Source organism: Streptomyces sp. NPDC004111 (genome assembly GCF_042874215.1).
Taxonomy (GTDB): domain Bacteria; phylum Actinomycetota; class Actinomycetes; order Streptomycetales; family Streptomycetaceae; genus Streptomyces.
This window is the reverse complement of record NZ_JBIAMU010000007.1, coordinates 57,672-172,758: the sequence shown is the minus strand read 5'-3', so window position 1 is coordinate 172,758 and position 115,087 is coordinate 57,672. Positions and strand designations below refer to the sequence as shown.

Below are 115,087 nucleotides of genomic sequence, written 5' to 3'. Positions count from 1 at the left end.
CTCCGAGTGAACTCCCTTACGGGCGGGCGCGATTCACTTGACACAGGACGATCAGGAGCAGGCGGAGCGACGCACGCCGGAGCGCGTGCGCCACTGCGCACCACCCCGGGTGTCCCGATACGCCGCCGAAGCCGGATCGTCGGCCACATCCGTTGACGGAGGGTCATCGGACCGCTCCACGTCGTAACCACCGGCGAGTTCGACCCGTTGGAGGGGGCATGGGCTTCACGATCGGCGGCATCCGGGACATGCGGTCCGGCACGCGGCGCCGCAGCCGTACGGCAGAGGGCACAGCGGTGGCGGAGTACACCGGGCTGTGGGGCTGGGACGTGGTCCCGGGAGCGAGGGCGGTCGCGGGCGTCTGCTCCTGCGGCGATCCCGGCTGCGAGGCGCCCGGCGCCCACCCCTTCGACTTCGCCCCGGTGGTCCCCGCCGGGGCGACGCTGGACGAGGTCACCGCCGCCTGGGACCAGTTCCCGGGCGCCGCGGTGCTGCTGCCGGTCGGCTCGTCCTTCGACGTGCTGGACGTGGCCGAGGCGGCGGGCCGGCGGGCGCTGGTCCGGCTGGAGCGGATGGGCATTCCGCTGGGCCCGGTGGCCGTCACGCCGGAGGGCCGGGCGCACTTCTTCGTCGCGGCGGGCGCCGCGGCGGCGCTGCCGGAGCTGCTGTACCGGATGGGCTGGGACGACGCGGAGCTGGATCTGCGCTGTCTGGGCGCCGGGGCGTACGTGACCGCTCCCCCGTCGGACCGGGCGGGCCTCGGGCAGGTGCGCTGGCTGCGCCCGCCGTCCCTGGACACCGCCTCCAAGCCCCCGCAGGCACGGCTGCTGCTCGGCACCCTGGCGTACATCTGCCATCGCCATCTGGCCTGAGCCGCCCGCGCACAGACCGAAGGGCCCCTACCGCATCTGCACCATGCGGTGGGGGCCCTTCTTCGTACGCACGCCTCGCGCGGAGGCCGTCGTACGGCGCGGAACGCGGGGTTCAGTCCCCGATGAGGGCGTCCACGAACGCCTCGGGCTCGAACGGAGCCAGGTCGTCCGCGCCCTCGCCGAGGCCGACCAGCTTGACCGGCACGCCCAGCTCGCGCTGGACGGCGATCACGATGCCGCCCTTGGCGGTGCCGTCCAGCTTGGTGAGCACGATGCCGGTGATGTCCACGACCTCGGCGAACACCCGGGCCTGGACCAGGCCGTTCTGCCCGGTGGTGGCGTCCAGCACGAGCAGCACCTCGTCGAGCGGCCCGTGCTTCTCCACGACCCGCTTGACCTTGCCGAGCTCGTCCATGAGCCCGGTCTTGGTGTGCAGCCGGCCCGCGGTGTCGATCAGGACGACGTCCGCGCCCTCGGCGATGCCCTCCTTGACCGCGTCGAAGGCGATCGACGCCGGGTCGCCGCCCTCGGGGCCCCGTACGGTACGGGCGCCGACGCGCTCGCCCCAGGTCTGGAGCTGGTCGGCGGCGGCGGCGCGGAAGGTGTCGGCGGCGCCGAGCACGACCGAGCGGCCGTCGGCGACCAGGACGCGGGCCAGCTTGCCGGTGGTGGTGGTCTTTCCGGTGCCGTTGACGCCGACGACCATGACGACACCGGGGGTGTCGAGGCCGCTCTCGGTCTTCACGGCGCGGTCGACGTCGGTGCCGATCAGGTTGAGCAGCTCCTCGCGGAGCAGCTTGCGCAGTTCTTCGGGGGTACGGGTGCCCAGGACCCGCACGCGCTCGCGCAGCCGCTCGACCAGTTCCTGGGTGGGGGCGACGCCGACGTCGGCGGTGAGGAGGGTGTCCTCGATCTCCTCCCAGGTGTCCTCGTCGAGGTTGTCGCGGGAGAGCAGCGTGAGCAGGCCCTTGCCGAGCGAGTTCTGCGAGCGGGCGAGCCGGGCGCGCAGCCGTACCAGCCGGCCGGCGGTGGGTTCGGGGACGTCGAGCGCGGGCGCCTCGGGCGCCTCCTCGACGGGCGGTTCGACGACGACCGGGGTCTCGGTCGCCCCCGGCAGGTCCACCTCCTCGATGGTGCGGCGCGCTTCGTCCTTCGGTGGAGCGGCTTCCTCGCCGACCTGAGGTTCGGCGGGCGGGGCTGTGACGGTCGGCGTGCCCGGCGGCGCCGAGGGCGGCAGCTGCTTCTTCCTGCGGCTGCTGACCACGAGCCCGCTGACCGCGCCGACCGCGACCAGGGCGATGACTGCGATGACTACGACAAGGCTGAGGATGTCCATAACCCCCCCAGTATCGGCCACGGGTCCTCCGAAGGCCCTGCTGGTGGGTTCCTCCAAGCGACATACCCCATTTCAGGGGCGCAGTCGGGTCAAAGTACGATGGCCGAGCCCGTGTCGACGCGCGTAGAGTCCTCACGATCACTCCCCCACCGGTACGCAACGCGGCGTGCCGAGCGAGAGGCATGGAACCCCCCACCATGAGCACCACCGCAGAAACCCCTCCTGCCGAGGGCACGGTCGAGACCCGAGGCCTGGAGCCGGTCCCCGACAACGAGCGCACCGGCCGCGTCGGTGAGCTGTTCCCGACCTGGGTCGCCGCCAACATCAGCGTGCTGCTGCTCACCATGGGCGCGGGGCTGATCGTCTTCAACAAGCTGAACATCTGGCAGGTGCTGATCGTCGCGATCACCGCGCCGGTCGTGTCGTACGGCATGGTCGGTGTGATCTCGATCGCCGGCAAGCGCGGCGGTTCGCCCGGCATGGCGCTCTCCCGGGCGGTCTTCGGCCAGCGCGGCAACCTCTTCCCCGGCGCGCTGATCTGGGTGGCCCGCTGGGGCTGGGAGACGATCAACGCGGTCACCGGCGCGTACGCGGTGCTGACCGTCCTGGACCTGCTCTTCGGCGTCAAGAGCAACACCGTGCTCGTCGTGGTGACCCTGCTGCTCTTCGTGGCCTGCACGTTCGTCGTCTCGGGCCTGGGCATCAAGGCGCTCCAGGTCTGCCAGAAGTGGTCGACGTACCTGTTCGGCGTCTTCTCGGTGCTCGTACTGGTCTACCTGATCGCCAACACCGACTGGTCGTCCGTGTTCGCCAAGCCGGCCGGCTCCACCGCGATGCTGATCGCGGGCATCGGCACCATCGCCGCGGGCGGCATCAGCTGGGTCCCCTCCGGCCCCGACTTCACCCGTTACCTGCCGCGCAACGCCTCCAACAAGGGCATGGTCGGCGCCTCGATCGGCGGCGCGGGCATCGTGGTGCTGCCGATGGTGCTGATGGGCGCGGTGATGGCCGTCTCCACCCCGAACCTGGCGAGCGCGCAGGACCCGGTCTCCTTCATCGGCGAGCTGCTGCCGATGTGGATCTCGGTCCCGTACCTGGTGATCGCCCTGATCGGGATGCTGCTGATCAACTCGATGTCGATGTACTCGGCCGGCTTCACCGCGCAGACGCTGGGCATCAACGTGCCGCGCGCCTGGGCCGTCAGCGTGAACGCCGTGATCAGCCTGGTCTTCGGCTTCCTGCTGATGGTGGTGGCGACCAGCTTCATCGGTTCGTTCATCTCCTTCCTGACGCTGCTGGCGGTGGCCTTCTCGGCCTGGATCGGTGTCTTCGGGGTGGACATGCTGAAGCGGCGCAGCTACGACGGCGAGGCGCTGATGGACACCGGGCGCACCAGCGCCTACTGGTACAGCGGCGGGTTCGCCTGGTCCGCGATGATCGCGTGGGGCGTCGCCCTGGTGGTCGGTCTGCTCTTCACGAAGGTCGACTGGTTCGCCGGTCCGCTGGCGGACACCTGGCTCGGCGCGAACGGGCTCGGCTGGGTCGTGACGATCGTCGCCGCCGCCGTGCTGTACGCGGTGCTGCCGCGCGCCCAGGCGCCCGGGGCCCGGGAAGTCCACGAGGAGCCCGCGCGGAGCCTGTCAATCTGACGCTTCGTCAGCTACGGTCCCCCTTCGCCCACCCGCAGCGGCAAAGGGGGACTTCTCGTCATGGCCTACTCGGTGGTCCGGTTCAACCTGGTCGATCCCGCGGCGACCCCCGTCTCGCTGAGCGCCCGCTACCGGGCCGCGCTGGAGATGGCCGCGTACGCGGACGCGCACGGTGTCGACACGATCCAGACGGAGGAGCACCACGGCGCCGCCAACGGCTGGCTGCCCTCCCCCTTCACCTTCGCGGGCGCCGTTCTCGGCGCGACGCGGCGCATCGCGGTCACCGTCTCGGCGGTCATCGGCCCGCTGTACGACCCGCTGCGGCTGGCGGAGGACATCGCCGTGCTCGACCTGCTGAGCGGCGGGCGGCTGGTGACGGTCGCGGGGATCGGCTACCGGCCCGAGGAGTACGAGCAGCTGGGCGTGGAGTGGGGCAGGCGCGGCAAGCTCCAGGACGAGCTGCTGGAGACACTGCTGAAGGCCTGGTCGGGCGAGCCCTTCGCGTTCCGCGGCCGCACGGTCCGCGTCACCCCGCGCCCGTACACCCGGCCGCATCCGATGCTGCTGGTCGGCGGCAGCTCGAAGGCGGCGGCCCGGCGGGCGGCCCGGCTGGGGCTGCCGCTGTTCCCGAGCGCCCATCTGCCGGAGCTCGCGCGCTTCTACGAGGAGGAGTGCGCGCGGCACGGCACCTCGGGGTTCTGCATGATGCCGGCGAGCGAGACCCCGCTGCTGCACCTGAGCGAGGACCCGGACCGGGCCTGGGCGACGTACGGCGGCCATCTCCTGCACGAGGCGCGCACCTACGCCTCCTGGCAGTCGAAGGACATCAGCTCGGCGGTGCGCTCGAGGGCGACCACCGTCGAGGAGCTGCGGGCCGAGGGGGTCTACCGGATCCTCACCCCGGAGCAGTGCGCGGAGCTGGACGCCGAGAGCCTGGTCCTGCACCCGCTGTGCGGCGGGATGCCGCTGGAGGAGGGACAGGAGAGCCTGCGGCTGTACGTGGAGAAGGTGCTGCCCCGGCTCGGGTGACGAACCGGGGCAGCACCTTCTGCGCGGGGCGGAGCGGGCGTCAGCCCATCTCCTCCAGCTTCTTGCCCTTGGTCTCCTTCACGAACTTCAGCACGAAGGGGATGGAGAGCGCGGCGAAGATCATGTAGATGACGTACGTCCCGGAGAGGTTCCAGCTCGACAGGCTCGGGAAGCTGGCCGTGATGGCCCAGTTGGCGATCCACTGGGCGGCGGCGGCCACACCGAGGGCGGCGGCCCGGATCCGGTTCGGGAACATCTCGCCGAGGAAGACCCAGACGACGACGCCCCACGACAGGGCGAAGAAGAGCACGAAGACATGGGCCGCGATCAGCGCGACCATGCCCTGGGTGTCGGGGAGCTTGCCGTTCACCATGTCGGCGGAGAAGGCCCAGGCCTCGAAGGCGAGGGCGACGGTCATGCCCGCCGAGCCGATCAGGGCGAGCGGCTTGCGGCCGATCCGGTCGACGAAGATCATCGCGATGACGGTGCCGACGATGTTGATGATCGACGTGGTGAAGGAGTAGAAGAACGAGTCGCTCGGGTCGATGCCCACGGACTGCCACAGGGTCGCCGAGTAGTAGAAGGCGACGTTGATGCCGACCAGCTGCTGGAAGACGGAGAGCCCGATGCCGACCCAGACGATCGGCAGGAAGCCGCCCCGGCCGCCCAGCAGGTCCTTGAAGGTCGACTTGTGCTCGCTGCGCATGCCGTGCTCGATCTCGGCGACGCGGGCCTCCAGGTCGATGCCCTCGCCCTCGACCTCGGACAGGATCTTCTTGGCCTTGTCGGTCCTGCCCACGGAGATCAGGAAGCGCGGCGACTCGGGGATGGCGAAGGACAGCAGCCCGTAGATCACCGCGGGGACGACCATCACGCCGAGCATGACCTGCCAGGCCTCCAGGCCGCCGACGATCTTGCGCCGGTCGTCGCCGCCCGCCCAGTTGAGGATGCCCCAGTTGACGAGCTGGGAGATGGCGATGCCCAGCACGATGGCGCCCTGCTGGAAGGAGCCGAGCCGGCCGCGGTAGGCGGGCGGGGCGACCTCCGCGATGTACGCCGGGCCGATCACCGAGGCCATGCCGATCGCGATGCCGCCGAGGAAGCGCCACATGGTGAGGTCCCACAGCGCGAAGGGCAGCGCCGACCCGAGGGCGCTGACGGTGAACAGCACGGCGGCGATCTGCATGACGCGGATGCGGCCGATGCGGTCGGCGAGGCGTCCCGCGGTGGCCGCGCCGATGGCACAGCCGATCAGGGCGACGGCGATGACCTGACCGAGGGCGCCGGAGCCGATGTCGTACTTGTCACCGATGGCCTTGGTGGCCCCGTTGATGACCGAACTGTCGTAGCCGAAGAGGAAGCCGCCCATCGCGGCCGCGGCCGTAATGAAGATGACATGGCCGAGGTGCTCCGGAGCGGCCTCCCGGCCGCCGGGCGCCGAAGGCGTCTGCGCTGTGCTGGTCACGTGAACTCCTGGACCCGGCCGCGTCGCCGGGCATGTCCGTGGGGGCAGGCACTTCAGTGGCTTCCAGTGGGGCACAACTCCATGGCACCCACCACTTGAAGACAGACGAAGCCGACTGAAGCCAAATGGAACGGGGGAGATCGTATGCCTTCAACTTTTGAAGTTGGATCGGGGGTCTGTTCCGCGTCCGGACTGCTTCGGCGCACGCGAGACCCCTACCGAACCTTCATTAATTGAAGAGTTGAAGACCTTAACGAAGTCGCTGACTGATGACCTTCGAGACGCCGTCGCCCTGCATCGATACTCCGTACAGGGCGTCCGCCACCTCCATCGTGCGCTTCTGGTGCGTGATCACGATCAACTGGGAGCTCTCCTGGAGCTCCTTCATGATCCGAATCAGCCGCTGGAGATTGGTGTCGTCGAGCGCCGCCTCGACCTCGTCCATCACGTAGAACGGGCTCGGCCGCGCCTTGAAGATCGACACCAGCAGCGCCACCGCGGTCAGCGAACGCTCACCGCCCGACAGCAGCGAGAGCCGCTTGACCTTCTTGCCCGGCGGACGCGCCTCGACATCCACCCCCGAGGTCAGCATGTTGTCGGGGTCGGTGAGGATCAGCCGTCCCTCGCCGCCGGGGAAGAGGCGGGCGAAGACGCCCTCGAACTCGCGCGCCGTGTCCCGGTACGCCTCGGTGAACACCTGCTCCACACGTTCGTCGACCTCCTTGATCACCTGCATCAGGTCGGCCCTGGTCCGCTTGAGGTCCTCCAGCTGCTCGGAGAGGAACTGGTGGCGCTCCTCCAGCGCCGCGAACTCCTCCAGCGCCAGCGGGTTGACCTTTCCGAGCTGCTGATACGCCCGTTCGGCTGCTTTGAGCCGCTTCTCCTGCTCCGCACGGACGAAGGGACGGGGGCGGTTGCGGGCGTGCTCCGGGTCCTCGGGCAGGGTCTCCCCCTCCGCGGCCGGCGACGGGGGGACGGGCTGCTCGGGCCCGTACTCCGCCACCAGTGAGGCCGGTTCCACACCCAGCTCCTCCAGGGCCTTGGTCTCCAGCTGCTCGATCCGCAGCCGCTTCTCCGCTCCCAGTACCTCGCCCCGGTGAACCGAATCGGTCAGCTTGTCGAGTTCTTGCTTCAATTCCCTTCCGCGCCCGCGCTCGGCCTCCAGTTCGCGCTCCCGCCCGGCCTTGGCGGTCTCCGCCACCGAGCGCTCCTCGGCGGCCCGGCCCAGCGAGATCTCGGCGTGCGCGAGCAGCTGCCGGGCGCCCGCCGCGACGGCCGCCGCGACCTGGGCCTCGTACCGCAGCCGGTTGCGCCGCTGCTCCACCCGTGCACGGGCCTCGCGCTCGGCGCGGGCGCCGCGGTCCAGTGCGTCGGCCCGGCCCGCCAGCCCCTTGACCCGCTCCTCGTGGGTACGGACCTGGAGGCGCGCCTCCATCTCGGTCTGCCGCGCGTTGGCCCCGTCTGCCGCGAGCCGGTCCCGCACCGAGGTGTCCGGGTCCTCCTCCACCGGCGCCTCCTCGGCGACCGCGAGCCGTTCGGCCAGCACCTCGGCGTCCTCGGTGGCGCGCTCCAGCGCGTCCTGCGCCTTCGCCGCCGCGGCGGCCGACCGCTCCGCCTCACCGGCCGCCCCGCGCGCCTGCCCGGCCAGCCGGCCGAGCTGCTGCGCCACCGCCGAGCGCTCCCGGTCCCCGGCCCGCCGCAGCTCCCCCAGCTCCTCGACCGCCGCGGCGCACCGCCGCCGCACCTCGACGGCCTCCCGCTGCGCGCCGCCCAGCCGCTCGCACCGCACCTCGAGATCCGCCAGCTCCGCGTCCGCCTCGTCGACGGAGGCCTGCACCTCCAGCAGACTCGGCGCCCCGGCCGAACCGCCGTGCGCGAAGTGCGCGCCCAGCACGTCGCCCTCGGCGGTCACCGCGGTCAGCCCGGGGTGCGCGTGGACCAGGTCCTCGGCGTCCTCCAGCGTGCCCACGACGACGATCCCGCGCAGCAACCGGCGCACCGCGGGCATCAGTTCCGCCGGCCCCCGCACGAACCGCGCGGCGCCCGGAGCGGCAGCACCGTCCGCAGCGTCCGGCGACTCCTCGCCCGTCTCCCCCGCCACCAGCAGCGCCGCCCGCCCCGCGTCCTGCTTGCGCAGCAGGCGGATCGCTTCTGCTGCGGCCGTCGGACCGGTGACCGCGAGCGCGTCCGCCGCGGCCCCCAGCGCCGCCGCCACCGGGACCTCGTACCCGGGGCTGACCGTCAGCAGCTCCGCGGCGGGCCCGAGCAGCCCGGTCAGCTGCTCGCCCGCGCCCAGCAGCGCCCCGGTGCCGTCCTTGCGGCGCAGCCCCAGCGCGAGCGCCTCCCGGCGCGCGGAGGTCGCGGCCCGCCTGCGCTCGGCGGCCGTCAGCTCCTCCCGTGCGGCGCTCGACGCGGCCTCCGCCGCGGCGAGTTCGCGCTTGGCCTCCTCGTGCCGCGCGGACAGCTCCGACTCGCCCGCGTCCAGGCCGTCGACCTCGGCCCTGAGCTGTTCGTACTCCTCCTGGGCGGCACAGGCACGTTCCTGCGCGGCGTCCCTGGCCTCGGTGAGCCGCTCGATCTCCGCCTGGGCCGAACCGGCCCTGCTGCGGGCCGCGTTGACCTGTCCGCTCAGCCGGGCGAGCCCCTCCCGGCGGTCGGCGACGGCGCGTGCCAGGTCCTTGAGCCTGCGTTCCTCGGCGGCGAGTTCCCGCTCCAGGTCGCCGCGGTGCCCGACGGTGTCGTCCAGCGCGTGCCGGGCCGCGTCGAGGGCGGCCTCCAGCTCGGCCTCCTGCTCGCGGATGCGGGCTGCCTCGCGCTCCATGTCCTCGGGGTCGCGGCCCCGCCGCTCCTCCTGGGGCGCCGCGTTGGCGCTGGTCACCCGGGCGTCCGCGAGCGAGACGGTGCCCCGTACCCGCTCCGCGAACTGCGACAGCTCGTACCAGGACTGCTGGGCCCGCTGGAGCCTGGGCGCGAGCCGCCGCACCTCCTCCTCCAGCTCCGCCTCGCGCTGCTGGGCCGCCCCGAGGGCGCTCTCGGCGGCCTCCTTGCGGGACTTCAGCGCGGCCTCGTCGGCGATCTCGGCGCCGAGCGCCCGCTGCATCCGCACGAGGTCGTCGGCGAGCAGGCGCAGCCGTACGTCGCGCAGGTCGGCCTGGATGACGGCGGCCCGCCGGGCCACGGCGGCCTGCCGTCCCAGCGGCTTGAGCTGCCGTCTGAGCTCGCCGGTCAGGTCCTCCACCCGCGCCAGGTTCGCCTTCATCGACTCCAGCTTCCGCAGCGCCTTCTCCTTGCGCTTGCGGTGCTTGAGGACGCCGGCCGCCTCCTCGATGAAGGCGCGGCGGCCCGTCGGGTCGGCGTGCAGTACGGAGTCGAGCTGGCCCTGGCCGACGATGACGTGCATCTCGCGGCCGATGCCGGAGTCGGAGAGCAGTTCCTGGATGTCGAGCAGTCGGCAGGTGTCGCCGTTGATCTGGTACTCGCTGCCGCCGTTGCGGAACATGATCCGCGTGAGGGTGACCTCGGCGTACTCGATGGGCAGCGCGCCGTCGGAGTTGTCGATGGTGAGCGACACCTCGGCCCGGCCCAGCGGGGGCCGCCCGGTGGTGCCGGCGAAGATGACGTCCTCCATCTTGCCGCCGCGCAGCGACTTGGCGCCCTGCTCGCCCATGACCCAGGAGAGCGCGTCCACCACGTTCGACTTGCCCGAGCCGTTGGGGCCCACGACGCAGGTGATGCCCGGCTCGAAGCGGAGCGTCGTGGCGGAGGCGAACGATTTGAAGCCGCGGAGGGTCATGGCCTTGAGATGCACGCAGCCGGACTTTACCGCCCTGTGCTCCGCGACCACGGCGCATCGGGTTCCGGCGCCGCGCGCCACACCTGCCGGGTTCGCGGTTTCACCCGTGAAGGTGCAGGGCACATCAGACGTGAGGGGGACACAGGGCGAAGGGGCGGTAAAGAAAGAAGGGACGCCAAAGCGTCCCTTGCAGATCTTGCTGCGACTGATGCGGGGCAGGGAAATGCCGAAAAAGTCTTCCCTGCCCGGAGGTGATACGGTCCGCTGCCGCCGTCGGCCCGGGTGACGACCCGAGCGGTGCGAACGGCTTCGCGGGAGCGGATCAGGTGAGTGCGGGCTCCGCCTGCGGGACGTCGATCTCGAAGTCCTCGTCGAGCAGAGAAGAGTCTCCGCGGTGCTGAGCGGCGGCGGTCAGCGAGTCGTTCTCGTTCTGGATCCGGGTGAGCTCGGACTCCAGATCCTGTACTCGCTGCTGAAGCCGTCGCATCTCGGCGAGGAGTCGCGGGTCGGAGCCGCCGACGTAACCGAGAAGCGCCTTTGCCATGATGAGTGGTCCTCCACACTGAGTGACCGACCGAGAGCGGTGTGGGTCGTGAGGGAATCGCACCCGCGGTGCTTGGCAGTGCTGGTGATTCACTGCGGTTCTCGCTGCCAAACAGCTAAGGTGCGCGGGGATTCCAGAGTCTCACCAAAAAGTTTGACGGTCAACACGATCACACCCCGTATTGAGTGGGCATCCCGGGGGCGTTCTGCCGTGGAAACAACGGCATCGCTCAACCTGCGGGGCCCTGGGGGCGTGGAGATCATCCTCGTACGGGCAGCCTTCCACGGCAACCCGTTTCTGGCAACCACCAGGGCGTTTCCCTCACGAGAAGGCGCCCGCGGCGCTCCGCGCGCCCCCCTTCCCCGCGGTCCGCGAGCCGGGCGGGCCGGCCCGCTCAGCGGATCGCGAAGCCGGTGTAGCCCCCACGCGGTGTGCCCCATATCTCAGTGACACCGTCGACCCGGCCGGGAGTGTCGGCGGAGTGCAGCCACTCCAGCAGGCGGTGGCAATTCTCACGCGGCCCCTCGGCGACCACCTGCACACGGCCGTCGTCGAGGTTGAGCGCGAAGCCGGTGAGGTCCCCGATCTGCAGAGCGTTTGCCCTGGTGAACCAGCGAAAGCCCACTCCCTGTACTCGTCCGCGTACCCAGGCGGTGAGCCGCGCGTCCGGCCGTGCATCTTCGTTCATGACTGCACGCTAACCGGCCAAATGCTCACGAGGCACTCCGCCCCCACCCGTCATGCCGTACAGTCCCGACCCAATGAGGCTCATCCGTACGGGTGAACGCATTGACCGTCGAGTTCGAGGAAGGCACAGCAGATGGGACGCCATCGACGCACTGCCGCCGGTCCCGCCGCAGAGGAACACGCGGCCGGTCCGGCAGGCGGCACTCGGGGCGGTGACCGCCGGAAGAAGCGGGCCGCACCCGTGCGGACCGGACTGCTCGGAGTCTCCGCCGCCGTGGCCTTCGGCGCCGTGGCCGTTGCCTCCGGAATCCTTCCCGGCGCCGACAGCCTCGGACTCGGAGGCGGCGGCAACGGCTCCGGTGACCGGGTGACGGCAGGCGGCGCGGTGGACCTGAAGGCCCACGGCGACGCTTCGGCCGCCCCCACCGACCGCGCCTCGGCCCACGCGTCCGCACGCGGCTCGGAGCGCCCGCAGGGCCCGACGAAGGCCCCCGCGCAGACCCCCGCCGAGAAGCCGGCGCCCTCCGAATCGCCGAAGACGCCGGACGCCGATTCGCAGAAGCAGACGGTCGACGACACCAAGAAGGAGCCCGCGAAGGCTCCCGAGAAGGCCGCTGCGGAGAGCCGCGAGGACGCACGGACCACTCCGAAGGCGCCCAAAACGACCGAGCCCAGGAAGGCCCCGGCACAGGTCCGGCCCCCGGCTTCGGCGAACGACGCCGCCGCCGCCGTGCTCTCCCTGGTCAACCAGGAGCGCGCGAAGGCGGGCTGCAGCCCGGTCCGCCCGGACACCGGCCTCGCCTCGCTGGCGGCGGGCTTCAGCCGCGACATGGCGGCCCGCGGGTTCTTCGACCACACCGACCCGGACGGCGCGACCCCGTGGGACCGCGCCGCCAAGGTGGGCATCAAGAACCTGGGCGGCGAGAACATCGCACGCGGCCAGGCCGACGCCCAGGCGGTGATGGACGCCTGGATGAAGAGCGAGGGCCACCGCGCGAACATCCTGAACTGCGACTACACGACGCTGGGCGTCGGCGTGCACATGGCCGAGGGCGGCCCCTGGTGGACGCAGGACTTCGGCTTCTGAGGCCGGTACCCGCCCGGAACACCGCTCACCGGCCGCCGCCGGCCTACTGGGGCCGCGGCGGCCGCTGGCATTTCGGACAGAAGTAGCTGGAGCGGTTCATCCACGGGCGGCGGCGCATCAGGGTGCCGCACCGGCGGCACGGCTCGCCCTCGCGGCCGTACGCGTCGAGCGAGCGGTCGAAGTACCCGGACTCGCCGTTCACGTTCACATACAGGCTGTCGAAGCTGGTGCCGCCGACGGCCAGGGCCGCGTTCATCACGTCCCGCACGTGGCCGAGCAGTTCGGCCGAGCGGGGCCTGGTCATGGTGGCGGTCGGCCGGTCGTAGTGCAGTCGCGAACGCCACAGCGCCTCGTCCGCGTAGATGTTGCCGACGCCGCTGATCAGCGACTGGTCGAGCAGGGCCCGTTTGACGGTGGTGCGCCGCAACCGCAGGGCGGTGTGGAACGCGGCGTCGTCGAACGCCTCGTCGAGGGGGTCGCGGGCGATGTGCCCGATGACGTCCGGCAGACCGTCGGGGGTGGTCTCGTGCAGCGAGAGGCCGCCGAAGGTGCGCTGGTCGACGAAGCGCAGTTCGGTGCCGAGCACGTCGGCGAAGCGCACCCGCACCCGCAGGTGCTTCTCGTCCGCGGCCTCCTCGGGCTGGACCAGCAGCTGACCGCTCATGCCGAGGTGGCCGAGCACGGCCAGCGGGGCGTCCTCCAGCGGCAGCCACAGGTACTTGCCGCGCCGCATGGCCGCACCGATGCGGTGCCCCAGCAGCCGGGCGGCGAAGTCGGGCCCGCCCGCGAGGTGGCGGCGGACCGCCCGCGGGTGCAGCACCTCCACCTCGGCGACGCTACGGCCGGTGACCCACCGCTCCAGTCCGCGGCGTACGACTTCCACTTCGGGCAGCTCGGGCAACTCGACGGTCCTTTACGGGGCGGGGTGCGGGTATGCGTCCGGCCCCGCCGCCACCCGTGGGGGCGGCGGCGGGGCCGGACGGTCGTACGGTACTGCGGCGGTCAGACCACCGGCGACGTGCTGTCGCCGGTCCCGGGCGCCGGGGCGTCCGTGGGGTCGACGGCCGGAGCGTCCACGCCGGCCTTCGCCGCCGCTTCCCGCTCCGCCGCGGCCGCGCTGATCGCGCGCCACGCGGACTCCGCCGCCTGCTGTTCCGCTTCCTTCTTGCTGCGGCCGGTGCCGGTGCCGTACGAGACACCACCGACGCGGGCGGCAGCAGTGAAGGTCTTCTCGTGGTCCGGGCCCGTCTCCGTGACGAGGTACTCGGGAACCCCGAGGCCCTCGGACGCGGTGAGCTCCTGGAGACTGGTCTTCCAGTCCAGGCCGGCACCGAGGCTGGACGACTTCTCGATCAGCGGATCGAAGAGCCGGTGCACCAGCTCGGAAGCGGCGTCCAGACCCTGGTCGAGATAGACCGCACCGATCACCGCTTCCAGGGTGTCGGCGAGAATCGATGCCTTGTCCCGGCCGCCCGTGCCCTCTTCGCCCCGGCCGAGCCGGATGAAGGAGCCGAGGTCGAGGCCGCGGCCCACCTCCGCGAGCGCACGAGAGTTGACCACCGCGGCCCGGAGCTTGGCCAGCTGGCCTTCCGGGAGGTCGGGGTGGGTCCGGTACAGCGTGTCCGTGACCACCAGGCCGAGCACCGAATCCCCGAGGAATTCGAGCCGCTCGTTGGTGGGCAGACCGCCGTTCTCGTACGCGAACGAACGATGGGTCAGCGCACGCACCAGAAGGGCGGACTCGAGGTGATACCCGAGCCGCCCTTCCAGAAGCGTGTGGGACGAGGCATTGTCCGTCTTGTGTGACTCAGACATGGTGCCTCTCACCAGCCGCTCAGACCTCGAGGACCTGGCGCTTGTTGTACGTGCCGCAGCTCGGGCACGCAATGTGCTGGAGCTTCGGCTCCTGGCAGCGCTCGCACGACACCAGGGTGGGGACCGCAGCCTTCCACTGCGACCGGCGGTGGCGCGTGTTGCTGCGCGACATCTTCCGCTTCGGAACAGCCACGGCTACTTCTCCTGCTTCTCGTCGACGCCAGTTGCAGCGTCGTTCACGTTGTCCTTCTCGCCGACCTGGCCGGTCTCGACGAGTCCCTGCAGTGCCGCCCAACGGATGTCGACGGCGTCATGGTGGTGGTCGGGTTCGTCGTTCAGGCTGATCCCGCACTGCGAGCACAGACCTGCACAGTCCTCCCGGCACACCGGCTGCATCGGCAGTGCGAGCACTACCGCGTCACGCAGCACCGGTTCGAGGTCGAACAAGCCGTCCTCAAGATAAAGCGTGTCCTCGTCGTCCTCGGCGTCGTCGCCCGGTTCCGCTTTTGCACGGCCCCGGTCGTCGGCGTCAGGGTACGAGAACATCTCCTGGAAGTCCGCCGCGACGTCGAGTCGCACCGGCTCCAGACACCTTACGCACTCCCCCTCGGCCGCGGCACGGACGGTGCCTGTGACAAGCACCCCTTCCATGACGGATTCGAGGCGGAGCCTGATCTCCAGGGGCGCACCTTCCGGTACGCCGATGACCCCTTCGACACCGAAGTCCTTGGGGGCCTCCGCGGAGCGGGTCAGCCGCTGAAGGGCACCGGGACGCCGGCCCAGCTCGTGTGTGTCGAACACGAGGGGGTTGCGGTGGTCGAGGTGCGTACTCAGGGGACTTCCTGCTTTCGGATTGCTGTGGAGACGGGCTGCCGTGGCGTCGCTCGACGAAATCGATGGCGGATCGGGCAGCCGACATCGCAGGCGTGGCCCACGACGAAGAGCCAGGATACTTGACGCTCGGCCCAGGGCCCAATCCGGTCCCCGGGCACCCGCGGCCGGGCCCCGGCGGGGGCACTAGCGCCCCTGCTCGTACTCGCGCAGCTGGTCGAGGTTGATCATGCTCGTGTCGAACATGCTGGTCTCGTCGAGTGCGCCCTGCTGCGGCTGGTGGTGCTGCTGGGCCTGCTGCGGCTGCTGCACGGGCTGGCCGTACTGGTCGTAGCCCTGCTGCGGGTAGCCGGCCGCGTAGGGGTCCTGCTGGTAGCCGTAGGGGTCCGGCTGCTGGTACGAGGCCGCGTAGGCGTCCTGGGGCTGCTGGTAGGACGCCGCGTACGGGTCGTAGGGCTGCTGGGCCGGGACGTGCGGCTGGACCCGCGGGGGCTCCGGGGCGTGCAGCGGGGTGGCGGCGGGGGCGGGCTGCTGCGGCTCGGCCAGGTCGGCCAGGAAGTCGGCGTCGCTGCCGCGCAGCTGGGAGTGGTCCAGCCCGTCCTGCTCGGCCATGTGCACGCCGAGGTCGTCGGAGGCGATCCGGCCGTGCAGCTTCTGCCGGCCCTTGCCGACCGCTTCGAGCGTCTTGGCGAGGACCGCCTCGAAGGCGCCCAGCTTGGTGTCGACGTACTCGTCGGCGCGGTGCAGCAGGGTGGAGGGGTCGGCGCTGTACTCGGGGGCGTCGTCGTCGGCGTACCCCTGCTCGTCGAGGCCGGGGCCCCGGCCGAGCAGCTTCTCGCGGCCACGGCCCACCGAGCCGATGGTCTTGGTGAGGACGACCTCGAAGTTGGCCAGCTTGGAGTCGACATACTCGTCGGCCTCGGCGCGGACCTCCTCGGCCTCCTGGCGGGCCTCCGCGAGGATGCGGTCGGCCTCGGCCTGGGAGCGGCGGGCGACCTCGGTGTCGGAGATCAGGTCGCCGCGCTGGGCCTGGGCGGACTCGATGATCCGGGCGGCCTCCTCGCGGGCCTGCTCGACCATCTGCTCGCGCCCGCCGATCAGCTCCTGCGCCTGGGCCAGCGAGCCGGGCAGTGCCTCGCGGAGCTCCTGCAGCATGTCGAGCAGGTCGGCGCGGTTGACCACGCACGAGGCCGACATGGGCATGGACCGGGCACTGCCGATCGCCTCGACGATCTCATCGAGCTTCTTCTGCACGTCCACCGTGTGTCGCCACTCTCTCGGCCTGGTTTGGAGACGGACGGGACGACTGTACGGCCAGTCGGCTCCCGCCCGACACCGGGTGACGGAACGTCAGTTGCCCTGGGTCCCGGACTTGCGCTCCGCGAGGCGGGCGGAGAGTGCCGCGTGGACGTGCTCCGGCAGCAGGTGCGCGACGTCGCCGCCCCAGGCGGCGACCTCCTTGACCAGGCTGGAGGAGAGGAAGCTGTAGGTGGGATTGGTCGGTATGAACAGGGTCTCGACGCCCGAGAGGCCGTTGTTCATCTGGGCCATCTGCAGCTCGTAGTCGAAGTCGCTCACCGCGCGGAGGCCCTTGACGATCGCGGGGATGTCGCGGTCCTTGCAGAAGTCGACCAAGAGGCCGTGGTGCGACTCCACCACGATGTTCCCGTAGTCGGCGGTGGCGGCGCGGATGAGTTCCATCCGCTCGTCCACGGTGAACAGACCCTGCTTCGACTGGTTGATCATCACCGCGACGTGCACCACGTCGTACAGCCTGGAGGCTCGGCCGATGATGTCGAGATGTCCGTTGGTGATGGGGTCGAACGACCCGGGACAGACTGCTCGGCGCATCTGTGGTCCCTCGCTCTCCGGTCCGGTCATCGTGCGTCTTCGCACGACGAGGCGGCGCGACCGTACCAAAGCGTTCCCTCGCCGTAGCGACGGGCCCGCAGCGGCTCGAATCCCTTGGGCCAGTTGAATTCTCCGCCCCTGGTGCTGCGTTCCACGGTGACGATCGCGTCCTCCGCGAGCCACCCCTGGGCGTGGAGTGTGAGGAGAATCTCCCCAAGATCGTCGTCCGTGACCGCGTACGGCGGGTCCAGGAAGACGATGTCGTACGGCTCCGCCGGGGCCGGCCCGGTGACGACCTGCTCCGCCTTCGCGGCCCGTACCTCGGCGCCGGGCAGCCCCAGGACGCGTACGTTGTCCCGGATCGTCCGGACGGCCTTCTGCTCCGCCTCGACGAGCAGTGCGTGCACCCCGCCCCGCGAGAGCGCTTCGAGCCCGACGGCCCCGGAACCCGCGTACAGATCAGCGATCCGCACCCCTTCGAGGGTGCCCCGCAGCGCCTCCCAGGTGGAGAAGAGCCCCTCGCGCGCACGGTCGGAGGTGGGGCGGGTGCCGTTCCCCGGGGGAACGGCGAGTCGACGTCCGCCGGCGGTGCCTGCGATCACGCGGGTCATGGGTTCCTGGGTTCCTCTGCTGGTCCGGCGGGGTTCTCGCGCTCCACGATATGGCGTACGGGCGGCTCACCCCTTGTCGAGGTACTCCTCCCGGTCCTTGTCGAGCAGGGCGTCCAGTGCCGTGCGCAGCTCGGGCAGGTGCTCCAGGTCCGGGTCCTCGGCGACGATCGCCACGGCCTCCTCCCGGGCAGCGGCGATGACCTCCTCGTCGTCGATGACCGCGAGGACGCGCAGCGAGGAGCGGACGCCGGACTGGGCCTGGCCGAGCACGTCGCCCTCGCGGCGCTGTTCGAGGTCGATGCGGGAGAGTTCGAAGCCGTCCAGGGTGGCGGCGACGGCGGACAGCCGGGCGCGGGCGGGGCTCGCCTCGTGCATCTCGCTGACCAGCAGGCACAGGCCGGGGGCCGAGCCGCGGCCGACCCGGCCGCGCAGCTGGTGCAGCTGGGAGACGCCGAACCGGTCGGCGTCCATGATCACCATGGCGGTGGCGTTGGGGACGTTCACACCGACCTCGATGACGGTGGTGGCGACCAGGACGTCGACCTCGCCGGCGGCGAACCGGCGCATCACGTCGTCCTTGTCCTCGGGCTGCATCCGCCCGTGCAGCACCTCCACGCGCAGCCCGCCCAGCGCGCCCGCGCGCAGTTGGTCGGCGATCTCCAGGACGGCGAGCGGGGGCCGCTTCTCGGGGTCCTCGGCCTCCTGTGCCGCCTTCTTGGACTTCTTCTTCGGCTCGTCCTCGCCGTCCCCGATGCGCGGGCACACGACGTACGCCTGGTGCCCGTTCTCCACCTCCTCCCGCACCCGCTCCCAGGCGCGGGCCAGGAAGTGGGGCTTGTCCTTGGCCGGCACGACATGGGTGACGATGGGCGAGCGGCCGGCCGGGAGCTGGTCCAGGACGGAGGTCTCCAGGTCGCCGAAGACGGTCATGGCGACGGTGCGCGGGATGGGTGTCGCGGTCATCACCAGCAGGTGCGGGGGCTGCTTGCCCTTGGACCGCAGGGCGTCCCGCTGCTCCACGCCGAAGCGGTGCTGCTCGTCCACCACGACCAGCCCCAGGTCGTGGAACTGCACCTTGTCCTCGATCAGCGCGTGCGTGCCGATGACCAGGCCGGCCTCCCCGGTCACCAGGTCGAGCAGCGCCTGCCGCCGGGCGGGCATCCCCATCGACCCGGTGAGCAGCACCACCTTCGTGCCGAGCGCGGACCCGCCGAGCATGCCGCCCTCGGCCAGCTCCCCCATCATCTCGACGACGGACCGGTGGTGCTGCTGGGCGAGCACCTCGGTGGGCGCCAGCATGGCCGCCTGCCCGCCCGCGTCCACCACGGCGAGCATGGCCCGCAGCGCCACCATCGTGTTGTGAGTGACGGTGAAGTTGTCCGTGATGTAGCTGTGGCTGGGGTGATTCACGCTGATGCACTGGACCGGCTTCCTGCCGACGTACTCAACGGCCCGGATCCCACGCCGGAAAGTGTTGTACTTCGGGCGGGGGCGCATCCTGCTGAGCTTCCGTGTCAGCCGGAAGGGCGGAAACTCCTCGGGCAGCGCCACCGAAACGTTGAAGGCTTCCCTCTTCGGGAGAACACGCGCCCGGCCTCCCAGGGAACGAACCATCCAGGCGACATCATTCGCGAGCCGCTTCGAGACAGAGCAAAACGACATGTTCAGGCCGTTGGCCTGCAACGTGCCGTCGGTGTCCATCAGCCCTTGAAGCATCGCCACGCGGTCTTTGACAGATGCGTTCAAGTACATGTCGGGAATGAACTTGTGGTGTGAGGAGGCCCCCCACAAGCCCAGCTCCCGCACCGCCTGGATAACCGGATTCCGACGGGTTCCGCCCCGCTCCTCCGTCATGCGCAGCGTGTGGTCGCAACGAGAACCCGGCACCGGCACCAATTCGCAACCGGGAGCGACCATGCGCTCCACAGCGTCCCGGATCTCGTCATCCGCAGTGGAGAGGCGCAGGTTGTGACGGAACGAACCGTCCCCCAGGAGCACTCCCAGCAGGTACGGATCGAGGGGGAGTTCCTGTCCGTCCTCCAGATCCACCGGTACCGCACACGGCAGGTACCACTTCGATGAACCGTTCGCTTTGAACGTGTCCTTGCGGATCTCGCGCGTCGTCATGACCTTGGGCGAATCTCCCCGGTGCCAGGCGCAACTCGTCGCCACGGTCCACAGGTGTTCGTCGTCGCACTCCACGGAACTGCCGTCCGACAGCACGAGACGCCATACGTCCCGCTCCCCTTGCGGATACACACCGTCGACCACAGCGATGTCGCCGGTGGGCACCACCACAGACTGTCCTACCGCCATGTCTCCCATACGCCGGAATCCACTGGGCGTCAGCACCAGGGAGTCGAGCGGCTGGGCCTTCCCCGAACCGACTTCCCCCTGGAGGAGGCGGTGCATCGGGTGCTCGGTGGCCAGGTCGTCGAAGATCTCCTTGGAGACCTTCTGCTGGCCCTCGGTGAGGGTGAAGGGGAGCTTGGCGTCGAAGGCGTCGAGGAGGCCGCCGGGGGACGGTCTGCGGGCGACCGCGGGGAGCTGGGTGTCGGCGAACCTGCGCCGGGCCAGGGCGACTTGGAGGACGAAGGCCTCGTCCCACTTGAGGCGGTCGCGGGCGTCGGCGATCTCCGCCTTCGTGCGCGGCCGGTGGATCTTGCGGAAGGCGTCGGGGAGCGGGACGAGCCCCCGGCCCTCGCGGAGTGCGGGGGGCAGCGGGTCGACGACCTCCGACCAGCCGGTCGCCTCCATGGACGCGAGGACCAGGTCGACGGTCTTGGCGATCTTCCAGCTCTCCATCTGGGCGCAGGCCGGGTAGAGCGGGATGAGCTGGTTGGCCCAGGCCTCGACGGCGTCCGCGCCGGCGTCCTTGCCGAGCATTTCGTACGCCGGGTGGGAGAGCTGGCGGATGTTGCGGAAGACACCGACCTTGCCGGAGAACATGCCCTTGCGGCCCGGCAGCAGTTCCTTCTGGTGGTGGTAGATCGCCTTGCCGAAGAAGACCAGCTGGAGGCGTCCGCTGCCGTCGGTGAGGGTCACTTCGAGCCGCTGGCCCTTGCCGTTGTTGAAGCGCAGGACGCGGGCGTCGGCGACCTGGGCGACCACGGTGGCGTGCTCGTCGAGCGGAAGGTCGGCGAGCTGGGTCAGCTCGCCGCGCTCCGCGTACCGCCGTGGGTAGTGGTGCAGCAGGTCGCCGACCGTGTGCAGGTCGAGGTGCTCGGCCATCACCTTCGCGGTGGTGCCGCCGAGTGTCTTCTTGAGTGGTTCGTCGAGCGAGGGCACGAGATCCATTGGACACCATGGGTCTGACAGTCCGGCCGATACGGTGCGTACCCGGCCCGGCAGCGAGCCGGTGGCGGCCCCCCATGGCCTCACGGACCCCGCCGTCATCCGTGCAGGCCGCGGGCGTACGCCGCTTCGTACGTCGTCGGCGGGAGTGCGGCCTCGGCCGCCCTGCGGGCCCGTGCGACGTCCAGGTCGCCGTGCAGCGCCGCCCCCCGCAGCCGCTCCGCCTCCCCGAGCAGTTCCGCCGCGCGCTCCCCCGGGGCGGCCTCCGCGCGGGCCTCCGCCACTTCCGCGAGGACCAGGCGTCCGGGCTGTTCCTCGGCCAGTTCGGCCGCGCGGTCGAACCACTCCTCCGCGTCCTCGGCCGCCCCTTCCGCCCAGGCCGTACGGCCGAGTCCGAGGAAGACCCGCAGGGCCTCGCCCACGCTGAACCAGGTCGCGTTGCACCCTTCGAGCGCCGCCTCGTAGTGGCCACGCGCGCGGGTGGTGTCCCCCGCGAGGCGTGCCGCGTCGCCCAGGCCGCGCAGCGCCCCCGTCGTCTTGTCCGGCACGCCGATGCTCCGTGCCAGCTCCGCCGACCTGGTGAACAGGGCCACTGCCTCCTCCGGCCGGCCCGCGTGCAGCAGGACCGTGCCCTTGCGCAGCAGCATGTCGGCCGTCTCCTCCGGGGCGCCGAGCTCCGTCACCAGGTGCAGGGCCTCGTCGAGCAGGGCCAGCGCCCGCGCACTGTCGCCGCGCCAGTGGGCCAGGACGGCCAGCGCGTCGAGGGCGTTGGCGATGCCCCACCGGTCCCCGGCCTCCCGGAATCCGGCCAGCGAGGCCCCGAACACCTCCTCCGCCGGCCCCGGACGCCCCGCGAACAGCTCCTGGTGGGCGCGGCCCATCCGCAGCAGCGCGACCGCCCACGGGTCCCTGCCCAGGTACGCCGCCTCCGTCTGCCTGGTCGCCCCCGTGCCCACCCGGGGCCCCGAGGCGAGCGCCCACAGCGAGAGCGCGTGCGGTCTGCGCAGACGTCCCGCGAGGTCCTCCATCAGGGCGTCGACGCGGGCGGTCACCGCCTCCTTCTCGCGCTTCCCGCCGCGGTGTCCCGCCACGGTCAGCAGGCACAGCGTGTACTCCTCGACGAGCCCCTCCGGCGGCTCCTCGCCGACCGCCGCCAGCACCTCGCCTGCGACCCCGGCCAGTTCACCGGCCCTGCCGCGCACCGGCGCGTACCAGGTCAGACAGGCCAGCAGCCGCAGCGCGGTGGCCGTGTCCGCGCCGCGCACGGCGGCCAGCAGATTGGCGTACTCGGCGTCGAGGCGTGCCAGCCAGTGCAGTTGCCCGCCGCCGCGCAGCCCCGGGTCCGCGGTCTCGGCCAGCTCCAGGAAGTACGCCGCGTGGGCGGCCCTGAACTCCGGCTCCTCGCCGCCCAGCCGCCCCGCGCAGAACGCGCGGATCGTCTCCAGCATCCGGTAGCGCCCGTCCACGGCCTGCACGAAGGACTTCTCGACCAGCGAGGCGAGCAGGCCCTCCGCGTCGTCGGCCCCGCACACCCGCTCGACGGCGTCCCGCGTCGCACCCCCGGCGAACACGGTCAGCCGCCGGGCCAGCTCCCGTTCCGCCTCGTCGAGCAGCTCCCAGCTCCACTCGACCACCGCGCGCAGGGTGCGGTGCCTGGCCTCCTTCGTACGGTCGCCGCGCGACAGCAGCCGGAACCGGTCGTCGAGCCGGTCCGCGATCTCGTCGAGGGTGAGGGTACGCAGCCGGGCAGCGGCCAGTTCGACGGCGAGCGGCAGTCCGTCCAGGGCGGCACAGATCCGCGCCACGCGCGCGTGCCCGCCGTCACCGGCTCCGGCATGGGCACCGTCACCCGCTCCGGCCCCCGCTCCGACGGAGAACCCCGGCCGCACCGCACCCGCCCGGTCCAGGAAGAGCCGCACCGCCTCCGGTTCGCCGAGCAATGCGACCGTGACCAGCGTCTCTCCCGTGATGCCCAGGCCCTCGCGGCTCGTCGTCAGGATCCGCAGGCCCGGACAGCCGGCCAGGAGGAGTGCGGCCAGCCCGGCCGCGCCTTCGACCAGGTGCTCGCAGTTGTCCAGCAGGAGCAGCAGCCCGCGCTCCTCGTGGGCGGCGAGCGCGGACAGCAGCCGCTGGACGGCGTCCGCTGCGCCCGGCCGTTCCCGGAACCCGCTCTCGCGCACCCCGAGGGCCGCCAGCACGGCGTACGGCAGCCCGGTGGCGTCCGGGACCTGGGCGAGCTCGACGTAACAGACCTCGCCCGCCCAGCGCGCGGCCGTCTCGACGGCGAGCCGGGTCTTGCCCGCGCCGCCGGGTCCGGTGAGGGTCACCAGCCGGGTGCCGCCGAGCAGCTTCGCGAGGTGCGACAGCTCCTTCGTGCGCCCGACGAAACTGGTGATCCCGGCGGGCACCGGGCGCGGGGACGCGGGACGCTCCGGGTGCAGCAGTTCCAGGTGCAGGGCGGCCAGCTCGGGCGAGGGGTCCGTGCCCAGTTCGTCGCCGAGCACCCGCCGGGCGTCCTCGTACACGGCGAGCGCCTCCGCGGGCCGCCCCGCCGCGCGCAGCGCCCTCATCAGCAGCCCGTACGGCCTCTCCCGCAGGGGGTGTACGGCGAGCAGCTCGCGCAGCTCCCCCACCAGCGCACCGCGCCCCACCTCGGCACTATCCGCCACCAGCGCACCTTCCGCCCCGACGGCCCCGTCCGACCCCTCGGGCAGCCCCAGCCGTGCCTCGGCCAGGTCCTCCCGGACGTCCAGCCGCTCCCCTTCGAGCCGCACCGCCTGTGCCCGCGCGAACGGCAGCCGGGCCAGGTCCGCGAGCGCGGGCCCCCGCCACAGTCCGAGCGCCTCCCGCAGCAGCAGGGCGGCCCGCCCGCACTCACCCGCGCGCAGCGCCCGGCGCCCCTCGGCGGCCAGCGCGGTGAAGCGGTGCACGTCCACGCTGTCCGGGTCGGCGTCGAGCCGGTATCCGGCGGGCAGCGACGCGATCGTCGTGCCCGTGCCGCCGAGCCGTCCGCGCAGCCGGGAGACCTGCGACTGGAGGGCGTTCGTGGCGCGGGCCGGCGGTGCGTCGCCGTACAGCCCCTCCTTGAGCCGGTCCGTGGCGACCGCGCGGCCCGCGTCCAGTGCGAGCAGGGCGAGCAGGGCCCGCGGCCGTTCCCCGCCGGGGTCGAGGGCACGGCCGTCGTCGGTACGGATCTCCACGGGGCCCAGCAGTCCGAAGCGCACCCGCCGATTGTGCTGTCCCGCGCGGGATCCGGGCAGGGCAGGGGGCGGGACGAGCGGGCCCGGGGCAAGAAAAAACCGGCCCACCCGAGGGTGGACCGGTTCTTCAAGCAACCAGCGAGGTGGCCGCGCTATCTAGACGTCAGCGCGAGACCTTGCCGGCCTTGATGCACGAGGTGCAGACGTTAAGCCGCTTCGGCGTCCGACCGACCACTGCACGCACGCGCTGGATGTTGGGGTTCCAACGACGCGAGGTACGGCGGTGCGAGTGCGAAATGTTGTTGCCGAAGCCCGGCCCCTTGCCGCAGACGTCGCAGTTGGCAGCCACGGTCACTCCAAAGACTTCAGATGCACTTACAGTGAATTCCGGCATGCCGGGGATCCGAAGATCTTGTGGCGTAGCCGGGGGAATGTCCCGATTTTCATCGGGCAACCGGAGCAGCATACAACGACTGCTCTCGTACAACGAAACTACCACGGCTCGGAGGGCGCCCGCCCCGGCCCCTTCTCCCGGCGGCTCCCCTCCGGAAGCTAGTCTGCGAACCGTTCCCGCTGCTCAAGGAGGAGGCCCAGGTGCCGCAGTCCCCCGACGATCTCGACGCCGTCGCGGTACGCACCTGGTGCTCGCTGGCCCTGGAGGCGCTGGGCGCGGAGCGCGAGGAGATCGACGCGATCAACGTCTATCCGGTCGCGGACGGGGACACCGGCACCAATCTCTTCCTGACGATGGAGTCGGCGGCCCAGGCGCTGGAGGCGGTCTTCGCCGCGCACGAGACGGTGACCGGTCCCACGGCGTCCGCCCCCGTGCTGTCCGACGCGGTACGGGCGATGGCGCACGGCGCGCTGATAGGGGCCCGGGGCAACTCCGGGACGATCCTCTCCCAGCTGCTGCGCGGGATGTCGGAGGAGCTGTCGCAGCGCGGCAGCGCGGACGGCGAGGACCTGCGCCGCGCCCTGGACACGGCCGCGACCTCGGCGTACCGGGCGGTCGCCCACCCCGTGGAGGGTACGGTGCTGACGGTGGCGACGGCGGCGGCGGAAGCGGCCGCCGCCGAAGCTCCTGGCACCGGTGCGCGGGCCACGGCCGCCGCCGTGGCCCGTGCCGCGTACGACGGCGCCCGCAAGGCGCTCACCGCGACCACCGGGCAGCTGGACGCGCTGGGCCGGGCCGGGGTGGTCGACGCGGGCGGCCGGGGCCTGGTCACGGTGCTGGGGGCGCTGGTCGAGGCGCTGACCGGGGAGGCGGTGGCGGTGCGGGCGCACGCGCCGCACGGCGTCCTGGTCGACGACTGCTCGGCCGACCACGCGGACGAGGGCGGCCCCGCCTTCGAGGTGATCTACCTCCTGGAGGCGGACGACGCGGCGGTGGACCGGCTGCGCGGCAGGCTCGACGGGCTCGGCGACTCGCTGGTGGTGGTCGGCGGCGACGGGCTGTGGAACGTGCACGTCCATGTCGACGACGCGGGTGCCGCCGTGGAGGCGGGCGTCGAGGCGGGCCGACCGTACCGCATCCGGATCACGCACTTCGGGGCCGACCGGCTCGCCCCGCCGCGCGAGCGCGCGCAGCGGGCGGTCGTCGCGGTGGTCCCGGGCGAGGGCCTGATGACCCTGTGCACGGAGGCGGGCGCGACCACGGTGCTGGCCAGGCCCGGGGAGCCGCCCGCGAGCGGCGAACTGGTGGACGCGATCCGGCGGGCGCACGCGCGCGAGGTGGTGCTGCTGCCCAACGACGCGGACCTGCGGCACACCGCCGCCGCCGCTGCCCAGCAGGTGCGCACCGAGGGCGTACGGGTCGCGCTGATCCCGACCCGGTCCGCGGTGCAGGGCATCGCGGCGCTCGCCGTGCACGAGCCGGACCGGCGCTTCGACGAGGACGTGGTCGCCATGACGTCGGCGGCCGGCGCCACCCGCTACGCGGAACTGGCCGTCGCGGAGCGGCAGTCGTGGACGATGGCGGGCGTCTGCCAGGCCGGGGACGTCCTCGGGCTGATCGACGGCGACGTGGCGGTCATCGGTACGGAGGTGGCAGCGACGGCGCGCACCGTGCTGGACCGGATGCTGTCGGCGGGCGGCGAGCTGGTGACGCTGGTGCTCGGCGACGGGACGCCGGAGGGTCTCGCGGAGGCGCTGGAGGCGCACGTACGGGAGCACCACCTGGCGGTGGACACCCTGACGTACCACGGCGGCCGGCAGTCCGCCCCGCTGCTCATCGGCATCGAGTAGCCCGCCCCCGGCCGCGCCGCTCACCGGCCGTCAGCGCCCGGTAAGCGGGCGGTAAGCCGGTGCCCGCACGCTGCCGCCCATGACCACCCAGCAGGCGGACGCCGCCACCCAGGCCCTCTCCCACCTCCACGTGCTCGTCTCCGGCGCCAGTGTCGCCGGGCCGGCCGTGGCCCTCCAGCTCGCCCGGTACGGCGCGCGGGTCACCGTCGTCGAGAAGGCCCCGGCCCTGCGCGAGGGCGGCTTCGCCGTCGACTTCCGCGGCCACGTGCACCGCACCGTCCTCACCGACATGGGCATCTGGGACGAGATCCACCGGCGGCAGACCCGGATGGGCACGCAGACCGTCGTCAACGCCGACGGCAGCCCCCGCGTCGACCTCCCCGCCGCCTTTATGAGCGGCGACGTGGAGATCTTCCGCGGCGAGCTCTCCGCGATCATGTACGAGCGCACCCGGGACCTGCCGAACGTCACGTACCTCTTCGGCGACTCGATCAGGACCCTCGGCGACTCGCCCACCCACGTCGAGGTGACCTTCGAGCACGCCCCGCCCGCCCGGTTCGACCTGGTCGTCGGCGCGGACGGGCTGCACTCGCCGACCCGGCGGCTCGTGTTCGGCGACGAGTCGCGTTTCCTGCGCCACCTGGGCTTCTACGTCGCCGGGTTCGACGCCCCCAACCTCCTGGGGCTGAACCGGACCGCGCACCTGTACTGCGAGCCGGACCGGATGGCGGGGCTCGGCAACTACGACGGCGACCCCGACCGCGCGGGCGCCTTCCTGGTCTTCGCCTCCGAGGAGCTGGCCTACGACCGGCACGATCCCGCGCACACGGACCAGAAGGCGATCCTGCGCGAGCGGTACGCCGGTCTCGGCTGGCACACCCCGGCGCTGCTGGCGGCCCTGGAGGACGCGGACGAGCTGTACTTCGACTCCATCGCCCAGGTCCACGTCGACCGGCTCTCCCGGGGCCGCGTCGTCCTGCTCGGCGACGCCGGGTACGGGGCGACCATGGGCGGCATGGGCACGGGTGCCGCGATCGTCGCCGCGTACGTGCTGGCCGGGGAACTGGCCGCGGCGCGCGGCGACCACCGCACGGCGTTCGCCGCGTACGAGGCGGAGGTCGGGGACTTCGTGAAGGGCTGCCAGCGGATCGCGGGGAACGCGGGCCCGTTCTTCGCCCCCTCCTCCGAGCGGGGGATCCGGCGGCGCGACCGCGCGTACCGGATGCTCGGCTCGCGGCTGCTGGCCGGCTTCTTCAAGCGGCTGACGGAGCGGGCGGCCACCGCCATCGAGCTGAAGAGCTACCCCCGCTGATCCCCGGTCCCCGCTCCCCGGCCGGGGCCGGCCCCTCCCCCGGGCCGGGTCCCCCGGGCCGGGTCCCACGGGCCGGGTCCCACGGGTCAGCCCCGCTGGTCCCCCGCCCGCGCCGGTTCCCGCAGCCGCCACCCGTGGTCGACCGGCCCGATGCCCGCGCCGAGCGCGAACCCGGCCGCGATGGCCTCCGTCACGTACTCCTTCGCCGCGTGCACCGCCTGCGGCACGTCCAGGCCCTTGGCCAGACCGGAGGCGATGGCGGAGGCGAGGGTGCAGCCGGTGCCGTGGGTGTGCCGGTTGTCGAGGCGCGGGGCCCGCAGCCAGTGCTCCGCCGAGCCGTCGGTGAGCAGGTCCACGGCCTCGCCCGGGAGATGGCCGCCCTTGATGAGCACCCAGCGCGTCCCGCACGCCAGCAGCGCGTCCGCGGCCCGCCGCATGTCCTGCTCCGACTCCACGCGCACGCCGGTGAGTTGGGCCACCTCGTCGAGGTTGGGGGTGGCCACGGTGGCGGTCGGCAGCAGGCACTTGCGCACCGACTCCACCGCGGAGGCGGCGAGCAGCGGATCCCCGTGCTTGGAGACGCCCACCGGGTCCACGACCACCGGGGCGTCGGTGGCGGCCAGCAGGTCGGCGACCTCCTCGACCAGGCCGGCCGACGAGAGCATCCCGGTCTTGACCGCCTGGACGCCGATGTCGTCGACCACGCTGCGGTACTGGGCCCGCACCGCCTCCACCGGCAGGTCCCAAACCCCCTGCACGCCCAGGGAGTTCTGGGCGGTGACGGCGGTGAGCACGCTCATCCCGTGCACGCCCAGCGCCAGCATCGTCTTCAGGTCGGCCTGGATCCCCGCACCGCCGCCGGAGTCGGATCCGGCGACGGTCAGGACACAAGGGAGCACGGCAGGAGGTATTCGCATAACAGCGAATGTAACGCGACCCCGGCCGCCGTCCCCCGGTTCCCGGCCGCCGCCCCGGATTCCGGCGGCGGCCGGCAGGTCCGCTCGGTCCTCGGTGCCGTCGGGCCTCGATGCCGTCGGGCCTCGGTGTCGTCGGTCCGCGGTGCCGTCAGTCCTCGATGTCGCCGAAGTGGTCCCAGCCCTTGCTGGTCCACGGCGCGCCGTCGACCGTCACCTGAGGCAGCGCGGACGGGTTGAGCACCTCGCCGATCACCTTCCAGCGGGCCGGCAGCTTCACGTCCGGCGGGAACGTCGCCACGATCGCGTGGTCCTCGCCCCCGGTGAGCACCCACTGGAGCGGGTCGACGCCGACGGCCTGCCCGATGTCCGACATCTGCGTGGGGATGTCGATCAGCCCGGACCGCAGGTCGATACGGACCTTGCTGGCCTCCGCGATGTGCCCGAGGTCGGCCACCAGGCCGTCGCTGACGTCGGTCATCGCGGTCGCGCCGAGCCCGGCCGCCGCGGGACCCGCGTGGTACGGCGGCTCCGGCCTGCGGTGCGCCTCGACGAAGGCCCGCGGCGAGCGGAAGCCGCGGGAGAGCACCGCGTGCCCGGCCGCCGACCAGCCGAGCCAGCCGGTGACCGCGACCACGTCGCCGGGCCGGGCGCCGGAGCGCACCACCGGGTCGTGGTTGCGCAGGTCGCCGAGCGCGGTGATCGCGACCGTGATGGTGTCGCCGCGCACCACGTCGCCGCCGACCACCGCCGCCCCGGCGACCTGGCACTCGTCGCGCAGCCCGTCCATCAGCTCGGTCGGCCAGGTGGCCGGGAGCTCAGCGGGGACGACGAGACCGAGCAGCAGGGCCGTGGGCACCGCGCCCATGGCCGCGATGTCGGCGAGGTTCTGCGCGGCGGCCTTGCGGCCCACGTCGTAGGCGGTCGACCAGTCGCGCCTGAAGTGCCTGCCCTCCAGGAGGACATCCGTGCTGGCGACGACCCGCCGGTCCGGTGCGGACACGACCGCCGCGTCGTCGCCGGGCCCGAGCCGTACGGCCGGGGTGGAGGTGAGCCGGGAGGTCAGTCTCTCGATGAGGCCGAACTCCCCCAGCTCGCCCACGGTGCCCTTCATATGTGTGCCCCTTCTGCCCCAGTGCGCTTGCGGTCGCGAGCCGACACTGCTGTAGGTACCGTCAACACGTACGTCAACTTCTCTTCGCCGTACGACTTCTCCTGCGCACCAGCCCCTGCGTCACCGGCCGCGCAAGTCTCCCCACCGCCCGCGACGACGCGATACGGTGGCGTCTCTTTCCCCCACCCCACATGATCCTCGTGGCCGCCTTGGAGGTTCCGTGGTACAGGCATACATCCTCATCCAGACCGAAGTCGGCAAGGCTTCGACCGTCGCCGACCTGATCGGCAAAATAACGGGAGTCATCCAGGCCGAGGACGTCACCGGACCCTACGACGTCATCGTCCGTGCCCAGTCGGACACGGTGGACGAACTCGGTCGCATGGTGGTCGCCAAGATCCAGCAGGTGGACGGCATCACCCGCACTCTGACCTGCCCGGTCGTCCACCTGTAACCCCCGTTTACCCTGGCCGGGTGACTTCTTCGTACCACCGGCTCTTCCGGACATCGGCCGCCGCGGCGCTCCTGCTGTCGGCGGCCGTCGCCTGTTCTCCCACCGACGTCACCGCCTCGTCGGCGGTTCCCACGCCGTCGGCGGAGGTCGCGAAGTACTGCGAGGCGCTCCACAAGGAGCTTCCGGAGAAGGTCATCGAGAACGTCGGACGTACCGAGCTGTCGCCCGAGTCCCCGTTGACGGCGGGCTGGGGCGACCCGGCGATCGTACTGCGCTGCGGGATCGACCGGCCCGCCGAGGTGGGCGACCCGAAGGCCAACGGCGTCGAGGTGAACGGCGTCAGCTGGGTGGTCGACGACCGGGGCGAGGACGGGCTGCGCTTCATCACGATGTACCGCGAGGCCTACCTGGAACTGCTGGTGCCCGCCTCGTACCACGCGGACGCGGGCATCCTCGTCGAGTTCGCGAAGCCGGTCGCGAAGAACATCCCGAAGTCCCTGGAGGACCCGAAGTTCTGACCGGGCCCCTCCCCCCCTGCTCCCGGCGCCGGCGGCCCCTCGCGGGACCGTCCGGCACCGGGTTCCGGTGCTAGCGCAGCCCGGTCGAGCGCCGCAGCGCCGCCTGGATGAGCCGGTCGACCAGCTCCGCGTAGGGCACGCCGCTCTCCTGCCACATCCGCGGGTACATCGAGATCGGGGTGAAGCCCGGCATCGTGTTGATCTCGTTGATGACGAACTCGCCGTTGTCCTGGAGGAAGAAGTCCGCCCGGACCAGGCCCTCGCAGGACGCCGCGTCGAACGCCGCAACCGCGAGCCGCTGGAGCTCGGCCGTCTGCGCGTCGGTCAGCGGCGCGGGCACGATGCCGGCCGCCGAGTCGATGTACTTGGCCTCGAAGTCGTAGAAGTCGTGCGCGGAGACCGGCGGGATCTCGGCGGGCACGCTGGCGCGCGGGCCGTCCTCGAACTCCAGCACCCCGCACTCGATCTCGCGCCCGGTGAGCAGCGACTCCACGAGCACCTTGGGGTCGTGGCGCTGCGCCTCGGCGATGGCGTCGTCCAGCCCCGCGAGGTCGTTGACCTTGGTGATGCCCATCGAGGAGCCGCCGCGGGCGGGCTTCACGAAGAGCGGCCAGCCGTGCTCGCCGGCGAAGTCGACGATCCGTTTGCGGGCGGCGGACGGGTCGGCCGCCCACTCGCGCGGGCGGATCACCTCGTAGGGGCCGACCGGCAGGCCGAAGGAGACGAAGACCCGCTTCATGTACTCCTTGTCCTGGCCGACGGCCGAGGCGAGCACGCCCGAGCCGACGTACGGGACGCCGGAGAGCTCCAGCAGGCCCTGGAGGGTGCCGTCCTCGCCGTAGGGGCCGTGCAGCATCGGGAAGACGACGTCGACCTCGCCGAGCGCCTTGGGCACGGAGCCGGGCTCGCTGTAGACGACCTCGCGGCTGGCCGGGTCCGCGGAGAGCACCACGCTGCCCGCCGCGGACTCCGTGAGCTGCTCCATGTCGGGCACCTTGCGATCGGTGATCGCCATGCGTTCCGGCGCGTCGGCGGTCAGCACCCAGCGCCCGTCCGTGGTGATGCCGATCGGGAGGACGTCGTACTTCTCGCGGTCGATGGCCTGCATGATGGCCCCGGCCGTGACGATCGAGATGCCGTGTTCGGAACTGCGACCGCCGAAGACGACTGCCACGCGCGGCTTGCGGGGCTCCTGGTCAGGGCTCTGGGGGAGGTTCTCGCTGCTCATATCGGCTTGAGGGTACCCGAGGTGCCCTACGGCACCCTAGGCAACCGAGCCGCCGGAATTCAGCGTTCCGGCTTGGCGCTGCGCGACATCAGTTCCTTGACCGCGACCAGCGGCGGCTTGCCCTCGTGGACGATGCTCACCACGGTCTCGGTGATCGGCATCTCCACCCCGTGCCGCTTCGCCAGGTCCAGTACGGACTCGCAGGACTTGACGCCCTCGGCGGTCTGCTTGGTTGCGGCGACGGCCTCCTGGAGCGTCATGCCGCGGCCCAGGTTCATGCCGAAGGTGTTGTTGCGGGACAGCGGCGAGGAGCAGGTGGCGACCAGGTCGCCCATCCCCGCGAGACCGGCGAAGGTGTGCGCGTCGGCACCCATCGCCAGGCCGAGCCGGGTGGTCTCGGCGAGGCCGCGGGTGATCAGCGAGGCCTTGGTGTTGTCGCCCAGGCCCATGCCGTTGGTGATGCCGACGGCCAGCGCGATGACGTTCTTGACCGCGCCGCCGAGTTCCACGCCGACGACGTCGGCGGTGGTGTACGGGCGGAAGTACGGGGTGTGGCAGGCCGCCTGGAACCGTACGGCCGCCTCCTCGTCGCGGCAGGCGACCACCGCGGCGGCGGGGTGCCGGGCGGCGATCTCCTTGGACAGGTTGGGCCCGCTGAGCACGGCGACGCGCTCCTCGGGGACCTTGGCGACCTCGGCGATGACCTCGCTCATCCGCTTGGCGGTGCCGAGTTCGACGCCCTTCATCAGCGAGACCACGACGGAGTCGGCGGGCAGCAGGTCCTTCCAGCCGGTCAGGTTCTCGCGCAGCGTCTGCGAGGGCACGCACAGCACCGCGAAGTCGGCGCCCTCGGCGGCCTCGGCGGCGTCCGCGGTGGCGGTGATGCCCGCGGGGAGCTCGACCCCCGGCAGGTACTCCGGGTTGGTGCGGGTGGCGTTGACGACCTCGGCGCGGGCGGCGTTGCGGCCCCACAGGGCCACGTCGCAGCCCGCGTCGGCGAGCACCATGGCGAAGGCGGTGCCCCAGGAGCCATTTCCGTAGACGGCGACCCTTGTCACTTCTCGTTCTCCCCGGAATCGCCCTTGCGCGCCCGGACCTCGGCGGCCCTGCGCCGCTGCTCGGCCCGTGCCTTGCGGTGGTCGTACACCTCGGCGGGGGCCGACTCCTGCCGTACCTCCGCGAGCAGTTCGGTGATCGCGGCCATGATGGCCTCGGTCGCCTCGCGCAGCACGTCCGGCGTCGGTTCCTTGTCGTAGAACCGCGCCAGGTCGACCGGCGGTCCGGCCATCACCTGGAGGGTCTTGCGCGGGAAGAAGTGCGTCTTCTTGCCCTTGGCGTACGGGGGCATGGCCAGGTTGGCGCCCCACTGCGCGACCGGGACGACCGGCACCCTGGTCTCCAGCGCGACCCGGGCGGCGCCGGTCTTGCCGGCCATCGGCCACATGTCGGGGTCGCGGGTGAGGGTGCCCTCGGGGTAGAAGGCGACGCACTCGCCGCGCTCGATGGCGTCGATGGCGGCCCGGAAGGCGTTCATGGCGTCGGTGGTCTCGCGGTAGACCGGGATCTGGCCGGTCCCGCGCAGCATCATGCCGACGAACGGGGTCTTGAAGAGCCCCGCCTTGGCCAGGAAGCGCGGCACCCGGCCGGTGTTGTACTGCCAGTGCGCGTAGGACAGCGGATCCACGTACGAGTTGTGGTTCACGGCGGTGATGAACCCGCCCTCCGCCGGAATGTGCTCCATTCCGCGCCAGTCCCGCTTGAACAGAACCAGCAGCGGGGGTTTGGCGATGACCGCGGCCAGGCGGTACCAGAAGCCGATTCTGCGGCGGGACACTCGGGACACCTTCCTCTAGGACCCTGGCCACTGCACCCCGTGTGCACCTGTGCGCCCGGTCAGGCGGACAAGTGTCGCCCCGGGTCCCTTGTCTGTCGAGAACACCGTACGCCCCGGCCCGGGGGCCGGGCCTCCTGGTTACCGGCGCCTCGGGCGACAATGGGCCCCGTTCCGCCACCGATCACGGTACGGAGCAGCCCGCTCGCCCGCCCGGACGGAGGCCCGCCACGAACCCGCCCCGGACCCTCTCCTGGTCCCTGGTCGTCCCGCTGAAGCCCTTGGCACGGGCGAAAAGCAGGCTCGCGCCCGCTGCCGGGGACGCGCTCCGCCCCCCGCTCGCCCTGGCCTTCGCGCAGGACACCGTGGCCGCCGCGCTGGCCGCTCCGGAGGTCCGGGATGTGGTGGTCGTCACGGACGACGCGGTGGCGGGCGCGGCGCTGGCCGCGCTGGGGGCGCGCGTCGTGCCCGACTCCCCCGCGGCGGGTCTCAACGCCGCGCTCGCGCACGGGGTGCGGTCGGTGCGGGCGCTGCGGCCGGACGCCGCCGTCGCCGCGCTGAACGCCGATCTGCCCGCCCTGCGCACCGCCGAATTGCGCCGGGTGCTGATCCGTGCGTCGGAATTCCCGCGCGCATTTCTGACGGACGCCGCCGGAATCGGAACTACATTCCTTTCCGCTGCGCCAGAAGTGGAATTGCGGCCCACGTTCGGGGGACCCTCCCGTATCCGGCACATCATTTCGGGCGCCGAGGAACTGCTGCTCGAATTGGTCGATTCGGTCCGCCAGGACGTGGACACCGGCGACGACCTGCGCGCCGCGTTCGCCCTGGGAGTGGGCCGGCACACCGAGGCCCTGTCCCCGGCCTTCGCGGAGCGGGCACAGTCCTGAGGGCCGCCCTCCGGCCCTTGGGTACGCTGCGGCCATGCAGGCGACCGCGTACACATACGACCCCGAGACCCGCAGCGGCAGCGTGCTGCTCGACGACGGCACCCCGGTGCCCTTCGACGCCGCGGCCTTCGACGCGGGCGGCCTCCGCCTGCTCCGTCCGGGCCAACGGGTCCGCATCGAAACCACCCCCGAAACCCCCACCCCCCACATCACCCTGATCACCCTCCAGACCTTCTGAGCCCCCGCGCCGCCCCCTTGGGCGACACCGCCCCACCCCCGCCCCCTTGGGCGGCGGTGCCGCCCCGCCCGAGCCCCCTTGGGCGGCGGGGCCGCCCCCCGGGGGCGGAACGGGCGGGCAAGGGGGCGGCCCCCGGCGGAGCCGAACACCCGCCACCGGCCCACCCCGGCGGACCCGCACCACCCACCCCCGGACGCCCCCACCCCGTACCCCCGCACCAAAGCAGCCCCCACCCCCCGGACACACCGCGGGCCGGGCTCCCCGAAGGAAGCCCGGCCCGGCGTGTGAGTACCCCAGCCGCGAAATTACTTCTTCTTCGCGGTGGTCTTCTTCGCGGTGGTCTTGCGCGCCGTGGTCTTCTTGGCGGGCGCCTTCTTGGCGGTGGCCTTCTTCGCCGGAGCGGTCTTCTTGGCCGTGGCCTTCTTGGCCGTCGTGGCGGCCTTCTTCGCCGGAGCGGCCTTCTTCGCCGTCGCGGTCGCCTTCTTGGCGGTCGCGGTGGTCTTCTTGGCCGTGGTGGCGGCCTTCTTCGCCGTGGTCTTCTTCGCCGCCGCCGTGGTGGTGGTCTTCTTCGCGGCGGTGGCCTTCTTCGTCGCGGTCGCCTTCTTGGCGGTGGCCTTCTTCGCCGCGGCCTTGGCGGTCGTACGGGTGGAAGAACCGCCCGAGAGGCTGCCCTTGGGGGCCTTCTTCACGGCGACGTCGTTCTTCGGGAGCTTCTTCGAGCCGGCCACCAGGTCCTTGAAGCCCTGGCCCGCACGGAAGCGCGGCACGGAGGTCTTCTTGACCCGAACGCGCTCACCCGTCTGCGGGTTGCGGGCGTAGCGGGCCGGACGGTCGACCTTCTCGAACGAGCCGAAACCGGTGACCGAGACGCGGTCACCGGCGACGACGGCGCGGACAACGGCGTCCAGGACGGCGTCCACGGCGTCAGCGGCCTGCTGACGGCCGCCGACCTTGTCGGCAATCGCTTCTACGAGCTGGGCCTTGTTCACGTCTTCCCCTTCGGAGACATTGCCGGAACGAAATGTCCGGACTTATTCGCACGTTAGGCAGATATATACCGCAAATCAAACACGAAACGGGCTAATCACCCTAGTGCCGCAACGAAGTAGGCCTTGTGGGAGTCCTTGCGGGAGTTCCGAAGCCCTAGTCGCCTTCAGGGAATCGGCCCTCGTCGAGGTCCTTCATCAACCTGTTGAGACGTCTAGCCGCACCGGCGAGATCGTGTTTCGCCGCAGCCGTGATGACCAGCAGCTTCCTGGACAGCGCCATCCGTACGCCCTCCGGGACTTGCAGTGCACGCACCCGTGTGTGTGCTTCTTTCAGTTGGTCCGCGACTGCCCCGTAGAGCTTGAGTTGGCTGTCACGTTCCATGCACCGATTGTGCCATCTGGGGCGAGTTGTCGCCTCCGCCGGGGGCAACTAACGGAATTCCAGGCTCCATCAGCCCCAGGAGCCACTTCAACCCCACTTCCCAACTCCCGCACTCACAAGCGCAGTTGAGTCCCGGAACACAGTTCGGCGCCCCCTGCCACGAATGGCGGGGGGCGCCGAAAGTGAGGCGTGAATCTCAGGCCGAACGGGCTACCGGAGGACGGTCAACGGGCCCCGGAGCGACGATCAGGCCCGGAGGGTACTCGGCTTGAAGGCCGGGCGGCTTGATTCGTACGCCGCGATGTCGGGCTCGTTCTGGAGCGTGATGCTGATGTCGTCCAGGCCGTTGAGGAGGCGCCAGCGGGCGTTCTCGTCCAACTCGAAGTCAGCGGTGATGCCCTCGGCCCGCACTTGGCGGTCCTGGAGATCAACGGTGATTTCGGCGTTCGGGTCCCGCTCGGCCAGCTCCCACAGCCGGTCCACCGTCTCCTGCGGCAGGACCACCGTGAGCAGGCCGTTCTTGAGCGAATTGCCCCGGAAGATGTCCGCGAAGCGCGAGGACACAACTGTCTTGAAACCGTAGTTCTGCAGGGCCCAGACGGCGTGCTCGCGGGACGAACCGGTGCCGAAGTCGGGTCCGGCGACCAGCACCGAGGCACCCGCGCGCTCGGGCTTGTTGAGCACGAACTCGGGGTCCTTGCGCCAGGCCTCGAACAGCCCGTCCTCGAAGCCGTCGCGGGTGACCTTCTTCAGCCAGTGCGCCGGAATGATCTGGTCGGTGTCGACGTTGCTGCGGCGCAGCGGAACGGCCCGTCCGGTGTGCGTGGTGAAAGCTTCCATGGTTCTCAGGCCTCCACGAGGGCTGTTGCGTCGGTCAGGTCGGCGGGCGAGGCCAAGTGGCCCAGCACGGCGGTCGCGGCGGCGACCTGCGGGGAGACGAGGTGGGTGCGCCCGCCCTTGCCCTGGCGGCCCTCGAAGTTGCGGTTGGAGGTGGACGCGGAGCGCTCACCGGGGGCCAGCTGGTCGGGGTTCATGCCCAGGCACATCGAGCAGCCGGCGTGCCGCCACTCGGCGCCCGCGGCCGTGAACACCTTGTCCAGTCCCTCGTCGATGGCCTGCAGCGCGACCCGTACGGAGCCGGGCACGACCAGCATCCGCACCCCGTCGGCCACCCGGCGGCCCTCGACGACGGAGGCCGCCGCCCGCAGGTCCTCGATGCGGCCGTTGGTGCAGGAGCCCACGAACACGGTGTCCACCGCGATCTCCCGCAGCGGCTGGCCCGCGGTCAACCCCATGTACTCCAGGGCCTTTTCGGCGGCCTGGCGCTCCGAAGCGTCTTCGTACGAAGCAGGGTCGGGGACGTTGGCCGACAGCGGGGCGCCCTGGCCGGGGTTGGTGCCCCAGGTGACGAACGGGGCCAGCGAGGCGGCGTCGATGAGGACCTCCGCGTCGAAGACCGCGTCGTCGTCGGTCCGCAGCGTCTTCCAGTACGCCACCGCGGCGTCCCAGTCCTCGCCCCGCGGGGCGTGGTCGCGGCCCTTGAGGTAGTCGAAGGTGGTGGCGTCCGGGGCGATCATCCCGGCGCGGGCGCCCGCCTCGATGGACATGTTGCAGATCGTCATGCGGGCCTCCATCGACAGTTTCTCGATGGCCGCTCCCCGGTACTCCAGGACGTAGCCCTGGCCGCCGCCGGTGCCGATCTTCGCGATGACGGCGAGGATCAGGTCCTTGGCGGTCACGCTCTCGGGCAGTTCGCCCTCGACGGTGATGGCCATGGTCCTGGGGCGGGCCATCGGCAGCGTCTGGGTGGCCAGCACGTGCTCGACCTGCGAGGTGCCGATGCCGAACGCGAGGGCGCCGAACGCGCCGTGGGTGGAGGTGTGGGAGTCGCCGCAGACCACCGTGGTGCCCGGCTGGGTCAGTCCCAGCTGCGGTCCCACCACGTGGACGACGCCCTGCTCCACGTCGCCCAGCGGGTGCAGCCGCACCCCGAAGTCGGCGCAGTTCTTGCGCAGCGTCTCCAGCTGGACCCGCGAGACGGGGTCCGCGATGGGCTTGTCGATGTCGAGGGTCGGGGTGTTGTGGTCCTCGGTGGCGATGGTGAGATCGGTGCGCCGTACCGCGCGCCCGTTCTTGCGGAGACCGTCGAAGGCCTGCGGGCTGGTGACCTCGTGCAGCAGGTGAAGGTCGATGAAGAGCAGGTCGGGCTCCCCTTCGGCGCGCCGGACGACATGGTCGTCCCAGACCTTCTCCGCGAGTGTCCTACCCATCGCTTTCCCTCCGGCCGGCGGCTTTGCCGGCTCAACTAGAGATGTGACTCACCCCGCCCGAACCCCCGTACGGGGCGGTGACCGCGGGCCGTTGTACGGCCGCCGGTACAGCGTGACAAGTTCGTTGGAAAATTGAACTTGCGTTTCACAGAGTGAGACGCGAGTATCGACGCATGGACAACTCTAGCGGCGTCGGCGTTCTCGACAAGGCGGCGCTCGTGCTGAGCGCCCTGGAGTCCGGTCCGGCCACCCTCGCGGGGTTGGTCGCGGCCACCGGACTCGCACGACCCACGGCCCACCGGCTGGCCGTGGCACTGGAGCACCACCGGCTGGTGGCCCGGGACATGCAGGGCCGTTTCATTCTCGGTCCGCGGCTCTCGGAACTCGCGGCGGCGGCCGGCGAGGACCGCCTGCTGGCCACGGCGGGCCCGGTGCTGACCCACCTGCGCGACGTGACGGGCGAGAGCGCGCAGCTCTACCGCCGCCAGGGCGACATGCGCATCTGCGTCGCCGCGGCGGAACGGCTGTCCGGACTGCGGGACACCGTCCCGGTGGGCTCCACGCTCACCATGAAGGCCGGGTCCTCCGCGCAGATCCTGATGGCCTGGGAGGAGCCCGAGCGCCTGCACAGGGGCCTCCAGGGCGCCCGCTTCACCGCCACCGCCCTGTCCGGCGTACGGCGCCGCGGCTGGGCCCAGTCGATCGGTGAGCGCGAGCCGGGCGTCGCCTCGGTCTCCGCCCCGGTGCGCGGCCCCTCCAACCGCGTGGTGGCCGCCGTCTCGGTCTCCGGGCCGATCGAGCGCCTGACCCGCCACCCGGGCCGGATGCACGCCCAGGCGGTCATCGACGCGGCGGCCCGCCTCTCGGAGTCGCTGCGCCGCTCCGGCGGCAGCTGACCGGCGGCCCGCCCCCGCCCCGTACGACGTACCTCCCGGAGCCCCGAACACCCGTCACAACCACGGGAGTTCGGGGCTCCGGCCGTATACCGGCCGCACCCGGCCCGAGACACGAAAAAGCCCTCCGCATCATGGATGCGGAGGGCTTCTCCTTGCTGTACCCCCGACCGGATTCGAACCGGCGCTACCGCCTTGAGAGGGCGGCGTGCTAGGCCGCTACACAACGGGGGCCTGCGTGTGGCAGATCAACCCTGACCTGCGAAGACAGGCGGATCAACATGCGCTGGGCTACCAGGACTCGAACCTAGAATGACGGTACCAGAAACCGTAGTGTTGCCAATTACACCATAGCCCATGGTGGTTGAGACCATTTTGAGTTGGTTCCTACCAGTACCCCCGACCGGATTCGAACCGGCGCTACCGCCTTGAGAGGGCGGCGTGCTAGGCCGCTACACAACGGGGGCCCTAGCGATCCTTGCGTCGACACATCCAGGAGCGACCCGAAGATGTCGGAAAGAAAGGATCTGTACCCCCGACCGGATTCGAACCGGCGCTACCGCCTTGAGAGGGCGGCGTGCTAGGCCGCTACACAACGGGGGCCCTAGCAGAGCTGCTTCTTGATCTATGAACTTCAACAGCTCTCGCAAGCTGGGCTACCAGGACTCGAACCTAGAATGACGGTACCAGAAACCGTAGTGTTGCCAATTACACCATAGCCCACCAAAACTCAACCCCCTGACCGGGGGTCTTCGTTCGGTTTGCGCTTCCCGGCCGGACCTTTCGGCCCTCTCGGGCGGCGCAGAAAGAACATTACCCGAAGGTGTCCGGGGCTCCAAAACGGGTATTGCCCGCCAGCAGGTCAGGGACCTGATCGAGGCCGGAGACGCTCACCAGCTCGGGCCTCCCGCCCGTCCCCGAGCGGTCCAGCCAGATCCCGGTGAGCCCGGCGGCAACGGCCCCACCAGCGTCGATGTCCGGCTCGTCGCCGATGTACGCGACCTGCTCGGGCGGCAGTCCGAGCGCGTCGCAGGCGGCGTGGAAGGCCGCGGCGGCCGGCTTGGAGACGCCCAGTTCGGCGGCGCACAGCACGGCCTCGAAGCGGTCCCAGACCCCCAGGACCTTCAGCTTCCGCTCCTGGTTGACCAGGCTCGAATTCGAGAGCACGGCGTGCCGGTACCCGTCGGCGAGGGCGTCCAGGACCGGCACGGCGTCCGGGAAGAGGGCCCAGGCGGCCTCGAAGTGGACGACGTGCCTGGCGAACCAGTCGTCGGCCTCCTCCTCGCTCAGGGGGCCGCCGAGGAAGCCCTCCACCCGGGCCCGCCGCTGCTCGTCGAAGGTGCACTCCCCCGCCGCGAAGCGCGCCCAGTGCAGCTTCATCAGCGTCCGCCACCGGTCGAGGGCCTGCTCCGCGGTGTCGTACCCGGCGGGCAGCCCCTCGGCGGCGAACTGGGACCGCATTCCGGCGAGGTCGGCGGAGGTGTAGTCGAAGAGGGTGTCGTCGATGTCCCAGACGACGGCGCGGATCGTGGCTCGGGTCGGCATACCGGAAAGGCTAGGCCGCGTCCTCGTCGCCCGGTACTACGCCGAAGTCGGTGACGAAGCAGGTGATGTTGCCGTCCGCGTCGCGGCCCAGCCAGGTGGGGTAGGCGCCGTCGCCCCAGCCGGAGGTGAAGGCGATCAGGTTGTGGCCGGTGGCGGGGGCCGTGACGGTGTGCGGGCCCGGGTTGTACGGGTCGGCTTCGAAGGCGTCCCAGAGCGGACCCTCGTCGCCCTGGCAGTCCGGGAAGGACTCGTCGGCGGCGGCGTCGTAGAAGCAGCCGGTGCCCGCGTCCACGCCGTAGCAGAAGATCTCGTCGTCGCCGAGGTCCGCCGGGTCCTGGCCGGGGGTCAGGGCGGGCTCCCAGGTGACGGTGGGGGCGTCCGAGATGATCAGGCGGGCCGCGGCGAGCCGGAGGTGGGGCGGGCCCTCGGGGTCCTCTTCGGCGGCGGTCAGGGTGGCCACGGCGGCGTCCACCCGGTAGCGGCCGGGGGCGACCTCGGCGGTGAAGGGCTCGGCCTCGCCGGTGCCCAGGCAGGTGAAGGGGTCGCAGGCGACCACCCGGCCGGTGGGCAGCCACAGCTCCCCGCCGGGGACCACCGCGAGGGTGCCCGTGGTGCCGGGTTCGTCGTCGGTGAAGGTGTGGCCGGGCACGAAGTACTGGGCGAGGTCGGGTGCGGCGGTCGTCATGGTGGAGCGGTCCCCCGGGTGGGCGTCGGACTGTTCAGGGCTGCCGCGCAGTCTCACACGTACCGCTGACAGTGCCGGGCCCCGGGGATGCGCGAGGGGGTGGCGGCCTGCCGGCCGCCACCCCCTCGGGAAACGCGATGTCCCCCGCGCGGTTACCGCGCCAGCTTGGCCAGGGCGGCGTCGATGCGGGTCAGGGTCTTGTCCTTGCCCAGGATTTCGAGGGACTCGAAGAGGGGCAGGCCGACCGTACGGCCGGTGACGGCGACGCGGACCGGGGCCTGGGCCTTGCCGAGCTTCAGGCCGTGCTCCTCGCCGGCCTTCAGCACGGCGTCCTTGAGGAACTCCGGGCTGGACCAGTCGGCCGCTTCGAGCTTGCCGCGGGCGGTGGTCAGCAGGGCGACCGGGTCGCCCTTCATGGCCTTGGTCCAGGACGCCTCGTCCTCGACCGGCTCGGGCAGGAAGAGGAAGTCGACGTTGGCCGTGATGTCCGAGAGGACGGTCAGCCGGGTCTGGGCGTGCGGGGCGATGGCCTCCCACGCGGACTCGTCGAAGTCCTCGGGGGCCCAGTTGGCGTGCGGGGCCCGCAGCCAGGGCTTGCAGGCGTCCGCGAAGGCCTTGGGGTCCAGGAGGCGGATGTGGTCCGCGTTGATGGACTCGGCCTTCTTGAGGTCGAACCGGGCCGGGTTGGCGTTGACGTCCGCGATGTCGAACTTCGCCACCATCTGGTCGATGGTGAAGATGTCCTCGTCGGCGGAGAAGGACCAGCCGAGCAGCGAGAGGTAGTTGAGCAGGCCCTCGCGGAGGAAGCCGCGCTCGCGGTAGAGGTTGAGCGACGACTCGGGGTCGCGCTTGCTCAGCTTCTTGTTGCCCTCGCCCATGACGTACGGCAGGTGGCCGAACTCGGGGACGAACGTCGCGACGCCCAGGTCGATCAGTGCCTTGTACAGGGCGATCTGGCGCGGGGTGGAGGAGAGCAGGTCCTCGCCGCGCAGGACGTGGGTGATCTCCATCAGGGCGTCGTCGACCGGGTTGACGAGCGTGTAGAGCGGGGCGCCGTTGGCCCGGACGATGCCGTAGTCCGGCACGTTCTCCGGGAGGTAGGTGATCTCGCCGCGGACCAGGTCCGTGAAGGTGATCGGCTCGTCGGGCATCCGGAAGCGGACGATGGCCGGGCGGCCCTCGGCGACGTACGCCGCCTTCTGCTCGTCGGTGAGGTCGCGGCAGTGGCCGTCGTAGCCGGACGGCCTGCCGGCGGCGCGGGCGGCGTCGCGGCGGGCGTCCAGCTCCTCGGTGGAGCAGTAGCAGTGGTAGGCGCGGCCGGCCGCGAGGAGCTTGGCGGCGACGTCCTGGTAGAGGTCCATCCGCTGGGACTGGCGGTAGGGGGCGTGCGGGCCGCCGACCTCGGGGCCCTCGTCCCAGTCGAGGCCGAGCCAGCGCAGGGAGTCCAGGAGCTGGTTGTAGCTCTCCTCGGAGTCCCGGGCGGCGTCGGTGTCCTCGATGCGGAAGACCATGGTGCCGCCGGTGTGCCGGGCGTACGCCCAGTTGAACAGGGCGGTACGGACGAGGCCCACGTGCGGGTTGCCCGTCGGGGAGGGGCAGAACCGGACGCGGACGGGGGAGGACGGGGTGTTAGCCACGCTTGATCACCTTGTTGGTGAGAGTGCCGATGCCTTCGATGGTGACGGCGACCTCGTCGCCGACGTTCAGGGGTCCGACACCCGCGGGGGTGCCGGTGAGGATGACGTCTCCGGGCAGGAGGGTCATCGCTTCGGAGATGTGGGCGACCAGGTCGGCGACGGAGCGGACCATGTCGCTGGTGCGGCCGAGCTGGCGCTGCTGCCCGTTGACCGTGCACTGGATGGTGAGGTCGGCCGGGTCGAGGTCGGTCTCGACCCAGGGGCCCAGCGGGCAGGAGGTGTCGAAGCCCTTGGCGCGGGCCCACTGCTTCTCGCGCTGCTGGACGTCGCGGGCGGTCACGTCGTTCGCCGCGGTGTAGCCGAAGACCACGTCCTTGACGCGCTCCTTGGGGACCTCGCGGCACATACGGCCGATGACCACGGCGAGTTCCGCCTCGTGGTGCAGTTCGGAGGAGAAGGAGGGGTACGCGATCGAGTCGCCGGAGCCGATCACCGAGGTGGAGGGCTTGAAGAAGGCGACCGGGACCTCGGGGACCTCGTTGCCGAGCTCCGCCGCGTGCTCCGCGTAGTTGCGGCCGATGGCCACGACCTTGCTGGGGAGCACGGGCGGGAGGAGCCGCACCTTGTTCAGCGGGACCTTGACGCCGGAGAGTTCGTGGTCGGCGTACGGAATGCCCTTGATGATGTCGAGGACGAGGTCACCGGAGTCAACGGTTCCGTCGCCCTCGACCGCGCCGAAGGCGACATTGCCGTCGATGGAGAATCTGGCGATGCGCACGGGATGCCTGCGCCCCTTATCTGAGCTGGCCGGAGTCTGACGCTCCAGGCTAACGCGGGTGGGGGGTGCGACCGCTCGGCGTTCCGTGCGCGGCGTCGCCGTTACGCGGGGACGGCTTCGGCCTGCTCGGGGGCGACCATCAGGATCGTGCGGCGGGTGTTGGCGGTGACCGCGGGCAGTTCCTGGGCGTACTCCGGGAGGGCGGCCGGCTTGGGGGTGCCGGTCTTCTTGTCCAGGTGCGCGAGCGTCGTGCGCTGCGGGTTGGCCAGGTTGCGGATCGCCGGGGCCGTCTTCTTCGCCGTCTTCGTGGTCTGCATGTGAGCTCTCGCGCCTTGTCGTGGGGGCGCCGGACGGGCGCCGGTGGTCGGATTCGCAATCCCTGTAAAGCGTCAGGCTAAACATCCGCTTCCCGGCCAAAGCCGGGAATGTGCAGGGATCTTCGTGTGAGTTTCCTCACGAGTTGTTGGGCAAATGCCGCAATTCGGGCCGTTGATCTTGGGGGCAGAAACGGACATTGCATACCTGAAGGTTTCATTCCGCTCCTGATCGCCCCGTCTGGGGCACGCCCCACCCGTAAGCGACTCGTAAGGAAATGTCCATTTCGTACGGGAAAGGATTCTACGGCTGGTGATCTCCTCGACACAAAGCGTCACTCCGGTTGCGACGCGCCCCACGGGCCTTGTTGGAGATCCTGCACTGTGCTGGAATTCCCCGGACCGCGGTCACTCACGACCACCCATGGGGATGATCCGGTACCCCAAGACTCGACACCGTTCGGCCGCTCTGCGGTGGGACGCCTGGTCCAGAGGTTGCGACGCTAGTGCAGGGACGTTTCAAGAGGGATGGCAGCGCTGCGGCGGAGCAGGAGCCGCGCGGCGGGACCGACCGTGGCTCATCGCCCCAGCCCCAGCACGCCCAGAACCAGGGACCGGCGCAGGCCGGTGCCGCCGGAAGGCCCGGCCAGCCGGGTCAGCCCGGTGGTCCGGGAGGCTCGGGCGGAACCTTCGGCGGCGGTGCCTTCGGTACGGGCCCCGGACCGGGCGGCCCCAAGGGCCCGGCGGGTGCCGGTGAGCCCTCGGGCAAGGCGTCCAAGTCCCCGAAGCCGATCAGCGCGGGCACCCGAATATCCCTGCGCAACTGGAGCATCAGCACCCGACTCGTCTCGCTGCTGGCCCTCCCCGTGGTCGCGGCGACCGCGCTCGGCGGACTCCGTATCAACGAGTCCCTGAGCGACATGCAGCAGCTCGACCACATGCAGCTGCTGACCAACATGACCCGGCAGGCGACCGAGCTCGCCGCCGCCCTGCAGAACGAGCGCGACAAGACGGCGGGCCCGCTGGCCAACGGCTCGGCCGCCAACGCGACCGCGGTCAAGTCCGAGACGGACAAGACCGACCGCGTCCAGTCGGCCTTCATCCGGGAGACCGGCGACGTCGAGGTCGGTGACGACTCCGACCCGGCGCTGAAGAGCATCCGGGGAAGCCTCAACGACATCGCGGCCAGCCTCAAGACCCTGCCGGACATCCGTGAGGCGGCGTACCAGAACCGCTCCGAGGCCGGTCACTCGCAGACCGTCACCGCCTACGGCCAGCTGATCAACTCCCTGCTGAACCTCTCGCAGGACATGGCCCAGGCCACCTCCAGCCCGGAGATGATCCAGCGCACCCGCGCCCTGGCCGCGTTCTCCGCCGCCAAGGAGTACGCGTCGATCCAGCGCGCGATCATCGCCGCCTCGCTGCCCGACACCCCGGACAACGCGAACCCGCTGACCAAGCTCCACGAGAGCGACCGGCTGGTCGGCCGGGCGGCGATGGGCAACGAGAAGAAGGCCCTCACCACCTTCAACCGCATCTACGGCACCGGCGCCGCCGAGCTGACGGAGATCCTGCGCAAGGGCACTCCTGACTCCCTGCGCGCCGAGGAGTACGCGAACAAGGTCCTGAGCACCGAGAAGGGCATGAGCCAGGTTCCCAAGCGGTCCTACATGGACTGGGGCGACCAGGCGAGCGTCGAGATCGAGGCGATGAAGCGCATCGAGGCGACGCTGCTCAGCGAGATGGACCAGAAGGCCCGCGAGCTGAAGACCGACTCCGAGCGCTCGACGATCATCTCGGGTGCGGTCATCCTCCTCGTGCTCGGCGTCTCGCTCGTCGGCGCCTTCGTGGTGGCCCGCTCCATGATCCGCTCGCTGCGCCGCCTCCAGGACACCGCGACCCGGGTCGCCCAGGACCGCCTGCTCGAGCTCGTCAAGCAGCTCTCCGAGTCCGACCCGCAGGACGTCGACACCTCGGTGGAGTCGGTCGGTGTGCACAGCCGGGACGAGATCGGCCGCGTGGCCTCCGCGTTCGACGACGTGCACCGCGAAGCGGTACGACTCGCCGCCGAGCAGGCACTGCTGCGGGGCAACGTCAACGCGATGTTCACCAACCTCTCGCGCCGCTCCCAGGGCCTGATCCAGCGTCAGCTCTCGCTCATCTCCGAACTGGAGTCCCGCGAGGCCGACCCCGACCAGCTCTCCTCGCTCTTCAAGCTCGACCACCTCGCGACCCGTATGCGCCGGAACGGCGAGAACCTCCTCGTCCTCGCCGGTGAGGAGCCGGGCCGCCGCTGGACCCGCCCGGTCCCGCTGGTCGACGTGCTCCGTGCCGCCGCCTCCGAGGTGGAGCAGTACGAGCGCATCGAACTCTCCTCGGTGCCCTCCACCGAGGTCGCCGGACGCGTGGTCAACGACCTCGTGCACCTGCTCGCGGAGCTGCTGGAGAACGCCACGTCGTTCTCCTCGCCGCAGACCAAGGTGCGCGTCACCGGTCACGCGCTGCCCGACGGCCGCGTGCTCGTCGAGATCCACGACACCGGCATCGGTCTCTCCCCGGAGGACCTGTCCGCGATCAACGAGCGGCTCGCCGCTCCCCCGACCGTGGACGTCTCCGTCTCCCGCCGCATGGGCCTGTTCGTGGTCGGCCGGCTGTCCCTGCGACACGGCATCCGCATCCAGCTCCGCCCGTCCGACTCGGGCGGTACGACCGCGCTGGTCATGCTCCCGGTCGACGTCGCGCAGGGCGGCAAGAAGCTCCCCGGCAAGCCCGGTGGCCCGGGTGGTCCCGGTGCGCAGGGCGGCCAGGGCGGCGCCCCGCAGATGCCCGCGGGTCCCGGCCCGCGTCCCGGTCTCCCGGCCGGTCCCGGTGCGGGCGGCGGTCCCGGCAGCCGTCCGGGCGCCCCGCAGGGCGGTCCCGGTCTGCTCGGCGGCGGCGACGCGCCCCGCCGCGAGGTCGGCGCGGGCTCCGGTCCGCGCGCGGCGCTCCCCGGCCGCACCCCCGGTGCCGGTCTGGGCAACGCGGCTCCGCCCGCCGCCGCCAAGCGCGGCGGTCTCGCCGGTGCCTTCGGCGGTGCCCGCGGCGGCCGTGAGGACGTCCAGCAGGCCAACGCCTCCCAGGGCAACGCGCCCGCCCCGCTCCCCCGGGCCGGCGGCCCGCGTGCGGAGCTGCCCGGCGGCAACCCGGCGGGCGGGCAGCGCCCGGCCCCGCAGGCCGCGAGCTGGGGTGCCCGGCAGAACCCGGACGTGCCGCGCGGTCACGAGGAGACGGAGGACCGCCAGGGTCCCGGCTCCACGGCCGAGTTCGACCGCCCGGACTTCAACGGGCCGCCGCCCGGTTCCGCCGCGGCGACGGGGCAGTTCGAGCGCCCTGACGTACGGCAGAACCCGGCGGCCACCGGCCAGTTCGAGCGGCCCGACGTACGCCAGGACCCGGCCGCCACCGGCCAGTTCGAGCGTGCGGACGTACGCCAGGACCCGGCGGCGACCGGCCAGTTCCCGCAGGCCCAGCACGGCTTCCAGGACCCCGCGGCCACGGGGCAGTTCCCGCAGGCCGACACGCGTGGCTTCCAGAACCCGGCGACCGCCGGAGGGTTCGAGCGGCCCGACGCGCGCGGCCCCCAGGGTCCGGGCAGCACCGGCCAGTTCCCGCAGGTGGGACGCCCGGCGCAGGACCCCGCGGCCACCGGTCAGTTCCCGCAGCCCGACTTCGACCGGGCCCCCGGCCCCTTCGAGCGCCCCGACGTCCGGGAGCCGCAGGGCAACAGCACCACCGGGCAGCACCAGGTGGACCCGTACAGCACGGGCCAGCACCAGGTGGACCCCTACGGCACGGGCCAGCACCAGGTGGACCCGTACAGCACAGGTCAGCACCAGGTGGACCCGTACGACACCGGGCAGCACCGGACCGGCCAGTTCCAGGGCGGACAGCAGGGTGGCCGGCAGGGCGGCCGTCAGGACGGTCCGCACGAGGAGACCGGCCAGTACGGGACGGGCCAGTACGAGACCGGTCAGTACGAGACCGGCCAGTACGAGCGTCCCGGGGCCGGTGCCACTCCGGCGCCGCCCGCCGGTCTGCCGCAGCGTCCGAACCCGCAGCGCCCGAACGAGCAGCGCCCGCGCGGACCGGAGGCCGGTCAGGGCGGTCAGGGTCAGGGCCAGCAGGGCCGGGGCGACGCCGACTTCGGTGCGCCGCGTCCCGTCGCGAGCCTGCCCGCGCAGCCCTCGCCGCAGCAGACCCCGCCGCAGCGTCCGCTGGAGCGCCGTCCGCAGCAGCCGTCCGACGCGCTGCCGCCGGCCGCAGGTCCCGGGGACGGCCGTACGCCGCTCTTCGACACCCTGGAGTCGAACTGGTTCCACGGCGACCAGCCCGGGGGCCAGCAGGCCCCGCAGGGCCGGCCGCAGGCCCAGGCCGCTCCTTCCGTGCCGCAGCAGCCCTCCGCTCCCGAGCGGGACGCCGAGGTGAACTGGCGTCCCTCGCCCAACGACGAGCTCGTCCGCCAGGCCGAGCGCGTCCGCAAGCCCGCCGCAGGCGGAGTCACCACTTCAGGACTTCCGCGTCGTGTACCGAAGGCCAACCTGGTCCCGGGCACCGCGCAGGAACAGAACCACCAGACAGGTCCGCAGGTCTCCCGCGCGCCCGACGACGTGCGCGGCCGGCTGACCAATCTTCGTCGGGGTATTCAGCAGGGCCGCCAGGCCGGCAGCAACGGCACCACTGGCACGTTCCGCGCTGTTGACCCCACTCACCAGCAGGAGCGTTAGTTGAGTCCGATGAGCCAGGCGGCGCAGAATCTGAACTGGTTGATCACCAACTTCGTGGACAACACCCCCGGGGTGTCCCACACGGTGGTGGTCTCCGCCGACGGACTTCTGCTGGCCATGTCCGAAGGCTTCCCCCGCGACCGTGCCGACCAGCTGGCGGCGGTCGCCTCCGGGCTGACCTCGCTGACGGCCGGCGCGTCCCGGATCTTCGAGGGCGGCCCGGTCGCCCAGACCGTGGTGGAGATGGAGCGCGGCTTCCTCTTCCTCATGTCGATCTCGGACGGGTCCTCGCTCGCGGTGCTCGCGCACCCCGACGCGGACATCGGCCTGGTGGGGTACGAAATGGCATTGCTGGTCGACCGTGCGGGCACCGTCCTCACCCCGGACCTCCGCGCGGAACTCCAGGGCAGCCTGCTGCACTAGGCCGCCGCACCGCACGAAAATCCCCTCACACCCCTCGCTCCACACCGTCCGGCCGCAACCGAATCCCCCACCGGCCCAGTCAGACGGCACGCCGACACTCTGCTGTCATGCCCGGAGGACCCATGACCCCGCCCCCCGCCTCTCACGATCCGTACGGTGGCGCGCATACCGATGCGCCGTACGACTCCTACGAGGGCGATCAGCCGCTGGTACGTCCCTACGCGATGACCGGTGGCCGGACCAGGCCGCGCTACCAGCTCGCCATCGAGGCGCTGGTCAGCACGACGGCCGACCCGGCGCACCTGTCCACGCTGCTCCCCGAGCACCAGCGGATCTGCCACCTGTGCCGCGAGGTCAAGTCGGTCGCCGAGGTCTCGGCGCTCCTGTCCATGCCGCTGGGAGTTGCCCGGATCCTCGTCGCGGACCTGGCGGAAGCCGGTATGGTCGCCATCCACCAGCCGGGCGAGGGCGCGGACGCCGACGGAACGCCGGCCGTCACGCTGCTGGAAAGGGTGCTCAGTGGACTTCGCAAGCTCTGACAGCGGGACCGCACGCTCCACCACCTCCGCGAAGATCGTGGTGGCGGGCGGTTTCGGCGTCGGCAAGACCACGTTCGTGGGTGCGGTCTCCGAGATCAATCCGCTGCGTACGGAGGCCGTGATGACCTCCGCGTCCGCGGGGATCGACGACCTCACCCACACCGGGGGCAAGACCACCACGACGGTGGCGATGGACTTCGGCCGCATCACGCTGGACCAGGACCTGATCCTGTACCTCTTCGGTACGCCGGGCCAGGACCGCTTCTGGTTCATGTGGGACGACCTGGTGCGCGGTGCGATCGGCGCCGTCGTACTCGTCGACACCCGCCGTCTCGCCGACTGCTTCCCTGCGGTCGACTACTTCGAGAACAGCGGCCTGCCGTTCGTCATCGCCCTCAACGGCTTCGACGGCCACCAGCCGTACACGCCGGACGAGGTGCGCGAGGCGCTGCAGATCGGGCCCGACACCCCGATCATCACCACCGACGCCCGCCACCGCGCGGACGCCAAGAGCGGTCTGATCACGCTGGTCGAGCACGCGCTGATGGCACGCCTCAAGTAGCGAATCGGCCCCTGCACAAGTAGGGCCCCGCATACGGCAGTTGTCGTAGGGAATCGGGGGCGGGTTGTGGTGTTTGACACTCTCCCGCCCCTTGGTTCATAACGTTTCGAAAGAGAATTGCAGGAGCAAGGCAACCCGGCGCGTTCAACTGGTGCCGCTGCGCTCACACGAGCCCCGTCTTTTGACGGGGCTCGTTCTTTATGCCCGTTTTATCTGAGGGATGGGCCACTCAGCGCGCCGAGGCCGGGCTGTTTGGCCCATACCCGTCGGCCGTGCTGGAATTCGGCGAAACTCCTGAGTAAGTACGGCCCGGAACGAAACACGGCACAGCGTAGGTGCCGACGCCGAGAGGTTGTTGGTCGAGTGAGGCGAAGCAAGAAAAGCTCCGCAGAGCAGCAGACACGGGGCAACTTCACCCCGCCGTCGCGCACTGCGGCGCCGCCTGCCGCTGAGGCGCCCGCCGCCCCCGCGCAGGGCGGCAGCTCCAGCCGGATGTCCCCCCGCAACTGGCGGGTGGCCACCCGGCTGAACGCCATTCTCCTCATACCCGTCCTGGTCGCCATCGTGATGGGTGGCTTCCAGGTCAACGGTTCCATCAACACCTGGCGCAAGGCACAGGACGCGGAGAAGACCGCGCTCATCGTGCGCGCCGCCGGCGAGTACGGGCACGCGCTGCTCAACGAGCGCGACCTGACGGCCGAGCCGCTGCTCGGCAACAAGAGGGACAGCCCGGCCATCGCCGAGGCCTACGCCAAGACCGACGCGGCGGCGAAGAAGTTCGCGACCGCCACCAAGGACCTGCCGAACGACGGTCTCAAGCGCCGTCTGGCGAAGTTCCGCGAGGAAGAGCCGAAGCTCGCGTCGATCCGCAAGACCGCGTACACCGCTCAGGTCGAGACCGCGGTGAAGAACGACGAGAAGGGCCTCGGCCCGGTCGCCACCGAAGAGGGCTACGTCCTCGTCCAGCACTCCCTGATGGAGTTCGCCAACGAGCTCAGCCTGAGCACCGGCAACGTCACCAGCTACGGCCGCACCGTCTACGCCATCCAGCTCGCCAAGGCCGCCGGCTCCCTCCAGCGCTCCATCGGCACGCACCTGCTGGTGCGGCCCAACGGCGAGCAGGACATCAAGCGCGCCCAGGTCGTCGCCTTCAGCTCGTACAACTACCTGGAGCGCATCGCCCTGCTGGAGTACATCTCCGGCAGCACCGCCCAGGACGAGCAGCTGCTCAAGGACGTGATGGCGGGCAAGACCAAGGAGGGCGAGGAGAAGCTCGCCGCCGCCAAGGCGCAGGCCCAGGCCGCGGGCAGGGGCTTCCCCACGCCGCCGCGCGGACCCGACAACTCGGTGCTCAGCGGCATGGCCCAGCAGATCGCCTCCGGGAAGAGCCCGCAGCAGCTGGCCCGCCAGGGCATCGTGCCCCTGACCTGGATGGCGGCCTCCACCGCCAAGTTCGACGGCTACACCGAGATCGAGAACAAGCTCGTCACCAAGGCGGTGGACGAGGCCGCGCAGATCTCCGCGGACGCCCGCAACGACGCGATCATCAACGGCGCCATCGTCGTGGTCGCGGTGCTGGCCGCCTTCGTCCTCGCCGGGATGATCGCCCGCCAGATGAGCCGCTCGATGAAGCGGCTGCGCACCGCCGCCTTCTCGGTCGCCGAGCAGCGGCTGCCGATGCTCGTCGACCAGCTCTCGCGCACCGAGCCCGGCCGGGTCGACACCCGGGTGGAGCCCATCCCGGTCACCTCGCACGACGAGATCGGCGAAGTGGCCCGCGCCTTCGACCAGGTGCACCGCGAGGCCGTCCGGCTCGCCGCCGAGCAGGCCATGCTCCGGGGCAACGTCAACGCGATCTTCACCAACCTCTCGCGCCGCAACCAGTCGCTGATCGAGGGCCAGCTGACCCTGATCACCGACCTGGAGAACAACGAGGCCGACCCCGACCAGCTGGAGAGCCTCTTCCGGCTCGACCACCTGGCCACCCGCATGCGTCGCAACGGCGAGAACCTCCTGGTCCTCGCGGGCGAGGAGCCCGGCCGCCGCTGGAACCAGCCGGTCCCGCTGGTGGACGTGCTGCGCGCCGCCTCCTCCGAGGTGGAGAACTACGAGCGCATCGAGCTGTCCGGGGTGCCGGAGTCGGAGATCCACGGCCAGGCCGTGACCGACCTGGTGCACCTGCTCGCCGAGCTGCTGGAGAACGCCACCACCTTCTCCTCCCCGCAGACCAAGGTGCGCGTGGCCGCGACCCGGCTGCCGGACGGCCGGGTGATGGTGGAGATCCACGACAAGGGCATCGGCCTCACCGCCGAGGACTTCGCGGACATCAACCACAAGCTGGCCAACCCGCCGACCGTGGACGCCGCGGTGTCCCAGCGCATGGGTCTGTTCGTGGTCGGCCGCCTCGCCGACCGGCACGGCATCCGGGTCCAGCTGCGCCCCTCGGGCGAGCAGGCCGGTACGACGTCGCTGGTCATGCTGCCGGACGCGATCACCCACGGTGGTGGCGGCGAGGAGAACCCGGGCGACTTCACCGTCTCCTCGATCATGGCGAACCAGCAGACCGCCCCCGAGCAGCCGGCCTTCGAGTCCGCCCCGATGCGGACCGCCGCCGAACTCGGTTTCGACGATTCGCAGTACGAGGCCGGAGGCGGCCGGGCGCCGCTCGATCCGGTGAACCGCTCGCTGCTGCGCGAGGAGCGCCGGGCCGCGCTGGAGGGCCGCACCGCCCAGGACGACGGCCGCCCGCTGTTCCGCGACGAGGTGCCGGGCGGACAGCAGGCCGGCTTCCCCGAGCAGGGCTACCAGGACCCCTCGTACCAGGCCCCCTACCAGGAGCAGCCGTACCAGGGCGGCGCCTACCAGGACCCCTCGGCGCAGGCCCCCGCCGCGGACGCCCCGTACGACCACAACGGCTACCCGACGGCGCAGATGCCGCCGGTCACCGGGGCGCCGCAGGGCGACGGTTTCGACGGCTTCGGCCCGCGGGAGTCCTTCGGCTCGACCGAGCGTTTCCCCGCGCAGGAGCCGCAGGTCACGCCCCAGCAGCCCTATGCGGAACCCTCGTACCAGGACCCGCAGGCGGCTCAGCAGGGCTTCGGCGAGAACTTCGACGCTCAGCACCACCAGGCCAACTGGCAGGATGCAAACGGTTTCCAGGGCAGTTACGAAACTTCGTACGAGACCGAAACGGAACCTGGGCAGTCCGCCCAGGAGACCCCCGCTGCCGACCCGGAGCGCGTAGGCTTCGACCGTCCGGGACCCACCGCTCCCGCACCGCGCGACGGCCACGACCTGACCGACGCGGGCCTTCCGCGCCGTGGCAGCCAGTCCGGCCCGGAGAGCATGCTCAGCCGGCACAGCAGGACGGCCGGCCGCGGTGAGCAGCAGGAGCAGGCGCCCCGGGCACCGCAGGAACCGGCTCCCCAGGCAGCACCCCGGGCCCAGCTCCCGCAGCCGCCGTCCGCAGCCGCGGACTCCGCGCCGCAGGACGGTGCGGGGCAGGGGGGCGAGGGTGACGGCGAGTGGCGCACGTCGAACGACGAGCGCTGGCAGCGTGCCGAGAAGCTGAAGGATCCGAAGGCGGGCGGGGTCACTCCCTCCGGCCTCCCCAAGCGGGTGCCCAAGGCCAACCTGGTCGAGGGCGCCGCGGAGCAGACCCCGCAGGGCGGCCCCCAGGTCTCCCGCGCACCGGAGGACGTCCGGGGCAGGCTGAGCAACCTGCGGCGCGGTGTCCAGCGGGGACGCAACGCGGGAACAGACCAGAACCAAGCGGCCACTTACGATCAGCACAGTGGACCGAGCAGTACCTACAACCAGGAGCGTTAGTGTGAGCCCGATGAGCCAGGCGGCGCAGAATCTCAACTGGTTGATCACCAATTTCGTGGACAACACCCCCGGGGTGTCGCACACGGTGGTGGTCTCCGCCGACGGACTCCTGCTGGCGATGTCCGAAGGTTTCCCCCGTGACCGTGCCGATCAACTGGCGGCCGTGGCCTCCGGCTTGACGTCACTGACGGCAGGCGCCTCGCGGATCTTCGAGGGCGGCGCAGTCAACCAGACCGTGGTGGAGATGGAGCGAGGATTCCTTTTCATCATGTCCATCTCCGACGGATCCTCGCTCGCGGTGCTTGCGCACCCCGACGCGGACATCGGCCTCGTAGGCTACGAGATGGCACTTCTCGTCGACCGTGCGGGCACCGTCCTCACCCCGGATCTCCGGGCGGAACTTCAGGGAAGTCTGCTCAACTAACCGAAGAGTCGAACAAGCAGACACAAGTGTTCTCAACTAGCAGACACCCCGTGCGTATTGGCGTCCCCGGGCTTTAGGGTTCGGGGACGTGGCTCCACAGTGCATGGTGCCCGCAGTGCAGTCGGAGGAGGAGAACGTGGCAACGCCCCCAAACGGTTCGTCGGCCGACTGGCCCTACGGCCACGGCCCGGTCCAGGGTCAGGGTGGTCAGCCGGGAGGCCCCGGCGACCCCTCGCAGAACCGGTTCAACTTCCCCTCCACCCCCAGCCGTTCACCGTACGAGCAGCAGCGCCCCTACCAGCAGCAGCCGCCGCAGCACCGCGGGCAGCCGCAGCCGCCCGGCATCCAGCCGGTGGCGCAGGGCGGTCGCGGACGGCCGGCCGGATCGTCGTCCTCGTCCCCCGCGGGCGGCGGTCACAACCCTCTGGTGCGTCCGTACGCGATGACGGGCGGCCGTACCAGGCCCCGCTACCAGCTCGCCATCGAGGCGCTGGTGCACACCACGGCGGACCCGAGCCGGCTGCAAGGGCAGTTGCCCGAGCACCAGCGGATCTGCCAGCTGTGCCGTGAGATCAAGTCGGTCGCCGAGATCTCGGCACTTCTCTCCATCCCCCTCGGCGTTGCCCGGATCCTCGTCGCCGACCTGGCAGAGGCCGGACTCGTCGCCATTCACCAGCCCGGCGGCGACGAAGCCGCGGGCGGTCAGCCAGATGTGACACTGCTCGAAAGGGTGCTCAGTGGACTTCGCAAGCTCTAGCAGCGGAGCAGCCCGCTCCACAACCTCCGCGAAGATCGTGGTGGCGGGCGGCTTCGGCGTCGGCAAGACGACGTTCGTCGGAGCCGTGTCGGAGATCAACCCGCTGCGTACCGAGGCCGTGATGACCTCCGCATCCGCGGGCATCGACGACCTCACCCACACCGGGGACAAGACGACCACCACGGTCGCCATGGACTTCGGCCGCATCACGCTGGACCAGGACCTGATCCTGTACCTCTTCGGTACGCCCGGTCAGGACCGCTTCTGGTTCATGTGGGACGACCTGGTGCGCGGTGCGATCGGCGCCGTCGTACTCGTCGACACCCGCCGTCTCGCCGACTGCTTCCCTGCGGTCGACTACTTCGAGAACAGCGGCCTGCCGTTCGTCATCGCCCTCAACGGCTTCGACGGCCACCAGCCGTACAACCCGGAGGAGGTCCGCGAGGCGCTGCAGATCGGGCCCGACACCCCGATCATCACCACCGACGCCCGCCACCGCGCGGACGCCAAGAGCGCGCTGATCACCTTGGTGGAGCACGCGCTGATGGCGCGCCTGCGCTGAGGGTTCGCGCTCTCGCGCTCGATCGATGGGGCCCACCCCTCCCCCGGCCCCCGGGAGGGACGGGCCCTTCGCCGTGTCCGGGCCAGGAACGCCGCCGCGCGGGTGCCGGCCGGCGGGAGGATGCGCGAAGGCCCGGCCCCCCGTCGAGGGGGGCCGGGCCTTCGGTGTGTGCGGGAGGGGACCCGGGGGTCAGCCCTGCCAGCTGTGCGGCGCGCGGAAGCCCGGCGACCGCTCCAGCCTCCGCCACCCCGCCGCCGAACGTCCGCGCGGCGCCGCGACCTCGGCCGGGCGGGCCGCCGCCCGCGCCAGCAGGATCGCGGTGATGGCGGCGAGTTCCTCGGGCGCCGCCTCGCCCTTCTCCACGCGCAGCAGGTTCTTCATGTCGGCAGTATCGGCAGGGTTGCTCATCTGGTTCGTCGTCTCCGTCTCGTCTGCGTGTTCGTGTGTTCTTCGTGTCCGTCAGCGTGCACCGCGGGCGTGCACGGCTGGGGAAGGCCGGGTGTGCGCCGGGTTACTGCGGCGGGTTGCCGTGCTTGCGCGAGGGCAGGTCCGCGTGCTTGGTGCGGAGCATGGCCAGCGAGGAGATGAGGACCTGGCGGGTCTCCGCCGGGTCGATCACGTCGTCGACCAGTCCGCGCTCGGCCGCGTAGTACGGGTGCATCAGCTCGGCCTTGTACTCCTTGACCATGCGCGCCCGCATCGCCTCGGGGTCCTCGGCCTCCGCGATCTGCTTGCGGAAGATCACGTTGGCGGCGCCCTCCGCGCCCATCACGGCGATCTCGTTGGTCGGCCAGGCGTAGGTCAGGTCCGCACCGATGGACTGCGAGTCCATGACGATGTACGCACCGCCGTACGCCTTGCGCAGGATCAGCGAGATGCGCGGCACGGTGGCGTTGCAGTACGCGTACAGCAGCTTGGCACCGTGCCGGATGATCCCGCCGTGCTCCTGGTCCACGCCGGGCAGGAAGCCGGGGACGTCGAGCAGCGTCACGATCGGGATATTGAAAGCATCGCACATCTGGACGAACCGGGCAGCTTTTTCGCTGGCCTCGATGTCCAGGACGCCCGCGAGGGACTGCGGCTGGTTGGCGACGACACCGACGACCTGGCCGTCCAGGCGGGCCAGCGCGCACAGGATGTTGGTGGCCCAGCGCTCGTGGATCTCCAGGTAGTCCCCGTCGTCGACGAGCTCCTCGATGACCTTGCGCATGTCGTACGGCCGGTTGCCGTCGGCCGGCACCAGGTCGAGCAGCACGTCGCCGCGCCGGTCCGCCGGGTCCTCGGAGGGGACGGTCGGCGGGTTCTCCCGGTTGTTGGAGGGGAGCATCGAGATCAGGTAGCGGACCTCGGCGAGGCAGGTCTCCTCGTCGTCGTACGCGAAGTGCGCCACACCGCTGGTCTCGGCGTGCACGTCAGCACCGCCCAGACCGTTCTGGGTGATCTCCTCGCCGGTCACCGCGCGGACCACGTCGGGTCCGGTGATGAACATCTGCGAGGTCTCGCGGACCATGAACACGAAGTCGGTCAGCGCCGGGCTGTAGGCCGCGCCGCCCGCGCACGGGCCGAGCATCACGCTGATCTGCGGGATGACACCGGAGGCGCGGGTGTTGCGCTGGAAGATGCCGCCGTACCCGGCGAGCGCGGAGACGCCCTCCTGGATACGGGCGCCCGCGCCGTCGTTCAGCGAGACCAGCGGAGCGCCCGCCGAGATCGCCATGTCCATGATCTTGTGGATCTTGGTGGCGTGGGCCTCGCCCAGCGCGCCGCCGAAGATCCGGAAGTCGTGCGCGTAGACGAAGACCGTGCGGCCCTCGACCGTGCCCCAGCCGGTGATGACACCGTCGGTGTACGGCTTCTTGTTCTCCAGGCCGAAGCCGGTGGCCCGGTGCCGCCGCAGCTGCTCGACCTCCTGGAACGAGTCCGCATCGAGCAGCAGCTCGATGCGCTCGCGGGCGGTCAGCTTGCCCTTGGCGTGCTGCGCCTCGGTCGCACGCTCGCTCGGGCCGCGCACGGCCTGCTCGCGCAGTGCGTGCAGCTCGGCCACCCGGCCACGTGCGTCGGTCGGCTCACCCGGGGTCTCGTCCACAACGGTCATGTACCGACCCTACGAACATCGCCAAGAAAACGGTCCGTCGACTCTGTACAGTCTCCGGGCCCATCTCCTGTGAGGGCCGGACAGAACCATGGCGCACGAAGGGGACAACCGCAGGTCCTGGGCTCCCGTCTTTGTAAAGGTCGCACAAAGCGGCCCGCTGTGGCGTGCTGCACACCCCGGCCCGTGCCGGCTCGCGTCCGGCCCGTACCCGCCGGGGTGCGCCGCCTTGCGTGCGGTGTGCTCAGCGCACCTCGCAGTGCAGCGAGGCCCCCGTGCGGCCCGGTGAGACGCGCAGCCGCAGCCGCCGTCCGGTGGCGAGCACCTCCACACCGGGCGGTGCCTGCACCACCTGGCGCACCGGGCGGTCCCAGGTCAGTTCGTACGGGGTCCCGGTGCGGTCGGGGCCGCTCAGGGCGAGGGTGTGGCCGCCGCGCCCGGCGCGCACCAGCACGCTCGCCGGGCCCGACACGGTCAGCTCCCCGGCCGTACCGGCGGCGAAGAAGTTCGCCGCGAGCAGGCCGAGGGAGTCGATGCGGACGGCCTGGACGGCGGCGGTGCGGGCCAGGACGCGCAGCCAGAACGGGTCGGCGGCCCGCAGCGCGAGGGAGCGGCGGGAGGCGCCCGGCATCAGGAGGTACTGGTAGGCGGCGTCCTTCGGGTCGGTGCCGTGGTCCAGCAGGAGGGTCTGGTAGTGCCTGGTCTGCCGGTCGGTGGTGCTGGTGGTGTTGATGTCGTTCCACGACCCGGTGCGGGCCTCGCGGAGCGTGCGCAGGTCCGTACCGCCGGGGAAGATCCAGCCGCCGTGGCCCTCCAGGTGCGCCCAGCGGGGGCGGGAGCGGCCGTCGGTGCTGAAGCGGGCGGCGGCGGTGGGGCCGAGGTTGCGGTTGTCGACGACCGTTTCGACGGGGACGCCGTCGGTGGCGGTGATGCCCGCGCCGAGGCAGACGATCGTGTCGCCGACGCAGAACCAGGACTTGCGGGCCTCCAGGGTCGAGCCGAGCCCCTTGAGGTGCTGGCCGATGGCCGCGTACCTGCCGTCGGTGGCGCCGCCGGTCCACTTGGTGGCGGGCCGCCAGGCGCCCCACTCGCCGCCCGCGCGGTCGGCGAGCCGCTTGGTGGAGACGGTGGTGCCGGGCAGCCGGTAGGGGTCCACGGTGGGCCAGAACCAGTCCGTGTACTGGTCGTTGGCCTGCGCGCCCGGCCACCAGTAGAGCATTCCGGCGCCGGTGTGCCAGCCGCGCGGGTTCTCGCCGTTGCCGCACTCGTACGCGGAGATGCGCTCGCTGGACATCGACAGGGCGGCGGCCCAGCCCCGGCCGCGGTGCACGGCGCGGTCCATGCCGGAGAAGAGGTGGTGGCGTTCGACGGGTTCGGGCGCCGCGGGCAGCGGGGAGTCCGCGACGGCGTGCAGCCGGGCGAGGTCGGCGACGGCGAGCTGGCGGGCGGCGAGGATCGGCGCCGTCTTGTCGCGCTCGATCCAGCCCTTGACCATCGCGGTCCAGCGGTCGCGTTCGGCGGCGGACGCGCCGCCCGCGAGGAGGGGGATGGCGGCGATCAGGCCCTGGCCGTGGAAGTGGTCGCTGCGCATCACCTTCAGGTCGTCGCTCTTGAGGTAACCGCGGCTGATGGCCCGTCCGTTGACGCTGTCCATCATCAGGCCGTTGTAGAGGAAGGGCGCGTACGCCTTCTCCACGGAGTCCAGGATGATCTGGCGGCCCGGGTCGGTGACGGCCCAGGTGGAGCCCGCGAGCAGGGTGAAGAGCCGGCCGAGTCCGTCGAGCATGACCTGGCCGTACGTGCCGGAGTAGGCGACGGTGGTGTGCTGGATGAACGAGCCGTCCTCGTAGAGCCCGTCGCCCTTGGTCACGTACGGGAAGACGGGCGAGAGCGCGTCGCGGGCCAGTGCGAGTTTGGCGGGCTCACGGCCGAGGACGCCGCGCAGGGCCACCGAGCGGCAGAGGTCGACCCGGTTGGCGCCGGTGGAGGTGCCCGAGTAGTCGCGGAGCATCGCGTCGGGGATGAAGTGGTCGACGGCGGCGCAGTGGGCGGCGACGCGGGTCTCGCCCAGCTCCGTGTACAGGACGGCCGTGATGTCCATCAGGAGGCGGGGGCTGCCTATCTGCCACTCCCACCAGTTGCCGTAGCGGGTGGTGCCCGGGTGGTAGACGCGGGCGGTGAGGTGGTCGAGGCCGCGCAGGATGTCGGCGAGGAGGCCCTTGTCGCCGGTGAGGCCGGTGCCGCTCTGGGCGTACGCCTGGGTCATGGTCCACAGGCGGGAGTAGCTCTGGGTGATGCCGGCCGGCGGGTCGAAGGGGAAGCCGGGCCAGAGGGAGGTGTCGGTGGGGGCCATCGAGGCGCGCACCTCGGCGGCGCGCCGGCCGGTCTCGCGCAGGCGGGTGGCGTAGGGCTCGGCCCCGGGGTCGTAGCCCTCGCCGAGCTGGAGGGCGTTCCAGCGGGTGCGGAGGGTGTCGAACTCGTCGGCGGCGGGGGCGTCGGGGGCGCGGGTGGTGGCGGGTCCGGCCGCGTGTGCCGGGGCGGGCAGGGCGAGGGCGGTGAGGGATGCGGTGGCGGCGGCGAGGAGGGTGCGGCGGGTGGGGGTGGTGCGGAGCACGGGGCCTCCCGGGGCGGGTGGTGTAGACCTGTTGCGCGCTGGTTTAGCACGGGGCGGGAGGGGGGTTCAATGGTTTGGACGGGGTCGGTAGAAAGCGCTTGCCGCCTTGTGCCGGCGGGCCGCTCGGAGCGGGCAAGGGGGCAGCCCCTGACGGAGCCGCCCCCTTGTCGTTTCCGGCTCCGGTCAGGGGGTGCAGTGGAAGCGGGCGGAGCCCCAGGCCGCGTGGTCGTTGCCCGGACCGTCGCCGCCGTCGCCCGTGACCAGGTCGACGTACTTCGCGCCGGTGACGTCCGCTGTCAGGGGCCAGGCCGGGTCGGGGGCCTTGAGGACCGGTGACTCGACCGCCTTCTTCCCGTCGGCCAGGACGGTGAACTGGACGCTGCCGCGTACCGCCTGCGAGTCGTCCAGGCCCACCTCCGCCGTGAAGGAGGTGCACTTGCCGCCGAGGTAGTAGCGGATCCTGCCCGGGGACGCCGTGCCGAGGCCCTTCTCGTACACCTTGCCGTTGATCTTGAGCGGGGTGCCGTCGCCGGGTGCGGTCTCGCCGTTGTCCATGTCCTTCTCGGCGGGGCCCCAGCCGTTCTCGGCGCTGATCCAGTCGTGGTCGGAGGCGTAGGTGTCGGTGGTGGGGGGCGGGGTGAGGGTGCGGACGGTGGTGGTGGCGGTGAGGGTGCGGGGCGAGGCGCCGACGGTGTAGGCGGCCTTGGAGGTGAGGGGGTAGGGCCGGTACTCGGCGTCGGCGGGCGGGGTGACCTGCCAGGTGCCCGCCGCCTTCGCGCCGGGGGCGACGGTGGCGTGCTCGACCGGTCCGGCGGGCGTGGCGGTCCAGCCCTCGGGGACGGTGAGGGAGAGCGCGACGCCGGTCGCGGCGACGGCCTCGTTGTTGGTGAAGGTGGCGGTGACCTCGTTCTTCTGGCCCGGTTCGAGGACCGCTCCGGTGGCGGCGACCGCGAGGGTGCCGCAGGCGGCCTGCTGCGGGGCGGGCCCCAGGTCGGTCACCGTGAAGTTGTCCAGGACGAAGTCCGCGCCGTCGGGGGCGTCGGCCCGCTTGCGCAGCCCGACCCAGGTGTCGCCGCAGCCCGCGGTGACCGTCTCGGAGACGTGGGCGGTGGTGCGCTGTTCGGCGATCGGGGTGCGGCGGGTCTCCACGGAGGAGGTCCGGCCGTCCGTGCCGGTGCGGTCGTAGCCGGTCACCCACTCGTAGGACCCCGCGTGGCTGGACTGGTGGTCGAACTCGACGCGGTAGTTGCGCCCGTCCTTCATGGGGACGGTCCAGGGGGCGGTGCGGTAGACGAGCCCGGAGTTCTCCTCGTGCGACTTCAGCGACTCGCTGCCGCCGAGGACGTCGTCGATCCGCTTGCCGTTCCAGCCGGCCTGGGTGTACGGGGCGTTCTTCTGCGCGATGTGGGTGCGCGGGTCGGTGTCACCGCCCGCGTCGCCCTTGAAGAAGGGCCCCCAGCCCTGGTCGACGGCCTCGAAGTCGTCGTGCACGAGGGCGCCGGCCTTGGTGGCGGGGGCGTTGGCCACGAGGCGTACGTCGTCGATCCGCACCCGGACGTCCGCCCCCGCCGCGGCCTTGATGTCGAGGGTGGCGGTGCCCGACGCGGGAGCCGTGAAGTTGACCTTCGCGCGCTGGAAGTGGGTGCCGTGCCAGTCGTTGGCGGCGGTCCTCTCCTGGGCGGTGGAGCGTTCGACGACGACCTCCTTGCCGCCGATTCCCAGGGTCGTCCGGCGCTCCTTGCCCGGCTGGACCTCGATCCAGGCGGACGCGGTGTAGCGCTGTCCCGCCTTCAGGCCGGTCACCCGCTGGGAGACGCCCGCGGCGGCCGTGCCGGAGAGCGCGGCGCTGTTGCGGCCCTGGTCGTCGGTGTCCCGTACGACCTTGCCCGTGGTACGCCAGTTGTCGCCGGGCTTCGCGGAGTTGAAGCCGGGGTCGGCGACCGTGCCGCCCTCGCCCCAGTCGGCGTCACGGGCGGCGGGGGTGCGGCCGGCCGGGTAGAGGACGTACGGCTGTCCGGCGGTCGCCTCCAGCGTCACCGTGCCGTTCTTGACCGGGACGGTGGCGGTCTTCACCCGGCCGTTGTCGGTGAGCTTGCTGACGGTGAAGGAACCGGCCCGCCGGAACTGCTCGGGGACGGTCCAGGTGGTCGTCCCGCCCGTCTTGTTGTAGTGGTAGAGCTTCTTGCCGCCGTCCCACGGGAGCAGGTAGTTCGCGCCGTCCAGGACCTTGGCGCCGCCCGCGTAGAAGGTCCGCTTGCCGTTCTCGACGGTGCCGCGCACTCCCTGGGTGAAGTCGATGCGGTCCTTGGTCCAGCGCTGGATCTGCTGGTGCTGGAGGAACTTGGCGGGGACGTTGCGCTGCCAGATGTTGTCGTAGAAGGCGTTCCAGTCAGTCTCGCCGGTCCAGCCCTCGAAGTCCTCCAGGGCGGTCTGGCCGAGGATCGGGTCGTCGTTCCAGATGTCCTTCTCGCCGTTGCGGATGAACCGGATGATCTGGGAGTTGAGGCCCTTGTTGGTCTTGCCGCCGTAGTTCAGGTCGTTGGCCCAGTGCGACCAGAGGGAGGCGCGCTCGAACTTCTCCGCCCATTCGGTGGCGACGTTCCAGCCCTGCTTCTGGACGGCCTGCATCGTCTTGTCGGCGATCCAGCCGTGCGTGTAGTACACGTCGATGTACAGCATGCTGAGGTTGCGGTCGGTCTCGTCGCGCAGCTGCTGGAAACGCTTGGCCAGGTCGCCGCTGTTGATGTCGCGGCGCTGGTCGATGTAGTAGCTCTGGTTGAGCCAGTTCCAGCCGGGCTTGGTCTTGTCGACGAGCTGCTCGTTGAAGGCCTTGGCCTCGGGGTACGACTCGGTGGCGTTGACGTGGACGCCGAAGGTGGCGCCCCACTTCTTGCCCGCCTTCAGCAGCTTGTTGAGGTCGGTGAGGCCGCCGGCCCGCTTGTTGTAGTTGCCGCCGTAGTCGGGGTGGGCGGAGTCGTGGCCCTCGGACCCGTACCCCTTCAGCAGGGCGAACTGGCCGAGCCCGTCGGTGGCCTGCGAGATGCGCTTGACGTCGTCGAGGGTGCGCAGGAAGGGGTGGGTGGCCTGGCTGGCGAAGTTGAACGGGATGTGGGTGACGACCCGGTCGGGGGTCTCCTTGGCCCCGGGGGCCCGGATGCCGATCGAGCGGAAGGCGAGGGCGCCGTCCTGCCAGTCGACGGTTCCGTCGCCGTTGGCGTCGGGGGTGACGACGACCTTGGCCCAGGGCAGGTCGTCGCCGCTCTCCGGCTTCGCCGCGCCCTCGCCCCGGTAGGTCCACTGCCCGGACCACACGCCGACCCGGACGCTGCCGTCGTCGGCCTTGGCCGCCCGGTGCCAGAACCGGGCGCCGTCCTTGCCGGTGGCCCCGGCGGGCTTGTCGTACGAGGAGTTGGACTCGACGGCGGCGGCGAGCGCGCCGGTGTTCACGATGCCGTACGAGGCGCCGACCGGGGCCGCGTCCACCGGGGTGGCCGCGGTGACGTCGGCGAAGACGTCGGCGGTGCGGGTGGAGTCCGGGTCGAGCCGGGTGAACGCGGTCTTCGCGCCCTGCTCCCCGCTGCCCACCGAGACGAGGTCGTGGCCGGGGATGTCGAGGGTCGAGACGCGGAACGCCGCGGTGTCGCGCACCGCCGTCACCTTGAAGGTGGTGGCGCGGCCGGACACCGACAGGTTCGCGTCGATCTCGACGCCGGGCAGCGAGGGCACCAGCAGGGTGTACGAGGCGGAGTCGGCGCGCACCCGGGGCGCGGCCTTGACCTGGACGGCCCTGGCGGTGCCGTTGAGGACGATCTCGGTGACCGGCTTCGTACTGCCGAGGAGCTGTGCCCCGCCCGCGCGGTCGGTGTACGACAGGACGCGCGGGAAGTCCTTGGCGACGGTGACGGTGAGCTGGGCGGACTGGATGACGGCGGTGTCGGCGGCGGGGGCCGGGGCCGCGGCCGACGTGGGAAGCGCCGGTCCTGCCAGCGCGAACACGACGGACGAGGCGGCGGCGACGGCGCACGACGCACGGAATCTCAGCGACATGGGGCTTGAGTAAGCCCGCCCCCACCGGCCCCGTCAACGGAATCGGACCCCACCCGTCCCGGCAGTCCAACAACCCCCGACCGGAAGTCCAAGCCGCCGCCGCTGGGCCGTACGGCTGAATCCGTACGGCTACCCGACCGTAAAGGTTGAAAGTTGAACATCATTGCTCTACAGTCGTACTCACCGGAACACGTTGAAGGTTCAACCAACCGCAACGCCTCGCTATCCCGTCCCCAGGAGGAACGTCATGGGTCTCTTCGGCCGCAGCAGCAGCACCCCCGCCACCACCCCCGCCGCCGTGGACCCGGCGCTGGCCGCCCTGACCGGCGACTACACGATCGACGCGAGCCACAGCAGCTTCGGCTTCACCGCCCGGCACGCCATGGTCACCAACGTCCGGGGCGCCTTCACGGACGCCGAGGGCACCCTCAAGCTGGACGGCTCGGACCCGTCGGCCTCGCAGGCCGCCATCACCGTGCGCATGACGAGCATCGACACCGGCTCCGCCGACCGTGACAACCACCTGCGCAGCGGGGACTTCTTCGACGTGGAGACCTTCCCGGAGATGACCTTCCGCTCGACGAAGGCGGAGCAGCTCGGCGGCGCGGACTACCGCATCACGGGCGACCTGACCATCAAGGACGTGACGCGCCCGCTCTCCATCGACCTGGAGTTCAACGGCACGGCCACCGACCCGTTCGGCAACGAGCGCGTCGGCTTCGAGGGCAGCGCGACCATCCTGCGCTCGGACTGGGGCCTGACCTGGAACGCGGCCCTGGAGGCCGGTGGCGTCCTGGTCAGCGACAAGATCAAGCTCAACTTCGACATCTCGGCGATCAAGAACGCCGGCTGAGCGACGCCGCCCGTGTGCGGCAGCACGACGAGCGGGAGGGGCGGACCGGCCGGTCCGCCCCTCCCGCTTTCCCCCTCCCGCTCTTCCGGTCGGCAGCGACGCCCGGCCCGCCGGGCGTGGGCTCAGAAGCTGCCGCCGCCGAAGTCCCCGCCGCCACCGAAGTCGCCGCCGCCACCGAAGTCCCCGCCACCGCCGAAGTCGCCGCCGCCGAAGGCCGAGGAGTCGAAGTCGGAGCCCGAGACGTCGCCGCCGTCGAAGCCCGCGCCCGCGTCGTCGAAGCCGGTGCCCGCGCCGTAGTCGGCCGCGTACGCCGGGCTGGAGAGCATCGAGCCGAGCATCGTGCCCATCAGCAGCCCCGGCAGCATGCCGCCACCGAAGTAGCCGCCGGCCCAGGGGCCGTAGGCCGGGCCCGCGTCGTAGTACGGGCGGCGGCCGTCGGCGGTGTCGACGGTACGGACCTCGGGGTCCAGACCGTCGGCGAGGCGGGCCGCGTCGGCCGCGCAGACCGGCACCTCACGGGGTGCGCCACCGGCCGGGGTCCAACTGGCGTCGGCGACCGAAGGCCCGTGCCGGGGGTCGAAGAAGCAGGGCGAACGGCGCTCGGGCAGCGGGCTGCCGGTGCGGCGCGCGGCCAGCACCGCCAGCGAGTAGCGGCCGTCCTCCAGCGCCTCGGTCACCCCGCGCACGTCGTTGGGCTCGTGCACGGCCGCCATCCGCGACTTGGCCGTCTCGTACAGGTCGAGGGCCCGCTCGTAGTCGGTGCGCATCTCGTCGGTGGCGCCCGGCTCGGAGGGGTGGAAGTCGAGGCGGTCCAGTTCCTCGCCGTACGCGGTGATGTCCTCGTCGACGACGACCGTCAACTTGCGCAGCGCTTCCTGGCGTTCCTCCTCCTTGCGCCTGCGGTTGCGGCGCACCAGCGCGTAGCCGCCCGCACCGGCCGCGACGGCGACCGCGCCGACACCGATCAACGCCCCCGTGCCGACACCGTCGTTCGAGCCGCCGTCCCACGAGGCGGGGGCGCTGCCCCGGATCTGCGGGAGCGCCTGGTCGACGAAGGTGTTGAGCTGGGTGGCGGCGTCCGCTCCGGCGGGGGTCTTGGCCGCCGCGACGAGGTTGCGGACCGAGGCGCGGGGCAGCGCGCGGGGGTCGGCACCGGCCTCGAAGCCGTCGCCGAGCCGGACCGCGTAGACACCGGTGACACCGGTCGCGTTGCGCAGGTTCTGCCGGACCTGGGTCGGCGGGAACTCGGCGCTGCGTGGCAGTACGGCGACGAACAGCGGTTTGTCCGCGTCCTTGATCTTCTTCGCCAGCGCGTCCTGGTCGGCCTGGGAGAGCTGGCTCCTGGCCTCCGGAGCGACGTACACGGGCCCCTTCTTGAGGGCATCACCCGCATCCGACGCGTTGGAGGCGGCGACGGCGGCCGGGGCGAACGAGAGCAGCGCGAACAACGTCGACCCGGCGAGGGCCGATATGACGGAAAACGACCTGGTCCTCATACGTTCGACGCTACCCGATACGTTCGAATATGCACGAGTTCGTATGGCCCCGGCATTCACCTCCGCGTGAGACCGGCCTCGCTCCCGGCGCCCGGCCCGGTACTCGCCCCGGCGGGCGGGACGGTGTGGGCGACGGTGTCGAACCCGGTCGTGAACTGGGTGGCCGCCAGCTCCGCGTACAGGCTGTCCGCCGCGACGAGTTCGCCGTGCGAGCCCGTCGCCCTGACCCGGCCCGCCTCCATGACCACGATGCGGTCGGCCCGTACGACGGTGGAGAGCCGGTGGGCGATGACCAGGACCGTGGTGTCGGCGGAGAGTTCGACGATGACCTCGCGCAGCCGCTCCTCGTTGACGGCGTCCAGCTGCGAGGTGACCTCGTCGAGCAGCAGCAGGCGCGGCTTGCGGAGCAGCGCCCTGGCCAGGGCGATCCGCTGGCGCTCGCCGCCGGAGAGCATCACCCCGCGGTGGCCGACCTGGGTGCCGAGCCCCTCGGGAAGACGGGCGACGAGGTCGTCGAGCCGGGTGCGGGTGACGGCGCGGGCGACCTCGTCGTCGGTGGCGCCGGGGGCCGCGAGCAGCAGGTTCTCCTTGAGCGTCCCGGCGAGGACGGGGGCGTCCTGTTCCACGTAGGCGAGGGCGGCGCGCAGCTCGGCGAGCGGCCAGTCGCGGATGTCCCGGCCGCCGACGGTGAGGGTGCCCGACGCGTGGTCGTAGAACCTCTCCAGCAGGGCGAAGACGGTGGTCTTGCCCGCTCCGGAGGGGCCGACGAGGGCGGTGAGGCTGCGGGGCGGGGCGGTGAAGGTGACGCCGTGGTGGACGGGGACGGGGGGCGCGGGGGCTCTTCGCGGGGACTTCGGGCCTGAATCCGGGGACTTCGGTCCTGTTTCGGGGGGCTCGGGGGCTGTTTCCGTCTCGTTCTCGTCGGTGGGGCCGGTCGGGTCCGCCGGTTCGCCGTAGCTGAAGAAGACGTCCCGGAACTCGACCCCGAGCGGCGGGTGTTCGTGGCTGCCCGCACCGGCCGCCGCGGACGTCTCCTCGCGTTCCTCGGCCGGCAGCGACTCGATCTCCGCGATGCGGCGGACGGCGGCCAGCCCGGTGTTGAGGCCGGTCCAGCCCTCGGTGATCTGGCCGAGGGGGCCCAGCAGGCCGAACACGTACAGCAGGAAGGCGATCAGCGCGGAGACCTCCATCGCGCCGGACACCACCCGCGCGCCGCCGACTCCCAGCACGGCGAGGAAGGCGAGCTGGGTGGCCAGGAACATCGCCACCTCGGAGACCGAGGTCCAGCGGGCGACGCTCAGCCCGCGGTCGTACGCGGTCCGCGCGGCCTCGCCGATACCGGCCGCCTCGCGGTCCTCGATGCCGCTGGCCTTGACGGTACGGAAGGCCTGGAGCGAGCGGTCGAGCAGCGAGCCCATCGCGCCGACGGCCTCCTGCGCCTGGAGCTGGGCGCGCTGGATGCGCGGCATGAGCAGGGCGAGTATCCCCAGGCTGAGCAGCAGGACGAGGAGGGTGACGCCCAGCAGGAGCAGGTCCACGACGGCCATCAGGACGACCGTCCCGATCAGGCTGAGGACGCCGGTCACGGCGTCGACGACGCTGCGGGAGAGAACGGTGTGCAGGAGGGTGGTGTCGCTGGTGGCGCGGGAGAGCAGGTCGCCGGGGGTGAGGCGGTCGACGGCCGCGACCCGGAGGCGGAGGATCCGGCCGACGAGGCGGCGGCGGGCGCGCAGGACGGCGGCTTCGCCGGTGCGGGCCATCAGGTAGCGGCCGGCCGCGGCGAGCAGGGCGCCGACGATCACCACGGCGGTGAGGGCGATCAGGGGGCCGGTGGTGGGGCGGTCGTTGCCGAAGGCGTCGACGGCGTACTTGGCCATCATCGGCATGGCGAGGGTGGCGCCGGATCCGGCGAGGGAGAGGAGGGTGCCGGAGAGGAGGAGGTTCCGGTGGGGGCGGATGCGGGTGAGGAGGAGTTGGGTGGGGGTGGGGGTTGGTTTTGGGGCGGGGGTAAGGGTGGGGGTTGGTTTTGGGGTGGGCATGGGTGGCTTCTCCGGCGGGTCGGGGGTGGTACTCCCGGGAGCGGGCCGGGGCCGGGCGGGGGCGGAGGGGTGCGGCTCCGCCGGGGGCCGCCCCCTTGCCCGCCCGTTCCGCCCCCGGGGGCGGCCCCGCCGCCCAAGGGGGCGGGGCGGGGCGGGAGCGGGGCCCAAGGGGGCTCGGCGGGCGGGCCCGCCGCACGAGGGGGCGGGGGTGGGGCGGGGGCCTGGGGGTTAGGGGTGGGGGCTGGGGACTTGGAGGAGGGGGCGGAAGTCGGTGACGTTCTGTTCGCCGACCGTGCGGCCCTCCGCCGACACCCACGCGTGCGGCTGGAACGGCGGCGCGTTGCGGACGCCCGCGTGCCAGTCCGGCCAGCTGCCGGACATCCGGCAGACCAGGGCGATGGCGATGGAGCGCGGCAGGCACCCGTACCACCCCGCGCACTTGCGGCTGGTCGCGACCACCCGCTCGTACGTCTCCAGCGTCCCGTCGTACGTCGCGGGCCGGGCGCCCGCGCTGAGCCCGGTGAGCACCTTGCGCAGCGTGCCCGGCTTCAGCTTCGCCAGCAGCAGGGCCGCCGCGACCGCGGCACGGAGCCTGAGGCCGCCCGGCCCCGCTCCCCGTCTCGGCATCGTCATCTCGGTGGTCATCGGGCACCGCCCCGTACGACGATCCTCGCCTTGACGAGCTGGTCGGTCAGTTCGGCCACGTCCGCCTCGGCCTCGGCGCGCTCCACGTCGTACTCGGCGAGCAGCCGTTCCACCGCGTCGGCCGGGGAGCGGCCCTCGGAGATCGCGGTGACGACGAGGGTGCCGCACTCGTTCAGCTGCCAGTAGGTGCCGTCCTTCTCGTCGAGCAGGACGCCGCCGTACTCGGTGGTGGTGACGGCTATCCCCTTGCGGAGCCGGAGTGGGGGCTGGAGCTGCTGGCTCATGCCGGTGCCTCGCTGTTCGCGTCGTCGGAGTCTGGTTCGGGGCCGGGGCCGGGGCCCGCTGTTGCCGGAGCGGACGGGGCCGGGGCGGGCCAGGCGTCCTCGGCCGTGCGCAGCCAGGCCTCGCAGGAGACCGTGGAGTCGATCGGGTGCTGCTGGAGCAGCGGTGAGTACGGGTCGTCGGCCAGCCTGCGGAGCTGCCCGGCGTCGATCAGCCCGCGCTCGGCGAGCAGCGAGCCCTCCCACAGCTCCCGCAGTTCGGGCGCGTGCCGGCGCAGGCCCTGTACGTCGTCGGCGGACATGTGGTCCTTGGTGGTGCGGGAGAGCAGGCTGTCGGGGACCACTCCGCGCACGGCCTCCACCAGGAGCGGCTTGTACCGCCAGGGCACCACCCGGTCCTCGACCCGTACCGAGAGCACCGCCTCCACGACCCGGTCGTCGAAGAACGGCGCGGCGACCGGCAGTCCGAGCCCGGCCCCCAGGTCCTCCATGGCCTGGAAGTAGCGGGCGCCGAGCCGCACGGTGTCGAGGTCCATGTGGCGCCCCGGTTTCGGCGCGATGGGCTGTGCGCGCGTCGCCGCCGCGCGGAACTCCTCCCTGATCAGTCCCTTGGCCTTGTCCGTGAACCAGGGCCGCATCGCCTGCCGCATCCCCCAGGAGACCTGCGGGGTGCGGGAGCCGGCGGTCGCGGTGTCGATCAGGGAGCCGGCCAGCCAGTCGCCGAAGGAGGGCGGCAGCAGCATGCCGCGCAGGGTGGGCAGCAGCGGCCAGCCGGACTGGTGGCGCAGGGCGCTGATCCGGTTCCAGGCCTTGAGGGGCTTGGCCGGCAGCAGGTCCTGGCAGGCGGAGGCGAGGCCGTTGAAGAGTTCGTCGCCGCCGTACCCGGTGAGGTGGTACTCGGATCCGGTGGCGGCGGCCCGGCCGAGCAGCATGGCGGCGCGGGCACGGGCGGGGGCGACGGGGAAGGGTTCGTCGAGGAGTTCGCCGCCGGAGGCGCGCAGGTCGGCGTAGAAGAGCGGGGCGTCGTCGGCGGGGACGACGGTGTGCTCGATCTTGCGGGCGGCGCCCTCGTCCTCGGCGGCCCGGCGGGCTTCGCGCACGCCGCGTTCGGCCCACATCAGGTCCTCGGACCGGTCGTCGCGGGCGGCGACCGTCAGCAGGGTGGTGTCGGGGGCTCCGGCGCGCTGGGCGAGGAAGGTGACGGAGGTGGAGTCCATCCCTCCGGACAGTTCGCCGCTGATCCTGGTACGTCCCTCCAGGTGTGCGGCGACGGAGGCGGCGAGCGCGGCGGCGACCAGGGGCGTCCCTTCGGCCGCGGTGAGCCTCGGTACCGGCGGCTGCCACCAGCGGCGTACCGAGAAGCCGGGGCCGGAGGCGCCCGGCGGGCCGTCGTGCAGCAGGAGGGCGAACGCCGGGTCGATCTCCTCGACGCCCTGCCAGACGGGCCGTTCGCGCAGCGGGTGCGGGACGAAGTCGAGCATCCGCAGGGCGAGGGCGCCCTCGTCGATGGCGGCACCGGTGAGGTGGGCGAGCACGGCGGGCCGGTCGGAGGCGATCCGGCGGCCGGCGTGCGCGGCGTGGTAGACGCGGCGATGGCCGGAAGCGGTCCCCCGTACACAGGTCTCGTCGCCCATCCGGGAGACGGCGTGGCCGAGTCCGGGCAGTGCGGTGAGGCCGCGGTGCAGGCCGAGGGTGTCACGGGCCGGGCCGAGGACGGCGTCCAGGGCCGCGGGCGGGGTGCGGTGGGGTCCGATCAGTACGAGGGCGTCGGCGCCCCGGGTGACCTGGACCAGATTGCGGACGAGAAGGCGGGCGAGGATCCAGGGACGGCCGGACGGGTGGGCGACCGTGTGCCAGCTTCCGCGACGCTCCGGGCCGGTGTCGGCGGACTCGGCCGCCGAGCGAAGATGCCCGGCCGCAGCCTCGCCTTCGGCCGTGTCGGGAAGGACCACGAAGAAGTCACGCAGAGGCAGGTGACCAGGCATCTTCATCACTCGGTTACCCGCTGACTCAGATACAGAGCCGACGGGACCAGAACTCCTTGCACGAGGCGTAGAACATGCCCGCGGTCTTCTTGCTGAAGTCGCCCTGGTTGAACAGCGACGGCTTGACGTAGGTCTTCTTCATCCTCGTCACGTCCTCTCCGTAAGTAGGGGTGCACTGAGCAATGTGAAAGCCGTTGCGGAAGTGAACGGTGTGATCCGTGTGAACTCCGTGACGGCCGGAGACAGTTGATCGCAGTCCGCACATCTCTGTGCACCCCTGGCCACGGTTTGTGGCCGGATCGGCAGCACACCTGGCGGATTGTGTGGGCTTGACGGAGGGTGAACGAGCGCTTACTCGTTGCAGGTTGTACATATTCGGGGCGCCTATGCCAGACGGGGGGGGCGGGGGGGCCGTGTCGCTGCGCGGGCGCGAGCACCCCCACTCCCCCGTTGCAGGAGTGCCCCTTCAGGGGCGCGGGGAACTGCGCGAGCAACCCCCACCCACCCGCGCGTACGCACTCTCCCTCGGCGGGCCCGCCACCCGGGGTCCGGGGCGGAGCCCAGGTTTCGGGAAGGGGCGGGGTGGGGTGAGGCCCCGCGCAGCGGGCCACTCCGGTGCACAGCAGCGAGCCGGGGCCGGGCGGGGCCGGGCTGTGCGGCTCCGCCGGGGGCCGCCCCCTTGCCCGCCCGTTCCGCCCCCGGGGGGCGGCCCCGCCGCCCAAGGAGGCGGGGGCGCGGGAGGTGCGGGCTCGCCGCCCAAGGGGGCGGGGTGGGGCCAGGGGTTATTCCGTGGGTTCTACGCCGGCGCGGAGGAGGCCGTAGGTGTAGGCGTCCTCCAGCGCCTGCCAGGACGCAGCGATCACGTTCTCCGCGACGCCGACCGTCGACCAGTCCCCGCCGCCCGAGCCGCCGCCGTCCCCGGTGGTGATCAGGACCCGCGTGGTGGACTCCGTGCCGTGCTTGCCCTCCAGGATGCGGACCTTGTAGTCGACCAGTTCCAGCTTGGCGAGCTGGGGGTAGATCCGCTCCAGTCCGACCCGCAGCGCCCGGTCCAGGGCGTTGACGGGTCCGTTGCCCTCCGCCGTGGCGACGATCCGCTCGCCCTTGGCCCACAGCTTCACCGTCGCCTCGTTGGCGTGCGTGCCGTCGGGGCGGTCCTCGACGATGGCCCGCCAGGACTCGACGCGGAAGTAGCGGCGGGCGCGGCCCTCCGCCTCCTCGCGCAGCAGCAGCTCGAAGGAGGCGTCGGCGGCCTCGTACGTGTAGCCCTTGAGCTCGCGCTCCTTGACGCGGGCGACGACCCGCCCGACCAGTTCGCGGTCGTCGCCGAGGTCGACGCCCAGCTCCTTGCCCTTGAGCTCGATGGAGGCGCGGCCCGCCATGTCGGAGACCAGCATCCGGATGCGGTTGCCGACGAGTTCGGGGTCGATGTGCTGGTAGAGGTCGGGGTCGACCTTGATGGCGGAGGCGTGCAGGCCGGCCTTGTGGGCGAAGGCGGAGACGCCGACGTACGGCTGGTGCGTGGAGGGGGTGAGGTTGACGACCTCGGCGATGGCGTGCGAGATGCGGGTCATCTCGCGCAGCGAGCCCTCGGGAAGGACCTTCTTGCCGTACTTGAGCTCCAGGGCGGCCACGACGGGGAAGAGGTTGGCGTTGCCGACGCGCTCGCCGTAGCCGTTGGCGGTGCACTGGACGTGGGTGGCGCCGGCGTCGACGGCGGCCAGGGTGTTGGCGACGGCGCAGCCGGTGTCGTCCTGGGCGTGGATGCCCAGGCGGGCGCCGGTGTCGGCGAGGACGGTGGCGACGACCGCCTGGATCTGGGCGGGGAGCATGCCGCCGTTGGTGTCGCAGAGGATGACGACGTCCGCGCCGGCCTCGGCGGCGGCCCGCACCACGGCCTTGGCGTACTCGGGGTTGGCCCGGTAGCCGTCGAAGAAGTGCTCGCAGTCGACGAAGACCCGGCGGCCCTGCCCGACGAGGTACGAGACGGTGTCGCGGACCATGGCGACGTTCTCGTCGAGGGTGGTGCGCAGGGCGAGTTCGACGTGCCGGTCGTGGGACTTGGCGACCAGGGTGATCACCGGGGCGCCGGACTCCAGGAGTGCCCGTACCTGCGGGTCGTCCGCGGCCTTCGCGCCGGGCCGCCGGGTGGCGCCGAAGGCCACCAGCCGGGCGTTGCGGAAGGTGATCTCCTTGGCCGCCCGCGCGAAGAACTCGGTGTCCCGGGGGTTGGCGCCGGGCCAGCCGCCCTCGATGAAGCCCACTCCGAAGTCGTCCAGATGACGGGCGATGGCCAGCTTGTCCGCGACGGTGAGGTTGATGCCCTCGCGCTGCGCGCCGTCGCGCAGCGTGGTGTCGAAGACGTGGAAGCTGTCGTCGACGGGACTGCTGTCGTCAAGGCTCTCTGCGGTCGTCATGCTGTCTGACTCCTGTCGGGTCCTGGGGCGGGCCCAGGCGGTGAATTCAACACAGTCGGAATGGCTTGCTCCACTTGCCTCCATCTTCGCGTGCGCCTCGCCCTCGGCCGGGTGGGGCCGGAAAACGAAAAAACCCCTCGCGGGTGCGAGAGGTCTGCGCGCGGGTCTGGAGCTGAGTGGCCGCGCCGTACGGAGTGGTGGAGTACGGAACGGTCACTGCTGACCGGCGCGCCTGCGGCCGATAATCATGGCGAACGAGGACACGGGGGCAGTCTGGCACACGACTGCCCCCGTGTCTCACGGCGTCTCAGGATGTGACCCGGGCACTGCCGGGTACTGCTGCTGAGCGCCTGCCCCCACCTCCTGAGCGGCTGCCTTCACCCGGTGCTCCCGGGGTGCCCCTACCGGGTGCCGGTGACGTAGACGTGCTGGGCGTCGTAGGTGTCGCCGGGCAGCAGGTCCGCGGCGGAGCTGGTGAAGACCGCCTTGCCGCCGTGGGCGTCCAGGGCGACGCCGCCGACCGGCTGGTCGGGCGTCGTGCCCGCGGTGTTCACCGCGACCTGGCGGGTGGCGCCGGTGCCCAGGTCGCGCAGCAGCAGCTTGCTCTGCCCGCTCGGGTCGTTCTTGTCGGCCGCCTCGTACAGCAGGAACTTGTTGTCCGCGCTGAGGATGCCGCCGCTGGTGTACCCGGTCGGGTCGGCGGAGTCGATCCGCTGGAGCGCGCCGGTGGCCAGCTCCCGTACGAACACGTTGTGCGTGTCGTTGGTGTCGCCGGGGGTGAGGCCGCCGTCCAGCGAGCGGAAGACGACCTTCTTGCCGTCTGCGGCGATTTCCGGGTACTCGGACTGGATCCACGGCCCGGTGGTGGGCAGCGAGCGGTCCGCGAGGAACAGCTTGCCGGTGGTGACGTCCTTGACGTGGATGTCGCTCCAGTCGCCGGAGCTGCGGAACGGCACCCAGAACTGGTAGCCGACCCGCGACCCGTCGTCGCTGATCGACGGCTTGCCCGCGGTCCTGGTCCGCTCCTGGGTGGACGGCTCGCTGACCCGGACCGACTTGCCGGTGACCCGGTCGTGGCGGTAGACGCGGGTCCACTGGTCCTGCTCGGAGGAGGCCTCGGAGCGGGTCGCGGTGAAGGCCGCGTACCGCCCGTCCGCGCTCAGCCGGATGTCGTACGACTCGTCGTAGCCCGGGGCCACCTTGTCGTTGATCCGCTGGACCTTGCCGGTGGTGAGGTCCTTGACGTAGACGTGCTTGCGTCCGTCGCCGCCGCCGGGGACGAGGTTGGTGGCGGCGCTCGTGAAGGCCACCACCCTGCCGTTCGCGCTGAGGGTGCCGCCCTCGACGGCGGCGTTCGCCTGGGCGCCGGCGGACCCGGTACTCACCCGGCGGGTACTGCCGTTGGCGAGGTCGCGGACGAACACGTCCCCGGTGCCGTTGGTGTCCCCCGCCACCAGGTTGGAGGCGTCCGAGTCGAAGACCACGTACCGCCCGTCCCGGCTGAGGCCGCCGCCGCCGGCGGAGGCGTTGCCCTCCTTGCCGTCCGGGGCGGTGTCGACCCGGTCGGGGCGGGGCGCGGCGGGCGCCGCCTGGGCGGCGGCGGGCAGGGTGAGAGCGGCGGTGGCGGCCACCAGGGCGGCGGCCAGGGTGGTGCGGGTGCTGCGGTGCATGAAGAAATCCCCCCGTTGGTGCGGTAGTTGTCCTACCTGCATACAGAGACGCAGAAGTGCGGCATTCGGTTCGTGGTGCGGGACGTGGGATACCGGGTGCGGGACGCGGGATCCGGGGTGCGGGGTGCGGGACGTGGGTGCGGTCACCGCGCCCGGGTCACATGGACGTGGTTGCCGAACGCGACGAAGCGGCCGTCCGCGCTGAAGGCGGCGCGCGCGACGTCGCCGTTGTGCTGCTCGCCACCCGCGCCGGTGCCCACCCTGCGGGCGGTACGAGCGGTACGAGCGGTACGGGCGTTACGGGATCCAGGAGATCTCCGGAATCTGGGCATGGTGAACTTCCCCGTGGGTGCGTGAGTTGAAGGACGCGGGGCTCAGGAAGCGGTCGCTGGGGCCCCATCGGATACAAACCCGGACGGACCCGGACGGTCAATGGAACCGGGTGCCCACAAGTGAGGTACAACCCCCGCCCCCTTTCCCGGGGCCCTCGGCCGGGTCGGCCCAGGTGGCGGACGAAGGCGTCCATGCCCCCGTTGGTGTCGTCCGGGACCAGTTGCGCGGAGACGCCGCCGAGGGTCGGGGCGCGTCCGGAGAGGTCGAAGGACATCCCCCACCGCCGGTGCGGCAGGCGCTGCCGGTGCGGCGGAGGCGGTGGGCAGGGCAATGGCGGTGAGCGCGGCCACGAGTGCCGCGCCCATCGTGGGGCGGGCGGCGCGAGTTACGGAATGCATCAGCTAACTCCCCCTGAAACAAAGCCAGTTGTTGGGCCAGGAGGGATGGAAGCGCACCTTCGGAACGCAGGTCAACGCGCACAACTGTGTGCAACCGCAGGGACCGTTGACGCGTCCGCGCACGCAGAAACCACCCGTGGCCACGCGGCTGCGCCGGATACCGTCGGCGCCATGCGCGTACTGACATGGAATCTGTGGTGGCGGTTCGGCCCGTGGGACGCCCGCCGCAAGGCGATCCTCGCCGTGCTGCGGGAGCAGCGGCCCGATGTGGTCGCCCTCCAGGAGGTCTGGGCCAGGGAGGAGGAGAACCTGGCGGGCTGGCTCGCCCAGGAACTGGGCCTGGCGCACTGGACCTGGGCGCCGTTCGCCGACCCCGGGAACTGGCAGCGGCGTACCGAGGGAGACACCTCGGACATCGGGGTCGCGGTCCTCAGCCGGTGGCCGATCGGCGAGCAGGCGGTGGTGCGGCTGCCCGCCGGCGGCGGCAGGGACGACGGCCGGGTCGCCCTCTACGCCCGGCTGGACTCCCCCACCGGCCCCGTCCCCCTCTTCACCACCCACCTCAACTCGCCGCCGTACGACTCGGGGGCGCGCTGCGAACAGGTCAGGACCCTGGCGCGGTTCGTCGCCGACAAGGGCTGGGGCGGCGACTTCCCGCCGGTCATCGCCGGGGACCTCAACGCCTGGCCGGACTCGGACGAGGTCCGGCTGCTGGGCGGCTACCGGACGGCGCCGCCGGTACCGCGCCAGTGCTTCATCGACGCCTGGGAGTACGCGGACCCCGCCGCCCCCGCCGCCACCTGGGACTCCTCGAACGGCTACCACACCCCGGGCCCGTCGGTCCGGATCGACTACATCCACCTGGGCAGGCCGGGCCCGCACGGCGAGGGCGCGGTGCGGGCGGTGGCCCGGTTCGGGCACGGCGCGGTGGACGGCGTGTGGCCCTCGGACCACGCGGGCGTACGGGTGGACCTCGCGGAGGGGACGGCACGGTGAAGCGCGAGGAGATCGCCGAACGGGACGCCACGACAAGGGCGTTCGTGACCCTGGCCGACCCGCCGCGGATCTTTGCGCCAGGACCGCTGAGCGGGGTCGCGGTCGGGGTGAAGGACATCGTCCGGGTGGACGGCCTGCCGACCGGCGGCGGGTCCGCGCTCCCGCCCGAGGCCCTGGCGGGCCCGCAGGCGACGGTGGTCACCAGGCTGCTGGCGGCGGGCTCGTACGTCGCGGGCAAGACGGTGACGGCGGAGTTCGCCGTCCTCGCCCCGGGCCCCACCCGCAACCCGCACCACCCGGCGCACACCCCGGGCGGCTCCAGCAGCGGCTCGGCCGCGGCGGTCGCGGCGGGCATGGTGCCGCTCGCGGTGGGCACGCAGACGGTCGGCTCGATGATCCGCCCGGCGGCCTACTGCGGGGTCGTCGGCTTCAAGCCCACCTACGGCCGCATCCCGGTCGACGGCGTGATCCCGAACGCCCCGTCCTTCGACACGCTGGGCCTGTACGCCGCACGGGTGGCCGGTGTCGTCCCGGCCGCGGCGGTGGTCTGCGACGACTGGCGGACACCGGCCGCGCCGCCGGGCCGGCCGGTGCTCGGGGTCCCGGAGGGCCCCTACCTGGCCCAGGCAGGGGCGGTGGCGCTCGCCGCCTTCGAGACCTGGGTGGAAAGGCTGCGGGCGGCCGGTTACGAGGTGCGGCGGGTGCCGGTGATGGCCGACTTCGAGGAGGTCCGCCGACAGCTGCTCACCATGAACCGGTACGAGGTGGTGCGCTCGCACGAGCCGTGGTTCGCGGAGTACGGCCACCTCTACCGGCCGGAGACGATCGCCGTGCTCCGCGAGGGCGCGTCGATCGACGCGGCGGCGTACGCGGCGGCGCGCACCCGGCGCGAGACCTTCCGCGAACGGCTCGCCGCGTCGATGTCGGGTGCCGGGCTGGACCTGTGGATCACCCCGGCGGCCACCGGGCCGGCCCCGGCCGACCTGACCACGACGGGTTCGGCCGTCATGTCCCTGCCGTGGAGCAACGCGGGCCTCCCGTCGCTGTCGCTGCCCGCGGGACGGGCGGCGAACGGGCTGCCGCTGGGCCTGCAGTGCGTGGCGGCGGCCGGCCGGGACGAGGAACTCCTCGCCTGGGCGGCGGAGCTGGAGGCGGCGCTCGCCGTCGGCGGCTGAACCGCGGGCGGGCGCCCCGGAACCTTCCCGGGGCGCCCGCCCTCACGTAACCGGGCCGGCCGGCGGCAGGTCCCTCGGACCACCGCGCGGCCGGCGGCCGGGCCGTCAGCCCAGCTCGTGCATCCAGCCGTGGGTGTCCTCGGCCTTGCCCGTCTGGATCTCCAGCAGCGCCTTGCGCAGTGCCATCGTCACGCGGCCCGGCTCGCCGTCGGCGGTCGTCCACTCGGCGGAGGCGGACTTCACGTGACCGACGGGGGTGATGACCGCCGCCGTGCCGCAGGCGAAGACCTCGGTCAGGGCGCCCGACTCGGCGTCGGCCTTCCACTGGTCGGTGGAGATGCGGCCCTCCTCGGAGGTGTAGCCGAGGTCACCGGCGAGCTTGAGCAGGGTGTCGCGGGTGACGCCCGCCAGGAGGGACCCGGTCAGCTCCGGGGTGATGATCTTGTCCCCGTACACGAAGTACAGGTTCATGCCGCCCATCTCCTCGACCCACTTGTGGTCGAGCGCGTCCAGCCAGACGACCTGGTCGCAGCCCTTCTCGGCGGCCTCGGCCTGGGCGAGCAGGGAGGCGGCGTAGTTGCCGCCGGTCTTGGCGAAGCCCATGCCGCCGGGGACGGCGCGGACGTAGTTCTCCGAGAGCCAGACCGAGACCGGCTTGACGCCGCCCGGGAAGTAGGCGCCGGCCGGGGAGGCGATCACCAGGAAGAGGTACTCGTTGGCGGGGCGGACGCCCAGCCCGACCTCCGTGGCGATCATGAACGGGCGCAGGTAGAGGGACTCCTCGCCGCCGTGCGGCGGCACCCAGGCCTCGTCCTGCTTGACCAGCGCGTCACAGGCCGCGATGAAGGTCTCGACCGGCAGTTCCGGCATCGCGAGCCGCTTGGCGGAGGTCTGGAAGCGCTTGGCGTTGGCCTCGGGGCGGAAGGTTGCCACCGAGCCGTCGGGGCGGCGGTAGGCCTTGAGGCCCTCGAAGATCTCCTGCGCGTAGTGCAGGGTCATGTTCGCCGGGTCGATGGAGAGCGGCGCGTAGGGGACGAGCTGCGCGTCGTGCCAGCCGCGGCCCTCGGTCCACTTGATCGTCACCATGTGATCGGTGAAGTAGCGGCCGAAACCGGGGTTGGCCATGTTCGCCTCGCGCTCCGCGTCGGCCAGCGGGCTGGATGAGGGCTTGAGCTCGATCGTCAGGGGCGTCGTCATGAGTGCGTGTCCTTCACCGGTTGTCTGGGAAGGGCCGCGCCTCACCTTTCGTCACACGGACATGTCCTCTGTCACGTGTAGGACGTCCGAGTTTCCTCTCATACCGCGACCCTGCGTTCGATTATCGCGCGTGCGGGGGCGGGTACGAAATGGCTGTGTTGACGTGGGGTGCGGGGTGCGGCCCAGGGGTCGATGGTCGCACCCGGCGGGCGCACAGGAACAGCCGCCGGGTGTCGGGACCCGGCGGCTGTCGTGGAGGAGAGTCGTCGGGTCAGCCCGCTACGCGTACCGCGAGCGCGTCGCCGATCTCGTCCGTCGTGCGGACCGTGGCGGAGTCCCGCTCGGCGAGGTCGGCGCTGACCGCCTCCTCGATGCGGGCGGCCTCGGCCTCGTGACCGAGGTGACGGAGCAGCAGCGCGACGGACAGGACGGTGGCCGTCGGGTCCGCCTTGCCCTGACCCGCGATGTCGGGCGCGGAGCCGTGCACGGGCTCGAACATCGACGGGAACGCGCCCGTCGGGTTGATGTTGCCCGAGGCGGCCAGGCCGATTCCGCCGGAGACGGCGGCGGCCAGGTCGGTGAGGATGTCGCCGAAGAGGTTGTCGGTGACGATGACGTCGAAGCGCTCCGGCTGGGTGACGAAGAAGATCGTCGCGGCGTCGACGTGCAGGTAGTCCGTGGTGACGGACGGGTACTCGGCGGCGACCTTGTCGAAGGTGTTCTTCCACAGGTGGCCGGCGTACACGAGCACGTTGTTCTTGTGGACAAGCGTCAGCTTCTTGCGGGGGCGGGCCGCCGCACGGGCGAACGCGTCGCGAATCACTCGCTCCACGCCGTACGCCGTGTTGACGGAGACCTCGGTGGCGACCTCGGCGGGGGTGCCGGTGCGCAGGCTGCCGCCGTTGCCGGTGTACGGGCCCTCGGTGCCCTCCCGTACCACGACGAAGTCGATGTCGGGGCGGCCCGCGAGGGGGGTCGAGGTGTTCGGGAACAGCTTCGACGGGCGGAGGTTGATGAAGTGGTCGAAGGCGAAGCGGAGCTTCAGCAGCAGCCCGCGCTCCAGTACGCCCGAGGGCACCGACGGGTCGCCGATCGCGCCGAGCAGGATCGCGTCGTGCTGCTTGAGGGCGTCCAGCTCCGCGTCCGGGAGGGTCTCCCCGGTGCGGTGCCAGCGCTTGGCGCCGAGGTCGTACTCCTTGGTCTCCAGCTTCACGTCCTGCGGAAGGACGGAGTTGAGGACCTTCAGGCCCTGGGCCACGACCTCCTGGCCGATGCCGTCACCGGGGATCACTGCGAGATTGATGCTGCGAGACATGCTGGGACCCTACTCCGCGTCCCAGCACATGACACGTCATGTCCGCCATGTGGACGCGCGGGCGTCTCCGCAATCCCGGAGCACCCACGCGTCCCGGCGGACCCGCGTGACTCAGTGGCCGGTCTCGCCGCCGTTGTCGCGGCGGTCCAGGGCGCGCTGGAGTGCGGCGGCGGCCTGGCGGCGGTCGGCGGGCTCGGTCGTACGGGAGATGTGGCGGACGCGGCGGGGGCGGTTCATCGTCGTCTCGGACACGGAAATCGACTCCTTCAGAGCATGAGGGAAAGCGCCGCGCGCAAGGCGGGAGCGCTGCATCTGTGAGGCGCCGGAAAGTGGCGGGGAGCGGGGCGCCGCAGGGGTTGCCTGCTTCGGGGCACCGGCTCGCGACCGCCGTTCGCTGATGGAGCGAGACGTTCGGCTCCTACAAAGCTAGGACAGGTCCGGGCAGCTGTCTCCACAATTACTCGGACTTCCTACTATCTGAGACGCGATCATGCGGCACCCCTTGTGCGCGCCGGAATCGGCTTCGCCACCTAGGTTGCATTCCTATCTAGGTAGTGGTGAACTTCAGTCATGGCCGCAGACCGCAGATCCAGCTGGCTCAAGGGTGTCCTTGACCTCCTCGTCCTCTCCTGTCTCACGGAGGGCGAGAGCTATGGCTACGAAATCTCCAAGGCGCTGGCCGGCGCGGGGCTCGGGGACATCAAGGGCGGCACGCTCTACCCGGTCCTGAACCGGCTGGAGGAGGCCGGGTACGTCGTCGGGGAGTTCCGGGCCGCCGAGCGCGGGCCGGGCCGCCGCTACTACCGGCTGACGGCGGACGGCCGCCGCGCGCTGGCCGAACAGACCGGCGCCTGGCTGGAGTTCCACGCCTCGGTGCGCACCGCACTGACCGGGACCCCGGCTGCCGCACCGACCCCGTCGGCCGCGCCCGCCCCGTCCGCACCACCCGCCCCGTCCGCACCACCCGCCCCGTCCGCATCGACCGCATGAACCGTTCCGGGGGAACCATGACGACTGCCCACGACACCTACTTCGAGCGGCTGACCACCGCGCTCCGCGCCACGGGCATGGAGCGCGAGGAGGTCTCCGCGACCGTCGCCGACCTCAGGGCGTACGTGGCCGACAGCGGCGACGGGACCGACCCCGCCGCGGAGTTCGGGGACCCGGCGGAGTTCGCGGCCCGGCTGACCGGGCAGCGGCCGGTCGAGGAGCCGGCCGCCGAGGCGGAGACCTGGAAGTGGACCACCGACATCTACAACGACCGCAGGCTGCTGGGCCGGTACGGCGACGAGGGCTGGGAGGTCGAGCGCGTCGACCGGCTCGGCCGGTTCGTCTGCCGCCGCGACGCCTCGGCCGCCCAGCGCTGGGAGTACCGGCGCGAGATGGCGAACAACGCGCGCGAGCGGGCGGCGCGGACCGCCGAACTGGCCCCGGACGCCTGGGAGCCGTGCGGCCACTGGCTGTTCTACATGTACTTCAAGCGGCCGAAGGCGGCCAGCTCCGGCCCCGCCGCCGCCCTGTCCTCGGTGGCCGAGGCGCCCGGGACCACCCGCATGTTCGGCAGCCGGATGCACCGGATGCTCCTGGTGCTGGGGCTGGCGGTGATGGCCGCGGCCGTGGCGTTCAGCCTCGGGTACGGCAGCTTCGTGGCCGAACGCCCCTGGCTGTGGGCGGTCTTCGCGGGCGCGGCCGTCGTGGGCGGCCTGGCCGGCTGGTACGGCAGCAAGCGGGACGTGGCCAACGGCGTCGAGGAGTAGCCGGGGAACGCGACACGCCCCGCAGCCCCGCCCCGTGCTCCCCCGGCCCCGCCCCGTGCTCCCCCTCCGAGCACGCTCAGAGCACGTCCCCGTCCCGCCAGTCGAAGAGCAGTGCCGCCTCCGGGTCGGGCAGGCTCCGGCCCGCCGTGGGCCTGACGTACGTCGTGCCCTCCTCCTCCGGCAGCGGCACCACTCCCACCGGGCCGAGCGCCGCCAGCCCGCCGGGCCACACCTGCCAGCCGCGCGCGGTGTAGAGCGCGGCCCCGGCGTCGGAGGCGGACAGCGCCGCGAGCACGTACGCCCGGTCGGCGATCTCCTCCAGGGCGGCCATGATCCGGCCGCCCAGGCCCTCCCTGCGCCGGTCCGCGCGGACCGCGACGGCCTCGACGTATCCGGTGCGCAGCGAGGTCCCGCGGTGCTGAACCCGTCGCTGGACGAGGCTGCCGTGGGCGAGCAGTTCGCCGTCCTCGGTGATCAGGGCGTGCATGCCGCCGAGTCCGTGCTCCCAGTCCAGGTCGGAGAAGTCGCCGTCGAAGGCTTCGTCGAGGAGGGCGCGGGCCGCGGTGAGTTCGGCGGGGGTGAGGCGGGCGGTGTGCACGGTGCGCAGCACGGCGCGGGTGGCCTGGCGCGCGGCTGCGGTGGGCTGCTCGGTCATGCCCCGCATTGTCGCGGGCCCCGGCCGTGACAGGTACTCAGTATTGCTTTGAGTACCTGTGCCGTGTCGGGCCGCCGGGCGCCGCAGCACAGTGGGGCCATGCCCACGAAGACGTCGTCCGCCCGCCCCGCCGGGGCCGGCCTGTACGCACTCAAGCCCTGGTACGCGGCCCGGCTGTCCGGGGTCCGGGCCGCGCTGGCCCGCCGCGGGGTGTCGCCGGACGCGCTGACCGTCGCCGGTGTGGTGTGCGCGGCCGGTGCGGCGGCGGCGCTGGCCCTGCTGCCCGCCCCGTACGCCGCGCCGCCCGTCGCCGTGCTCCTCGCGGCGCGGCTCGCCTTCGCGAACCTGGACGGGGCGCTGGCCCGCGACACCGGCCGGACGACCCGGCGCGGGGCGCTGTTCAACGAACTGGGCGACCGGGCGGCCGACCTGGTCGTGCTCGCCGGTTTCCTCGCGTGGGCCCCGCTGTGGCTGGTGGCGGTGGCCGCGCTGGCGGCGACGCTGCCGTCCTGGGTGTCCCTGGCGGGGGCCGCGGCGGGCGGCGAACGGCTGAACGGCGGGCCGGTCGGCAAGACGGAGCGGTGCCTGCTGGTGGTGGTCGCTGCGGCGGTGCCGGGCTGGGCCGCGGGGGTGCTGGCCGTGCTGGCGGCCGGTTCCGCGCTGACCGCGCTCGTGCGGTGCGTACGGCTGGCGAAGTCGCTGTGAGCGCCCGGGTGCCGGTGGTCGTGGCCGGGGTGCTGGCGGTGAGCGGTCTGGCGGTGGCGGCGGTTCCGGCGCGGGTCGCGATGCGGGCGGAGCTGCGCAAGCGGTGGCGGACCTGGGCGCTGGCGGCGCCGGTCTACCTGGGGGCGCTGTGGCTGGGGCGGGCGGGTGCGTTCGCGCTGGCGGCGGGGCTCGGGGTGGTCGCGGTGGCGGAGTACGCGCGGATGACGGCACCCGCCGCCGAGGAGGACCGGGCGCGGGTGTCCGCCGGCGGGCGGCAGCGGGCACGGGCGTCCGCTCCCGGGCGACAGCGGGAGCGGGCGGGGGCGCGGGCGGTGAGTGGCCCCGGGGTCCGGGGCGGTGGGTCCGGAGTGTCCCGCCTCTCCCCCGGCGGCGCCCTTGCGGCCGGTGTCCCGTCCGGGGACCTGCTCGTGCTCGCCGGTGCCTCCGTGCTGCTGCCCGCGCTGGCGTGGCTGGCGCCCGGGGTGCTGGATCTGCGGGCCGCGGCGCTGCTGCTGGTGGCGGCGGTACTGCCCGCGCTGCTCGGCGGGGACGCCGAGCGGGGTTTCACCCGGGGCGCGCGCAACGTCTTCGGGCTGCTGTGGATCCCGGTGGCGCTCACCGGGCTCGTCCTGCTGGGCCCCGGCACCGCGATGGCGGTCGGGCTGGCGGTCGCGCTCGGGGACGTCGGCGCCTGGTGCGGCGGTACGGCGCTGGGGCGGCGCGGGCCGCTCGCCCGGCCGCTGTCCGCGCTGTCGCCGAACAAGACCTGGGCGGGCGTGGCCGGCTGTGCGGCGGCGACCGCCGTGGCACTGGTGGCGGCCGGTGCCTTCTCCCCCGTTCTCTGGGGTGCGGTGCTGCTGGGCTGTCTGCTCGGCGACCTCCTCGAATCGATGGTCAAGCGGGAGTCCGGGGTGAAGGACGCGGGCAGCTGGCTGCCCGGGTTCGGCGGGCTGCTCGACCGGATCGACTCCCTTCTGCTCGCCCTGCTCCTCGCGATGGTGGTGACCCTGTGAGTGATGTCCGTACGCCGGTGCCCTCGGGGGCGGTGCGCGCCCCGGCCCCCTCCCGTACCCACTCCCTCCTGCGCCGCGCCCTGTGGTGGGGCGTGCTCACCCTGACCGGCGGGGTCGAGCGGCGCGGCCGGCTGCCGCGCGGTGGCTGCGTGGTGGTGGCGAACCACTCCTCGCACGCCGACACCGCGGCCCTCCTGGCCGGTCTCGACGCCCGGCACACCCCGGCGATCGGGGCGGCGGCCGACTACTGGTTCGCCTCCCCGTGGCGCAGCCGGATCTGCCGCCGGCTGGCGGCCGGATTCCCGGTGCGGCGCAAGGGCGGCGGTCTCGACGACCTGCTGTCGATGAGCGACGAGCTGCGCGCGGGCCGCGCGGTCGTCCTGTTCCCCGAGGGCACCCGGGGCGGCGGCGAGGTCGGTTCCTTCCACCGGGGCTCGCTGCTGCTCGCGGAGCGGGCCGGGGTGCCGGTCGTGCCGGTGGGCATCGCGGGCACCGACCGGCTGCTGCCCAAGCACGGCAGGCTGCGCTCCGCCCTGGTCCGGATCCGGATCGGCGACCCGCTCCCGGCGGGCGTCACCCCCGGGGAGGCGCGGGACGCGGTGGCCGCGCTGCACCGCCGTACGAACGCGGAGTCCCTGCGCGACTCGGTGGTGCGCCGCCGGGTGGCGGCGGTCGCGGCCTCCCGGTGGGGGCTGCTGCTGGGGTTCGGCTGGGCGGCGGCGGAGGCGCTGAGCTGGCCGCTGATGCCGGAACTCCTCCTGGCGGTGGCGTGCGTGGCGGCCCCGCGCGCCGCGCTGCGGCTGTCCCTGGCCGCCCTCGCCGGCAGTCTTGCCGGGAGCCTGCTGGCCCTTCAGCTCGCCGCTTCCGGGGTGCAGTTGCCCGCGCCGCTCACCACGGAGCGGATGCGCGCCGAGGTGCGTGCGCAGCTCGTCGCCGAGGGCGCCGGGGCGGTCCGCCACCAGCCGTGGAACGGCATCCCCTTCAAGGTGTACGCGGCCGAGGCGGGCCGCTCGGACGTCCCGGTGGGCGACTGGCTGGCCGGGGCGGCGACCGCGCGCGGGACGCGGACCGTCGCGGTCGGGCTGGGCTTCGCGGCGTTCGGGATGCTGATGCGGCGGTGGCGCAGGCTCTATCCGGAGTATCTGGTGCTGCTGGCGGGCGGGTTCGCGGCGGGGCTGAGCGTCATCGTGCTGTCCTGGCGCTGAGGTGGACGGCGGCGAGGTGGCCGCCGGGCGGGTGCCCGCGCCGCAGTCGCAGTCCGCCGGGCAGCGGCAGCTCCGCCAGTGCGTCGGCGACCTCGTCCTGCGGATGGCCGAACAGGTCCACCCCCGCCAGCGCGACGGGCACGGCGGCGGGGGCGTCCGGCGGGCCCGCGGTCCGTTACAGGACGAGGGTGTCGAGGCCGCCCTCGTGGTCCCCGCCGACCAGCAGCTCCAGCCCTTCGTACACGGCACCGAAGGACCACGGGAGCCCGCACACCCAGCTCGCCCGGACGTCCGCGAGGGTGGCGACGGCCCACTGGGCGGCCCGCTCGGACATGCCGAAGGCGAGCGTCCCGGCGCCCCGGGGCAGCACCAGACCGCGTCCCGGCAGGATCCCGAACACCTGCACCACCTCCCGACGCCCCACCTTCTCAAGTCCCCCCGCACACACGGATACTCGGGGCCATGACCTCTTCCCGCATGAAGCGCTACCAGCACCGCACGTTCGGCGGCCCCGAGGTACTGGAACTGGTCGAGGAGGAACGGCCGGTGCCCGCCGAGGGCGAGATCCTCCTGCGGGTCGCCGCGGCGGGCATCAACCCGGTGGACTCCCTGACCCGGCTGGGCGCCGCCCCGCTGCCCGGCGAGCCGCCGTACCACCCGGGCTGGGACTCCTCGGGCACGGTCGAGGCGACCGGTCCGGGCGTGACCCGCTTCCGTGCCGGCGACGAGGTCTTCGGGATGCATCCGGGCGGGGCGCACGCCCAGTACCTGACGGCGCCCGCCGACGCGTTCGCGCGCAAGCCCGCGGGGATCACGCACGTCGAGGCGGCGGGGGTGCCGGTCGCCGCCCTCACCGCCTGGCAGGCGCTCGTCGCCCTCGGCGGGCTGCGGGCCGGGCAGCGGGTGCTGATCCACGCGGCGGCGGGCGGTGTCGGTCATCTCGCCGTGCAGCTGGCGAAGGCGCGCGGGGCGTACGTGTACGGGACGGCGCGCGCCGCCAAGCACGGGTTCCTGCGCGGGCTGGGCGTGGACGAGCCGATCGACCACACGCGGGACGACTTCGTGGCGGTCGCCAGGGACGTGGACCTCGCCCTGGACCTGATCGGCGGCGAGTACGGCCCGCGCACCCTGGCCACTCTGCGTCCGGGCGGGCTGCTGGTCTCGGCGATCGTGTGGAACCCGGGGTTCGAGGAGAGCGTGCCGAAGCTGACCGGGGTGCGCTTCGCACCGCTGCTGGTGGCGCCGGACGGGGAGCAGCTCACCGGGATCGCGGACCTGTTGGCGGACGGCCGGCTGCAGGTGCACCTGGACGCGGTGCTGCCGTTCGGCGAGGCGGCGAAGGCGGCGACGCTGCTGGAGACGAAGCGGACCACGGGGAAGATCGTGCTGGACGTGACCGCCTGAGGACGGCGGCGCCGGGCGGGGTGTGCCGCCCGGCGCCGCGGTTCACCACGGGTGCGTCGTGCTCGCCGCGGGCCTCGTGCCCGGCTCCGAGGTCCTAGTACACGTTGACCCCGTAGGCGGCGAGCGCCTCCTTCACCGGCTGGTGGATGGCCGAGCCCGCCGTACCGGTGCAGCCGGAGCTGCCGGAGTGGATGCCGAGGGCGACCGTGCCCGCGAAGTGGGCGCCGCCGCTGTCGCCGCCGGCCGAGCAGGCGGTGGTGCGGACCATGTTGTAGACCGGTCCGTCGCCGTAGTTGACGGTGACGTTGACGGCGGTGACGGTGCCGCTGGTGACCTTGGTGGTGGAGCCGCTCTTCTTCAGGGACTGGCCCACCACCGCGTCGGCCGCCGAGGAGATCTCCTGGGAGGAGCCGTTGTAGAGGTTCACGGTGCCGGCGGGGCTGGAGCCGTTGGTGTAACGGACCAGGCCGTAGTCGTTGGTGGGGAAGCTGGTGCCTTCCCGGGTGCCGATGGAGGCACCGCCGGAGGTCGCCGACCAGCTGGTCGCGGAGTTGGTGCAGTGGCCCGCGGTGACGAAGTAGGTGGCCGTGCCCTTCTTGACGTTGAAGGCGGACGAGCAGCGGTAGCCGCCGCCGTAGATGGCGTCGCCGCCGAGCACTTCCTTGGTGAAGACGCCGGGCACCCGGGAGATCCTGACCGCGCCGCCGAGCGAGTCGGCGACCTTGCGCAGCCGGGCCATGTCCTTGGCGGAGACGGACCGGTCGGCCTCCACGGCGATCTGGTTGGTGCGCGGGTCGAGCCCCCAGGAGGTGCCGGTGATCTTGGCATCCCGCTCCAGCACCTGTGTCGCGCCGGCGAGCTGGGCGGCGCTGCGGGTGACCACGCGGGCGGTGGCACCGCTCGCCCTGACCTTGGCGGCGGCCCGTTCGGAGGTGACGGTGACGACCAGTGCGCCGGTCCTGGCGTCGACGTACGTCCCCGCGTTCTCGCCGCCCAGCTCGGCCCGGACGGCGGAGTCCTGCGCGTACAGGGAGGGGGTCGCGGCGGGCGTGGGTTCGGCCCCGGCGGGAGAGGCGCCGAGGCCGAGGGAGGAGAGGACGAAGAGGGCGGAGAGGACTGCGGTACGTCTGGTGCGCATGGGGGATCTCCTTCTGGACCGAGGGAGGTACGCGTACGAGGACGCCGGCGAAGGGCGCCCGTGGTGCCGTGGGGACACCAGCGACGAATTTGACATGCGCATCACGAACTCACAAGACCGCGCACACCCGCACCCCGCACACCGGCTCGTTTCCGCCCCTGCACACGGGGCACACGCCTGCCTACCCGACACGAGGAGGCACGGGCGGATGAACGCCATGACGGCGACGGGCACGGCACGTCGGGCAGCGCGCAGCGACACCCTGAAGTACGCGGCGCGCACCGGGTTCACCGCGCGCGGCGTGATCCATCTGCTCGTCGGTGTGCTGGCGCTGCGGATCGCGCTGGGCGACGGCGGCACGACCGCCGACCAGGGCGGCGCGCTGGCGGAGATAGCCGGGCAGCCCTTCGGCAAGGTCCTGCTGTGGGCGATGGGCGTGGGGCTGGCCGCGCTGGCGCTCTGGCAGCTCTCGGAGGCCGCGTTCGGCGCGGCGGGACCCGACGGCCACAAGCCCCGCAAGCGCCTGGCGGCGGGCGCCCAGGGCGTCTTCTACGGGTTCGTCTCGTACTCGGTGCTGGCCTTCGCGATCGGCAGCCGGGGCAGCGGCGGCGGCTCCAGCGACCAGCAGTCCCAGGACGTCACGGCGAAGGCGCTGGGCCTGCCCGCCGGGCAGTGGCTGGTGTGCGCGGCGGCCCTGGTGGTCGTCGGGGCGGGCCTGTGGATCGGCTTCCAGGCGGCCCGGCGCAAGTACCGCGAGGAGATGCGGACCGGCGAGATGTCGCGCCGTGTGCGGCGGGCGGTGGACGTCACCGGGATCGGCGGCGGGGTGGCACGCGGGCTGGTCTTCGCGGCGGCGGGCGGATTCGCGGTGGCGGCGGCGGTGACGTACGACCCGGAGAAGGCCAAGGGGATGGACGACACGATCCGCGCCTTCCGGGAGACCCCGGCGGGGCCGTGGCTGCTGGTGGTGCTGGCGGTCGGACTGATGCTGTTCGGCGTCTTCTCCTTCGCGATGGCGCGGTGGCGCAAGCTGTAGGGCGCGCCGCGACCGCCGCACGTGCGGCTATACGTACAGGCAGTCCCATTGCTTCGGCCATTCCGTTTCCCGGTACCGGTCCGAAACCCGCTCGGGCAGCGGCAGGCCCAGAATCAGGTCGCCCTCCCGCCAGATCAGCCGATGCCGGTCGAGTTCTTCCAGCGCGGCATCGAATTCTTCGGCGGAGGCCTTTCCGCGCGGTATGCGGTGGATGTTCACGGGTCGGCTCCCGGCGGCTCGGAGGATCGCGGAAGCGGCAGCCGAGAGGTCGTAGGAATCTCCGTCGGAGAAGCGGGTGTCGGTGATGCGGAAGGCGTCTCCTCGCACCTTGTACGTGAGCTCGACGAAACGGAGCCGGTGAATCTCCTTCCAGTGGTCGACCTGGAACACCAGATTCCGGTAGGCGGCCCTCAGTTCGTCCGAGTACTCGAAATTCCTCTTGAAGTAGTATCCGTAGTCGTCCAGCCGGAACCCGGAGGACGCCAGGAATTCCTCCGAGAACATCACGTCGTAGCACTCGTGGTGTTCGGGCGCGGTACCGATTCCGAATCGCCCCGGATCCAGCTGGAGCGGTGCGAAACGAGTGACCACGGTTTCGGTTCGCGAGATCGGCGGCATCAGGTGGTAGATCCTGGGAATTTGGCGGGACATTTCCTCATAGGCGGTCACGTCGTCCCCCGGCAGGCCGTACAGGATGTTGTAGTGGACCACCAACTGCTCGGCATAGCCCGCCTTGAGCAGGCAGACGTTGTCGATTCCCCGGACTCCTTTGTCCATCTCCCTGAGCGCCGACGTGGCAAACGATTCGATTCCCGGCTGTACGGCGACGAAACCGGCCCGCACGAGCAGCTTGACCCGCTCCGGCGGCTGGTTCGCCTTTATCTCAGCGTGCAGCCGGAAACACGGTTCGCGCTTCGCGAGTTGCGGCAGCAAATCCGTGTAGTACGCCTTGGGCAGGATGTAGTCGGAGAACCGGAACATCACGTCGCCGTGGCGTTCCGTGAGTTGCTCCAGCATGTCCAGCGTCCGTTTCGGTTCCTTGAACCGGTACTTGAGGGTGTCGTCGTCGATTCCGCAGAAGACACAGTGCTTGGTCTGTCCCCACCAGCACCCTCGGGAACTCTCCACCGGCAGCACTTCGGTGTTGATCCGGACCGCGTGTGCGGAATGCAGTGAGTCCAGGTCCCGGAACCAGTCGTCGTAGTCCGGAACCGGGCTGTCGTTGATCGGGTACTTCTGGGCCCGGACGACGCGGGGCGGGGCCGTGCCGCTGCCCCGCCCGGACGCCAGAGCCCACGTGGCGAGGTTGACGATCTCCTGCTCGCCGTCGCCCACGACCAGGTGGTCGACGCAGGGGAAGGCGTTCACGACCTGCTGTCCGGGGGCTCCCTCCAAGGCGTAGCCACCGAAGATCACGGTCAGACCCGGGTCCCGCTTCTTCAGGACGCTTGCGAGGGCGAGAGAAGCCATCGTCTGGTCGAAGAGGCAGGTGAACCCCACCACTTTCGCGCCCGATTCTTGTATCCGTTGCGCGGCCTCCGCCAGGAGCTTCGGCACCACCTCGTGCCGCGCCGTCATGATCAGATCCAGGATGTTCTCCGCCGCGGGGTAGGCGCCGTAGTCCCGGCCCGCCCTGTGGTAGGCCTGAACGCGCCGCACGACGGCTTCCTGCTGCCGCACCCCCAGTTTCGGGTCGAGTTCCGCGGTGAAGACGAACTCGTTGAGGCCCCACGAGTCGGCCAGGTACTGATAGGTGTCCATCGTGGTCCACCGCAGCATTTCGGAAGCAAAGTGAAACACCCGTGCCGAGATCCCCGCCCGGTTCAGACAGGACTTCAGGATGCCGAGCCCCAGGCAGGGCTCCAGAGGCGGCCCCCACGGCATGCTGACCAGAGCGACCTCGCACCCAGGACCGGGAGGTGTCATCACGGGCTCCGTCCCCGACTCCGTCACTGAATCCTTCACCGAATCCGGCAGCGCACCCGCCACCGGCCTTCGATGCGGCTAGAGCTTCGCGATTCCGCTGGAGTCCAGCACCTGCGGCGTGCCCCGGCTCGGCCGTTTGGGGCCGAAGACGATGACGATGACCACGGCGACGACCACGATGGCCGCACCGGCACCGCCGACGTCCTCTTCCTGCGGCCTCAGTGCCCCGATGGTGGAGGCCCGTTTGACGGCCTCGACAGCCTCGTCGGACACCTCCATCTTGAGCTTCTTGGCGACGCCCTTGGGGTCTTTCATGAACCTGCCGATGAACCGGCCGTCGGCGACCGTCGCGTTGTACAGGAGGCGGAGTTGCTCGGAATCCTCTTCGGACAGGTCGATCCCCAGCTCGGCGACCTGCGGCTGAACCACCCGGTAGGCCGCTTCGAGTGCCGTCGTCGAAGTGATCTGGGAACGCATGCGCTTCCAGTCGGCAGCGATGAATTCACGGTGGAAGAGCGGCTGCTCGAAAGCGACTTTCGGTTCCCGCTCCGGTCGTGACGCCATTGTTTCCCTCCCCGGCCGTTCATCGGCCGCCCCCGGCTCCCCGGGCGACGTGCTGGCAGTCTCCTGCTGGGTCAAGGAACGGTCAACTGGCAAACACCCGCGTGCATTTCGAATCTTCTACGTGCATCTCCGTACCGGCGTCAGCCATGCGCACGGGCGGCGCCGGACACAACACCGCCCCCGTCCAAGTGGGGTCGGACGGGGGCGGGGGTCTGGGGACTACCGGGCACTGAGGCCCGCAGGGGGTCAGCCCTGGTGCGGGTAGCGGTAGTCGGTCGGCGGGACCAGGGTCTCCTTGATCGCGCGGGTCAGGGTCCAGCGCTGGAGGTTCTGCGGGGCGCCGGCCTTGTCGTTCGTACCGGAGGCGCGGCCTCCGCCGAACGGCTGCTGGCCGACGACGGCGCCCGTCGACTTGTCGTTGATGTAGAAGTTGCCCGCGGCGTAGCGCAGCTTCTCCATCGTGTGGGCGGCGGCGGCACGGTCGCCCGCGATGACCGAGCCGGTCAGCGCGTAGTCGGAGACCGACTCCATCTGCTCCAGCATGGCGTCGTACTTCTCGTCCTCGTACACGTGGATCGCGAGGATCGGGCCGAAGTACTCGGTGGTGAAGACCTCGTTGGCCGGGTCCGAGCACTCGATGACGGTCGGGCGCACGAAGTAGCCGACGGAGTCGTCGTAGGTGCCGCCGGCGACGACGGTGCAGGAGTCGTCGGCCTTGGCGCGGTCGATGGCCGCCTTGTTCTTGGCGAACGAGCGGTCGTCGATGACGGCGCCGATGAAGTTGTCCAGGTCCGTGACGTCACCCATGGTGATCGACTCGACCTCGGCCGCGAACTCCTCCTTGAACCCGTCGTTCCAGATGGACGCGGGGACGTAGGCGCGCGAGGACGCGGAGCACTTCTGGCCCTGGTACTCGAAGGAACCGCGGGTCAGCGCGGTCTTCAGGACGGCGCGGTCGGCGCTGGGGTGCGCGACGACGAAGTCCTTGCCGCCGGTCTCGCCGACCAGCCGCGGGTACGTGCGGTAGTTCGCGATGTTCTCGCCGACCGTCTTCCACAGGTACTGGAAGGTCGGGGTGGAGCCGGTGAAGTGGATGCCGGCCAGGTCGCGGTGGGTCAGGGCGACCTCGGAGACGGCGATGCCGTCGCCGGTGACCAGGTTGATGACGCCCTTGGGCAGACCGGCCTCTTCGAGGAGCTGCATCAGCAGGACGGCGGCGTGCGTCTGGGTCGGGGACGGCTTCCAGACGACGACGTTGCCCATCAGGGCCGGGGCGGTGGGCAGGTTGCCCGCGATGGCCGTGAAGTTGAAGGGCGTGATCGCGTAGACGAAACCTTCCAGCGGACGGTGGTCCAGCCGGTTCCACACGCCGGGGGCGTTCGCCGGGGGCTGCTCGGCGAGCAGGTCACGGGCGTACTTGACGTTGAAGCGCCAGAAGTCGACGAGCTCGCACGGGGTGTCGATCTCGGCCTGCTGGGCGGTCTTGGACTGGCCCAGCATGGTGGAGGCGGCCAGCGTCTCGCGCCACGGGCCGGCCAGCAGCTCGGCGGCGCGCAGGATGATCGCGGCGCGGTCGTCGAAGGACATCGCGCGCCAGGCCGGGGCGGCGGCGAGCGCGGCGTCCACCGCGTCCTGCGCGTCCTGCTTGGTGGCGTGCGCGCCGGTGCCGATGACGGCCTTGTGGTTGTGCGGCTGCACGACCGTGAAGGTGTCGCCGCCGCCCATGCGCTTCTCACCGTTGATGGTCATCGGGAGGTCGATGGGGTTCTCGGCCAGCTCCTTGAGCTTGGCCTCCAGGCGGGCGCGCTCCGGCGAGCCGGGCGCGTAGGAGTGCACCGGCTCGTTGACCGGGGCGGGGACCTGGGTTACGGCGTCCATGAGTTCCGTGGCTCCTTCGTGCGGGGTGGGGAGACTGGGAGGCTCTGCCTCAGTCGTCGGTCGTCAGTTCTTGGTGATGATGGAGCGGCCGAAGAAGAGCAGGTTGGCCGGCTTCTCGGCGAGGCGACGCATGAAGTATCCGTACCAGTCCGTGCCGTACGCGGTGTACACGCGCATCCGGTGTCCCTCGGCGGCGAGCCGGATGTGCTCCTCGCTGCGGATGCCGTACAGCATCTGGAACTCGTACTCGTCCAGCTTGCGCCCGGCGCGGCGGCCGAGCTCCTGGGCGATGGCGATCAGCCGCGGGTCGTGGGACCCGATCATCGGGTAGCCGTCGCCCTCCATCAGGATCTTCATGATCCTCACGTACGCCTTGTCGATCTCGCCCTTGTCCTGGATCGCGACGGACGCGGGCTCCTTGTACGCACCCTTCACGATACGCACCCGGCTGCCGGCGGCGGCGAGCCTGCGGGCGTCGTCCTCGGTGCGGAAGAGGTACGCCTGGATGACGCAGCCGGTCTGCGGGAAGTCCTTCCGCAGCTCCTCGTGGATGGCGAACATCGAGTCGAGGGTGGTGTGGTCCTCGGCGTCCAGGGTGACCGTGGTGCCGATCTCGGCGGCGGCCTCGACGACGGGCCGGACGTTCGCGAGGGCCAGCTCGTGGCCGCCCTCCAGCGCTTGCCCGAACATCGAGAGCTTCACGGACATCTCGGCCCGGGTGCCCAGGCCCAGGTCCTTGAGGTGCGCGATCAGGTCGAGGTACGCGTCACGGGCGGCGTAGGACTGCTCGCGGGTCGTGATGTCCTCGCCGACGACGTCGAGGGTGACCTCCAGGCCCTTGTCGGCGGACTCGCGGACGATCGGCACGACCTGGTCGACGGTCTCACCGGCGATGAACCGGCTCACGACCTGTTTGGTGCCCGGAGCAGCCGAGACGAAACGGCGCATCTGGTCGCTGCGCGATGCGGCGAGGATCACGGGACCCAGCACGGGGCACCTCCACAAAAAAATCAATCGAAGGGGCCGTGACCAGCCCTTTTGTGACAGAACTGGGACGGCACGGATAACCACGGTGAAATCTAGGTATCGCGTCGAGCCTTCACTACCGACAGCTGTCACGCATCCGCGGACCTCGCCTCATACAGATGTCTGAAGCGGTGCGAGAATGGGCGGGTGAACGCCGATTACCAAGACCTGGTCGATGAGATCTCCGCCCTTCTGGGTGCACCCGCGACCCTGGAGGACCGCGACTTCCGGCTGATCGCGTTCGGCGCGCACGACAGCGAGGACGCGGGGGCGATGGACCCGGTCCGCACCCGTTCGATCCTCACCCGCCGCTCCACGGCCGAGGTCAAGGCGTGGTTCGAGCGCTTCGGCATCGCCACCGCTACCGGGCCGGTGCGCATTCCGGCGGACCCCGGCGCGGGGGTGCTGCGCGGGCGGCTGTGCCTGCCGGTCCGGCACCGGGGGACGGTGTTCGGGTACGTGTGGCTGCTGGCCTCCGACGCCCCGGTGCCGACGCTGCCCTACACGGAGCTGGCGGACGAGGAGCTGGACGCGGCGATGGCGGTGTGCGCCCGGATCGGGGCGCAGCTCGCCGACGAGGCGCGGGCCCGCGCCGATCTCGGACCGCAGCTGAACACCCTGCTCACCTCCGAGTCCGAGGACCGCAGACAGGCCGCGCTCGCCACGCTGACCGGCCCGCTGGCGGCCGGCGGCCCGTACACCCTGCTGTGCGCGGCGCCGTGGACCGCCCCGCTGCCCGGCCTGCGTACGGTGCCGGGCGCCTCCGCGCTGACCCTCGTCCCGGTGCCGGGCGCCACCGGGCCGCGGCTGGCGGTGCTGGTCAGACTGGGGGCGGGGGCGGACCTGGGTCCCGCGCGGTCGGCGGCGAAGGCGCTGCTGGCGGCGGCACAGCCCGCGCCCGCCGCATCCACCGGATCGCCCGCCCCCGCCGTCCCGTCCTCCCCCTCGCCCTCGCCCGCGCCCGCGCCCGCCGCCGTGGGCATCGGCACCGCCGCCCGCACCCTCGCCGAGCTGCCCGCCGCCTGGCGCGAGGCCTCCGCCGCCGTCCGGGCCGCGCTGGCCCGCCCGCATCTGGGCCCGGTCGCCGAGTGGGCGGCGATCGGCCCGTACCGGCTGCTGGCCGCCCTGCCGGACAGCGGCCCCGGGCACCCGGTGGACCCCGCCGTCGGCCCGCTCCTCACGCCCGCGCACACCGAACTGGCCCGCACCGCCGAGGTGTTCCTCGACTGCGCGGGCCAGGCGGGACGCACGGCGACCGCCCTGAACATCCACCGGCAGACCCTCTACTACCGGCTCTCCCGGGTCGAGCAGCTCACCGGCCTCGACCTGCACGAGGGCGAGGACCGGCTGCTGCTGCACATGTCGCTGAAGGCGGCGAAGCTCTGACACCCGCCGTACCGCGGCGGCTCAGCGGGCCGGTTCCGCCTCCTTCCCCGTCAGCGGGCGCAGCGTGAGGGTGTAGTCGTAGGACCGGTCGGCCGCGACCCGGTACTCGGGGCGGACCGGGTTCGGGGTGTCCCCGACGCCGGTGACCGCGTGGTCGGCGTGCAGGGTGTGCCAGCCGTCGTTGCGCCGGACCTGGTGCGGGTAGGCGGCCCGATCCAGGTCGTCGTGGGCGGTGGCGGACGCCTCGAAGTCGCCGGAGACCAGGAGCCCGCCGGTGCGGCCGTCGGAGAGCGCCGCCCAGCGCACGTCGTCGTGGTTGCCGTGCTCCTGGGGCCGTACGTAGTTCACGTAGCTCTCCCGCACCGAGGTGGACCAGGTGCCCATGGGGGTGCCGTCCTTGCGGTCGTTGAAGTTCTCGACCGGGCCGCGCCCGTACCACTGGAAGGTGTCGTACCGCTGCGGCATCCGCAGCTGGATGCCCACCCTGGGCAGGTACGACAGCTTGCGGAACTCGCCGCGCGGCTCCACCTGGTGGCGCACCCGCACCGCGCCGGAGCCGTCGATCAGGTACGTCATCGTCTGGCCGAAGGACGCCCCGGTGACGTCGGGTGCGGCGGCCGTGGAGCGGACGGTGACGGTGACCGTGCCGTCCGGGCCGGTGGCGGTGTCCGTGGCGTCGACGGTGGTGCGCAGCCGGTCGAGGCCGAGCGCCCGCCACTTCTTGGACTCCGCGGTGCCCCAGTCGGAGCGCTCGTTGCTGATCGGGTTGCGCCAGACGTCCAGCTCGGGCCCGGAGGTGAGCAGTTCGCGGCCCCCGGACCGCATCGAGGCGAGGGTGCCCGCCTTCCTGTCGAAGGTGTACGCGAAACCCTCGCCCCCCGCCTTCCCGGTGACCTTCACCGTGTCGCCCCACACGGTCAGCTCCGCGCCGCCGGTGGCGGGCAGCGTCGCCGGCGGGCCGGGCACCTTGTCGCCGCCGACCGCGAACTGGCCGAAGGAGACGGTGTGCCCGGCCTTCGCCCAGTCCGCGTCGCGGACGGTGACCGCCCGCACGGTGAGTTGGCGTTCAAAGCCGCCGGGGTCGTCCGCCGGTACCGGCAGCCGCACGGCGGCCGTCGTGCCGGGGGCGACGTCCAGCGGCCGGGTGCCGGACGCGACGACCTCGGCCCCCTCGGTCACCTCCCAGCGCAGCGCCAGGTCCCCGGTCCCGCTGAAGGCGCGCTCGCTGGTCACCTCGACCCGGCCCTCGCGCGCCTTGCCGTCGGTGATCCGGATCGGGGCCTGCACCCAGGCGAGCTGCGCCGTCTCGGGCTGCGGCTCGCGGTCCGCGGTGACCAGACCGTCGACCCCGGACTCGTACAGCCCGTAGGAGAGGTAGCTGCCCTTCTTCTCGAAGCGGTCGAAGTCGAGCGCCAGCAGGGCCTGGTCCTTGGGGTCCTGTCCGGCGGCGAGCTGCTGCGCGCCGAGCGCGGTGCCGTACACGCGCACCTGGTCGACGGTGCCGCGCGCGGTGTGGCCCCGGTGGCCGTCCTCCATGGTGTCGCTGTTGCGGCCGATGCCGAGGTCGAAGCCGGTGTAGTCGATGCGCCCGGTGTAGGGGGTGGCGGCAAGCTGCTTCCCGTCGGCGTACAGCCGCAGCGCCGTGCCGTCGTACACCCCGGTGACCCGGTGCCAGGCGCCCGCCCAGTCCGCGGGCACCGGGGCGGTGACGGTGCGCGGCTGGCCGCCGCCGGTGAGGGTGAATTCGAGGGTCCGCGCGTCCTTCATGCGCAGCACGTACTGCTCGCCCTTGCTGAGGACGGTGAAGTCGCCGGTCCACGGCTCCAGGGGCTTGATCCGGGCGTCGAGGGTGACGGCGGAGCCGGTGAGGTCGAGGGCCCTGTCGCGGTAGGTCTCGACGAAGTCGTCCAGACCGGAGAGTTCGAGGGCCTGTCCCCGGTAGCCCGGGACGACCTCGGGCCTGCCGGAGAGGGAGGCGGCGATGCGGTGCCGGGAGGAGTCGGGGGTGGTGATCAGCGGGCGGCGGATGTTCTGCTCGGCCCAGTCCCAGATGAAGCCGCCCTGGACGTTGGGGTGGGCGCGGACGACTTCCCAGAACTCGCGGAAGTTGCCCAGGCTGTTGCCCATGGCGTGGGCGTACTCGCCCATCACGATCGGCTTGGTGAAGGTCTTCGCCTTCTCGCGCAGACCGGCGGGCGTCGGGTAGCGGGGTCCGGAGATGTCCGCGAACGGGGCGTCACCGTCGGGCGAGTTGGACTGGTGGTAGAGGGGCCGGGTGGGGTCGGCCTTCCTGGTCCACTCGGCCATCGCGTAGTGCGCCCTGCCGAGTCCGGCCTCGTTGCCGGTGTCCCACATGATGACGCTGGGGTGGTTCTTGTCGCGTTCGACCATGCCCCGGTGCCGCTCCAGGAACGGCTTCTGCCACTCGGGCCGGTCGGCGAGGCAGTCCTGCGGGCAGCTCTCGTGGCTGTGCGTCTCCACCTCCATCTCGTCGTCGATCAGGATTCCGGCCCGGTCCGCGAGGTCGTAGAGGTAGGGGTCGGAGGGGTAGTGGGAGGTGCGGATCGCGTTGACGTTCAGCCGCTTCATCAGCGCGACGTCCTGCTCCATCCGCTGCCTGGTGGCGTGCCGCCCGGTGTCGGGGTCGGTCTCGGCGCGGTTGACGCCCCGGATCAGGACGCGTTTGCCGTTCAGTCTGAGCTGCTTGTCCTTGATGTCGATCTCGCGGAAGCCGACGTTCTGCCGTACGGACTGCACGACGCGGCCCCGGGCGTCGTGCAGCACCAGCTTGAGGGCGTACAGCGCGGGCGTCTCGTCGGACCACTTGGCGGGATTGCGCACCGGGGCGGACAGGTCGGCCGTGCCGTTGCGCACGCGCGCGGCGAGCCGTCCCACCGCGCGGCCGTTCGGGTCGAGGAGCGTGCCGGACACCTCGCGGCCCTCGGCGCCCTCCCCCTCGACCCGGACCTGTGCGCGCAGCGTCGCGTCCCGGTACCGCGCGTCCAGGTCGGTGGTGATCCGGGCGTCCTCCATGCGGGTGCGCGGGGTGGAGCGGAGGGTGACGGAGCGGAAGATCCCCGCGTACCGCCACTGGTCGTAGTCCTCCAGGTAGGAGCCCGCGGACCAGCGGTGGACCTGGAGGGCGACCCGGTTGCGGCCCGGCTTGAGGAAGTCGGTGACGTCGAACTCCGCGGGGACGTAGCCGCCCTGGTCGTAGCCGACGTACTTTCCGTTCACCCACAGGAACCAGCCGGAGGTCACCCCGTCGAAGCGGAGCACCTGCCGTCGGCCGTCCCACTCCTTCGGCACGTCGACGTCGCGGACGTACGCCCCGGTCGGGTTGGCCTCGCGCGGCACCTTCGGCGGGGCGTCGGGCACCATCTCGCTCTGCACGTTGCGGAAGACCGGGTGGTCGAGGTCGTCGGTCTGCCAGGTGTGCGGCACCTTGACCTGCTGCCAGCCCGAGGGGTCGTACCCCTCGCGCCAGAAGCCCTCGGGTGCGAGGGCGGGGCGCTCGGCGATCCACAACCGCCACTGGCCGTCCAGGCTGCGCTCCCAGCGGCGGGCGTCGTCCTGCCGGAGCAGGGCGTGCGGGGGCTCCTGGCCCTCCCCCGTCCTCTGCGGATCCTCAAGATAGGTGTGGACGTCGGCGGGGAACTTCCCCGCGTCGCCCTGCTGTCCGGCGGCGCTGCCGCCCGCCGAGACGCTCAGCCCCACGGCGAGGGCGAGAGCCATCACCGTGCCGAGCAGTCTGTGGCCCCTCGGGCCGTCCCGCCGCCCTCTCACTCCTGTGCGCACCATGCCACCTCGCAGATTCGAAACGAAACCACCAGACACGAACACGCGCGCACCGTATTGAACACCTGACGAGGCGTCAATGGTGCGCGCGTGCGCGGTGGGGTGAGGCGTACGGGTGAGATCCGGGGGCGAGATACGGCCGTGCGGCTCAGCCCTCCTCGTCCTCCAGGTCCTCGATCGGGCGGTCGGTCACGGCGACTACCAGGAAGAAGGGGCGGTCCCCGTCGATCTGGTTGACGGAGACGGAGAGCCAGCGGTCCGCGTCCCCGCCGGGGGCTCGCACGGGGCCCCAGACATGCAGGGTCCCCAGGGCGTCGAGCCGGCGGAGCTGCGCGTAGAGCGGCGGAAGCGGCGGATCCCCCTCCGCCCAGCAGACGGGGATCCGGGTGCCGATCTCACGGTGGCTGCCCCAACGGGCGTCGAGCGCCCGCGTCAGCTCGTCGAGGTGGCCGGAGGCGGCTTCCTGGGCGGCGGTCCACTCCTGGTCGTAGACGCCGAGCAGGTCCCGGCCCTGCCAGAGCTCGGCGATCACGAAGCCGTCGCCGTGCGAGGCGAGCCAGTTCTCCGTATACGGCTCCCGCTCGTCCACCGTGGGCCCGCCCGCCGGGACGGGACCGGCGAGCCAGGTGTCGATCTCGGCGAGAGCGCGGGTGGCGTCGAAGGTTGTGCTGTCGGGTGCGTTCACAACATGCTCCTGGTCATGGGCCGGGGCAGCGGCTGGAGCGCACCGCTCTCCCGCAGGCGCAGATGTGCGGCGAGGACTGCCTCTTGGTCGTCGGGCGGGGCGATGTCGAGCAGTACGCCGCCGGTGGACAGCGGTGTGCGCACCGCCTTGAGGTCGTCGGGTACGAGGGCGGCGCGGGCCGGGGAGAGGTAGGTCAGCCAGCCGGTGACGGGGTCACCGATCTCGTACTCCGCCCGGTCCTCCAGGAGGTCGAAGACGTCGTCGTCGATCACACTGCCCAGGTCGGGGTTCCACAACTCGGCCACCGCGGCGAGCAGTTCGGCCTCGGGGACGCGGGCGTCGTCCGGCGACCTGACGGTGACGAGCATCGAGTTGGTCGCGTACTCGCTCGCCTCGCCCGCCACGCCGCGCAGGTCCAGCTTCCAGCCTGCCGGTCCCTCCACCACGAGGAACAGGCCGCCGTTGCGCTCCCACTCCTCGCGGAGCGCTGTGATCAGCGCCTGAGAGGTCGGCGTGAAGGGGCCGGCCCCTCCCTCGAAAACACGGTTCCAGGTCCACGGGTCACCGGAGCCCGGTGGGCGCAGATGCGGGAGGAGGGATGCGACTCGCTCCAGAGTGGCGGACCAGTGCGCTGCCTGCTGCTCGTACGTTTCCGGGCGGGGGCCCCACTGGGTCCGTACCACTCGTCGCATCTGCTCGTCACTCCCGTGTTCCGCGGTTCGGCCGGCCCACGGAGTGCGGGGCGGCACGTGGTGCTTGCCGGTCAAGGTAGTCGGCTCAGTCGAACGCGCCGGGCTTCCTGGGACTCCGGGTCTGGTCCTTGGGCGAGTGGACGACCTTGACCTGCTCCAGGCCGGGAGTTTCCCGGAAGGCCCTTCGTGCAGCTTTGGCGACCTCGGGGTCGGAGAAGTGCCACTCGACGCTGCGCCCGCCCGCTGCCTGCACCTGGGCGGTGGCCTCCTTGACGAACTTGTCCTTCCCCGAGTCGGTGAGTCTGCCCTTGTCGGTCTGGGACAGATAGCTCTGGTAGCCGTTCTTGGCCTCCAGATAGGTCTGCCGCGAGGAGTCCCAGCCGTCGTACTCGACCGGTGACCTGCCCTTGTCCGGGTGGGGAACGACGTACTCGTGCCCCCGGGTCTGGTTGGTGACCTGTTCCTGGTAGCGGAGCCACGACTCGTTCCGCCAGACGGGCTCGGGGTTGCGGTCGCGGCCCGCCCAGTAGCCGTCGCCGTTGTCGGCGTCGCCCAGTTTCGGGGTGTCGAGATCGTTGGCCCAATCGGGCCGCTCGTAGTTGCGGGGGTCCTTGGTGTCGCCGTGCCGCGGCTCGGGCCACTGCTTCTTGTCCTTCAGTGCCTGGGCCGCGCGGCCCGGCTCCTCGGCACGCTTCTGGTCCAGCCACGCCGCCCGCTCCTGCTTGCGGGCCTCCTCCGCGTCCGCCTTGGCCTTCGTGTCGCAGCCGTCGTCCGCCAGGTACCGCACGCGGGGTGCGGGGCCGGCCGCGATCAGGCCCGTACCGGCTCCCGGAACTCCGCCGAAGCCCGGTCCGCTCACGATCGAGCAGCCCGTCTTCCGGGCCCGCTCCTCCGCCAGATCCGCCGCCTCGTCCGCCTCCTTGGCGGCCTTCCGGGCCCCTTCCACGTCGCCCGCGGCGGCGGCCTTGCGGGCGGCCCGCGCCGCGTCCCCCGCCTTGTCGGCCGCCTCCGCCGCCTCCGCGAGCCCCTTCGCGGCCTTGCCCAGATGGGAGAACTTCCCGACGACCTTGGCGACGTCGTAGCCGGGAATGAAGAGCGAGCCGATGTTCCAGGCGACGTCGGTGACGGCTCGGGTCTTCTCGCCGTTGTTCCAGCGTTCGCGCACCTCGTCACCGACGAAGACGTCGTCCGCGACCGAGACGACGGTCTTGCCGGACGCCAGCGCCCAGTCCCCGATCGCCCCGAGGTAGTCGCCGTCGGCCCACTTGTCGACGGCGCCCTTCGAGTTCTGCAGCCACTCGCCGCCGAGCTGCTTGCCGTACTCGGCGATGCCCGACCAGGTCTCCGGCTTGAAGAGGTCGACGAACCCGGTGACGTCGCCCCACACGCCGTCGACAGCGATGCCCTTGACCACCTGGGTGATGCGGTCCCCGGCGCAGCCGAAGAAGCCCCAGCCGGAGCAGTCCTCCTCCTCTTCCTTCTGCTCCTCCTCTTCCTTCTGCTCCTCCTCGGAGGGCTCCTCCTCGTCCGACGCCGGCTGTACGTCGTACTCGGCCTCGGCCTCCTCCCCGGCCCGGTCGCGCGTATCACCCGGGTCACCCGGCCCGCCGGTATCACCCGGCCCGCCCGGATCTCCGGACCCACCAGCCCCTCCGACCGCACCCGCGCCGCCCGCTCCCCCGGCCCCTCCGGCACCCCCAGGACCGCCCGCCGCGCCCCCAGCGCCACCGGCACCCCCAGCACCGCCTGCGGCGCCAGCGCCCCCGGCACCACCCGCGCCCCCGGCACCGGCATCCGCCCCACCGACCCCGCCAGCCCCGCCAGCCCCGCCAGCCCCGGCACCGCCCGCTCCCCCGTCCGCGCCGCGCGTCCCCGCACCGGGTTCGCGTGCCCCGGGATCGCCCACCGCGTCCGCGCCGCCGTCACCGGCCCCGCAGTTCGTGCCGCCGGTGATCGTGCAGACGGCGCGGCCGATGCCGTCGGCGATACGGCCGCCGAATCCGGTCAGGGTCAGGGCGAGCACGATGCCCGCGATGATCACGATCAGCCCGGCGTACTCGGCCGTGGACTGGCCCCCGTCCCGGCGCCAAGTGATCAGCCGGGGAACCGAGAAGCGCCAGCGGCCCCGCCGCCGCGCGGGCGGATCGGGCCGGTCGGGGCGGTCGAACCACGCCCTGCTCTCCGCCCGCGTCAGCAGCCACAGCACCACCAGCGGCACCAGCAACTGACTGAAGCCGCGCAGCGAGCCGCCGCCGATGTTGGCGACGGCCCCGAGGATCAGCCAGCCCTGTACGGCGATCAGCCCGCCGAGCACCCGCCGCCCACCGGTGTACATCCGCCCGGTGAGCAGCAGCCCGGCCACCCCGGGCAGGGCCCCGTACAGGGCGAGCCCGAGCACCCCGGCGAGCGGTCCGTCCGCCGCGAGCCCCGACCCCAGCAGGCCGAGCCCGCCCAACAGGGTCATGGCGAACAGGAGTTGGAGCAGCCCCCGGACGGCGAGCAGCGGGCCGGGCAACGGCGGCCGTGCGGGACGTACCGGAACCGGACCCGCTGGTATGCCGCCGACCGCAGACACGCGTCACCCCCACCGCCGTACTCCGCAAGCGGAATGCACAGCGGAGGCGGGTAACGCTAGGGCGGCCCCCGACGGGCGTCATGGGCCCGTGGACCCTACTCGGGGCCCATACCACCCCCGGGCAACTCCCCCTCAGCGCCCAGGCCCAAGCCCCGTCCCCGGGCAACTCCCCCTCAACGCCCAAACCCACGCCCCACCCCCGGGCAACTCCGGCCCGGCCGCCTGGATCCCCCCGATCCACTCCCCCACCCGCACCCGGCGACCTCCCCGGTCCCCGGCCACGCCCCCGACTCCCGCTACGCCCCCTCCTCCGGCCCCCGTTCCATGAACACCCGCAGACCGTCCGTCAGGTCCTTCGCGGTCGGCGCCGTCTCCGGGTCGGTCATCTGCTGGATCATCACGCCCGCCATCAGCGCCTGCGTCAGCATTCCGGCCACCCGCGCCTTCTCCGGATCTGCCGTCGCGTCCATTCCGAGGAAGGCCTCGGCCAGCCCCGAACGCCCCTCCTCCTGCGGGCCCTTGATCACTTCGCGGAGTGCCTCGTCGGTCTCCAGCCGGGTGACGACCTCCAGTTGGAGCTTCCAGACCTTGCGGCTGACCTCGAAGGAGTCGATGACCTTGCCCCAGACGGCTTCGAAGCGGGCGTACGGGTCGGCCGGCAGCGGCTCCGCGTCCTCCTGCAGCGCCGGGCCCACCGCGTTGCCCCACTCCTCCGTCAGGGCCAGGAACGCCTGGTTGAGCAGGGCCTCCTTGGAGCCGTAGTGGTAGCCGATGGAGGCGAGGTTCGTGCCGGACGCGGCGACGATGTCGCGGGCGGTCGTCCGGGCGTACCCCTTGTCCAGCAGGCACTGCTTGGCGCCTTCGAGCAGATCCTCACGATGTCCCATGAACGCAGCGTACCCCCTCCCTATACGCCCGTGTAATACGAGCGTATAGAAAGGGGGTACGGAAGGTGCGGGAGGTTCGGAGGCCGAACGCTCCGGGTCCTAGTCGGCCAGGTTCACCGAGCGGGCCGAAGCCGCGCCGATCTCCTCGGCCAGCTCGGTCAGGACCGTCTGCGGAACCGTGTCGTCGACGGTCAGCACGGCGAGCGCCTCGCCGCCCGCGTCGGCGCGGGCGACCTGCATGCCCGCGATGTTCAGGCCGACCTCGCCCAGCACCCGGCCGACGGTGCCGACGACACCGGGACGGTCCTGGTAGCGGAGCACGACCATGTGGTCGGCGAGCGCCAGGTCCACGTCGTAGTCGCCGATCGCGACGATCTTCTTGATGTTCTTGGGGCCCGCCAGCGTGCCGGAGACCGAGATCTCCTCGCCGCCGGTGAGGGTGCCGCGCACGGTGACCACGTTGCGGTGCTCGGTGGACTCCGAGGAGGTGGTCAGCCGCACCTCGACGCCGCGCTCCTGCGCGAACAGCGGGGCGTTCACGTACGAGACGGTCTCGTCGACGACGTCCTCGAACACGCCCTTGAGCGCGGAGAGTTCGAGCACCTTCACGTCGTGCTGGGTGATCTCGCCGTACACCTCGACGTCGAGCCGGGCCGCGACCTCGCCCGCGAGCGCGGTGAAGATCCGGCCGAGCTTCTCGGCGAGCGGGAGGCCCGGTCGTACGTCCTCGGCGATGACGCCGCCCTGGACGTTGACCGCGTCGGGCACCAGCTCACCGGCGAGGGCGAGGCGCACCGACCTGGCGACCGCGATGCCCGCCTTCTCCTGGGCCTCGTCGGTCGAGGCGCCCAGGTGCGGGGTGCAGACGACCTGGTCGAGCTCGAAGAGCGGGGAGTCCGTGCAGGGCTCCTTGGCGTACACGTCGAGGCCGGCGCCCGCGACGCGGCCCTCCTTGAGGGCGGAGTACAGCGCGGCCTCGTCGACGATGCCGCCGCGGGCCGCGTTCACGATCCGTACCGCCGGCTTGACCTTGTGCAGGGCCTCGTCGCCGATCAGACCCAGCGTCTCGGGGGTCTTGGGCAGGTGGACGGTGATGAAGTCGGAGACTTCGAGCAGCTCGTCCAGCGTGAGGACCTTGACGCCCATCTGCGCGGCGCGGGCCGGCTGGACGTACGGGTCGTAGGCGACGACCTTCATGCCGAAGGCGGACATCCGCTGGGCGACCAGGGCGCCGATCCGGCCGAGGCCGACGACGCCGAGGGTCTTCTCGGCCAGCTCGACGCCGCTGTACTTCGAGCGCTTCCACTCGCCGTTCTTCAGGGCGGAGTTGGCCTGCGGGATGTTGCGCGCGGTGGCCAGGATCAGACCGCAGGCCAGCTCGGCGGCGGTGACGATGTTGGAGGTCGGCGCGTTGACGACCATCACGCCGGACTTGGTGGCGGCGGAGACGTCGACGTTGTCGAGGCCGACACCGGCGCGGGCGACGACCCGCAGTTTCTTCGCGGCGCCGATGGCCTCCGCGTCGACCTTGGTCGCGGAGCGGACGAGGATCGCGTCCACGTCGGCGATGGCGGGCAGGAGTTCCGCGCGGTCGGCTCCGTTGCAGTGCCGGATCTCGAAGTCCGGCCCCAGGGCGTCGACGGTCGCGGGCGACAGCTCTTCAGCGATGAGTACGACAGGCTTGGCAGTGCTCACGTGAGTCCTCACTGGTCCTTTGCGGACGGCCGTCCCGACGGCCGCAGGCGGTGGAGGGGCTAGTCGCGTGGAAGACGCACGACGCTGTGGGCCTGACGCGTGTATTGGTTGAGAAGTGTAGTGCCGTCGACGGACCTCGTGTCCGCCGCTTCGTAGGATCACTCGTTCGTGGATCGACGTTCTGTCCAGTACGAAACGGGCGGGGCGGGGTGCGCCGGGGGTGGGGAAAGGGGCCGCCGCGTCGAACGCGGGCGGCCCCTCCCCTTGTGAGGCCTAGGCCTCCTCGTCGTTCACCCAGCTCATGAGCTTGCGCAGCTCCTTGCCGGTGGTCTCCAGGAGGTGGTCCTGGTCGGCCTTCTTGTACTCGGCGTACTTCTTCAGGCCGCCGTGGTACTCGTCCATCCACTGCTGGGCGAAGGTGCCGTCCTGGATCTCGGCCAGGACCTTCTTCATCTCGGCCTTGGTGGCGTCGGTGATGATGCGCGGGCCGGTGATGTAGTCGCCCCACTCGGCGGTCTCGGAGACCGACCAGCGCATCTTCTCCAGGCCGCCCTCGTACATCAGGTCGACGATGAGCTTCAGCTCGTGGAGGCACTCGAAGTAGGCGATCTCCGGCTGGTAGCCGGCCTCGGTCAGGGTCTCGAAACCGGCCTTGACCAGGGCGGCGGTGCCACCGCAGAGAACGGCCTGCTCACCGAACAGGTCGGTCTCGGTCTCCTCGGTGAAGGTCGTCTTGATGACACCGGCCCGGGTGCCGCCGATGGCCTTCGCGTACGAGAGGGCCAGCTCGAAGCCCTTGCCCGTGGCGTCCTGCTCGACGGCCGCGATGCACGGAACGCCGCGGCCCTCCTCGTACTGGCGGCGGACCAGGTGACCGGGGCCCTTCGGGGCGACCATGGCGACGTCGACACCGGCCGGCGGCTTGATGAAGCCGAAGCGGATGTTCAGGCCGTGGCCGAAGAAGAGGGCGTCGCCGTCCTTGAGGTTGTCCTTGACGGACTCCTCGTAGACCTGCGCCTGGATCGGGTCCGGGACCAGGATCATGATGACGTCGGCCTCGGCAGCGGCCTCCGCCGGGGAGACGACGCGCAGGCCCTGCTCCTCGGCCTTCGCCTTGGACTTGGAGCCCTCGTGCAGACCGACGCGCACGTCGACGCCCGAGTCGCGGAGCGACAGCGCGTGGGCGTGGCCCTGGCTGCCGTAACCGAGAACCGCGACCTTGCGGCCCTGGATGACGGAAAGGTCTGCGTCGGCGTCGTAGAACAGCTCGGCCACTGGGTTTCTCCTATGTGTGCGGTGTTGCGACCCACCGTACGGCGGGCGGGGGGAGGGAAGTCTTCGGGTCTCGGTATCCGAGAGCCCGGGGTGGGGTTACGCGCTGCGGTCCAGCGCCCGCAGCGAGCGGTCCGTGATGGACCGGGCGCCGCGCCCTATGGCGATCGTGCCGGACTGCACGAGCTCCTTGATGCCGTACTGCTCCAGCATCTTGAGCATCGCTTCGAGCTTGTCGGCGCCGCCGGTGGCCTCGATGGTCACGGCGTCGGGCGACACGTCCACGGTCTTGGCGCGGAACAGCTGGACGATCTCGGTGACCTGGGAGCGGGTCTCGTTGTCGGCGCGGACCTTCACCAGGACGAGCTCGCGCTGGATCGCAGCGGCGGGCTCCAGTTCGACGATCTTCAGGACGTTGACGAGCTTGTTGAGCTGCTTCGTCACCTGCTCCAGCGGCAGGGCCTCGATCACGTTGACCACGATGGTGATGCGCGAGATCTCGGGGTGTTCGGTGGTCCCGACCGCGAGCGAGTCGATGTTGAAGCCGCGGCGGGAGAAGAGTGCGGTGATGCGGGCGAGGACGCCCGGCTTGTTCTCCACCAGGACGGAGAGCGTGTGCTTGGACATGATTCTCTCTCTGCTCTTCTCTGGCTCTAGTCGTCTTCGTTGTCGCCGAAGTCGGGGCGGACGCCCCGGGCGGCCATGACCTCGTCGTTGGAGGTGCCGGCGGCGACCATCGGCCACACCATGGCGTCCTCGTGGACGATGAAGTCGACGACGACCGGGCGGTCGTTGATGGAGTTGGCCTCTTCGATGCACTTGTCGAGGTCCTCGGGACGCTCGCAGCGGATCGCGTGGCAGCCCATCGCCTCGGACAGCTTGACGAAGTCCGGGACCCGGGTGCCCTTGGCCTCGTTGCCCTCGCAGTCCTGACCGCTGTGCAGCACGGTGTTGGAGTAGCGCTGGTTGTAGAAGAGCGTCTGCCACTGGCGGACCATGCCGAGGGCGCCGTTGTTGATGATGGCGACCTTGATCGGGATGTTGTTCAGGGCGCAGGTGGTGAGTTCCTGGTTGGTCATCTGGAAGCAGCCGTCGCCGTCGATCGCCCAGACGGTGCGCTCGGGCTGCCCCGCCTTGGCGCCCATGGCGGCCGGGACCGCGTAGCCCATGGTTCCGGCGCCGCCGGAGTTGAGCCAGGTCGCGGGCTGCTCGTACTGGATGAAGTGCGAGGCCCACATCTGGTGCTGGCCGACGCCCGCGGCGTAGATGGTGCCCTCGGGGGCGAGTTCACCGATCCGCTGGATGACCTGCTGCGGGGAGAGCTGGCCGTTGTCGGGCAGGTCGTAGCCGAGCGGGTAGGTCTCGCGCCAGCGGCTGAGGTCCTTCCACCAGGCGCTGTAGTCCGAGGTGTTGCCCTCGGTGTACTCGGCCTGGACGGCCTGCACCAGGTCGGCGATGACCTCGCGGGCGTCGCCCACGATCGGGACGTCGGCTGCGCGGTTCTTGCCGATCTCGGCCGGGTCGATGTCGGCGTGGACGATCTTCGCGAACGGGGCGAAGCTGTCCAGCTTGCCGGTGACGCGGTCGTCGAAGCGGGCGCCGAGGGCGACGATCAGGTCGGCCTTCTGGAGCGCGGTGACGGCGGTGACCGCACCGTGCATGCCCGGCATTCCGACGTGCAGCGGGTGGCTGTCGGGGAATGCGCCGAGCGCCATCAGTGTGGTGGTGACGGGCGCTCCGGTGAGCTCTGCGAGGACCTTCAGTTCCGCGGTGGCGCGGGCCTTGAGGACGCCGCCGCCGACGTACAGCACGGGCCGTTTGGCGGCGGTGATCAGCTTGGCGGCCTCGCGGATCTGCTTGGCGTGCGGCTTGGTGACGGGCCGGTAGCCGGGCAGGTCGTTGGTGGGCGGCCAGGAGAAGGTGGTCTGTGCCTGGAGGGCGTCCTTGGCGATGTCGACGAGGACGGGACCCGGGCGGCCGGTGGAGGCGATGTGGAAGGCCTCGGCGATGGTGCGCGGGATGTCGGCCGGGTCGGTGACCAGGAAGTTGTGCTTGGTGATCGGCATCGTGATGCCGCAGATGTCCGCCTCCTGGAAGGCGTCGGTGCCGATCGCCTTGGAGGCGACCTGACCGGTGATCGCCACCATCGGCACCGAGTCCATGTGGGCGTCGGCGATGGGGGTGACCAGGTTGGTGGCGCCGGGGCCCGAGGTCGCCATGCAGACGCCGACCTTGCCGGTGGCCTGGGCGTAGCCGGTGGCCGCGTGGCCCGCGCCCTGCTCGTGGCGGACCAGGACGTGGCGGACCCGGGTGGAGTCCATCATCGGGTCGTACGCCGGCAGGATCGCCCCGCCCGGAATGCCGAATACCGTGTCGGCCCCGACCTCTTCGAGCGCCCGGATGAGCGACTTGGCACCCGTCACGTGCTCGATCGGGCTGCTCTGGGGTCCGGTGTTTCGGGGCCGGGGCTGCGGATGGTGGGCCCCGGTGGCCTGCTCGGTCATCGGCATTCTCTTCTCGAAGCTGAGGGTGGGAGCTGCTGAGTGAAGCGGGGTCTTGCGGCGTCGTGAGCGGTGTTTTGCAAGGGTTTGGGCGGTGCTGGTGCAACAAAAAACCCCCCGTGCCGTGAGGCAAGCGAGGGGAGCGCGTCGGAGCGGGACAAGCGGGTTCAGTGGTGAACCCTGCTTCAGCCGACGCGCTTTCCAAGTACGAGAATTCGGGTGCGCATGGCAATGACCCTCCCTCCGGCGCACTGGATGTGTCAAGTGGGTGGGACGGACGTCTCAGTATTTGAGCGCAATGGCGGATGCGTGAACGAGTCGATCCCGGGTGCTCCGGTGTGCCGTACGGGCAGCGCTCCGCCGGTCAGGACGGGGAGCGCACCGCCCGCGCCGCCGGGCACGGGAAAGTCCCCGCGGGCCAGGGCCCTGCGCAGCCGGTACTCGTCGAGGGGTCCGGAGAAGGCCGCGCCCTGGCCGTGCGTACAGCCCATGGCGCGCAGCGCGAGCACCTGTTCGGGGAGGTCGACGCCGTCGGCGACGGACTGCATGCCGAGGTCGGTGGCGATCCGCAGCAGCCCGCTGGTGATCTTGTAGAGCCGGGCGGACTCCACGACGCCCTCGACCAGACCGCGGTCCAGTTTCAGTACGTCGATGGGCAGGCGCCGCAGTGCGTTGATGGCGGCGTAGCCGCTGCCGAAGCCGTCCAGGGCGATGCGGACGCCGAGCCTGCGCAGCGCGGCCAGGCGCTGTTCGAGGTCGTCGAAGGAGACCCGGGGGTCGCTGTCGGAGATCTCTATGACCAGGGCCCCCGACGGCAGCCCGTGCCGGGTGAGGAGGGCCTCCACCGAGCCGAGCGGCAGGGAGCGGTCGAGCAGCCGGCGGGCGGTCATCCGGACGGTGACCGGGACGGGGTGGCCCGCGCGGTTGCGCTCCGCGGCCTGTTCGACGGCCTCCTCCAGGAGCCAGCGGCCGAGCTCCGCGGTGCGGTCGCTGTCGTCGGCGACCCGCAGGAACTCGGCGGGGGTGAAGAGGATGCCCTGGGCGGAGCGCCAGCGGGCCTGGGCCGCGACGGCGGCGACCCGGCCGGTGGCGAGGCTGACCACCGGCTGGTGCAGCAGGGCGAACTCGCCGTCGTGCAGGGCGGACCTGAGGCGGGCCGCGAGTTCGGTGCGGCGGACCACCTCGGCCTGCATCTGGGGGGCGTAGAGCTCGACCCGGTCCTTGCCGGCGGCCTTGGCGCGGTACATCGCGAGGTCCGCGTTGCGCATGAGGTCGGTGGGGCTGATGCCGGGTTCCGCGAAGGCGACGCCGATGGAGGCGGCGACCCGGACATCGTTGCCGTCCACCTGGTACGGCTGGGAGAGGGTAAGCCGCAGCCGGTCGGCGATCTCGTGCACCTGGTACTCGCGGGCGGCCTGGTCGCGGGTGCCGTCGCCCAGGATCAGGGCGGCGAACTCGTCGCCGCCGAGGCGGGCCGCGGTGTCACCGACACGGACCGAGTCCTGGAGGCGGCGGGCGGCCTGGATGAGCAGCTCGTCGCCCGCCTGATGTCCCAGCCGGTCGTTCACCGCCTTGAAGCCGTCCAGGTCGATGAACAGGACGGCGGTGCCGAGGTCGGTGGCGCGGCGGCCGGCCAGCGCCTGGCGGACCCGCTTGGTGAACAGGGCCCGGTTGGGCAGGTCGGTGAGCGGGTCGTGCTCCGCGTTGTGCTGCAACTGGGCCTGGAGGCGGACCCGTTCGGTGACGTCGCGGCTGTTGAAGATCAGGCCGCCCTGGTGGCGGTTGACGGTGGACTCGACGTTGAGCCAGTCGCCGGTGCCGGACTTGAAGCGGCACTCGATGCGGGTGGTGGGCTCCTCCTGGGGGGAGGCGGCGAGGAAGCGGCGGACCTCGTGGACGACGGAGCCGAGGTCGGCGGGGTGGATGATCGAGGCCAGTTCCGAGCCGACCAGTTCCTCCGCCTCGCGCCCGTAGACACCGGAGGCGGCCGGGCTGACGTAGCGCAGTATGCCGGTGGGGGCGGCGATCATGATGACGTCGCTGGAGCCCTGCACCAGGGAGCGGAAGTGGTTCTCCTTCTGGGCCAGTTCCTGGGTGAGGGAGATGTTGTCGACGAGCATGATGCCCTGGCGGACGACGAGCGCCAGGACGACGGTGCAGCCGGTGAAGAGCACCACCCGGTCGAGCTTGTGGCCGTCCATGACGTTGTAGAGGATCCCGAGTACGCAGACCGCGGCGGCCAGGTACGGGGTGAGCGCCGCGAGCGAACCGGCGATGGGGCGGCTGGGGTGGCGGCCGATCGCCCGGCCCTGCGCGGTGCGGGCGCTCGCGCCGTGCGGCGGGCGGGGCGCGGGGCGGGCCTGCGGGCCGTGTCCCCCGGGGGCGCAGGTCCACGGCTGGGCGACCCGGCGCACCCCCCACGGGGCGTACGCGAGCAGCAGCGATCCGGCGAACCAGCCGGCGTCCAGGATCTGCCCGGAGTGGTAGCTCTCGCGCAGCAGCGGCGAGGTGAACAGGGCGTCGCACAGCACGGTCATGGCGAGGGCCGCGATCGCGGTGTTGATCGCGGCCCGGTTGGCCGACGAGCGCCGGAAGTGCAGCGCCAGCACCATGCTGACCAGGGCGATGTCGAGCAGCGGGTAGGCCAGCGAGAGGGCGGCGTGCGCCACGCTGGCGCCCTGGAAGGCCGTGGAGTGTGCGAGGGCCAGGCTCCAGGAGAGGGTGAGCAGGGAGCCCGCGATCAGCCAGGAGTCGAGGGCCAGGCAGACCCAGCCGGCCCGGGTGACGGGGCGCTTGGCGAGGACCAGGAGGCCCACGATGGCGGGCGGTCCGAAGCAGAGGAAGAAGAAGTCGGCGAACGAAGGGGCCGGTACGGGGCGCTCCAGCACCACTTCGTACCAGCCCCAGACCGCGTTCCCGCCGGCCGCCATGAGCGAGGAGGCCGAGAACAGCAGCCAGGCGGGCTTGAAGCGGCTCTCCCTGGAACGGGCGTAGAGAAAACAGGAGACGGCTGCGACGAGGGCCGCGGCGGCGAGGCCGAAGTCGCCCATGATCAGGGCGAGTTGGGGCGAACCCCAGCCGAGGGCCGAGCCCGCGGCGTATCCTCCGCAGATCAGCGCGAGGAGGAGCTGGGTCCGCAGGCTCGACCCGCCGCCGCTCTCCTCGGTGGCCGGATGGTGGGCCAGCAAGGCCCCCGGGGCACTCACCGGGTCTCCCTGGACGGGGGTTTGGGGCGGCGTCCCGGCCACCGGTGGCCGGGACGGTGTCCGAGCCGCGTCGGATCGTCTCTCCATTGGCCGTGCATCGCCCGTCGCCCCCCTTGCCGTGTTCTTCGTGCTCCCCGGCGCCGTGGATGTGGTGCACGGCGCAGCCCCTAGGTCGGGACGATACACCAGACTCGTCACTCAGGGACATAGTTCCTCTACTCTCCGTAACTAGCAGCGGGATTGCGGGAACTGGGCGCGTACGACCGGCTCCGGAGAGTGTCCGGCGGCGGACTTTCCGGGCGTACGGCGCAGCCGTCAGGCCGGTACCTCAGGCCACGGTCCGCACCACGTTGCCGAGGGGTTCACCGGCCG

Annotated in this window: 93 protein-coding genes, 5 tRNA genes and 1 pseudogene (1 of these 99 running past the window's edge); 30 read left to right on the top strand and 69 right to left on the bottom strand. The window is 71.7% G+C overall.

Annotated features, from left to right (window positions below; translation table 11 throughout):
- Window positions 1-218: 218 nt before the first annotated feature.
- Complete coding sequence (locus ACFYVL_RS16275; RefSeq protein WP_389245091.1) at window positions 219-872, top strand: bifunctional DNA primase/polymerase; 654 nt, start codon at window positions 219-221, stop codon at window positions 870-872.
- A 112-nt stretch (window positions 873-984) separates the two neighbouring features.
- Here the strand turns inward: ACFYVL_RS16275 and ftsY are convergent, their stop codons facing one another.
- Window positions 985-2,208, bottom strand: coding sequence for a signal recognition particle-docking protein FtsY (ftsY, locus tag ACFYVL_RS16270; RefSeq protein ID WP_389245089.1), 1,224 nt, complete (start codon window positions 2,206-2,208; stop codon window positions 985-987).
- A gap of 197 nt (window positions 2,209-2,405) precedes the next feature.
- Here ftsY and ACFYVL_RS16265 point away from each other — a divergent pair, with 197 nt between their 5' ends.
- Together ACFYVL_RS16265 and ACFYVL_RS16260 are read left to right on the top strand one after the other, a co-directional pair.
- Window positions 2,406-3,857: a purine-cytosine permease family protein gene (locus ACFYVL_RS16265; protein WP_389245087.1), complete on the top strand. Its 1,452-nt coding sequence runs from the start codon at window positions 2,406-2,408 to the stop codon at window positions 3,855-3,857.
- A gap of 60 nt (window positions 3,858-3,917) precedes the next feature.
- Entirely contained in the window at window positions 3,918-4,886 is a 969-nt protein-coding gene (locus tag ACFYVL_RS16260; protein WP_389245085.1) for an LLM class flavin-dependent oxidoreductase, read from the top strand.
- 40 nt (window positions 4,887-4,926) lie between these two features.
- Here the strand turns inward: ACFYVL_RS16260 and ACFYVL_RS16255 are convergent, their stop codons facing one another.
- The 4 genes from ACFYVL_RS16255 to ACFYVL_RS16240 form a co-directional block, all read right to left on the bottom strand.
- Window positions 4,927-6,351 (bottom strand): sugar porter family MFS transporter, encoded by a 1,425-nt coding sequence (locus tag ACFYVL_RS16255; RefSeq protein WP_389245083.1) that lies wholly within the window; start codon window positions 6,349-6,351, stop codon window positions 4,927-4,929.
- 250 nt (window positions 6,352-6,601) lie between these two features.
- Window positions 6,602-10,159 (bottom strand): chromosome segregation protein SMC, encoded by a 3,558-nt coding sequence (gene smc / locus ACFYVL_RS16250; protein WP_389245081.1) that lies wholly within the window; start codon window positions 10,157-10,159, stop codon window positions 6,602-6,604.
- 307 nt (window positions 10,160-10,466) lie between these two features.
- Entirely contained in the window at window positions 10,467-10,688 is a 222-nt protein-coding gene (locus ACFYVL_RS16245; RefSeq protein WP_389245079.1) for a hypothetical protein, read from the bottom strand.
- A gap of 394 nt (window positions 10,689-11,082) precedes the next feature.
- A complete protein-coding gene (locus ACFYVL_RS16240) occupies window positions 11,083-11,376 on the bottom strand; it encodes an acylphosphatase (RefSeq protein ID WP_389245077.1) in 294 nt (97 codons plus the stop codon).
- A gap of 132 nt (window positions 11,377-11,508) precedes the next feature.
- Here ACFYVL_RS16240 and ACFYVL_RS16235 point away from each other — a divergent pair, with 132 nt between their 5' ends.
- Complete coding sequence (locus ACFYVL_RS16235; protein ID WP_389245075.1) at window positions 11,509-12,462, top strand: CAP domain-containing protein; 954 nt, start codon at window positions 11,509-11,511, stop codon at window positions 12,460-12,462.
- A gap of 43 nt (window positions 12,463-12,505) precedes the next feature.
- Here the strand turns inward: ACFYVL_RS16235 and mutM are convergent, their stop codons facing one another.
- The 10 genes from mutM to rpmB form a co-directional block, all read right to left on the bottom strand.
- A complete protein-coding gene (gene mutM, locus ACFYVL_RS16230) occupies window positions 12,506-13,363 on the bottom strand; it encodes a bifunctional DNA-formamidopyrimidine glycosylase/DNA-(apurinic or apyrimidinic site) lyase (RefSeq protein ID WP_389245073.1) in 858 nt (285 codons plus the stop codon).
- A gap of 101 nt (window positions 13,364-13,464) precedes the next feature.
- Entirely contained in the window at window positions 13,465-14,277 is an 813-nt protein-coding gene (gene rnc, locus ACFYVL_RS16225; RefSeq protein WP_389245071.1) for a ribonuclease III, read from the bottom strand.
- A 19-nt stretch (window positions 14,278-14,296) separates the two neighbouring features.
- The gene (gene rpmF, locus ACFYVL_RS16220) at window positions 14,297-14,470 is read right to left on the bottom strand and encodes a 50S ribosomal protein L32 (protein ID WP_003965982.1); all 174 of its coding nucleotides are present in this window, start codon (window positions 14,468-14,470) and stop codon (window positions 14,297-14,299) included.
- Between the two features lie 2 nt (window positions 14,471-14,472).
- A complete protein-coding gene (locus tag ACFYVL_RS16215; protein WP_389245392.1) occupies window positions 14,473-15,111 on the bottom strand; it encodes a YceD family protein in 639 nt (212 codons plus the stop codon).
- 183 nt (window positions 15,112-15,294) lie between these two features.
- Window positions 15,295-16,368, bottom strand: a complete 1,074-nt coding sequence (locus ACFYVL_RS16210; protein WP_389245070.1) for a cell division initiation protein — start codon at window positions 16,366-16,368, stop codon at window positions 15,295-15,297.
- A gap of 90 nt (window positions 16,369-16,458) precedes the next feature.
- Window positions 16,459-16,959: a pantetheine-phosphate adenylyltransferase gene (gene coaD / locus ACFYVL_RS16205; protein WP_389245068.1), complete on the bottom strand. Its 501-nt coding sequence runs from the start codon at window positions 16,957-16,959 to the stop codon at window positions 16,459-16,461.
- A gap of 26 nt (window positions 16,960-16,985) precedes the next feature.
- Entirely contained in the window at window positions 16,986-17,570 is a 585-nt protein-coding gene (gene rsmD / locus ACFYVL_RS16200; protein WP_389245066.1) for a 16S rRNA (guanine(966)-N(2))-methyltransferase RsmD, read from the bottom strand.
- A gap of 66 nt (window positions 17,571-17,636) precedes the next feature.
- Window positions 17,637-20,867: a helicase-related protein gene (locus ACFYVL_RS16195; RefSeq protein ID WP_389245064.1), complete on the bottom strand. Its 3,231-nt coding sequence runs from the start codon at window positions 20,865-20,867 to the stop codon at window positions 17,637-17,639.
- Between the two features lie 95 nt (window positions 20,868-20,962).
- Entirely contained in the window at window positions 20,963-24,088 is a 3,126-nt protein-coding gene (locus ACFYVL_RS16190; protein ID WP_389245062.1) for an ATP-binding protein, read from the bottom strand.
- Window positions 24,089-24,227: 139 nt separating this feature from the next.
- On the bottom strand, window positions 24,228-24,413 hold the full coding sequence (rpmB, locus tag ACFYVL_RS16185; protein ID WP_003957616.1) for a 50S ribosomal protein L28: 186 nt from the start codon (window positions 24,411-24,413) through the stop codon (window positions 24,228-24,230).
- Window positions 24,414-24,658: 245 nt separating this feature from the next.
- Here rpmB and ACFYVL_RS16180 point away from each other — a divergent pair, with 245 nt between their 5' ends.
- Window positions 24,659-26,308: a DAK2 domain-containing protein gene (locus ACFYVL_RS16180; protein WP_389245060.1), complete on the top strand. Its 1,650-nt coding sequence runs from the start codon at window positions 24,659-24,661 to the stop codon at window positions 26,306-26,308.
- Window positions 26,309-26,387: 79 nt separating this feature from the next.
- The gene (locus ACFYVL_RS16175; RefSeq protein ID WP_389245058.1) at window positions 26,388-27,620 is read left to right on the top strand and encodes an FAD-dependent monooxygenase; all 1,233 of its coding nucleotides are present in this window, start codon (window positions 26,388-26,390) and stop codon (window positions 27,618-27,620) included.
- A gap of 86 nt (window positions 27,621-27,706) precedes the next feature.
- Here ACFYVL_RS16175 and thiD read toward each other — a convergent pair whose 3' ends face one another.
- Together thiD and ACFYVL_RS16165 are read right to left on the bottom strand one after the other, a co-directional pair.
- On the bottom strand, window positions 27,707-28,537 hold the full coding sequence (gene thiD, locus ACFYVL_RS16170; RefSeq protein ID WP_389245056.1) for a bifunctional hydroxymethylpyrimidine kinase/phosphomethylpyrimidine kinase: 831 nt from the start codon (window positions 28,535-28,537) through the stop codon (window positions 27,707-27,709).
- Between the two features lie 148 nt (window positions 28,538-28,685).
- Entirely contained in the window at window positions 28,686-29,648 is a 963-nt protein-coding gene (locus ACFYVL_RS16165) for a thiamine-phosphate kinase (protein WP_389245054.1), read from the bottom strand.
- Window positions 29,649-29,868: 220 nt separating this feature from the next.
- On the opposite strand from ACFYVL_RS16165, the gene ACFYVL_RS16160 reads away from it, so the two are divergent.
- Both ACFYVL_RS16160 and ACFYVL_RS16155 read left to right on the top strand, forming a co-directional pair.
- Complete coding sequence (locus ACFYVL_RS16160; RefSeq protein WP_189825812.1) at window positions 29,869-30,102, top strand: Lrp/AsnC ligand binding domain-containing protein; 234 nt, start codon at window positions 29,869-29,871, stop codon at window positions 30,100-30,102.
- Window positions 30,103-30,122: 20 nt separating this feature from the next.
- Entirely contained in the window at window positions 30,123-30,620 is a 498-nt protein-coding gene (locus ACFYVL_RS16155; protein ID WP_389245052.1) for a DUF3515 domain-containing protein, read from the top strand.
- A gap of 70 nt (window positions 30,621-30,690) precedes the next feature.
- Here ACFYVL_RS16155 and ACFYVL_RS16150 read toward each other — a convergent pair whose 3' ends face one another.
- Genes ACFYVL_RS16150 through ACFYVL_RS16140 form a run of 3 tightly spaced genes read right to left on the bottom strand, consistent with a single transcriptional unit; the run spans window position 30,691 to window position 33,682 of the window.
- The gene (locus ACFYVL_RS16150; protein WP_389245050.1) at window positions 30,691-31,848 is read right to left on the bottom strand and encodes a D-alanine--D-alanine ligase family protein; all 1,158 of its coding nucleotides are present in this window, start codon (window positions 31,846-31,848) and stop codon (window positions 30,691-30,693) included.
- 59 nt (window positions 31,849-31,907) lie between these two features.
- Entirely contained in the window at window positions 31,908-32,906 is a 999-nt protein-coding gene (locus tag ACFYVL_RS16145; protein ID WP_389245048.1) for an NAD(P)H-dependent glycerol-3-phosphate dehydrogenase, read from the bottom strand.
- Window positions 32,903-33,682: a lysophospholipid acyltransferase family protein gene (locus tag ACFYVL_RS16140; protein WP_389245046.1), complete on the bottom strand. Its 780-nt coding sequence runs from the start codon at window positions 33,680-33,682 to the stop codon at window positions 32,903-32,905. Before ACFYVL_RS16140 ends, ACFYVL_RS16145 begins: the two co-directional genes overlap by 4 nt.
- Window positions 33,683-33,939: 257 nt before the next feature.
- Here ACFYVL_RS16140 and cofC point away from each other — a divergent pair, with 257 nt between their 5' ends.
- Window positions 33,940-34,569 carry a 2-phospho-L-lactate guanylyltransferase gene (gene cofC, locus ACFYVL_RS16135; RefSeq protein ID WP_389245390.1) on the top strand — a complete coding sequence of 210 codons (630 nt, stop codon included), beginning with the start codon at window positions 33,940-33,942 and terminating at the stop codon, window positions 34,567-34,569.
- A 34-nt stretch (window positions 34,570-34,603) separates the two neighbouring features.
- Window positions 34,604-34,807: a hypothetical protein gene (locus tag ACFYVL_RS16130; protein WP_389245044.1), complete on the top strand. Its 204-nt coding sequence runs from the start codon at window positions 34,604-34,606 to the stop codon at window positions 34,805-34,807.
- A 305-nt stretch (window positions 34,808-35,112) separates the two neighbouring features.
- Here ACFYVL_RS16130 and ACFYVL_RS16125 read toward each other — a convergent pair whose 3' ends face one another.
- The 4 genes from ACFYVL_RS16125 to leuC form a co-directional block, all read right to left on the bottom strand.
- Window positions 35,113-35,796: an HU family DNA-binding protein gene (locus ACFYVL_RS16125; RefSeq protein ID WP_389245043.1), complete on the bottom strand. Its 684-nt coding sequence runs from the start codon at window positions 35,794-35,796 to the stop codon at window positions 35,113-35,115.
- Between the two features lie 154 nt (window positions 35,797-35,950).
- Window positions 35,951-36,178 carry a hypothetical protein gene (locus ACFYVL_RS16120; protein ID WP_389245041.1) on the bottom strand — a complete coding sequence of 76 codons (228 nt, stop codon included), beginning with the start codon at window positions 36,176-36,178 and terminating at the stop codon, window positions 35,951-35,953.
- A gap of 246 nt (window positions 36,179-36,424) precedes the next feature.
- Window positions 36,425-37,018 (bottom strand): 3-isopropylmalate dehydratase small subunit, encoded by a 594-nt coding sequence (gene leuD, locus ACFYVL_RS16115; RefSeq protein WP_389245039.1) that lies wholly within the window; start codon window positions 37,016-37,018, stop codon window positions 36,425-36,427.
- Between the two features lie 5 nt (window positions 37,019-37,023).
- Window positions 37,024-38,448: a 3-isopropylmalate dehydratase large subunit gene (gene leuC / locus ACFYVL_RS16110; protein WP_389245037.1), complete on the bottom strand. Its 1,425-nt coding sequence runs from the start codon at window positions 38,446-38,448 to the stop codon at window positions 37,024-37,026.
- Window positions 38,449-38,621: 173 nt separating this feature from the next.
- Between leuC and ndgR the strand changes: the two genes are divergently transcribed.
- Window positions 38,622-39,344 carry an IclR family transcriptional regulator NdgR gene (gene ndgR, locus ACFYVL_RS16105; RefSeq protein ID WP_389245035.1) on the top strand — a complete coding sequence of 241 codons (723 nt, stop codon included), beginning with the start codon at window positions 38,622-38,624 and terminating at the stop codon, window positions 39,342-39,344.
- A gap of 158 nt (window positions 39,345-39,502) precedes the next feature.
- Here the strand turns inward: ndgR and ACFYVL_RS16100 are convergent.
- From ACFYVL_RS16100 to ACFYVL_RS16055, 10 genes are all read right to left on the bottom strand, one after another.
- Window positions 39,503-39,575, bottom strand: a tRNA-Glu gene (locus ACFYVL_RS16100).
- A 52-nt stretch (window positions 39,576-39,627) separates the two neighbouring features.
- Window positions 39,628-39,699, bottom strand: a tRNA-Gln gene (locus ACFYVL_RS16095).
- Between the two features lie 36 nt (window positions 39,700-39,735).
- Window positions 39,736-39,808 (bottom strand) — tRNA-Glu (locus tag ACFYVL_RS16090).
- Between the two features lie 63 nt (window positions 39,809-39,871).
- Window positions 39,872-39,944: transfer RNA gene (locus ACFYVL_RS16085), tRNA-Glu, on the bottom strand.
- A gap of 48 nt (window positions 39,945-39,992) precedes the next feature.
- Window positions 39,993-40,064 (bottom strand) — tRNA-Gln (locus ACFYVL_RS16080).
- Window positions 40,065-40,154: 90 nt separating this feature from the next.
- Window positions 40,155-40,886 carry an HAD family hydrolase gene (locus ACFYVL_RS16075; protein WP_389245033.1) on the bottom strand — a complete coding sequence of 244 codons (732 nt, stop codon included), beginning with the start codon at window positions 40,884-40,886 and terminating at the stop codon, window positions 40,155-40,157.
- A 10-nt stretch (window positions 40,887-40,896) separates the two neighbouring features.
- Window positions 40,897-41,571 (bottom strand): DUF4241 domain-containing protein, encoded by a 675-nt coding sequence (locus tag ACFYVL_RS16070; RefSeq protein ID WP_389245031.1) that lies wholly within the window; start codon window positions 41,569-41,571, stop codon window positions 40,897-40,899.
- 152 nt (window positions 41,572-41,723) lie between these two features.
- Window positions 41,724-43,208, bottom strand: coding sequence for a glutamate--tRNA ligase (gltX, locus tag ACFYVL_RS16065; protein WP_389245029.1), 1,485 nt, complete (start codon window positions 43,206-43,208; stop codon window positions 41,724-41,726).
- On the bottom strand, window positions 43,201-43,986 hold the full coding sequence (locus ACFYVL_RS16060; RefSeq protein ID WP_389245027.1) for a fumarylacetoacetate hydrolase family protein: 786 nt from the start codon (window positions 43,984-43,986) through the stop codon (window positions 43,201-43,203). Before ACFYVL_RS16060 ends, gltX begins: the two co-directional genes overlap by 8 nt.
- Window positions 43,987-44,087: 101 nt before the next feature.
- Window positions 44,088-44,303: a hypothetical protein gene (locus ACFYVL_RS16055; protein WP_389245025.1), complete on the bottom strand. Its 216-nt coding sequence runs from the start codon at window positions 44,301-44,303 to the stop codon at window positions 44,088-44,090.
- 503 nt (window positions 44,304-44,806) lie between these two features.
- On the opposite strand from ACFYVL_RS16055, the gene ACFYVL_RS16050 reads away from it, so the two are divergent.
- From ACFYVL_RS16050 to ACFYVL_RS16015, 8 genes are all read left to right on the top strand, one after another.
- On the top strand, window positions 44,807-49,063 hold the full coding sequence (locus tag ACFYVL_RS16050) for a nitrate- and nitrite sensing domain-containing protein (RefSeq protein WP_389245023.1): 4,257 nt from the start codon (window positions 44,807-44,809) through the stop codon (window positions 49,061-49,063).
- 9 nt (window positions 49,064-49,072) lie between these two features.
- A complete protein-coding gene (locus ACFYVL_RS16045; RefSeq protein WP_185034582.1) occupies window positions 49,073-49,486 on the top strand; it encodes a roadblock/LC7 domain-containing protein in 414 nt (137 codons plus the stop codon).
- Between the two features lie 122 nt (window positions 49,487-49,608).
- Window positions 49,609-50,025 carry a DUF742 domain-containing protein gene (locus tag ACFYVL_RS16040; protein WP_389245021.1) on the top strand — a complete coding sequence of 139 codons (417 nt, stop codon included), beginning with the start codon at window positions 49,609-49,611 and terminating at the stop codon, window positions 50,023-50,025.
- Complete coding sequence (locus ACFYVL_RS16035; RefSeq protein ID WP_389245019.1) at window positions 50,006-50,587, top strand: ATP/GTP-binding protein; 582 nt, start codon at window positions 50,006-50,008, stop codon at window positions 50,585-50,587. Before ACFYVL_RS16040 ends, ACFYVL_RS16035 begins: the two co-directional genes overlap by 20 nt.
- Window positions 50,588-50,950: 363 nt before the next feature.
- Window positions 50,951-54,415, top strand: coding sequence for a nitrate- and nitrite sensing domain-containing protein (locus ACFYVL_RS16030; RefSeq protein WP_389245017.1), 3,465 nt, complete (start codon window positions 50,951-50,953; stop codon window positions 54,413-54,415).
- Between the two features lie 10 nt (window positions 54,416-54,425).
- The gene (locus tag ACFYVL_RS16025) at window positions 54,426-54,839 is read left to right on the top strand and encodes a roadblock/LC7 domain-containing protein (protein ID WP_030980891.1); all 414 of its coding nucleotides are present in this window, start codon (window positions 54,426-54,428) and stop codon (window positions 54,837-54,839) included.
- A 136-nt stretch (window positions 54,840-54,975) separates the two neighbouring features.
- Complete coding sequence (locus ACFYVL_RS16020) at window positions 54,976-55,596, top strand: DUF742 domain-containing protein (protein ID WP_389245015.1); 621 nt, start codon at window positions 54,976-54,978, stop codon at window positions 55,594-55,596.
- Window positions 55,577-56,158: an ATP/GTP-binding protein gene (locus tag ACFYVL_RS16015; RefSeq protein WP_185034326.1), complete on the top strand. Its 582-nt coding sequence runs from the start codon at window positions 55,577-55,579 to the stop codon at window positions 56,156-56,158. The genes ACFYVL_RS16020 and ACFYVL_RS16015 overlap by 20 nt, the downstream gene beginning before the upstream one ends.
- A gap of 189 nt (window positions 56,159-56,347) precedes the next feature.
- On the opposite strand, the gene ACFYVL_RS16010 is transcribed toward ACFYVL_RS16015, so the two are convergent.
- From ACFYVL_RS16010 to ACFYVL_RS15995, 4 genes are all read right to left on the bottom strand, one after another.
- Window positions 56,348-56,566 (bottom strand): acyl-CoA carboxylase subunit epsilon, encoded by a 219-nt coding sequence (locus ACFYVL_RS16010; protein ID WP_389245013.1) that lies wholly within the window; start codon window positions 56,564-56,566, stop codon window positions 56,348-56,350.
- 103 nt (window positions 56,567-56,669) lie between these two features.
- Window positions 56,670-58,253: an acyl-CoA carboxylase subunit beta gene (locus ACFYVL_RS16005; RefSeq protein ID WP_389245011.1), complete on the bottom strand. Its 1,584-nt coding sequence runs from the start codon at window positions 58,251-58,253 to the stop codon at window positions 56,670-56,672.
- Between the two features lie 241 nt (window positions 58,254-58,494).
- Window positions 58,495-60,864 (bottom strand): polysaccharide lyase 8 family protein, encoded by a 2,370-nt coding sequence (locus tag ACFYVL_RS16000; RefSeq protein WP_389245009.1) that lies wholly within the window; start codon window positions 60,862-60,864, stop codon window positions 58,495-58,497.
- A 183-nt stretch (window positions 60,865-61,047) separates the two neighbouring features.
- Window positions 61,048-64,911 (bottom strand): endo-alpha-N-acetylgalactosaminidase family protein, encoded by a 3,864-nt coding sequence (locus tag ACFYVL_RS15995; protein ID WP_389245007.1) that lies wholly within the window; start codon window positions 64,909-64,911, stop codon window positions 61,048-61,050.
- A gap of 247 nt (window positions 64,912-65,158) precedes the next feature.
- Between ACFYVL_RS15995 and ACFYVL_RS15990 the strand changes: the two genes are divergently transcribed.
- Complete coding sequence (locus ACFYVL_RS15990) at window positions 65,159-65,764, top strand: YceI family protein (RefSeq protein WP_389245005.1); 606 nt, start codon at window positions 65,159-65,161, stop codon at window positions 65,762-65,764.
- 122 nt (window positions 65,765-65,886) lie between these two features.
- On the opposite strand, the gene ACFYVL_RS15985 is transcribed toward ACFYVL_RS15990, so the two are convergent.
- The 9 genes from ACFYVL_RS15985 to ACFYVL_RS15945 form a co-directional block, all read right to left on the bottom strand.
- Window positions 65,887-67,260, bottom strand: a complete 1,374-nt coding sequence (locus ACFYVL_RS15985) for a hypothetical protein (protein WP_389245003.1) — start codon at window positions 67,258-67,260, stop codon at window positions 65,887-65,889.
- A gap of 56 nt (window positions 67,261-67,316) precedes the next feature.
- On the bottom strand, window positions 67,317-69,299 hold the full coding sequence (locus ACFYVL_RS15980) for an ABC transporter ATP-binding protein (protein WP_389245001.1): 1,983 nt from the start codon (window positions 69,297-69,299) through the stop codon (window positions 67,317-67,319).
- 228 nt (window positions 69,300-69,527) lie between these two features.
- Entirely contained in the window at window positions 69,528-69,944 is a 417-nt protein-coding gene (locus ACFYVL_RS15975) for a lasso peptide biosynthesis B2 protein (RefSeq protein WP_389244999.1), read from the bottom strand.
- Entirely contained in the window at window positions 69,941-70,228 is a 288-nt protein-coding gene (locus ACFYVL_RS15970; protein WP_389244997.1) for a lasso peptide biosynthesis PqqD family chaperone, read from the bottom strand. Before ACFYVL_RS15970 ends, ACFYVL_RS15975 begins: the two co-directional genes overlap by 4 nt.
- Window positions 70,225-72,210, bottom strand: a complete 1,986-nt coding sequence (locus ACFYVL_RS15965; protein WP_389244994.1) for an asparagine synthase-related protein — start codon at window positions 72,208-72,210, stop codon at window positions 70,225-70,227. The genes ACFYVL_RS15970 and ACFYVL_RS15965 overlap by 4 nt, the downstream gene beginning before the upstream one ends.
- A 25-nt stretch (window positions 72,211-72,235) precedes the next feature.
- Window positions 72,236-72,352, bottom strand: coding sequence for a keywimysin-related RiPP (locus ACFYVL_RS15960; RefSeq protein WP_380837121.1), 117 nt, complete (start codon window positions 72,350-72,352; stop codon window positions 72,236-72,238).
- A gap of 640 nt (window positions 72,353-72,992) precedes the next feature.
- The gene (gene cimA / locus ACFYVL_RS15955) at window positions 72,993-74,627 is read right to left on the bottom strand and encodes a citramalate synthase (protein ID WP_389244990.1); all 1,635 of its coding nucleotides are present in this window, start codon (window positions 74,625-74,627) and stop codon (window positions 72,993-72,995) included.
- A 401-nt stretch (window positions 74,628-75,028) separates the two neighbouring features.
- Window positions 75,029-76,297: a TolB family protein gene (locus tag ACFYVL_RS15950; protein WP_389244987.1), complete on the bottom strand. Its 1,269-nt coding sequence runs from the start codon at window positions 76,295-76,297 to the stop codon at window positions 75,029-75,031.
- Window positions 76,298-76,440: 143 nt separating this feature from the next.
- On the bottom strand, window positions 76,441-76,629 hold the full coding sequence (locus ACFYVL_RS15945) for a hypothetical protein (RefSeq protein WP_389244985.1): 189 nt from the start codon (window positions 76,627-76,629) through the stop codon (window positions 76,441-76,443).
- A gap of 570 nt (window positions 76,630-77,199) precedes the next feature.
- On the opposite strand from ACFYVL_RS15945, the gene ACFYVL_RS15940 reads away from it, so the two are divergent.
- Together ACFYVL_RS15940 and ACFYVL_RS15935 are read left to right on the top strand one after the other, a co-directional pair.
- The gene (locus tag ACFYVL_RS15940) at window positions 77,200-78,024 is read left to right on the top strand and encodes an endonuclease/exonuclease/phosphatase family protein (protein ID WP_389244983.1); all 825 of its coding nucleotides are present in this window, start codon (window positions 77,200-77,202) and stop codon (window positions 78,022-78,024) included.
- A complete protein-coding gene (locus ACFYVL_RS15935) occupies window positions 78,021-79,199 on the top strand; it encodes an amidase family protein (RefSeq protein WP_389244980.1) in 1,179 nt (392 codons plus the stop codon). Before ACFYVL_RS15940 ends, ACFYVL_RS15935 begins: the two co-directional genes overlap by 4 nt.
- A gap of 105 nt (window positions 79,200-79,304) precedes the next feature.
- Here ACFYVL_RS15935 and ACFYVL_RS15930 read toward each other — a convergent pair whose 3' ends face one another.
- The 3 genes from ACFYVL_RS15930 to ACFYVL_RS15920 all read right to left on the bottom strand — a co-directional run bounded on the left by ACFYVL_RS15930 (window position 79,305) and on the right by ACFYVL_RS15920 (window position 81,963).
- Window positions 79,305-80,396, bottom strand: a complete 1,092-nt coding sequence (locus tag ACFYVL_RS15930; protein WP_389244978.1) for a branched-chain amino acid aminotransferase — start codon at window positions 80,394-80,396, stop codon at window positions 79,305-79,307.
- A 271-nt stretch (window positions 80,397-80,667) separates the two neighbouring features.
- Window positions 80,668-81,711 (bottom strand): 3-isopropylmalate dehydrogenase, encoded by a 1,044-nt coding sequence (locus tag ACFYVL_RS15925; RefSeq protein WP_389244976.1) that lies wholly within the window; start codon window positions 81,709-81,711, stop codon window positions 80,668-80,670.
- A 111-nt stretch (window positions 81,712-81,822) separates the two neighbouring features.
- Window positions 81,823-81,963, bottom strand: a complete 141-nt coding sequence (locus ACFYVL_RS15920) for a hypothetical protein (protein ID WP_389244974.1) — start codon at window positions 81,961-81,963, stop codon at window positions 81,823-81,825.
- 318 nt (window positions 81,964-82,281) lie between these two features.
- Here ACFYVL_RS15920 and ACFYVL_RS15915 point away from each other — a divergent pair.
- Window positions 82,282-82,599, top strand: a pseudogene (locus tag ACFYVL_RS15915) (PadR family transcriptional regulator); the annotation flags it as partial.
- 119 nt (window positions 82,600-82,718) lie between these two features.
- Entirely contained in the window at window positions 82,719-83,468 is a 750-nt protein-coding gene (locus ACFYVL_RS15910; protein WP_389244972.1) for a hypothetical protein, read from the top strand.
- Window positions 83,469-83,544: 76 nt separating this feature from the next.
- Here the strand turns inward: ACFYVL_RS15910 and ACFYVL_RS15905 are convergent, their stop codons facing one another.
- A complete protein-coding gene (locus ACFYVL_RS15905; RefSeq protein WP_389244971.1) occupies window positions 83,545-84,123 on the bottom strand; it encodes a GNAT family N-acetyltransferase in 579 nt (192 codons plus the stop codon).
- A gap of 99 nt (window positions 84,124-84,222) precedes the next feature.
- On the opposite strand from ACFYVL_RS15905, the gene ACFYVL_RS15900 reads away from it, so the two are divergent.
- Genes ACFYVL_RS15900 through ACFYVL_RS15890 form a run of 3 tightly spaced genes read left to right on the top strand, consistent with a single transcriptional unit; the run spans window position 84,223 to window position 87,046 of the window.
- Entirely contained in the window at window positions 84,223-84,828 is a 606-nt protein-coding gene (locus ACFYVL_RS15900; protein WP_389244969.1) for a CDP-alcohol phosphatidyltransferase family protein, read from the top strand.
- On the top strand, window positions 84,825-85,841 hold the full coding sequence (locus ACFYVL_RS15895) for a phosphatidate cytidylyltransferase (protein ID WP_389244967.1): 1,017 nt from the start codon (window positions 84,825-84,827) through the stop codon (window positions 85,839-85,841). Before ACFYVL_RS15900 ends, ACFYVL_RS15895 begins: the two co-directional genes overlap by 4 nt.
- A gap of 17 nt (window positions 85,842-85,858) precedes the next feature.
- Window positions 85,859-87,046: a lysophospholipid acyltransferase family protein gene (locus ACFYVL_RS15890; RefSeq protein WP_389245386.1), complete on the top strand. Its 1,188-nt coding sequence runs from the start codon at window positions 85,859-85,861 to the stop codon at window positions 87,044-87,046.
- Here the strand turns inward: ACFYVL_RS15890 and ACFYVL_RS15885 are convergent.
- Window positions 87,024-87,188: a hypothetical protein gene (locus tag ACFYVL_RS15885; protein ID WP_389244965.1), complete on the bottom strand. Its 165-nt coding sequence runs from the start codon at window positions 87,186-87,188 to the stop codon at window positions 87,024-87,026. The genes ACFYVL_RS15890 and ACFYVL_RS15885 overlap by 23 nt on opposite strands.
- Window positions 87,189-87,221: 33 nt before the next feature.
- Entirely contained in the window at window positions 87,222-87,455 is a 234-nt protein-coding gene (locus ACFYVL_RS15880; RefSeq protein WP_389244964.1) for a hypothetical protein, read from the bottom strand.
- Between the two features lie 53 nt (window positions 87,456-87,508).
- Between ACFYVL_RS15880 and ACFYVL_RS15875 the strand changes: the two genes are divergently transcribed.
- Window positions 87,509-88,450, top strand: coding sequence for an NADP-dependent oxidoreductase (locus ACFYVL_RS15875; RefSeq protein ID WP_389244962.1), 942 nt, complete (start codon window positions 87,509-87,511; stop codon window positions 88,448-88,450).
- Window positions 88,451-88,544: 94 nt separating this feature from the next.
- On the opposite strand, the gene ACFYVL_RS15870 is transcribed toward ACFYVL_RS15875, so the two are convergent.
- Window positions 88,545-89,588 (bottom strand): S1 family peptidase, encoded by a 1,044-nt coding sequence (locus ACFYVL_RS15870; protein WP_389244960.1) that lies wholly within the window; start codon window positions 89,586-89,588, stop codon window positions 88,545-88,547.
- 208 nt (window positions 89,589-89,796) lie between these two features.
- Between ACFYVL_RS15870 and ACFYVL_RS15865 the strand changes: the two genes are divergently transcribed.
- Window positions 89,797-90,624, top strand: coding sequence for a DUF1206 domain-containing protein (locus tag ACFYVL_RS15865; protein WP_389244958.1), 828 nt, complete (start codon window positions 89,797-89,799; stop codon window positions 90,622-90,624).
- A 27-nt stretch (window positions 90,625-90,651) separates the two neighbouring features.
- On the opposite strand, the gene ACFYVL_RS15860 is transcribed toward ACFYVL_RS15865, so the two are convergent.
- The 4 genes from ACFYVL_RS15860 to ACFYVL_RS15845 form a co-directional block, all read right to left on the bottom strand.
- The gene (locus tag ACFYVL_RS15860; protein ID WP_389244956.1) at window positions 90,652-92,550 is read right to left on the bottom strand and encodes a RiPP maturation radical SAM C-methyltransferase; all 1,899 of its coding nucleotides are present in this window, start codon (window positions 92,548-92,550) and stop codon (window positions 90,652-90,654) included.
- Between the two features lie 78 nt (window positions 92,551-92,628).
- Complete coding sequence (locus ACFYVL_RS15855) at window positions 92,629-93,114, bottom strand: hypothetical protein (protein ID WP_389244954.1); 486 nt, start codon at window positions 93,112-93,114, stop codon at window positions 92,629-92,631.
- Window positions 93,115-93,360: 246 nt separating this feature from the next.
- Entirely contained in the window at window positions 93,361-94,992 is a 1,632-nt protein-coding gene (gene pruA, locus ACFYVL_RS15850) for an L-glutamate gamma-semialdehyde dehydrogenase (RefSeq protein WP_389244952.1), read from the bottom strand.
- Window positions 94,993-95,055: 63 nt separating this feature from the next.
- Window positions 95,056-95,982 carry a proline dehydrogenase family protein gene (locus ACFYVL_RS15845; protein WP_389244950.1) on the bottom strand — a complete coding sequence of 309 codons (927 nt, stop codon included), beginning with the start codon at window positions 95,980-95,982 and terminating at the stop codon, window positions 95,056-95,058.
- 183 nt (window positions 95,983-96,165) lie between these two features.
- On the opposite strand from ACFYVL_RS15845, the gene ACFYVL_RS15840 reads away from it, so the two are divergent.
- The gene (locus ACFYVL_RS15840) at window positions 96,166-97,404 is read left to right on the top strand and encodes a PucR family transcriptional regulator (RefSeq protein WP_389244948.1); all 1,239 of its coding nucleotides are present in this window, start codon (window positions 96,166-96,168) and stop codon (window positions 97,402-97,404) included.
- Between the two features lie 21 nt (window positions 97,405-97,425).
- On the opposite strand, the gene ACFYVL_RS15835 is transcribed toward ACFYVL_RS15840, so the two are convergent.
- From ACFYVL_RS15835 to ACFYVL_RS15785, 11 genes are all read right to left on the bottom strand, one after another.
- A complete protein-coding gene (locus ACFYVL_RS15835) occupies window positions 97,426-101,205 on the bottom strand; it encodes a glycoside hydrolase family 2 TIM barrel-domain containing protein (protein ID WP_389244946.1) in 3,780 nt (1,259 codons plus the stop codon).
- Between the two features lie 145 nt (window positions 101,206-101,350).
- On the bottom strand, window positions 101,351-101,887 hold the full coding sequence (locus ACFYVL_RS15830) for a hypothetical protein (protein WP_389244944.1): 537 nt from the start codon (window positions 101,885-101,887) through the stop codon (window positions 101,351-101,353).
- Window positions 101,884-102,579, bottom strand: coding sequence for a hypothetical protein (locus ACFYVL_RS15825; protein WP_389244942.1), 696 nt, complete (start codon window positions 102,577-102,579; stop codon window positions 101,884-101,886). The genes ACFYVL_RS15830 and ACFYVL_RS15825 overlap by 4 nt, the downstream gene beginning before the upstream one ends.
- Before the next feature lie 85 nt (window positions 102,580-102,664).
- Window positions 102,665-105,154, bottom strand: a complete 2,490-nt coding sequence (locus ACFYVL_RS15820; protein ID WP_389244940.1) for a Tox-REase-5 domain-containing protein — start codon at window positions 105,152-105,154, stop codon at window positions 102,665-102,667.
- Between the two features lie 296 nt (window positions 105,155-105,450).
- Window positions 105,451-106,041, bottom strand: coding sequence for a TetR/AcrR family transcriptional regulator (locus tag ACFYVL_RS15815; RefSeq protein ID WP_389244939.1), 591 nt, complete (start codon window positions 106,039-106,041; stop codon window positions 105,451-105,453).
- Between the two features lie 99 nt (window positions 106,042-106,140).
- Window positions 106,141-107,736, bottom strand: a complete 1,596-nt coding sequence (gene serA / locus ACFYVL_RS15810) for a phosphoglycerate dehydrogenase (protein WP_389244937.1) — start codon at window positions 107,734-107,736, stop codon at window positions 106,141-106,143.
- A gap of 273 nt (window positions 107,737-108,009) precedes the next feature.
- Window positions 108,010-109,011 (bottom strand): ketol-acid reductoisomerase, encoded by a 1,002-nt coding sequence (gene ilvC / locus ACFYVL_RS15805; protein WP_389244935.1) that lies wholly within the window; start codon window positions 109,009-109,011, stop codon window positions 108,010-108,012.
- Between the two features lie 96 nt (window positions 109,012-109,107).
- Window positions 109,108-109,635, bottom strand: a complete 528-nt coding sequence (gene ilvN, locus ACFYVL_RS15800) for an acetolactate synthase small subunit (protein WP_185034274.1) — start codon at window positions 109,633-109,635, stop codon at window positions 109,108-109,110.
- Between the two features lie 26 nt (window positions 109,636-109,661).
- The gene (locus tag ACFYVL_RS15795) at window positions 109,662-111,518 is read right to left on the bottom strand and encodes an acetolactate synthase large subunit (protein WP_389244933.1); all 1,857 of its coding nucleotides are present in this window, start codon (window positions 111,516-111,518) and stop codon (window positions 109,662-109,664) included.
- Window positions 111,519-111,769: 251 nt separating this feature from the next.
- Window positions 111,770-114,715 (bottom strand): putative bifunctional diguanylate cyclase/phosphodiesterase, encoded by a 2,946-nt coding sequence (locus tag ACFYVL_RS15790; protein ID WP_389244931.1) that lies wholly within the window; start codon window positions 114,713-114,715, stop codon window positions 111,770-111,772.
- A gap of 328 nt (window positions 114,716-115,043) precedes the next feature.
- Window positions 115,044-115,087, bottom strand: partial view of a 2-hydroxyacid dehydrogenase gene (locus ACFYVL_RS15785; RefSeq protein ID WP_389244929.1) — the end only. It continues 910 nt past the right edge of the window; only the last 44 of its 954 coding nucleotides appear in the window; its start codon lies off the right edge, out of view; its stop codon occupies window positions 115,044-115,046.

What these genes read in the sequence shown, in the direction of transcription:
- ACFYVL_RS16275 (WP_389245091.1), top strand. Translation starts at nt 219, where the DNA reads ATGGGCTTCACGATCGGCGGCATCCGGGACATGCGGTCCGGCACGCGG.
- ftsY (WP_389245089.1), bottom strand. Translation starts at nt 2,208, where the DNA reads ATGGACATCCTCAGCCTTGTCGTAGTCATCGCAGTCATCGCCCTGGTC.
- ACFYVL_RS16265 (WP_389245087.1), top strand. Translation starts at nt 2,406, where the DNA reads ATGAGCACCACCGCAGAAACCCCTCCTGCCGAGGGCACGGTCGAGACC.
- ACFYVL_RS16260 (WP_389245085.1), top strand. Translation starts at nt 3,918, where the DNA reads ATGGCCTACTCGGTGGTCCGGTTCAACCTGGTCGATCCCGCGGCGACC.
- ACFYVL_RS16245 (WP_389245079.1), bottom strand. Translation starts at nt 10,688, where the DNA reads ATGGCAAAGGCGCTTCTCGGTTACGTCGGCGGCTCCGACCCGCGACTC.
- ACFYVL_RS16240 (WP_389245077.1), bottom strand. Translation starts at nt 11,376, where the DNA reads ATGAACGAAGATGCACGGCCGGACGCGCGGCTCACCGCCTGGGTACGC.
- ACFYVL_RS16235 (WP_389245075.1), top strand. Translation starts at nt 11,509, where the DNA reads ATGGGACGCCATCGACGCACTGCCGCCGGTCCCGCCGCAGAGGAACAC.
- rnc (WP_389245071.1), bottom strand. Translation starts at nt 14,277, where the DNA reads ATGTCTGAGTCACACAAGACGGACAATGCCTCGTCCCACACGCTTCTG.
- coaD (WP_389245068.1), bottom strand. Translation starts at nt 16,959, where the DNA reads ATGCGCCGAGCAGTCTGTCCCGGGTCGTTCGACCCCATCACCAACGGA.
- rsmD (WP_389245066.1), bottom strand. Translation starts at nt 17,570, where the DNA reads ATGACCCGCGTGATCGCAGGCACCGCCGGCGGACGTCGACTCGCCGTT.
- ACFYVL_RS16195 (WP_389245064.1), bottom strand. Translation starts at nt 20,867, where the DNA reads ATGGATCTCGTGCCCTCGCTCGACGAACCACTCAAGAAGACACTCGGC.
- ACFYVL_RS16175 (WP_389245058.1), top strand. Translation starts at nt 26,388, where the DNA reads ATGACCACCCAGCAGGCGGACGCCGCCACCCAGGCCCTCTCCCACCTC.
- thiD (WP_389245056.1), bottom strand. Translation starts at nt 28,537, where the DNA reads ATGCGAATACCTCCTGCCGTGCTCCCTTGTGTCCTGACCGTCGCCGGA.
- ACFYVL_RS16165 (WP_389245054.1), bottom strand. Translation starts at nt 29,648, where the DNA reads ATGAAGGGCACCGTGGGCGAGCTGGGGGAGTTCGGCCTCATCGAGAGA.
- ACFYVL_RS16150 (WP_389245050.1), bottom strand. Translation starts at nt 31,848, where the DNA reads ATGAGCAGCGAGAACCTCCCCCAGAGCCCTGACCAGGAGCCCCGCAAG.
- ACFYVL_RS16130 (WP_389245044.1), top strand. Translation starts at nt 34,604, where the DNA reads ATGCAGGCGACCGCGTACACATACGACCCCGAGACCCGCAGCGGCAGC.
- ACFYVL_RS16120 (WP_389245041.1), bottom strand. Translation starts at nt 36,178, where the DNA reads ATGGAACGTGACAGCCAACTCAAGCTCTACGGGGCAGTCGCGGACCAA.
- leuD (WP_389245039.1), bottom strand. Translation starts at nt 37,018, where the DNA reads ATGGAAGCTTTCACCACGCACACCGGACGGGCCGTTCCGCTGCGCCGC.
- leuC (WP_389245037.1), bottom strand. Translation starts at nt 38,448, where the DNA reads ATGGGTAGGACACTCGCGGAGAAGGTCTGGGACGACCATGTCGTCCGG.
- ndgR (WP_389245035.1), top strand. Translation starts at nt 38,622, where the DNA reads ATGGACAACTCTAGCGGCGTCGGCGTTCTCGACAAGGCGGCGCTCGTG.
- ACFYVL_RS16075 (WP_389245033.1), bottom strand. Translation starts at nt 40,886, where the DNA reads ATGCCGACCCGAGCCACGATCCGCGCCGTCGTCTGGGACATCGACGAC.
- ACFYVL_RS16070 (WP_389245031.1), bottom strand. Translation starts at nt 41,571, where the DNA reads ATGACGACCGCCGCACCCGACCTCGCCCAGTACTTCGTGCCCGGCCAC.
- ACFYVL_RS16055 (WP_389245025.1), bottom strand. Translation starts at nt 44,303, where the DNA reads ATGCAGACCACGAAGACGGCGAAGAAGACGGCCCCGGCGATCCGCAAC.
- ACFYVL_RS16045 (WP_185034582.1), top strand. Translation starts at nt 49,073, where the DNA reads ATGAGCCAGGCGGCGCAGAATCTGAACTGGTTGATCACCAACTTCGTG.
- ACFYVL_RS16040 (WP_389245021.1), top strand. Translation starts at nt 49,609, where the DNA reads ATGACCCCGCCCCCCGCCTCTCACGATCCGTACGGTGGCGCGCATACC.
- ACFYVL_RS16025 (WP_030980891.1), top strand. Translation starts at nt 54,426, where the DNA reads ATGAGCCAGGCGGCGCAGAATCTCAACTGGTTGATCACCAATTTCGTG.
- ACFYVL_RS16010 (WP_389245013.1), bottom strand. Translation starts at nt 56,566, where the DNA reads ATGAGCAACCCTGCCGATACTGCCGACATGAAGAACCTGCTGCGCGTG.
- ACFYVL_RS16005 (WP_389245011.1), bottom strand. Translation starts at nt 58,253, where the DNA reads ATGACCGTTGTGGACGAGACCCCGGGTGAGCCGACCGACGCACGTGGC.
- ACFYVL_RS15995 (WP_389245007.1), bottom strand. Translation starts at nt 64,911, where the DNA reads ATGTCGCTGAGATTCCGTGCGTCGTGCGCCGTCGCCGCCGCCTCGTCC.
- ACFYVL_RS15990 (WP_389245005.1), top strand. Translation starts at nt 65,159, where the DNA reads ATGGGTCTCTTCGGCCGCAGCAGCAGCACCCCCGCCACCACCCCCGCC.
- ACFYVL_RS15985 (WP_389245003.1), bottom strand. Translation starts at nt 67,260, where the DNA reads ATGAGGACCAGGTCGTTTTCCGTCATATCGGCCCTCGCCGGGTCGACG.
- ACFYVL_RS15980 (WP_389245001.1), bottom strand. Translation starts at nt 69,299, where the DNA reads ATGCCCACCCCAAAACCAACCCCCACCCTTACCCCCGCCCCAAAACCA.
- ACFYVL_RS15975 (WP_389244999.1), bottom strand. Translation starts at nt 69,944, where the DNA reads ATGACCACCGAGATGACGATGCCGAGACGGGGAGCGGGGCCGGGCGGC.
- ACFYVL_RS15970 (WP_389244997.1), bottom strand. Translation starts at nt 70,228, where the DNA reads ATGAGCCAGCAGCTCCAGCCCCCACTCCGGCTCCGCAAGGGGATAGCC.
- ACFYVL_RS15965 (WP_389244994.1), bottom strand. Translation starts at nt 72,210, where the DNA reads ATGCCTGGTCACCTGCCTCTGCGTGACTTCTTCGTGGTCCTTCCCGAC.
- ACFYVL_RS15960 (WP_380837121.1), bottom strand. Translation starts at nt 72,352, where the DNA reads ATGAAGAAGACCTACGTCAAGCCGTCGCTGTTCAACCAGGGCGACTTC.
- cimA (WP_389244990.1), bottom strand. Translation starts at nt 74,627, where the DNA reads ATGACGACCGCAGAGAGCCTTGACGACAGCAGTCCCGTCGACGACAGC.
- ACFYVL_RS15950 (WP_389244987.1), bottom strand. Translation starts at nt 76,297, where the DNA reads ATGCACCGCAGCACCCGCACCACCCTGGCCGCCGCCCTGGTGGCCGCC.
- ACFYVL_RS15945 (WP_389244985.1), bottom strand. Translation starts at nt 76,629, where the DNA reads ATGCCCAGATTCCGGAGATCTCCTGGATCCCGTAACGCCCGTACCGCT.
- ACFYVL_RS15940 (WP_389244983.1), top strand. Translation starts at nt 77,200, where the DNA reads ATGCGCGTACTGACATGGAATCTGTGGTGGCGGTTCGGCCCGTGGGAC.
- ACFYVL_RS15930 (WP_389244978.1), bottom strand. Translation starts at nt 80,396, where the DNA reads ATGACGACGCCCCTGACGATCGAGCTCAAGCCCTCATCCAGCCCGCTG.
- ACFYVL_RS15925 (WP_389244976.1), bottom strand. Translation starts at nt 81,711, where the DNA reads ATGTCTCGCAGCATCAATCTCGCAGTGATCCCCGGTGACGGCATCGGC.
- ACFYVL_RS15910 (WP_389244972.1), top strand. Translation starts at nt 82,719, where the DNA reads ATGACGACTGCCCACGACACCTACTTCGAGCGGCTGACCACCGCGCTC.
- ACFYVL_RS15905 (WP_389244971.1), bottom strand. Translation starts at nt 84,123, where the DNA reads ATGACCGAGCAGCCCACCGCAGCCGCGCGCCAGGCCACCCGCGCCGTG.
- ACFYVL_RS15900 (WP_389244969.1), top strand. Translation starts at nt 84,223, where the DNA reads ATGCCCACGAAGACGTCGTCCGCCCGCCCCGCCGGGGCCGGCCTGTAC.
- ACFYVL_RS15875 (WP_389244962.1), top strand. Translation starts at nt 87,509, where the DNA reads ATGACCTCTTCCCGCATGAAGCGCTACCAGCACCGCACGTTCGGCGGC.
- ACFYVL_RS15870 (WP_389244960.1), bottom strand. Translation starts at nt 89,588, where the DNA reads ATGCGCACCAGACGTACCGCAGTCCTCTCCGCCCTCTTCGTCCTCTCC.
- ACFYVL_RS15865 (WP_389244958.1), top strand. Translation starts at nt 89,797, where the DNA reads ATGAACGCCATGACGGCGACGGGCACGGCACGTCGGGCAGCGCGCAGC.
- ACFYVL_RS15860 (WP_389244956.1), bottom strand. Translation starts at nt 92,550, where the DNA reads ATGACACCTCCCGGTCCTGGGTGCGAGGTCGCTCTGGTCAGCATGCCG.
- ACFYVL_RS15855 (WP_389244954.1), bottom strand. Translation starts at nt 93,114, where the DNA reads ATGGCGTCACGACCGGAGCGGGAACCGAAAGTCGCTTTCGAGCAGCCG.
- pruA (WP_389244952.1), bottom strand. Translation starts at nt 94,992, where the DNA reads ATGGACGCCGTAACCCAGGTCCCCGCCCCGGTCAACGAGCCGGTGCAC.
- ACFYVL_RS15835 (WP_389244946.1), bottom strand. Translation starts at nt 101,205, where the DNA reads ATGGTGCGCACAGGAGTGAGAGGGCGGCGGGACGGCCCGAGGGGCCAC.
- ACFYVL_RS15825 (WP_389244942.1), bottom strand. Translation starts at nt 102,579, where the DNA reads ATGCGACGAGTGGTACGGACCCAGTGGGGCCCCCGCCCGGAAACGTAC.
- ACFYVL_RS15815 (WP_389244939.1), bottom strand. Translation starts at nt 106,041, where the DNA reads ATGGGACATCGTGAGGATCTGCTCGAAGGCGCCAAGCAGTGCCTGCTG.
- ilvN (WP_185034274.1), bottom strand. Translation starts at nt 109,635, where the DNA reads ATGTCCAAGCACACGCTCTCCGTCCTGGTGGAGAACAAGCCGGGCGTC.
- ACFYVL_RS15795 (WP_389244933.1), bottom strand. Translation starts at nt 111,518, where the DNA reads ATGCCGATGACCGAGCAGGCCACCGGGGCCCACCATCCGCAGCCCCGG.